Raw genomic sequence first — 115,343 nt, forward strand, 5'->3', positions numbered from 1 at the left:
GCGCGCGTCGAGTCGCACGTCGGCGCGGGCACCGGCAACCCGCTGACCGCGCAGACCCGGCCCGAGCAGATCCCGCTGTCCTACGCGCAGCAGCGGATGTGGTTCCTCAACCGGTTCGATCCGGGCAGCGGCGCCAACAACATCCCGCTGCCGGTGCGGTTGTCCGGCGAGCTGGATGTGGCGGCCATGCGCGCCGCCGTCGCCGACCTGGTCGGCAGGCACGAAGTACTGCGCACGATCTACCCGGAGGTCGACGGTGACGCCGTGCAGCTGGTGCTGCCGGTGGGCGATCCCCGCGCGGTCCCGCAGGTCGAGCTGGTCGACGCGACCCCCGAGCAGCTGCCCGGTCTGATCGCCGAGCAGGCGGTGGCCGGTTTCGATGTCGCGGTCGCGCCGCCGGTGCGGGTGCGGCTGTTCCGCCTCGGCGCCGACGAGCACGTGCTGCTGTGCGTGGTGCACCACATCGCCGCCGACGGTTTCTCGATGGCGCCGCTGACCCGCGACCTGATCGCCGCCTACTCCGATCGGTTGCGCGGCAGCGCGCCGGCCTGGCATCAGCTGCCGGTGCAGTACGCCGACTTCACGCTGTGGCAGCGGGCGACGCTGGGCGCCGAGTCCGATCCGGATTCGCTGCTGGCTCAGCAGATCTCGTTCTGGCGGGACGAATTGGCCGGACTGCCGGAGCAATTGGACCTGCCCGCCGATCGCCCGCGCCCCGCGGCGATGACCAACCGGGGCGCGAGCTACGACTTCCGGATCGACGCCGACACCCACGCCGCGCTGGATCGGCTGTCCCGCGAACACAATTCGACGCTGTTCATGGTCGTGCACGCCGCGCTGGCCGTGCTGCTGGCGCGCCTGTCGGGCACCACCGACATCGCCGTCGGCACCCCGGTGGCCGGTCGCGGCGAAGCGGTGCTCGACGACGTGATCGGCATGTTCGTCAACACCCTGGTGCTGCGCACCGAGGTGGACCCGGCCCGCAGCTTCGACGAATTGCTCGGCAGCGTCCGCGGCACCGACGTGGCCGCCTTCGGGCACGCCGACGTGCCGTTCGAGCGGCTCGTCGAGCTGCTGGATCCGGCCAGGTCGATGGCCAGGCACCCGCTGTTCCAGGTGATGCTCACCTTCCAGAACCTCGCGGGCACCGAGCTGACGCTGCCCGGCCTCACGGTCGCCGGCGTCGATCTGGCCGTACCGTTCGCGAAGTTCGACCTCGAACTCACCCTCGTCCCGCTGGAGACCGCCGGTGTCGCGAACGGGGTGTCGGCGGCGTTCACCTACGCCACCGACCTGTTCGACGAGGCCACCGTCGCCGGGTTCGCCGACCGGCTGGTGCGCCTGCTCACCGAGGTCGTCGCCGATCCGGCCCGTCCGGTGGGCGCGATCGAGCTGCTCGAATCGGACGAGCGCGAGCGAATCCTGCGGCGGTGGAACGACACCGGGCACGAGCTGGCGCCCGCGCTGCTGCTCGACGGTTACCGTGGTGCGGTCGCGGCGCATCCCGATGCGGTGGCGCTGTCCTATGAGGGCACCGAGCTGACCTATCGCGAGTTCGACGAGCGGGTGAACCGGCTGGCCCGGCTGCTGGTGCAGCGCGGGGTCGGCGCGGAATCGCTGGTCGGGCTGGCCGTGCGCCGGTCGCTGGATCTGGTCGTCGGCATGTACGCGATCGTCACCGCGGGCGGCGCGTACGTGCCGCTGGACCCGGATCACCCGGCCGAGCGGATCGCGCACATCCTCGACACCGCGCAGCCGGTGTGCGTGCTGACCACCACCGCCGACGCCGTCGAGGTGCCTGCGGCGACCCCGGTGATCACCATGGACACCGTTGCGCTGGACGGCTTCTCGGGCGAGCCGTTGAGCCCGGCCGAGCTGGTCCGGCCGGTACTGCCGCAGCACCCGGCCTACGTCATCTTCACCTCGGGTTCCACCGGCCGTCCGAAGGGCGTGGCGGTCTCGCACCAGGCGATCGACAACCAGATCGCGTGGATGCTCGCGGAGTACCCGCTGGCTCCGGGCGATGTCTACCTGCAGAAGACCGCGACCACCTTCGACGTGTCGCTGTGGGGCTACTTCATGCCGCTGCGCACCGGCGCGAAGCTGGTCGTCGCGACCCACGACGGCCACCGCGATCCCGCCTACATCGCCGAAACCATTGCCGCGCAGGGCGTCACGATGACCGACTTCGTGCCGTCGATGCTCACCGTCTTCGCCGCGCATACCGCGCCCGGCGCCATCCCCACGCTGCGCGACGTGTTCGCCATCGGTGAGGCGCTGCCGCCGGAGACCGTCGAGGCGCTGCGCGCGGTCTCGACCGCGCAGGTGCACAACCTCTACGGCCCGACCGAGGCCGCGGTGTCGGTGACCTACTGGCCCGCGGGCGAAACCGATCGCGGGTCGGTGCCGATCGGCGTGCCGCAGTGGAACACCCAGGTCTACGTGCTGGATTCGCGGCTGCGGCCGGTGCCGGCGGGTGTCGTCGGCGAGCTGTACCTGGCTGGCGATCAGCTCGCCCGCGGGTACGTCGCCCGGCCCGACCTGACCTCGGATCGCTTCGTGGCCAACCCGTTCACGCCCGGCGCGCGGATGTACCGCACCGGTGACCTGGTGGTGTGGCGCACGCCCACCGCCGACACCCCGGTCCTGGAATACCTGGGCCGCACCGACTTCCAGGTGAAGTTCCGGGGCCAGCGGATCGAGCTCGGCGAGATCGAGACCGCGCTGCTGGCGCAGCCGTCGGTCAGCCAGACCGTCGCCGTGGTGGCCGATTCGCCCGCCGGCGAGCAGCTGGTCGCCTACGTGGTGCCCAAGCCGGGGGAGCGGATCGAGCAGGCGGCGCTGCTCGCCGCGATCGGTGAATCGTTGCCCGCGTACATGATTCCGGCCGCCCTGGTCGCCCTGGACGCGTTCCCGCTGAACCCGAGCGGCAAGCTCGACCGCAAAGCGCTGCCCGCGCCCACCTTCACGGCGGGCGAGTTCCGCGCACCCGCGACGCCCACCGAGGAGATCGTGGCGGGCGTCTACGCCGAGCTGCTCGGCATGGCGCGGGTCGGCGCCGACGACGACTACTTCGCGCTCGGCGGCAACTCGCTGCTGGCTACCCGCGCGATCGCCCGGATCAACGAGGCCCTCGACGCCGAGGTCACCATTCGCGACCTGTTCGAGGCGCCGACCGTCGCCGCGCTGGCCGCGCGCGTCGGCGCGGTCGGCGGGGCCGCGGCCCGGCCCGCGCTGGTGGCCGCCGCACGGCCGGAACGCATTCCGCTGTCGCTGGCTCAGCAGCGCATGTGGGTGCTCAACCAGCTCGACCCGGCGTCGGGCTCGTACAACATCCCGTTCGCCATCCGGCTGACCGGCGCGCTCGACGTGGCCGCGCTCGACGCCGCGGTGACCGACGTGCTCACCCGGCACGAGTCGCTGCGCACCCGGTTCCCGGTGTGCAACGGCGCCGCGTCCGAGGGCCCTGCGTGGTCACCGTCGGCTACCTCCTCCGGGCCCGTCGATCGCGGCGCGCCGGTGGACGGCAGCCCGGTCCAGGAGATCCTGCCCGTCGCCGAGGTGCTGCCCGCCGGGCTCGAGGTGGAGACCACGACCGAGGTCCTGGCCCGCGCCGCCGCGCTGGCCGAGGCCGGGTTCGACGTCACCAGGGAAGTGCCCGTGCGGGCGCGACTGCTCACCGACGGATCGTCGGCCGACTGGCTGCTGGTGTTCGTGGTGCACCACATCTCCGCCGACGGCGCGTCGCTGGCCCCGCTGGCCCGCGACCTGATGACCGCCTATGTCGCGCGCGCCGCGCAGCAGGCTCCGGCCTGGACGCCGCTGCCGGTGCAGTACGCGGACTTCGCGCTCTGGCAGCGCGCGGTCGTGGGCGCCGACGACGACCCGGACTCGGTCGCCGCCGCCCAGCTCGACTACTGGCGGACCCAGCTCGCCGGGGTGCCGCCGCTGCTGGAGCTGCCGCAGGACCGTCCGCGTCCCGCGACGCCGACGCTGCGGGGCGCCACCACCGAGCTGCGGTTGCCCGCCGAGGTGCACGCGCGGCTGAACCACCTCGCGCGCGAACACAAGTCGTCGCTGTTCATGGTCGTGCACGCGGCCCTGGCGGTACTGTTGGCGCGGCTGTCGGGCACCACCGACATCGCCATCGGCACCGCCGTCGCCGGACGTGGTGAGCGCGCGCTCGACGAGCTGGTCGGCATGTTCGTCAACACGCTGACCCTGCGCACCGCGCTGGACCCGGCCGGGTCCTTCGACGAGGCGGTGGATCTGGCCCGCGAGACCGACCTGGGTGCCTTCGCCCACGCCGACCTGCCGTTCGAGCGGGTCGTCGAGGTGGTCGCGCCGGGCAAGGGCAGCGCGCACAATCCGCTGTTCCAGGTGGCGCTGACCTTCAGCAACAACGAAGCGGCCGCGCTCGAGCTGCCCGGCCTCAGCGTGACCGCGCTGGAGACCGCGGTGGCGGCCAAGTTCGACCTGCAGGTCGACGTCGAGCCCCGGTTCACCGCCGAAGGCGCGCCGGACGAGCTGGTCACCCTGTTCAACTACGCCACCGACCTGTTCGACGAGGCCACGGTGCGCACCATCGGCGAGCGCTTCGCCCGCATCCTGACCGCGGTGGCCGCCGACCCGCAGATCCGCGTCGGCGATATCGACATCCTCGACGAGCAGGAGCGGGCCCGGCTGCTCGCCGGAGCCGCGCAGGCGCCCGCGCCTGCCGCGCCGTCGGGCGGTACCACGCTGGCGCAGGCGTTCACCGCCGCGGCCGAGGACGACCCAGACGGTCCCGCGCTGGTCTGGGGTGACGATTCGCTGACCTACGAGCAGCTCGACACCCGGTCCTCGCGGTTGGCGCGGTTGCTGATCGGCCGTGGTTTCGGTCCGGGTGCCGGTGTGGCCGTTGATCTTCCGCGCGGCGTCGACTGGGCGGTCGCGGTGTGGGCCGTGCTCAAGGCCGGTGCGGCCGTGCTGCCCGCGCCGGGAGCCGGCGCGCTGCCCGCCGAACCGGCGGCCAAGATCGGCATCACCGCGGGCGTGACGCCGGACGGTGATTTCGAGTGGGTGGTCCTCGACGATCCGTCGATCCGTACCGAGCTGTCGACCCAGTCGGCCCGCCCGGTGACCTACGCCGACCGCACCAGGGCACTGCGCGGCGGTGACCCGGCCTTCGTCGGCGTCGACGGGGTCCGCAGCTACGACGAACTGGCCACGGCGGGTGCGCGGGTGCGCACCGACGCGGCGCTGACCTTCGAGTCGCGCACCTTCGGCACCGCCGCGGCCGACAGCTTCGCCGTCCTCGTCGAGCCGGTCGCCGCGGGTGTCGCCGGCGCGTCGATGGTGCTGGCGCAGACTGCCGGCGACGACTTGTCGGCCGCGCTGGCCGAGGAGTGGGTGAGCCATCTGTTCGGCGACCGGGCCGGTCTCGAGGCACTCGACACCGCCGGGCTCGACGACTTGCAGGCAGTGATCGCCGACGACGCCGCGCCGGGCAACCCCGGTCCGGCCGAGGTCGTGCTGGTGCTCGGGGACCCGCGTCCGTCGGTGGCCTGAGCCGTGACCGTGGTGACGGGGCGACGAGTTCCGGTGATGGGTGAGGTGGAATCGCGATGACACGACCGGTACGGACGCGCCCGGTGCGCACTCGCCGCGCCAGGGTGACCGCGCTGCCGCAGCTGCTGGCCACCGCCGTGGAGACCAATCCCGACGGTGTCGCGGTGGTGCTCGCCGACGCCACGCGCACGCTGGGCAGCCTGAGCTACGCCGAGATCGACGAGCGCTCGAGCCGGATCGCGCGGCTGCTGATCGAGCGCGGGATCGGCGCCGGTGATCTGGTGGCCATCGGCATCCCGCGCTCGATCGAGTCGGTGCTGGCGGTGTGGGCGGTCGCCAAGACCGGCGCCGGTTTCGTGCCGGTGGACCCGAACTATCCGCCGGATCGCGTGGCGCACATGGTGTCCGACTCCGGCGCGGTCTTCGGGCTGACCGTCGCGGCGGTCGCCGACCGGCTGCCGACCCGGGTGGACTGGCTCGTCATCGACGACGCGGGCATCGCCCCGCTGCTCGACGAGGTCGCCGGTGACCCGGTCACCAATGCCGACCGGCTGCGCCAGATCCGCGCCGAGGACCTGGCGTACATCATCTACACCTCCGGCTCCACCGGCCTGCCCAAGGGTGTCGCGGTGAGCCAGGCCGGGCTGGCCGGGTTCTGCGCGGAACAGCGCCTGCACTACGGCATCGACATCGATTCGCGCACCTTGCATTTCGCCTCGCCCTCGTTCGACGCCTCGCTGCTGGAGCTGCTGCTCGCGGTCGGCGCCGGCGCGACGATGGTGATCGTCGACCCGAGTGTCTACGGTGGCGACGACCTGGCCGCGCTGCTGCGCCGGGAACGGGTGAGCCACGCGTTCATCACCCCCGCCGCGCTGGCCTCGATCGATCCCGATGGCCTCGACGATTTCCGGGTGGTGGCGGTCGGCGGCGAGGCGGTCCCGCCGGATCTGCTGCGGCGCTGGGCGATTCCGCTCGCCGACGGCACCCTGCGACAGTTCCATAATGTGTACGGGCCCACCGAGACCACGATCGTCGTCAACATCAGTGTGCCGCTGAAGCCGGGTGATCCGCTGACCATCGGTGGCCCGCTGCGCGGAGTCGCCGAATACGTGCTCGACGACCGGCTCGGCCCCGTCCCGCCCGGCGTCACCGGCGAGCTCTACATCACCGGTGCCCAGCTGACCCGCGGCTACCACGCGCGCCCCGGTCTCACCGCCTCGCGCTTCGTCTCCAATCCCTTCGACCCGGCCGGTTCCCGGCTCTACCGCACCGGTGACCTGGTCCGCTGGACCGCCGAGGGCGCCCTGGAATACGTGGGCCGCAACGACTTCCAAGTCAAGATCCGCGGCTTTCGGATCGAGCTCGGGGAGATCGACGCGGTGCTCTCCGCGCACGAGAGCATCGACTTCGCCGCCACCGTCGGGCACGAACTCGACAGTGGCGCCACGATCCTGGTGTCCTATGTGCACGCGGCGCCGGGCGCGACCGTCGACACCGCCGCGCTCACGGCCTTCGCCGAACGCAGCCTGCCCGCGCACATGGTGCCGACCGTGCTGATAGAACTCGACACCATCCCGCTGACCCCGGTCGGCAAGCTGGACCGGCGGGCCCTGCCCGCCCCGGTGCTCGAGCACGCCGCGTTCCGAGCCCCGACCACGCCGGTGGAACAGATCGTCGCCGGGACCTTCGCCCAGGTGCTCGATCTCGGCGAGGACACCCAGCTCGGCCTCGACGACGACTTCTTCGCCCTCGGCGGCAACTCGCTGCTGGCCACCCAGGTCGCCGCCCGGCTCGGCGCCGCGCTCGACACCGACTTCCCGGTCCGGCTGCTGTTCGAGGCGCCGACGGTGGAGGCGCTGGCCCAGCGGCTGGCCGAATCCGCGGGCGCAGGAGCGCGTCCCGCGCTGGTGGCCGCCGAACGGCCGGAACGGATTCCACTGTCGCTGGCCCAGCAGCGGATGTGGTTCCTCAACCAGTTCGACCCGGAGTCGGTCGCCTACAACATCCCGATGGCGGTGCGGCTCGGCGGCGCGATCGATGTGGACGCGCTGCGGGCGGCTGTCGGCGATCTGGTCGCCCGGCACGAGACCCTGCGCACCGTCTACCCCGAGACCGACGACGGCCCGATCCAGCGGGTGCTGCCCGAGTCGGCGGCCACCCCACAGCTGGAGGTACACCGGATCCAACCCGCCGAGCTGGGCGCGGCGATGCACGCGCTCGGCTCATCCGGCTTCGATGTGCGCAGCCAGGTGCCGCTGCGGGTCGCGCTGTTCGAGCTCGGCCCCGACGAGTCGGTGCTCGCCGTGGTGGTGCACCACATCGCCGGGGACGGTTCCTCGCTGACCCCGCTGACCCGGGATCTGATGCTCGCCTACGCCGCGCGCTCGGCGGGCGCGGCACCGGACTGGGCCCCGCTGGCCGTGCAGTACGCGGACTACGCGCTCTGGCAGCGCGCCCTGCTCGGCAGCGAGGACGACCCGCGGTCGCTGGCCTCGGCCCAGCTGGCCTACTGGCGCGACGCGCTGGCCGGCCTGCCCGATCAGCTCGACCTGCCCGCCGACCGGCCGCGTCCGGCCGTACAGTCCTTCGCCGGTGGCCGGGTGCCGATCGAGGTCGACGCCGCGACCCACCGCGCGCTGCTGGCGCTGGCGCACGAGCAGGGCGCGACCCTGTTCATGGTGGTGCACACCGCGCTCGCGGTGACGCTGGCCCGGTTGGCGGGCACCGACGACCTCGCGATCGGCACACCCATCGCGGGCCGAGGCGAGGCTGCCCTCGACGACCTGATCGGCATGTTCGTCAACACCCTGGTCTTCCGCACCACGCTGCGGCCGGGGGAGCCGTTCACCGCGCTGCTCGCCCGCCAGCGCGACACCGACCTGCAGGTCTTCGCCAATGCCGACCTGCCGTTCGAGCGACTGGTCGAGGCGATCAACCCGGCCCGCTCGACCGCGCGGCACCCGCTCTTCCAGGTGGGCCTGTCCTTCCAGAACCTGACCAGGACCGGCCTCGAGCTCGGGGAGCTGGCGGTCGAGGGCGTCGACGTGGACCTGGCGGTATCGCAGTTCGACCTGCACGCGGTCGTCGCGGACACCTACGACGCCGACGGCGTCGCCCAGGGCATCAGCGGGGTGTTCACCTACGCCACCGACCTGTTCGACGAGGCGACCGCGCGCGGCTACGCCGATCGCTTCGCCCGGGTGCTCGCGGCGGTGGCGGCCGCGCCGCAGCGGCCCGCCGACGAGCTGGACCTGCTCTCCGACGCCGAGCGCGAGCGAATCCTGCACGGCTGGAACGCGACCGGACATCCCTGTCCGCCCGCCACCTTGGCCTCGCTGTTCGCCGAGACCGTCGCCGGAAACCCCGACGGCGTCGCGCTGATCGATCCCGACGGCGCGCCGCTGACCTACCGTGATTTCGCCGCGCGTGTCCATCGGCTGGCGCGACATCTGATCGCGCAGGGTGTCGGCGTGGAAGACCGTGTCGCGCTGGCGATCCCGCGGTCCGTGGATCTCGTCGTCGCCATGTACGCGGTGACGGCCACCGGTGCCGCCTACGTGCCGGTCGACCCGTCGCAGCCGGCGGACCGGATCGGTCACGTGCTCGACACCGCCGCTCCCGTCTGCGTATTGACCACGGCGGAAACCGGATTCACCGCCATCGCCGACAAAGCGCGGGGTGCCGAATCGTCCGGCGCGACGAGCGCATTGGGCGGCGGATCGGCTGCTGCCGGCGACACGCTGCGTGGCGAATCGGCTGCTGCTGGGGGCGCGTTGGGCGGATCGGCTGCCACCGGTGGCACGCCGCGTGGCGAACATTCCGCCGCTGGTGCCGGACTCGGCGCGGCCCCGGTGATCGTCGTCGACACGCTGGACCTGTCCGCTCTCTCGGATCAGCCGATCGCGGCGAACGAGCGGCGCGGAGTGCTGCGTCCGGCGAACACGGCGTATGTGATCTTCACGTCCGGTTCGACGGGCAAGCCGAAGGGCGTCGCCGTCTCGCACGGCGCGATCGTGAACCAGCTGCGGTGGAAGACCGCCGCGTTCGGACTCGGCCGCGACGATTCGGTCCTGCTGAAGACGGCCGCGACCTTCGATCTGTCGGTGTGGGAGTTCTGGTCGGCGGCGGTGTGCGGCGGCACGCTGGTGATCGCCGCGCCCGACGGGCACCGCGACCCCGCCTACCTGCTGGGCCTGCTCGTCGGTCGATCGGTGACGACGCTGCATGTCGTCCCGTCCATGCTCGACGCCCTGCTCACCGAAGCCGGGGGCGCGCTCCCGTCCGCGCTGCGCCGGGTACTCGCCATCGGCGAGGCCCTGCCCGCCGCGATCGCGCAACGCTTCGTGGCTACGAATTCGGCCGCGTTGCACAACCTGTACGGCCCGACCGAGGCCGCCGTCTCGATCACCGATCATCGCGTGACCACAGCCGATCGGACGACGGTGCCGATCGGCGCGCCCGCATGGAACAGCCGGGTCTACGTCCTGGACGCGCGGCTTCGCCCGGTGCCGGTGGGTGTCTCGGGTGAGCTGTACCTGGCGGGCGAGCAGCTGGCCCGCGGCTACTTCGGCCGCCCCGACCTGACCGCCGACCGATTCGTCGCCGACCCGTTCGCCGTTTCCGGTCGGGTCGGCGAGCACCTCGGTGCGGTCGACAGCCAGGTCCGGTCCCGCTCCGCGCACGGCGCCAGGATGTACCGCACCGGTGACCTGGTGGCCTGGACCGCCGAGGGTGAACTCGAGTACCGGGGTCGCACCGACTTCCAGGTCAAGATCCGTGGCTTCCGCATCGAGCTGGGCGAGATCGAGGCGGCGCTGCTGGCCACACCGCAGGTGGCCCAGGCCGCCGTGCTCGCGCAGTCCGACGCGCAGCTCGGTGACCGGCTCGTCGCCTACGTGGTCCCCGCCCCGGACGCCGAGCTCACCGCGGCGGTAGCCAAAGCGGCGGTGGCCCAGGTGCTTCCGTCGTACATGGTGCCCGCCGCCTTCGTCGTCCTGGATCGGCTGCCGCTGAACGCGAACGGCAAGCTCGACCGCGCCGCGCTCCCCGCGCCGGTGCTCGAACCGCGTCGTTACCGGGAACCGGTGGGGGACAACGCGATCGCCGTGGCGGAGGTGTTCACCGAGGTGCTCGGTGTCGCCCGGCCCGGTCTCGACGACGACTTCTTCTCCCTCGGCGGCAACTCGCTGCTGGCCACCCGGGTGGTGCACCGGCTGCGGGAACGCACCGGCACCGAGCTGACCGTGGCCGCGTTCTTCGCCGATCCGACCGTCGCGGGGCTCGCCGACCGGCTCAGCGCGGGTCCGGCCGGTCTCGGCGGTGACCTCGACGCGGCACTGGCGACCACGCTGCCGCTGCGCCGCGGCGGTGACCGGGAACCGCTGTTCTGCCTGCACCCGGTCTCCGGCCTGGCCTGGGCCTACGCGGGCCTTGCCCCGCATCTGCCCGAGGATCGCCCGATCATCGGGCTCCAGTCGCCCGCCCTGAGCGACCCGGACTTCCGGCCCGCCACCGTGGACGCGCTGCTCGACCACTATCTCGCCGAGATCACGGCCGCCCAGCCGCACGGGCCGTACCATCTGCTCGGCTGGTCGCTGGGCGGGGTGCTCGCGCAGGCGGTCGCCACCCGGTTGCAGGCGGCGGGGGAGACGGTCGCCTCGCTGACCCTGCTCGACAGCGTGCCCGGCGCCGATCTGGCCGACTTCGGCGCCGAATTGCGGGAGGCCTTCCGCGAACTCGGCATCCCCGATCAGCAATTGCCCGCCGCCGACCGGATGGCCGGTCTCGGCGCGGACGCCCTCGCCGCGCTACACGGCGCGCTGGCCGGGTCGACACCGATCTCGCTGTCGCGCTTCGTCGGGATGTACCGGGGTGCGCTGCGCACTGTCGAACTGGTTACCCAACTGACGCCGGATCGATTCGTGGGTGATCTCACCTTCTTCACGGCCCTGCGCACGGCCGGAAAAGCGCCGGGTGGCGCCTCGCGCTGGCGCCCCTATTTCAGTGGGGTCATCACCGATCATCCGGTCGACGCCAGTCATCAACAGATGCTCGGCCCGGTGGCCACCACCACAGTCGGCCCGGTAACGGCGCAGGTCATCGCCATTTCCGGGCGGTCCATCGATAGCCCCACGTAACAGGCTCCGCGCAGATTACGATTCTGTTGCAGAGAGTTGGTGTGTCGTGGCGCACACCTCGGCGACGGTCGGCGGCAGCGATATAGGTGTGGCTATGCTGTGTCCGACTCGGCTGCCGGACGCGAGAGGTGTATTGGTCTGTGGAAACCCCCCGCCGCACTGGCCGTGCCGGTCGCCGCCGAACGACCGGCGCACCACTGTTCGGTCAACTGCTTACGGCCGCGGTCGAATCCGCGGCCGGGTCGATAGCTGTCCGCTACAACCCGACCGGAATGCCGGGCGGTGAACGGCAGCTCACCTACTCCGAGCTGGACGCGGAATCCTCGCGACTGGCACGTGAACTCATCGATCGGGGCATCGGCGCGGGTGACGTGGTCGCGATCGCGATCGCGCGCTCCATCGAGTCCGTGCTCGCGGTCTGGGCCATCGCCAAGGCGGGGGCCGCCTACGTGCCGGTCGACCCGGCCTACCCGCGCGACCGGATCGCGCACATCGTCGCCGATTCCGGCGCGACGCTCGGCCTGACCACCGCGACCCATCGGGCCGCGCTCGGCACCGGGCTGTACTGGATCGAGCTCGACGATCCGGTGGTCGCGGAGCGGATCGCCGCGCGTCCAGGACACGCTGTCAGCTACGCCGACCGGGTCCGGCAGATCGACGATCGGCACCCGGCCTATGTCATCTATACCTCCGGCTCCACCGGCAAGCCCAAGGGCGTCGTGGTCACCCACGCCGGTCTCGGCGCGCTGGTCGCCGCCGAGCGCGAACACTTCGGCGTCGAACCGGATTCGCGTGTGCTGCATGTTTGCTCGCCGAACTTCGACGTGTCGGTGCTGGAGCTGTTGCTGACCTTCGCGAGCGGCGCGACCCTGGTGATCTCGCCGCCGCGGATCTTCGGTGGCTTCGAACTGTCGGATCTGCTGCGGCGCGAACGCATCACGCACCTGCTCATCACGCCGGGTGCGCTGGAGTCGGTCGATCCGGCCGGGCTGCCGGACCTGCGCACCGTGGTCGTCGCCGGTGACCGATTCGGTCCGGAACTGGTGGGCCGCTGGGCGACCAACGGCCGCGCCTTCCACAACGGCTACGGCCCGACCGAGGCGACCATCCTCGCCACCAGCACCGCCCCGCTACATCCGCGCGCGCCGATCACGATCGGCACCGCGGTGCCCGGCATGGGCCTCTACGTCCTCGATGCCCGGTTGCGGCCGGTGCCCGCGGGCGTCGTCGGCGAGCTGTATCTGTCCGGTCCCGCGCTGGCCCAGGGGTATCTGGGCAGGCCGGGCCTGACCGCCGAGCGGTTCGTCGCCTCGCCGTTCGGGGCGGGCAGGCTCTACCGCACCGGTGACCTGGTGCGCAGGCTCGAACCCGACGGCACGCTGGAATACCTGGGCCGCACCGACTTCCAGGTCAAAGTGCGCGGCTTCCGGATCGAGCTGGGCGAGATCGACAACGCCCTCACCGCTCACCCCGACCTCGACTACGCGGTCACCCTCGGCAAGACCATGCCCTCGGGCGCGACCGCGCTGGTGTCGTATGTGCTGCCCCGCGTCGGGCGCACGGTCGACACCGGGGCGCTGGCGGAATTCCTGTCCACCTCGCTGCCCGCGTACATGATTCCGGCCGTCATCATGGTGCTCGACGCGCTGCCGCTCACCTTGGTCGGCAAGCTCGACCGGGCCGCGCTGCCGACGCCGGTGTTCACCGCGCGCGGATTCCGCGCCCCGGCCACGCCCGCCGAACAGGTGGTCGCCGATGTGTTCGCCGCGCTGTTGCTGCGCGACGGCTCGGGCCGCGTGGGCGCCGACGACGACTTCTTCGAACTCGGTGGGGACTCGCTGCTCGCCGCGCAGGCCGTCGCCCGGATCGGTGCCGCCCTGGATGTGCGGGTGCCGGTGCAGGCCGTCTTCGAGGCGCCGACCGTCGCCGCGCTGGCGAACAAGGCCGAGCAGCACCGGGTCTCGGCGCACGCGCTGCCGCTGACCCGTCAGCAGCGTCCCGCGCTGATCCCGCTGTCCTACGCCCAGCAGCGGATGTGGTTCCTCAACCGCTTCGATCCGGCCTCGGCCGTCGACAACATCCCGGTCGCGGTGCGGCTGTCCGGCCGCCTGGACCTGCCCGCCCTGCGCGCGGCCGTCGCCGACCTGGTCACCCGGCACGAGGTGCTGCGCACGGTGTACCCGGTGTCGGACGGTTCGGCCGCCGATTCGGTGGTGCTCGACGGTGAGGGCCATCAGGTGGTGCTCGCCCCCGGCGATCCGGCGGCGGCGCCGGAGTTCGAGGTCGTCGAGATCACCGAGGACCAGCTGAGCGACGCCATCGCCGCGGCCGCGCTGACCGGCTTCGACGTCACCGCGGCGCCGCCGGTGCGGGTGCGGGTGCTCGCGCTGACCGAGCCGCGTCCGGCCGGGCCGGAGGCAGCAGCGGAGTACGAGCCGGATGCGGCTCCCGCGAGTTCGGTCAGTGAGCACGTCGTGGTCTGCGTGGTGCACCACATCGCCGCCGACGGGTTCTCCTTCGCGCCGCTGACCAGGGACCTGCTGACCGCCTACGCCGAGCGCCGCGGCGGTGGCGCGCCGCACTGGCCGCCGCTGCCGGTGCAGTACGTCGACTACACGCTGTGGCAGCGCGCGCTGCTCGGCGTCGAGACCGATCCGTCGTCGCTGCTGGCCGCGCAGGTCGCGTTCTGGCGCCGGACCCTGGCCGGCCTGCCCGAACAGCTGGAGCTGCCCACCGACCGGCCGCGTCCCGCCGTCGCTAGCCGGGCGGGCGGCACGCTGAGCGTCCAGGTGCCCGCCTCCGTGCACGCCGGCCTGTCCGCGCTGGCCCGCGACCACAACGCCACGCTGTTCATGGTGGTGCACACCGCGCTGGCGCTGCTGCTGGCCCGGCTCTCCGGCACCCGTGACATCGCCATCGGCACCCCGGTCGCCGGTCGTGGTGAGCAGGCGCTCGACGAGCTGATCGGCATGTTCGTCAACACCCTGGTGCTGCGCACCCAGGTCGATCCGGCGGCCAGTTTCGCCGCGCTGCTCGCCGAGGTCAGGGCCGACGACCTGGCGGCCTTCGGCCACGCCGATGTGCCGTTCGAGCGCCTGGTGGAGCTGCTGGAGCCGGTGCGCTCGACCGCGCGCCACCCGCTGTTCCAGGTGATGCTGACCTTCCAGAATCTGGCTCGCTCCGAGCTGGCGCTGCCCGGCCTGGCCGTCTCGGCCGCCGACTTCACGGTGCCGCTGGCGAAGTTCGATCTCCAGGTGGAACTGGCCGAGCGGATCGGCGCCGACGGCGCGCCGCAGGGCATGACCGCCTCGTTCGTCTACGCCACCGATCTGTTCGACCACGCCACCGTCGCCGATTTCGCCGACCGCTGGTCGCGGGTGCTGGCCGCGGTGGTGGCCGATCCGTCGGTGCCGGTGGGCGACATCGATGTGCTCGCCCCGGGTGAGCGCGAACTCGTGCTGCGCGAAGGGGATTCGCCGGGCATCGCGGTCCCCGAGGTGACCCTGGCCGATCTGATCTGCGTGCAGGCGCAGCAGCAGCCGGACGCGATCGCGGTGCGGGCGGGGGAGTACTCGCTGACCTTCGCCGATCTGCTCGGCCGCGCCTCGGCGCTGGCACGGGCGCTGATCGCCGAGGGCGCGGGCCCGGAAACCCTGGTAGCCGTGGCGGTTCCGCGTACCGAGGAGCTGCCGATCGCGCTGCTCGCGGTGCTGCTGGCCGGTGCGGGCTACCTGCCGATCGATTCCGGGTATCCCGCGCAGCGACTGGAATACGTGCTCGCCGACGCGAAACCCACTGTGCTGCTGACGACATCGGCCGAGCGCGCGCTGGTGCCCGCCGATCTCCCGGTGGTGCTGGTGGACGAACAGCTCGGCTATTCGACCGCGCCGCTGCGCCCGGCCGAGCGACGCGCGCCGCTGCGGCCCGACCACCTCGCCTACGTCATCTACACCTCCGGCTCCACCGGCCTGCCCAAGGGCGTGGGCGTCAGCCATCGCAATGTGCTGGAGCTGTTCGCCAATACCCAGCAGTTGTTCGAGTTCGACGCCGACGACGTGTGGACGGTGTTCCACTCCTTCGCCTTCGACTTCTCGATCTGGGAACTGTGGTGCGCGCTCGCCGGCGGCGCGTCGGTGGTCGTGGTCGATCACTTCACCTCGCGCTCGCCGATCGAGTTCCGCGAGCTGCTGGCCCGCGAGCGGGTGACGGTGCTGAGCCAGACGCCCACCGCGTTCGCCCAGCTCGACGAGGCCGACCGGGCCGCCCAGGCCGCCGGTGCCGCGCCGCTGCCGCTGCGCTACGTCGTCTTCGGCGGCGAGGCGCTCGACCCGCGCAAGCTCAACCGCTGGTACGCCCGCTACGGAACCGGGCCCGGCGCACCGCGATTGGTGAACATGTACGGCATCACCGAGACCACGGTGCATGTCTCGCATCTGACCATGGACACCGGGGCGACGGAGCTGCCGAGCAGCCTGATCGGCCGGGCGCTGCCCGGTCTGTCGGTGGCCGTGCTCGATGATCGGTTGCGTCCGGTGCCGTTCGGCGTCGCCGGTGAGCTCTACATCGCCGGCGGACAGGTCTCGCGCGGTTACCTCGGCAAGCCCGGGCTCACCGCGACCCGGTTCGTCGCCGATCCGTTCGGACCGCCCGGTGCGCGCCGCTACCGCTCCGGCGACCTCGGCCGCTGGATCGGTTTCCGCGGCACGCCCGCACTGGAATACGGCGGTCGTGGCGATCAGCAGGTGCAGCTGCGCGGGTTCCGGATCGAGCCGGGCGAGATCGAGGCCGCGCTGCTCGGGGTGCCCGGCGTCGGCCAGGCCACGGTCGTGGTACGCGTCGACGAACACGCGGGCGATCGGCTGATCGGCTACGTCGTGCCCGCCGACGGCGCCGCCCTCGACCCGGTCGCGGTGCGCGCCGCGGTCGCCGAATTCCTCACCGGCTACATGGTTCCCGACGCGGTCGTGGTGCTGGCCGCGCTACCGCTGACCGCCAACGGCAAGCTCGACCGGGCCGCGCTGCCCGCGCCCGAGTTCACCGCGGCCGCCGCCTTCCGCGCACCGACCACGCCGATCGAACTGAGCGTCGCGGAAGTGTTCGCCACCCTGCTCGGGGTCCCCGAGGTCGGCCTGGACGACGACTTCTTCGATCGCGGCGGCAACTCGCTGCTGGCCACCAGGGCCATCGCCCGCATCGATCAGGCGCTCGGCACCGACCTGGTGGTCCGCGACCTGTTCGAGGCGCCGACGGTGGCCGCGCTGGCCGCCCGGGTGCGTCCCGGCGAGGTGGCCGAGCCGCGTCCGCCGCTGGTCCCGGCGCAGGACCGGGGCGTCATCCCGCTCTCGCCCGCGCAGCAGCGGATGTGGCTGCTCAACCGGATCGACCCGGACTCCCCGGCCTACAACATCCCGCTGGTGTTGCGGCTGCGCGGCGCGCTGGACACCTCGGCGCTGCGCTACGCGGTCGCCGATGTGCTGGAGCGGCACGAGGCGCTGCGCACCCGGTTCCCCGCCGACGCGAACGGCGCGCCCTACCAGGAGATCATGCCGGTCAGCGCGGTGCTGCCGACCGGGTTGCCGATCGAGGAGTGCGCCGACCCGCGCGATCGCGTGATGTGGCTGCTCGCAGGCGGATTCGACGTCGCCGAGCGAGTCCCGTTGCGGGCCGGGCTGTTCACCATCCCGGACACCGATCCGCTGGCCGAGGAAGAGCACGTGCTCGCCGTCGTGGTGCAGCACATCATCGCCGACGGCGCCTCGCTCGCGCCGCTGGCCCGCGATCTGGTGATCGCCTACCGGGCCCGGGTCGAGGGTCGTTCGCCCAGCTGGGCGCCGCTGCCGGTGCAGTACGCCGACTACGCGCTGTGGCAGCGCGCGGTCCTGGGCGAGGAGTCCGACGAGACCTCCACCGCCGCACGCCAACTCGACTTCTGGCGGCGCACGCTGGCAGGCCAGGTCGGCACCGTGGACCTGCCGCACGATCATCCGCGACCGCCGCACGCCTCGCTGCGTGGCGCCGATGTGACCACCAGCCTGCCCGCCGACGTGCACGCGCGGCTGGCCGAGATCGCCCGCGCGCACAACGCGTCGCTGTTCATGGTCGTGCACGCGGCGCTGGCCGTGCTGCTGGCGCGCATCTCCGGCAGCACCGACATCGCGATCGGCACCCCGATCGCGGGGCGCGGTGAGCCGGAGCTCGACGACCTGGTCGGCATGTTCGTCAATACGCTGACCCTGCGCACCGAGGTCTCGCCGCTGCGTGGCTTCGACGAGCTGGTCACCCTGGCCCGCGAGGTCGATCTGGCCGCGTTCGCCCACGCCGACCTGCCGTTCGAGCGGATCGTCGACGAGGTCGCGCCCAGCGGCGCGGTCTCGCACAATCCGCTGTTCCAGGTGGTGCTCTCGTTCCACAACACCGAGACGCCGGTGCTGCGGCTGCCCGGGCTCATCATCGAGGCGATGGACCTGGCGGCCCGCTCGGCCAAGGTCGACCTGCAGGTCAATGTGGAGCCCCGCCACACCGCGACCGGCGACCCGGACGAGCTCGGCGTCGTGTTCACCTACGCCACCGACCTTTTCGACGAGCACACCGTCGCGACCTTCGCGCGCGGGTTCACCGAGATCATCACGGCGGTGGCGGCCGACCCGAAGGTCCGCGTCGGCGACATCGACCTGCGCGACGCCAGAGAGCGCGAACGCGAGCTCACCGCCGCGGACTACGCGCCCGTGCCCTCGGCCAACGGCGCCGCGCTGGCCCAGGAGCTGGCCGCCGCCGTCGAGGAGGATCCGGACGCACCCGCGCTCGACCTGGGCGGCGGCGAGCTGACCTACCACGAGTTCGACGCGCGCTCTTCGCAGTTGGCGCGGTCACTGATCGCGCGCGGCGCCGGTCCGGGCACCGGGGTGGCGCTGCGGCTCGATCGCGGGGTGAACGCGGCGATCGCGACCTGGGCGGTGCTCAAGGCCGGTGCCGCGGTGGTGCCGCTGGCGACCATCGACGGGCTGGTGACCGACCGGCTCGAGGTGAAGCTGGGCCTGACCATCGATATCGTCGACGCCCCCGAGGGCCTGGACTGGTACGACCTGGCCGACCCGGCGCTGATCGCCGAGCTGGCCGCGGAGTCGCCGCGCCCGATCGGCTACGCCCATCGCACCCGCGCCCTGCGCGGTGACGATGTGGCCTTCGTCGGCGGTGGCCGGTCGCTGAGCTACGACGAGCTGGCCGGCGCCGCCGAGCGGGTGGCCCAGCGGACCGGGCTGACCTTCGAGTCGCGCACGCGGGCGGCGGGCCGGCCGGATTCCGTGGCCGGCCTGTTGGAGATCGTCGCGGCCGGGATCGCCGGCGCGACGTTGGTGATGGCGCCCGACGACGGCGCCGACGAGGTGAGTCACGTGTTCACCGAGTCGGCGGTCGCTGTCGCGGCGCCGGGGGATGGCGCCGGCGCGACGATAGTCGCGCTGAGTGAGATGATCGGCAACGCCGGACAGCCGCAGCAGCGACGGGCGGCCGTCGGGATGGATGGGATAGGTGGATAGTGCATGACCGGGCAGCGGCTAGTCGGCTCCGTCGAACGGAGGGGACTGTTGTGACCCGGACGTCTCGGGTGTCCGCCCGTGCCGCGCAGCGCGGGAAGTCGCTGCCGCAACTGGTGTCGGTGGCGGTGGAGTCGAATCCGGGCGGCATCGCGCTGTCCTGGTCCGACGGTGTGTCCGCGCCCGTGCGATTGACCTATGCCGAACTCGACGAGCGCGCCAACCGGCTGGCCCGGTTGCTGATCGCGCGGGGCGTCGGCCCCGAGGACATCGTCGCCATCGGCATCCCGCGTTCGGCCGAGTCGGTGCTCGCGCTGTGGGCGGTCACCAAGACCGGTGCCGCGTTCCTGCCCGTCGACCCGAACTATCCGCCCGCCCGGCTCACCCACATGCTCGGTGACGCGGGCGCGGTCCTCGGTGTCGCGGTCGGCGCGGCGATGGATCGGCTGCCCGACACCATCGAGTGGCTGTGCCTCGACGACGAGGCCGTGCGCCGGGCGACCGAGGAGCAGTCCAGCGACCCGGTGACCCGCGACGACCGGGTCCGCCCGCTGCGCCTGCACCACCCCGCCTACGTCGTCTACACCTCCGGCTCCACGGGTCTGCCCCGTGGCGTGGTGGTGACCCACACCGGCCTGGCCAACGTCCACGAGTACCAGCGCGAGCACTACCGGCTCGGCCCCGATTCGCGGGTGCTGCAGCTCGCGTCGCCGTCCTTCGACGCCTCGGTGTTCGAGGTGCTGATGGCGCTGACCGGTGCTTCGACCCTGGTCGTCGTCCCGCCGACCGTCTACGGCGGCGACGATCTGGCGCAGCTGCTGCGTCGGGAGCGGGTCACCCATGCGTTCATCACCCCCACCGCCCTGGCCTCGGTGGACCCGCAGGGTCTCGACGACTTCCGGGTCATCGTGGCGGGCGGCGAGGCCTGTCCACCGGAACTGGTGCGGCGCTGGGTACTGCCGCTGGCCGGCGGTGGCGAGCGCGAGATGTACAACGGTTACGGCCCGACCGAGGCCACCATGGGCACCAACTTCAGCGCGCCGATGGTGCCGGGGCAGGTCGTCACCATCGGTCCGCCGATCCGCAACGTCACCGAGTACGTGCTCGACGAGCGGCTGGTACGGGTGCCCGACGGCATCATCGGCGAGCTCTACATCGCGGGCAACGCGCTGGCCCGGGCCTACCACCGCCGCCCGGCGCTGACCGCGGCGCGGTTCGTCACCGATCCGTTCGACCCGGCGGGCGGGCGCATGTACCGCACCGGCGATCTCGTGCGCAGGCGCGCCGACGGTTCGGTCGAGTTCGTGGGACGCAACGACTTCCAGGTGAAGGTGCGCGGCTTCCGGATCGAGCTCGGCGAGATCGACGCCGTGCTCACCGAACCCGACAGCGTCGACTTCGCGGTCACCGTCGGCCACGAACTCGACAACGGCACCACCATTCTCGCCGCCTACGTGCACGCCGCGCCGGGCGCGCGGATCGACCTGGACGAGCTGCTCGCGCACGCCAAGGCCGGACTGCCCGCGCACATGGTGCCGACCGCGCTGACCGTGCTCGACACCATCCCGCTGACCCCGGTCGGCAAGCTCGACCGCGCCGCGCTGCCCGCCCCGACGCTGCGCGCGCAGGAGTTCCGCGCGCCCTCGGGCGCGGTGGAGAAGCTGATCGCGCACATCTTCACCGAGCTGCTGCGCCCGGCGAACCCGATCGGCGCCGACGACGACTTCTTCGCCCTCGGCGGCAACTCGCTGCTGGCCACCCAGGCCGCGGCCCGGATCGGCGCCGAACTGTCGGCGCGGGTACCCGCCGGGCACGTCTTCGAGCGGCCCACGGTCGCCGGCCTGGCCGAGCTACTCGAGCCGCTCCAGGGCGGGGGCGGCCCGGTGGCCCCGACGCGCCGGGAGCGGCCGGACCTGATCCCGCTCTCACCCGCGCAGCAGCGGATGTGGTTCCTCAACCAGTTCGACCCGGCCTCCCTCGCCGAGACCATCCCGTTCGCACTGCGGCTGACCGGCCCGTTCGACCCGCGCGCCCTGCACTCCGCGCTGACCGACCTGGTGCAGCGGCACGAATCGCTGCGCACCTACTACCCGGCGGTCGACGGCGTCGGCCACCAGGTGGTGCTGCCGATGGCCGAGGCCGTGCCCGATGTGCTCGTCGACGAGCTCACCGAGGACGAACTGCCGCTGTGGCTGGGCGAATTCGCCACCACCGGCTTCGACGTCGCCCAGGGCGTCCCGCTGCGGGTGGCGCTGGCCGAACTCGGTCCGCGCGAGCATGTGCTCGCGGTGGCGCTGCACCACATCACCGCCGACGGAGCGTCGGTCGCGCCGCTGCTGCGCGATCTGCTCGGGGCCTACCTCGCGCGGCGCAACCGCTCGCGTCCGAGCTGGCAGCCGCTGCCGGTGCAGTACGCCGACTACACCCTGTGGCACCGCGAACTGCTCGGCGCCGAGGACGATCCCGATTCGGTCGCCGCCGCCCAGATCGCCTTCTGGCGCGACACCCTGGCGGGGCTGCCCGACCGGCTCGACCTGCCCACCGATCGTCCGCGCCCGCCGGTGTTCACCGGCCGTGGCGCCGAGTTCGGCTTCCAGATCCCGGCCGAGGTGCACACCGCCGTCGCCGCGCTGGCCCAGCGCAGCGGGGCCTCGGAGTTCATGGTCGTGCACGCCGCCTTCGCGGTGCTGCTGAGCAGGCTCGCGCACACCGACGACATCGCCATCGGCACCCCGGTGGCCGGCCGCGGCGCCCGCGAACTCGACGACCTGATCGGCATGTTCGTCAACACCCTGGTGCTGCGCTCGCGCATCGACGAGCACGCGAGCTTCGCCGATCTGCTGCGCGAGACCAAGCGCGCCGACATCGCCGCCTTCGCCCAGGCCGACCTACCGTTCGAGCGCCTGGTCGAGCTGCTCGACCCGGTCCGCTCGCAGGCCCATCACCCGCTGTTCCAGGTCGCGCTGTTCTTCCAGAACCTGGATCTGCCGAACCTGCGGCTGCCCGGCCTGGATGCGACGCCGGTCGAATTCGGCGGCGCTGTGGCCCGTTTCGACCTCCAGCTGACCATCGTGCCGGGCACCGACCCGGCCGAGCCGATGGCCGCGTCGTTCAACTACGCCACCGATCTGTTCGACGCCGACTCGATCGAGACGATGGCGGCGCGCTTCACCCACCTGCTCGCAGCGGTCGCCGCCGACGCCTCGGTGAGGATCGCCGAGATCGACCTGCTCACCGCCGCCGAGCGCGAACTGACGCTCACCGCGTGGAACGGCACCAGCCATCCGGTGACGCCCGAGCTGATGCTCGACGCGTATCGCCGTGCGGTGCAGGCGCATCCGGACGCCACCGCGCTCGTCTACGAGGGCACCGAGCTGACCTACCGGCAGTTCGACGAGCGGGTCAACGCGCTCGCCCGGCTGCTGATCCAGGCCGGGGTCGGCCCGGAAGGCCTTGTCGGCCTGGCGATCCGGCGTTCCCCCGAACTCGTCGTCGCCATGTACGCGGTGCTCACCGCCGGCGGCGCCTACGTGCCGCTGGACCCGGACCATCCGGCCGAGCGCATCGCCTACATCCTCGACACCGCGCGCCCGGCCGCCGTGCTGAGCGCCGAGGCGATGCCGGTCCCGGAGGGCACCGAACTGCTCCGGCTCGACGAACTCGATACGCGGGGCGTACCGGTCGATCCGGTGCGCCCGGCCGAACTGCGAGCGCCGCTGCGCGCCGACCACCCGGCCTATGTCATCTTCACCTCCGGTTCCACCGGAAAGCCCAAGGGCGTGGCGATCTCGCACGCCGCCATCCACAACCAGCTGGTGTGGATGCTCGCGAAATACCCACTGGCCCTGGGCGATGTCTATCTGCAGAAGACCGCGACCACCTTCGACGTGTCGCTGTGGGGCTACTTCATGCCGCTGCGGGTCGGCGCGACGCTGGTGCTCGCCACCCCGGACGGCCACCGCGATCCGGCCTATCTGATCGACCTGATCGCCCGGCACCACGTCACCGTCACCGACTTCGTCCCGTCGATGCTCACCGTCTTCGCCGCGCAGGCGGCGTCCGACGGCGGGCCCGCCGTCGGCGGCTCGGCACCCGCCGCGCTGGCGTCGCTGCGCGAGGTGTTCGTCATCGGTGAGGCGCTGCCGCCGGAGACCGTCGACGCGATGGCCGAGGTCAGCTCGGCCCGCCTGCACAACCTCTACGGCCCCACCGAGGCCGCGGTCTCGGTGACCTACTGGCCCGCCCGCCCGGGCGAGCGGACGGTGCCGATCGGCCTGCCGCAGTGGAACACCCGTGTCTACGTGCTGGATTCGCGGCTGCGACCGGTGCCACCCGGGATCGCGGGTGAGCTCTATCTGGCGGGCGATCAGCTCGCGCGCGGCTACGTCGCCCGGCCGGGCCTGACCGCCGACCGCTTCGTCGCCGACCCGTTCGACGCGGGCGAGCGCATGTACCGTACCGGCGACCTCGTGGTGTGGCGCCGCCCCACCACGACCGCGCCGCACCGGCTGGATTACCTGGGCCGCATCGACTTCCAGGTGAAGTTCCGTGGTCAGCGCATCGAACTCGGTGAGATCGAGACCGCGCTGCTCGCGCACGAAACCGTCAGCCAGGCGGTGGCGCTGGTCGCGCCCACCGAGCTCGGCGACCAGCTCGTCGCCTATGTCGTGCCCGCGCCCGGCCAGGCGGCCGATCCCGACCGGCTGCGGACCGTCGCGTCGAAGACCCTGCCCGCGTACATGGTTCCCGCGTCGGTCACCGTGCTCGACGCGCTGCCGCTCAATGCCAGCGGCAAACTCGACCGCAAAGCGCTGCCCGCCCCGCACTTCTCGGCCCGCGCCTTCCGGGCGCCGAGCACCGAGCAGGAGAAGCTCGTGGCCGGACTGTTCGGGGAAGTGCTCGGCCGCACCGACATCGGTGCCGACGACGACTTCTTCGCCCTCGGCGGCAATTCGCTCATCGCCACCCGGCTGGTCGCCCGCCTCGGCGCGGCCACCGGCGGCCGGGTCGCCGTGCGCGCGCTGTTCGAGACCCCGACCGTCGCCGGTCTGGCCGCGACACTGGGCACCGACACCGAGACGACCGCGACCAGTGGCCTCGGTACCGTCGCCCGGCCCGACGAGCTACCGCTGTCGCCCGCACAGCGGCGCATGTGGTTCCTCAACCGATTCGACCAGGGGGCGGCCGCCGGTGACGGCGCCGCCGCCTACAACCTGCCCTTCGCACTGCGCCTGACCGGCAGCCTCGACGTGACCGCGCTCGGCGCGGCCCTGCGCGATGTGCTGGCCCGGCACGAAGTGCTGCGCACGATCTACCCCGACACCGGCGACGGCCCGATCCAGCGGGTGCTGCCGGTCGAGCAGGTCGACCTCGATGTCGCCGTGCGTCGCGTCGACCCGGCCGCGCTGATCGACCACGTCGGCGCGCTCGCCGCCACCGCTTTCGACGTGACGGCCGAGGTCCCGCTGCGGGTCCAACTGCTCGACATCACCGGCGACGGCCCCGACGCGCCGACCGAGTACGTGCTCGCCGTCGTCGTGCACCACATCGCCGCCGACGCGTCCTCGATGGCGCCGCTGGTGCGCGATGTGACCACGGCCTACCTGGCCCGTACGGCGGGCCACGCCCCCGGCTGGCCCGCGCTGCCGGTGCAGTACGCCGACTACGCGCTGTGGCAGCTGGATCGCCTCGGTGACGAGAACGACGCGGAATCCGTCGCCGCCGCCCAGCTCTCGTTCTGGCGCGCGGAGCTGTCCGGGCTGCCGGACCTGATCGAACTGCCCGCCGATCGCCCCCGGCCCGCCGTCGCCTCGCTCGCGGGCAGCCGGGTGCCGGTGCGGATCGACGCCGACACCCACGCCGGGCTGGCCCGGATCGCCCAAGACAGCGGCGCCACCGTGTTCATGGTGCTGCACACCGCCTTCGCGGTACTGCTGGCCCGCATGGCGAGCGCCGCCGACGTGGCGGTCGGCACCCCGTTCGCCGGTCGCGGCGAGCGCGAGCTCGACGACCTGATCGGCATGTTCGTCAACACCGTCGTGCTGCGCACGCACTACGACGGCGGCGCGTCGTTCACCGAACTGCTCGCCGCCCAGCGCACCCGCGACCTGGCCGCCTTCGCCGCCGCCGACATCCCGTTCGAGCGGCTCGTCGAGGTGCTCGACCCGCCGCGCTCGACCGCCCGGCATCCGCTGTTCCAGGTGGGTCTGTCGTTCCAGAACGTCGACCGCGCCGCGCTGGAACTGCCCGGTCTGCGGATCGCGCCGGTGTCTGCGGAACTGGCGGTATCCCAGTTCGATCTGCATCTGATCGTCGGTGACGGCTACGCCGCCGACGGCACGCCGACCGGCATCGAGGGGTTCTTCACCTACGCCACCGATCTGTTCGACGCCGAGACGGTGCGGGCCTTCGCCGACCGGCTCGCCCTGCTGCTCGACGCGATCGTGCGGGAGCCGGGCGTGGCCGTCGGCGATGTCGACCTGCGCACCTCCGCCGAGCGCGCGACCGAGATCACCGCGGGCGCCGCGGATCTCGCGATCCCGGGTGGCACGCTGGCCGACCTGCCGTCGCTGGCCCGGCCCGAAACCGTCGCGCTGGTCGCCGATCTGCCCGAGGGCAGACTGGAGCTGACCTACGCCGAGTTCGAGGCCAGAGTCAATCGCCTCGCCCGGCACCTGATCTCGCTGGGCGTCGGACCCGAGTCGCTGGTGGCGCTCGCGCTGCCACGCTCGATCGATCTGGTCGTGGCCATGTTCGCGGTGGCCCGCTCCGGTGGCGCCTATGTGCCGATCGATCCCGACCAGCCCGCCGACCGCACCGATTACATCCTCGGCACCGCGGCGCCGATCTGTGTGCTCAGCAACGGTTTCCGGACCGACGCGGCGCCGGTGGTGCGGGTCGACCATCCGGTGATCGCGTCGGCCGATCCGTCGCCGATCACCGACGCCGACCGGCGCGCGCCGCTGCGCCCGGAGAACACGGCCTACGTCATCTTCACCTCCGGCTCCACCGGGCGGCCCAAGGGCGTCGCGGTGCCGCACGCTGCCGTGGTCAACCAGTTGCAGTGGCTGCGAGGCGAATTCGGCACCGACGCCCACGATGTGTTCCTGCTGAAAACCCCCGCCACCTTCGACCTGTCGGTGTGGGAGTTCTGGTCCGCCGCGGTGTGCGGCGGCAAGCTGGTGATCGCCGCGCCCGACGGGCATCGCGATCCCGCGTATCTGGACGCGCTCATCACCGACGCCGGAGTGACCACGCTGACGGCGGTGCCCTCGCTGCTCGACGCGCTGGCCGGGTACTGGGAGGCGCGGCCGCAGCCGCTCATCCGCATCCTCGCCATCGGCGAGGCGCTGCCCGCCCCGCTGGCCCAGCGCCTGCTGACCGCGCTGCCGGACACCAGGCTCGACAACCTGTACGGCCCCACCGAGGCCGCGGTGTCGATCACCGATCACCGGGTGACCTCGGCCGATGTGGTGAGTGTGCCGATCGGCACCCCCGAGTGGAACTCCCGGGTCTACGTCCTGGACGAGCGCCTGCGCCCCGTCGCGCCGGGCGTCCGGGGTGAGCTCTACCTGGCGGGCGCGCAGCTGGCCCGCGGCTATCTGCGCAAGGCCGCGCTGAGCGCCGAACGTTTCGTCGCCGACCCGTTCGAGGCGGGCGCCCGGATGTACCGCACCGGCGATCTCGTCGCCCGCGACCGCAGCGGTGCGCTGAACTACCTGGGCCGCACGGACTTCCAGGTGAAGATCCGTGGCTTCCGGGTCGAGCCCGGCGAGGTCGAGGCCGTGCTGCTCGGACTGCCGGGGATCAGCCAGGCCGCGGTGCTGGCCCGGACCGATCCGCGCTTCGGTGACCGGTTGGTCGCCTATGTGGTCGGCACGGATATCGAGGCGGCACAGCTGAAGTCGGCCCTGCGTGACAAGCTGCCCGCGTACCTGGTGCCGGAGGCGTTCGTCGTGCTCGACTCGCTGCCGCGCACCGTCAACGGCAAGCTGGATCGGGCCGCGCTGCCCGCGCCGGTGTTCGAGGCCGCCGCCTTCCGCGCGCCCGCGACGCCCACCGAACAGCTGGTCGCCGGCGTCTACGCCGAGATCCTCGGGGTCGACGCGGTCGGCGCCGACGACGACTTCTTCGCCCTCGGCGGCAACTCGCTGCTCGCCACCAGGGCCGCCGCCCGGATCAGCGCCGCGCTGGACCGCGCGGTCGGGGTCCGCCTGCTGTTCGAGGCGCCGGCCGTCACCGACCTCGCGCTGCGGGTACACCGCTCCGACGAGCTCGCGGCGCTGCCGCTGGTGGCCGGACCGCGACCGGACCGGCTACCGCTGTCGCTGGCCCAGCAGCGGATGTGGCTGCTCAACCGGCTCGATCCCGACGCCACCGTCTACAACATCCCCGCCGCCATCCGCCTGACCGGCGCGCTCGACCTCGCGGCGCTGGCCGTGGCCGTGGGCGACCTGTTCGCCCGGCACGAGGTGCTGCGGACCCGCTACCCCGAGCACGGCGACGGCCCGGTCCAGGAAGTCCTCGCGCCCGGCGCGGTGCGGGTCGACCTGACGCCCATGCTGGTCACCGCCGACGACCTCGCCGACGAGGTGCGCCGGACCGTGGCCGAGGGCTTCGACGTCACCGCCGCGCCGCCGGTGCGGCTGCGACTGCTGCGTCTGGGCGCCGATGATCACGTGCTGGTGTTCGTCGCCCACCACATCGCCGCCGACGGCTTCTCCATGGGCCCGCTCACCCGCGATCTCGTGCTGGCCTACACCGCGCGCACCGAGGGCGCCGCGCCCGCCTGGTCGCCGCTGCCGTTGCAGTACGCGGATTACGCGGTGTGGCAACGGGAATCGCTCGGCGACGAAGCCGACCCCGCCTCCACTGCCGCCGCGCAGCTGACCTACTGGACCGATGAACTGGCCGGGCTGCCCGAGGAGATCGCGCTGCCCGCCGACCGGCCGCGGCCGTCGGTGCAGTCCTTCGCCGGTGCCCTGAGCACCGTCGAGATCGACGCGCGGTTGCACGCCGGGTTGGCCGGGCTGGCCCGGGCCGAGGGCGTCACGGTGTTCATGGTGGTGCAGGCCGCTCTCGCGGTGCTGCTGGCCCGCACCAGCGGCACCGACGACGTCGCCATCGGCACCCCGATCGCCGGTCGCGGCGCCCGCGAACTCGACGATCTCGTCGGCATGTTCGTCAACACCCTGGTGCTGCGCAGCCGGGTCACCGAAGCCGAACCGTTCACTGCGCTGCTGCGGCAGACCCGCGACACCGACCTGCGGGCCTTCGCGCACGCCGACATCCCGTTCGAGCGGGTCGTCGAGGCGGTGCAGCCGGTCCGGTCGGCGGGCAGGCATCCGCTGTTCCAGGTGGCGCTGTCGTTCGAGAACCTCGCCCCGGTCGCGTTCGAGCTGCCCGGCATCACGGTCGGCGCGCTCGACGCCCGCACCGCCGAGGCCAAGTTCGACCTGCTGCTCACGCTGCGCGAACTGCCCGACCACGGCGGCATGCACGCCGAATTCACCTACGCCACCGATCTGTTCGACGAGTCGACGATCCAAGCGTTCGGCGCCCGGTTCGCCCGGCTGCTCGCCGAGCTCGTCGCCGATCCCGGGGTGGCGGTCGGTGACGTCGCACTGCTCGACGAGGCCGAGTTCATCGCGCAGACCACCTTCACCGGCCCGCCCGCCGAGCCGGCCCGCACGCTGTCGCAGCTGATGGACGCCGCCGTGCTGGCCAACCCGTCGGGCGTGGCCGTGCGCGGCGACGGTCGCGGCTTCACCTACGCCGACCTCGACGCCGCGGCCAATCAGCTCGCCCGTGGTCTCATCGCCCGGGGGGCCGGGCCGGAAGTCGCTGTGGCCGTGGCGATCCGGCGTTCGGTCGAATCGGTGCTCGCGGTATGGGCGATCGCGCGCACCGGCGCGATGATCGTGCCGATCGACCCCGGCTACCCGGCCGAGCGGATCACCCACATGGCCGCCGATTCCGGCGCGGTCTTCGGTGTCACCATGGCCGCCGAGCTGACCGGGCTGCCCACCCTGCCCGGCGACGCGGGCTGGGTCGCGCTCGACGACCGTGAATTCACCGCCGAGGTCGCCGGATACGCCTCGGTGGCCCTGCGCGAGATCGAGCTGCGGGCTCAGCCCAGCACGGGCAACGGCGCGTACATGATCTACACCTCGGGCTCGACGGGGCTGCCCAAGGGCGTCGTCGTGACCCACGCGGGCCTTGCCAACTTCTGTGCCGAGCAGCAGCAGCGCTACCAGCTCGATTCCGGCTCGCGCGCACTGGCTTTCGCCTCGCCGTCGTTCGACGCCTCGATGCTGGAACTGCTGCTCGCCCTCGGCGGCGCGGGCACGCTGGTGGTGGCGCCCGCCGGATCCGTCGGCGGCACCGAGCTGGCCGAGCTGATCCGCACCGAGGGCGTCACCCACACCTTCCTCACCCCCACGGTCCTGGCGACCCTGGACCCGGCAGGCGTGCCGGGGCTGCGGCACCTGGTCGTCGGCGGCGAGCAGGTGCCCGCCGAGCTGGTCGCGCGCTGGAACACGCTGGCGCAGCGCAAGTTCCACAACGGCTACGGGCCCACCGAGACCACCATCATGGCCGCCATCAGCGATCCGCTGACCCCCGGCGACGACACCCACATGGGCGGTCCGATCCGGGGCACCACCGCGCTGGTCCTCGACGGCAGGCTGCGTCCGGTGCCCGAGGGAGTCACCGGTGAGCTGTACCTGGGCGGCATCCAGCTCGCCCGCGGCTACCACCGGCGCGTCGGTCTGACCGCGGCACGTTTCGTCGCCGATCCGTACGGGGCGCCGGGCACCCGGCTCTACCGCACCGGCGACCTCGTGCGCCGCCGGGGCGACGTGCTGGAGTTCGTTGGCCGCAACGACTTCCAGGTGAAGATCCGCGGCCTGCGGATCGAGCTCGGCGAGATCGACGCGGTGCTGGCCGCCGCGCCCGGCGTCTCCTGGGTGACGACCATGGGCCGCGACAACGGCGCCGGGGCCACCATGCTGGTGTCCTACGTGCTGGCCGAACCGGGGGAGCGGCTCGATCCGGCCGAACTCACCGCGCTGGCAGGCCGGGTACTGCCCGACTACATGGTGCCCGCCGCGATCGTCGTCCTCGACGAGCTGCCGCTCACGCCGGTCGGCAAGCTGGACCGGCGCGCGCTGCCCGATCCGGTCACCGTGCGCCGGGACCACCGGCCGCCGCGCACCGCGGCCGAACGGGCGCTGGCGCGGGTGATCGGCGAGGTCCTCGGACACGACCGGGTCGGCCTCGACGACGACTTCTTCGCCCTCGGCGGCGACAGCATCACCGCCATCCAGGTGGTCTCACGGGCCGCCGCGGCCGGGGTGGTGCTGCGTCCCCGCGACCTGTTCGACGCGCGGACCGTCGGCGCGCTCGCCGGGCGCGCCGAGGTCACCCTCGACGCGGGCTCGCGCCCCGCCGCCCTGCCGCTGACCGCCACCGCGGCCCAGCTGATGGAGGCGGGCGACACCGCGGTCGAACCGCGCGCCGTGCTGCTCGACGTGCCCGTCGACTGCTCCGACGACGCGGTCGCCGAGGTCGTCCACGCCGTGATGAACCAGCATCCGATGCTGTGGGCGGTGCTCGACCGCAGCGGCAGCGAACCGGTGCTGGTGATCCCGTCGCAGGACGAGCGCACCGGCGACGCCTTCCGCAGGCTCGACGCCACCGACGGCGAGTCCTCGCTACCGGTCGACGACATCGTCGCCGCGGCCGCCGCCGCGCTCGACCCGGACGAGGGCCGCAATATCCACTTCGTGCTCACCGGCGACGGCGAACACAACTCCACCCTGGTCGTGGTCGCGAACAGTCTCGTCCTCGACGAGCCGTCCTGGCGCTCGGTCGTCGACCAGCTGACCACGGCGTGGAGCCGCGGCCGCCACGCCGCGCCCGCCGCGCCCGACGCAGGCCTCGGCGACCTGGTGCGCAGGCTCGCCGAATACCCGTCCTCGGCCCGCGCCCGCGCCGAACGCGAGTACTGGCATCGCGCGATCCGGTCCCGGGCAGGCGAAACCGCCGATCTGCGCCAGCGCAACCGGGTCTCGCTGAGCATCACCGGCGAGGGCACCGCCGCCGTCACCACCGTCGCCGACGCCTACCGCGCGACCGTGGACGAGGTGTTGCTCACCGCCGCCGCGCTCGCGCTGCACACCGCCGCCGACACCGCCGTCGCGCGGGTCATCGGCAGCGTGGTCCGCCTGCGCGCCGACCAGCGCGTGCTCGGCAGGCCCGACGCCGAGAGCGTGGTGGGTGGTTTCACCACCGACTACCCGCTGGTGTTGCGCCTGGACGGGGTCGACATCGCCGATGCGCTGGTGGGCGGGCCCGCCGCCGGAGCCGCGCTGGCCCAGATCAAGGAACTGCGCCGCAGCGTGCCCGCGCACGGTGCGGGTTTCGGCCTGCTGCGCTACCTCGACGTCGAGACCGCCGACAGTGTGCGCTCGCTCGACCGCGGCCGGTTCGCGGTGCGCTTCCGGGACCTGCGCCCGGCCCGGGTGCACACCGACCTCGCCGCCGACGATCTGGCGCTGGTGCTCACCGTCGACGCCACCGACGACGGCATGGTCGCTCGCTTCGACTACGCCGGCGCGCTGCTCACCGCCGACGCGGTCAAGACCTTCGCCGAGCACTGGATCCGCGCGCTCGGCGGCCTCGCCGAGCACGGATTACGGCCCGGCGCCGGCGGATTCACGCCGTCGGACTTCCCGCTGGTGCGCCTGGGCCAGACCGAACTCGGCCGGCTGGTGCGGCGCTACCCGCTGCTCAGCGATATCTGGCCGGTGACCCCGCTCCAGTCGGGCATGCTGTTCCACGCGCTGCTCGCGGAGAACTCGGTCGACCCCTACATCACCCAGTTCGTGCTCGACCTGGACCCGGCCGTGGACGACGAGCGGCTGCACCAGGCCGCCCAGACCGTGCTCGACCGCCACGACAACCTGCGCGTCGCCTTCGCCACCGACGCCGCGGGCACCCCGCTGCAGGTGGTGCTCGACGACATCGACGTGCCGTGGCAGGTCATCGACACCGTGCCCCACGGCGTCGACCCCGAGGGCACTGCGTGGTCACGCTCCGCTACCGCCGCCGGGCCCGCCGGTCTCGACGCGGCGGCCGCCGCCTATCAGCGGATCAAGGCCGCCGACCTGAGTGCCCACTTCGACATGGCGGTCGCGCCGCTGCTGCGCTTCACGCTGGTGCGCACCCCCGAGGGCGCGCACCTGCTGGTCACCAGCCACCACATCCTGATCGACGGCTGGTCGACGCCGCTGCTGCTGCAGGAACTGCTCACCGCCTACGCGGTCGGTGGGCGGTCCCGCCGCCTGCCGAAGGTCGCGCCCTATCGCGACTACCTGGCCTGGCTGGCCGAACAGGATCTCGACGCCGCGCGCCAGGCCTGGCGCACCGCGCTGACCGGCCTGGCCGAGCCGACGCCACTGGCGCCGGTCGACCAGGGCCGCGAGATCGCCACCGGGACCGGCGAAACCGGCTTCGAGCTGTCGCCGGCCGACACCGTCGCGCTGAGCACCCTCGCCGCCGGGCTCGGCGTCACGGTGAACACCGTGGTCCAGGCCGCGTGGGGCTTGCTCATTGCGCGCTTGGTCGACCGCGACGACGTGGTGTTCGGCGCCACCGTCTCCGGCAGGCCCGCCACCCTCGACGGCGTGGAACGCATGGTCGGCCTGTTCCTCAACGCCATCCCGGTGCGGGTACGGCTGCGGCCCGGCGACACCGTCGCCGAACTGCTGCGCAGGCTGCAGGACGACCAGGCGGCCCTGCTCGATCACCACTACCTCGGCCTCGGCGAGATCCAGGAGATCGCTGGCATCGACGCGCTGTTCGACACGCTGGTCGTGTTCGAGTCGTTCCCGGTCGACCGGGAGGCCCTGGCGCAGGCCGCGTCCGGCTCCGCCGCGGTCACCGGGATGGACGCCGCCAACGGCACCCACTACCCGCTGACCGTGCAGGTCGTCGCCGACAGTCAGCTCCGGGTGTCGGTCAAGTACCTGCGCGACGTGTTCGGCGAGGCCACCGCGACCGCACTGGCACAACGACTCTCGATGCTGCTGGCCCGGTTCACCGCCGCGCCGGAGAGCCGGATCGCCGAGATCGACGTGCTGCTGGCCGAGGAGCGTGCCGTCCTGTCGGCCGCCAACGCCACCGACGCGCCGGAACTGCTCGACGAGGCGACGCTGCTGTCGCTGTTCGACGCGCAGGTCGCGAAGACGCCGCACGCCGTCGCCTTCGTCGACGGCGAAACCTCGCTCACCTATGCCGAATTCGACGCGAAGGCGCGGGCGCTCGCCGCCGCGCTGGACGCCCAGGGCGCCGGTCCCGACGCGCTGGTCGCCGTCGCCATGCGCCGTGGCATCGACCTGGTGACCGCGATCTACGCGGTACTGCGCACCGGCGCCGCCTACGTGCCGGTCGACCCGGATCACCCGGCCGAGCGCACCGACCGGGTGCTGGCCGCGGCCGCTCCGGTCTGCGTGCTCACCACCACCGAGACCGGATTCGGCACGGCCGCCGAGGTTTCCGTCGTCACCGTCGACACGCTGGCAGCGACGTCGGCGCCGGTGCCGCGCGCCACGGTGCGGCCGGACAATCTGGCCTACGTCATCCACACCTCCGGCTCCACCGGAACGCCCAAGGGTGTCATGCTCACCCACCGGCAGCTGGTCGCCCAGTTCCGCTGGGCGCAGCGCGCCTACCCGCACGGCCCCGGCGACGTGGTCCTGCACAAGACGCCGGTCACCTTCGACATCTCGACCTGGGAACTGTTGTGGCCGTTGCAGACCGGCGCGACCGTGGTGATCGCGGCCCCGGACGGGCACCGCGACCCGGCCTACCTGGCCGGCGTGCTCGCCGAGCATGCCGTCACCACGGTGCATTTCGTGCCGTCGATGCTCGACGCGTTCCTCGCCGACCGCGCCGACGGCGGCTTCCCGGCCCTGCGCCGGGTGTTCGCCGCCGGTGAGGCGCTGTCGGGCGCGACCGCCCGGCGCTTCGCGCAGGCGCTGCCCGGCGTCGACCTGATCAACTGGTACGGCCCGGCCGAGGCGACCGTCGTCACCGCCGCGCGGGCCGATGCCGTTGCCGCCGTGAGCATTCCGATCGGCACGCCGGTGGCCAACACCCGGGTGCACGTGCTGGACCGGCAGCTGCGGCCGGTGCCGCCCGGCACCGCGGGCGAGCTGTACCTGGAGGGGGTGCAGCTGGCGCGCGGCTACCTCGGCGCCGCGGCGCTGACCGCCGAACGGTTCGTCGCCCAGGCGGGCGGCGGCAGGCTCTACCGCACCGGCGACGTGGTCCGCTGGACCGCGGAGCACGAGCTGGAATACCTGGGGCGCAGCGACTTCCAGGTGAAGCTGCGCGGCCAGCGGATCGAGCTCGGTGAGGTCGAGGCCGTGCTGCTGGATCACCCCGAGGTCAGGCACGCCGCCGTCGCGCTGGTGCACGGCCCGACCGGTGATCGGCTGGTCGGTTACGTCGTCCCGGTCGAGACGGCCGAGCAGCCGTCGGCCGCGACAACGCCGCCCGCGGCCGGATACTCCATCGAGAGCGGCGCGGGCACCACCGGACTCGACGAGGCGGCGCTGCTCGCCCACGCCAGAACCGCGCTGCCCTCGTACATGGTCCCCTCGACCCTGGTGACCTTGAAGTCGTTGCCGCTCAACGCCAGCGGCAAGCTCGACCGCAACGCGCTGCCGGTACCGGCCTTCACCACCCGGCCCTACCGGCCGCCGACGACCCCGCTCCAGCGCGCGGTCGCCGAGGTGTACGCGGAGGTGCTCGGCGCGGGCAAGGTCGGCCTCGACGACGACTTCTTCGAACTCGGCGGCAACTCGCTGGTCGCCACCAAGGCGATCAGCAGGCTGCGCACCCGGGTCGGCGCCGAGGTGCGGGTGCAGTGGTTCTTCACCGACGCCACGGTCGCCGCGCTGGCCGCGCGCATCGACGCCACGCAGTCCGACACCGGCGACTACGACGTCGACTCCGACGACGCGCTCGGCGTGCTGCTGCCCATCCGCAACCGGGTGCCGCACGGCACCGAGGCGAGCGGGCCGCTGTTCTGCATCCACCCGATGTACGGCCTGGCCTGGTGCTACGCGGGCCTGACGCAGTACATCCCGGCGCGGCGGCCGATCTTCGGTCTGCAGTCGCCGGCGCTGAGCCAGGCGGGCTACCTGCCCGGCACGCTCACCGAGATGGCCCGCCGCTACGTCGCCGAGATCAAGGCGCAGCAGCCGCACGGTCCGTACCGGCTGATGGGCTGGTCGCTGGGCGGTGTGCTCGCCCACGACGTGGCCACCCAGTTGCAGGCGGCGGGGGAGCAGGTGTCGCTGCTGGTGATGCTCGATTCGCACCCCGATATCGACGTGCCCGATTTCCACACCGCGGTCCGGGACGCGCTCGCCGAGCTCGGCGTCGACCTGAGCGCGGCGCTGCCCGCCTCGGGCGTGCGTGAGCTCAGCGAGGACGGCCTGGCCGCCCTGCACGCGATCGTGCCCGCCAACATGGCCGTGCTGACCCCCGAGCGCTTGCGCCGGATCTACCGCAGCGCGGTGCGCTCGGCCGAGCTGATCGCCGAGCACCAACCCGCGGTCTTCCGGGGCAGGCTGGAGTACTTCAGCGCGCTCGGACACGAGACGGCGTCGCGGAATTGGGCGCCGTATGTCGAGGGCGAGGTCCGCGATCGGCCGGTCGCGGTGGTGCATGATCAGATGACCTCACCGGAGGCGCTCGCCGAAATCGGCCCGCGCCTGGCGGAGTTGCTGGATGTCTGCGACCGGGAGTCCGGGGCACGATGACATCGGTGATGCCGGTGAGGCATGATGTGACCGCGCTGTTGTAACGATTCCTACTGTTGTATCGCCTGGGTAACCCGTAGGGTTCTGGCGTGGTGCAACCCATTCGAAACGAAGCGAAGGTGCGAAATTGATTCGTCGGCACACCCGGCGTCGTGGCTCCCGCGCCGCGGCGATGATCGCGGCGACCGCAGTGGCCGCCGGACTGCTGTCCGGCATCGGCGCGAGCCCGGCCTCGGCTGACCCGATCATCGATTCCAAGAGCCTGCTCGCCAACCCCGTTTCCGAGGACGGCTCCAAGATCGTCAAGGCCGAGGTGAAGGACTCGCGCAGCCTGCGGCTGCACGTGTACTCCGCGGCGATGGACACCAACATCATCGTCGACGTCCAGCGCCCCGCCGACGCCTCCGTGCCGCGTCCCACCCTGTACCTGCTCAACGGTGCCGGTGGCGGCGAGGACTCCGCGTCCTGGGTCGCCAAGACCGACGCGCTGGAGTTCCTCGGCGACAAGAACGTCAACGTGATCCAGCCGATCGGTGGCGCCTGGAGCTACTACACCGACTGGATCGCCGACGACCCGGTGGTCGGCCGCAACAAGTGGAAGACCTTCTTCACCGAGGAGTTGCCCCCGCTGATCGACGGCGCGCTGGGCACCAACGGCGTGAACGCCATCGCGGGTCTGTCCACCTCGGGTACCACCGTGCTCGCGCTGCCGATCGCCAAGCCGGGCCTGTACAAGGCGGCCGCGGCCTACTCCGGGTGCGCGCAGACCTCCGACCCGGTCGGCTCGGAGTTCGTCAAGCTCACGGTCGAGACCTGGGGCGGCGGCGACACCATGAACATGTGGGGCCCGCAGGGCTCGGCGGAGTGGGTCGCCAATGATCCCTACGTGCACGCCGAGGGGCTGCGCGGGCTGGATCTCTACATCTCCACCGGCAACGGCCTGCCCGGCCCGTACGACACCCTCGACGGTCCGTACGCGCTGCCCGGCGCCTACGGTCTGGCCAACCAGATCGTCATCGGCGGCGTCATCGAGGCGGGCACCAACTTCTGCACGCACAACCTGGCCAACCGGCTCAACGAGCTGGGTATCCCGGCGACCTTCAACTTCCGTCCCAACGGCACCCACTCGTGGGGCTACTGGAAGGACGAGCTGAAGCTGTCGTGGCCGGTCCTGGCCCGCGGTCTCGGCCTGTAGGGTCGACACGTTCGACGAAGGCCGCCCCGGTATCGCCGGGGCGGTTTTCGTTTCCCGGACCGGCTCTCGACGTTTGCGAATTGTGGTTAACTTAGGTTGACTGGTCCGGCGTCGCCCGGTGGGCACGCAGCCAGTTGTCAGTACCCGGTTCGCGGAACGGAAAGTGAGTGCATGGTCGCCGATCGCAGTGAGGCCGAACGCGCCTGCGAGCCGACCACCGCACCGGCGCGGGTCGTGCGCCGCAGGCCCAAGGACCGCAAGATCCAGATCATGCGGGCCGCCGCGCGCGCGTTCAGCGCCCGCGGCTACTACCCGGTCGGCGTGGACGAGATCGCCGCCGAGGTCGGCATCTCCGGGCCCGCCCTGTACCGGCACTTCGCCAACAAATACGCCCTGCTGGTCGCCGCCGCGGAGGAGGGCGCCCGGGGACTGCGCGATTGCGCGGCGGCCGCCGACGATCCCGCGTTGCCCCCGCGGGCCCGGCTCGACGCGCTGCTCACCGCCGTCGCCGAGCAGAACATCGACTTCCGGCGCGAGGCCGGTCTCTACCGCTGGGAACGCCGCTACCTCGAGCGCGAGGACCGCGTGCGCATCCGCGCGTTCTATCGCGAACTCGAGGCCATGGTCGCGGCGCCGATCGCCGACCTGCACCCCGGGGAGAGCCCCGACAATGTCACCCTGCGGGCGGTCGGCGCGCTGAGTTCGCTGGCCAGCATCGCCGCGCACCGCACCACGCTCTCGCACTCGCGCATCCTCGCGCTGCAACTCGACATGGCCTGGGCGATCGTGCGGGCCGAGCTGCCGCCGGCGCCCGCCGCCGCCGAGCCGGACAAGCAGAATCGCGGCCTGCCGGTGACGTCGAAACGCGAACAGCTGCTCACCGAGGCGATCAAGATCTTCGGCCGTAACGGCTACCACGAGTCGGGCATCGAGGAGATCGGCGCCGCTGTCGGCATCAACGCCTCCAGCGTCTACCGGCACTTCGACAGCAAGGCCGACCTGCTCGCCGCCGCCTTCCACCGCACCGGCGACCGGCTCGCCGTGGCCATCGGCGAGGCGCTGGCCGAGTCCGAGAGCCGCGCCGACGCCGCACGCCTCATCGCCGACCGCTACGCCCGGCTCACCTTCGCCACGCCGGAGATCATGCCGGTCTACTACGCGGAGTTCAGCAACCTTCCGCAGGCCGAACAGCACCGGCTGCGCGCCATCCAGCGCCAGAACGTCCTGGAATGGGCCAACCTGCTCGACGGCGACCCGATCGAGGCCAGGTTCCGCGTGCACGCCGCGATCGGTCAGATCATCGATGTCGGCCGGCTGTTGCGCTTCGACTCCCGCCCCGAGCAGCTGGCCCGGCTCGGCGCGCTCACCGGCGCGGTCCTGCTCGGTGACAAGGGCGACCGGGACGACGCCGCGACCTAGCCGCGGCCGTGCCGCAGCCGGAACAGGGCGCGCGCCGTATGCAGATGCCCGGGGTGACGATCGAAGGTCGATAGTCGGATCGGGGCCCGGTAGCGCCTGCGTGCGATCGACATCGTGCGGCTGAACTCGCGCAGACCCTGCTGGCCGTGGCTGTGGCCCTGCCCGTACTCGCCGACGCCGCCGAACGGCAGCGCCGGGATGCCGGTGAAGGCGGTCGAGGAATTGACCGTCACCACGCCGACCCTGAGCTGCTCGGCGATGAACTCCGCGCTGGGGATATCGCGGGTGAAGACGGTGACGGCGATGCCGTTGCCCGCCGCGTTCACCCTGGTCACCGCGTCGGCCAGGTCGGCGACGCGGTTCACCACCAGCACCGGGCCGGTGCCCTCGCCGGTGATCGCGATGCTCTCCTCCGGCACCTCGGACAGCACGATCGGTTCCACATAGGGGTCGCGGAAGGAATCGAGTCCGCCCAGGACCGCGTGCCCGCCGCGCGCGATGGCGTCGCGAACCTGCCTGCGCACCACGTCGACCTGGGCGGCGTTGATCATCGGGCCGTAGGCGGCGCGGTTGTCGGCGCCGGGGCGCAGCTTCGCCGCGCGCTCGGCCACCCTGGCCAGGAAGTCGTCGAAGACCGAGTCGGCGACATAACAGCGCTGGATCCCCGACGCGTTCTGCCCGGCGTTGGCCATCGCGCCGAACACCGCGGCCTCGGCCGCCGCGTCGAGCACGGCGTCGACGTGCACGATCATGCTGCCCTTGCCGCTGTGCTCGAGCACGACCGGTGTCAGCGTCTGCGCGCACAGCGCGATCACCTCGCGCCCGGCCGCCTCCGGTCCGGCGTAGGCGATCTTGTCGACGCCGGACTTGCACAGCGCGGTCGCGGTGCGCCCGTCACCGGTGACGGCCTGCAGCACCGGCTGATCGGGCGACACCGCGGCCCAGCTCGCGGCCAGCCAGGTGCCGACGCCGGTGGTCAGCTCGTGCGGGTGGAACACCACCGCGTTGCCCGCGGCCATGGCGTAGGCGATCGACCCCATCGGCGTGAACACCGGGTTGTTCCAGGCGCCGAGCACCCCGACCACCCCGAGGGGCAGATACCCGACCGAGGCGTGCTGATTGCGCGTGAACCAGCCGGTGGCCAGGCGCTTTCGGCCCAGCGTCCGCTCGGCGTTGCGGGCGGCCCAGTCCAGGTTCTCCACCGCGAGCATCACCTCGAGCGCGGCGTCGGCCTCCGGCTTGCCCGTCTCGGCACGCAGGATCTCCACCAATTCGCCGGTGTGCCTGGCGATATGCGCGCGCCAGTCCAGCAGCAGGCGCTTGCGGGCCGCGAATCCCAGTTCGCCCCACCAGTTCTGGGTGGCGCGGGCGGTGCGCACCGCGCGGGTGACCTCGGCCGGGCCGTGCACGGGATACCGCGCGAGCTCTTCGCCGGTGCGCGGGTCGAACGACGTCAGCGCGTCGGATCGGCCCGTCGGCGCGGCGGCGCCTGCCGGTGCTGAGTCGCCCATTGTCACCTCTCACGAGATCGAACACGCCCGCGCGCGGGCCGGTGAGACGAGTGTTTCCCCGCCGCCAGCGTATGGGCGGCCGAGCGTGCCGACAAGGTCAGCGCACTGCCCTTCCACTGCCCTGGTGAGCAAGACCACTCCCGGCGCGCGAAACCGGCCGGGTCCACGCAGTCCCGACCCGGAAAAGCGCCGGACCGGTAACATCGCGCCGAACGGTATGGATCACCTACCGGGAAGCAAATTCCGCGTGCGCTCGTCCGGTCAGGGCGCCGCACCCGGCCGATGGTGGAGAGTTGATGCCGAGTTCGATCTCAGTGGATTCGCCCGCAGGTGGCGTCGCGTCGCGCGGCGGTGAGCCCGCGGTGCTGGTGTCCGATGTGCGCAAGTCCTTCGGCGATGTGCACGCGTTGCAGGGCATCAGTTTCCAGGCCGAGAAGGCCAGCGTCCTGGGCATCCTCGGACCCAACGGCGCGGGGAAGACGACCACGGTCAAGATCCTGTCGACGCTGCTGCGCCCCGACTCCGGCACCGCCGTCGTCGCCGGGCACGACGTGCTCACCGACAGCGCGGGCGTGCGCCGCTCGATCATGATGACCGGCCAGTACGCCGCCCTCGACGAGAACCTCTCCGGCCGGGAGAACCTCGAGCTGTTCGGCAGGCTGATGGGCCTGGCCAAGTCGGCCGCCCGCAAACGCGCGGACACCCTGCTCGAGGAATTCGACCTGGTGAGCGCGGGCAAGCGCGCCGTGCGCAACTACTCCGGCGGTATGCGCCGCCGCGTCGACATCGCCTGCGGGCTGGTCGTGCGGCCCGAGGTGGTGTTCCTCGACGAGCCGACCACCGGCCTGGACCCGCGCAGCAGGCAGGGCGTGTGGGACCTGGTCACCGCGCTCAAGAACCAGGGCATCACGGTCCTGCTGACCACGCAGTACCTCGAAGAGGCCGACGTGCTCAGCGACAACATCATCGTGATCGACAAGGGCACCGTCATCGCCGAGGGCACCGCCGATCAGCTCAAGGCCCGCACCGGCGGCAGCTTCTGCGAGGTCGTCCCGCTCGACGTGAGCCGGATCCCGGCGACCGTGCAGGCCCTCGGTGACCTGGTCCCGGCCGCCGTCGCCGCCGAGATCGACGGCGCCGACAAGCTGTCCATCCCGGCCCCCGAAGGCGCGGCCACCCTCGCCGAGGCGCTGCGCAGGCTCGACAACGCCGGCATCGACCTGGCCGACATCGCGCTGCGCAGGCCCTCGCTCGACGACGTGTTCCTGTCGATCACCGGCCATTCGGGCGGCCACTAGTGAGTGTGTCCGCTCCCGCGGCGAGCACACTGTTCGCCGAGCTACCCGAGGTGCGACCGAGCAGCTTCGCGCAGTGGCGCGCGCTGACCGGGCGCATCGTTCGCACCATGGCCACCAAGGGCGAGCTGGTCGTCGCCGTGCTCACCCCGCTGGTCGTCACCGTCGCCTTCTATCTGCCGCTGCGGTACGTGATGAAGGTGCAGGGCATCGACTACGCGCAGTACGTCATGCCCATCGTGGTGCTGCAGACCATGGCGATGACGATGATGTCGAACGCGCAGCTGGCGGCGTTCGAGGCGCTCACCGGTCTGAGCACACGATTGCAGACCATGCCGATCGGCTCGCTGGTTCCGCTGATGTCGCGGATCTGCGCCGGTCTGGTGCGGTCGGTGGTGTCGCTGATCGCGACCGTCGGCTACGGCTACCTGATCGGCTTCCGGTTCACCGGCGGCTGGCTGCAGGCGCTGGCCTTCTGCGGGTTCGCGCTGGCCGTTGGCATCGTGCTCACGCTCGGCGCCGACGCGCTGGGCAGCCTCACCAAGAACCCCGAGGCGCTCAGCCAGGCGCTCACCCTGCCGATCCTGATCTTCGGCATGATGTCGACCGGGTTCGTGCCCGAGGCCAGCTTCCCGGCCTGGGTGCGGCCGTTCGCGCGCAACCAGCCGATCTCGCAGTTCGCGCACACCCTCAGCGATATGGCCGCCGGTCACTTGAGCTGGGCCGGCACCTGGGTGTCGCTGGTGTGGCTGGGCGGACTGGCGATCCTGTTCCTCCCACTGGCGGTGTGGGCGAGTGTGAGGCGATCATGACAACAATGGATACGACCGAACGGATCCAACCGCCCGAGTCCGTGGCGGCCACCGCCGCCGAGCTGCCCGTGGTGCACGCCAAGCCGGAAGGCTCGGTCTCGGTGTGGTTCACCCACAGCCTGATCCAGTGCAAACGGCTGCTGATGGTGTGGCTGCGCGACCCGTCGACCACCATCCAGACCATCGCCTATCCGGCGGTGACGCTGCTGATGTTCCGCATCGTGCTCGGTGATTCGATCACCGCGGCCACCGGCATCCCGAGCATCTACGGCCAGGCCGCGCTGCTGACCCTGGTCGCGGCCATGACCGGCGCGGTGGTGAGCGCGCTCGGCTTCAAACGCGAGAAGGCGGCGGGTCTGCTCAGCCGCTTCTACACGATGCCGCTGAACAAGGCCTCGCTGCTGACCGGCAGGCTGCTGGCCGAGGCGTTGCGCATCCTGATCACCACGATCATCGTGCTGCTCGTCGCGGTGCCGCTGGGCTTCCTGTTCATGGAGGACCCGCTCACCAATATCGCGCTGATCTTCGTGCCGGTGCTGTTCGGCCTCGGTTTCGCGGTGATGGTGACGGCCCTGGCCACGATCACCGAGGGCGTGATGCTGATCAGCCTGATCGGCATCCTCAACACCCTGCTGATGTTCTTCAACACCGGCTTCGTCCCGGTCTTCGCCTACCCGACCTGGTTGCAGGACGTGGTCGCCAACCAGCCGATGAGCTGCGCGATCGACGCGATGAAGGGGCTGTCCTACGGCGGCCCGGTCGCCGAGCCGCTGCTGAAGACGGTGGCGTGGACCGTGGGCATGATCGCGGTCTTCGCCTACCCGGCGATCGTGGGCTACAAGAAGGCCGCCGAGACCTCGTAGGTCCTTCCGGCAGCGAGCGGCACGTGGGTCAGCCCACGTGCCGTTCTTCGTTCGCGGGGGCGAACGGGTAGTCGAGCCAGCGATCGCGGTTGGTCCAGCCGACCAGGTCGTAGCGCCAGCGGAACGGCCAGGTGTGGGCGACGGTGTTGAACAGCACGGCGCCGAGCGCGGTGTAGTCGGCGTGGGCCGAGAGCAGGGCCCGCTGACCGCGTTCGGATTCGGTGAAGAACGCCTCGAACATGGCGATCGACTGGTCGGTGGTGAGCCGGCCCAGTCCCCACAATCCGCGCATCCGCATCCAGTACACCGCCCGCGCCTGCCACGGCCACAGCGCGGCGATGGGGTCGCGGCCCTGCTGAACGGCATCGATCGCGGTGTCGATGAGGGCGAGCGAGTCGGCCACCGAGTAGCCGGTGCACGGGTGCATCATTCCGCCGCGCGAACCGAACGGCACGGCGACCGCGGTGCCCTTCTTCGGCGGCGCCTGGTCCAGCGGATAGTGCGCGGCCTCGTGCGGCTCGTCGCCGGTGAGCCGGATGCCGTGCGCCGCGAGCCTGCGCAGCGTTCGCTTGCGGAGCTCGTGCTGCGGCATCCCGCCGCGTAAGCCCAGGCTGGTCTCCTCGAAGATCACCGTCCCGTCGCCCAGCGGCACCGCGTAGAGGAACGACGGCGGCTCGTCGGGACCGGCACCGTTCTCGGGCCGCCAGTCCAGCAGCAGCCCCTCGCCGTCGGCCACCATCGGCGCCGCGGTTTCCGCGTCGACGAAGATCCCGTGTGCCGACGCCGCCCGGCGCCGCCCCAGCACGGGCAACCCGCGGGTATCGAACACGACCGCCGCGGAGAGCACCGTCCCGTCCGCGAGTTCGACTTCGTGCTGGTCGACGCGGCGCGCCCGATCCGCGAACACGGTGGCGTCATCGAGGGCCAGGGCCGCGTGCAACCCGGCCTTGGACAGCACACAGTAGGGCCGCTGGATCCGATGCTCGGTCTTGGTCCATACCGTGGGCGCCTCGATCCGCTGCGCGATCACACTCGCGGGCAGCCACGTCGGCAGCTCGTCGATCCAGCACGAGAACGTCGGCGGAAACAACCGCTCCGGCCGGGGATCCACCGCCGCCACCCGCAGCCCCGCCACCGCGGCGCGATGCGCCAACCCCCGCCCGGTCGGACCCAGCCCGACCACGCAGATATCGAATTCCCGCACAACGCTCACGCCCGCATTCAAACCGCACCGGACCGCACGGCGCAAGCACCGCTGCTCGGCTCAGTCCTCCAGGGCCAGGGCCTGGCGGACGGTGAGTCGGCCCTGCGTCTGCATCAGCGAGCGGCGGTAGATGCGTTCGGCCACGACCACGATGCCGTAGGTGGCCACCGCCATCAGGGCCAGCGAGAGGAACGGTTCCCACCAGGCGGCGGTGCCGTCGGCGAGGCGACCCGGCATGGCGACGATGGACATGATCGGGACGTAGGAGGCGATCACCCGGGCCGTGCCGCTGAGGAAGATCCCCGCGAACAGCACGATCATGATCAGCATCGACAGGGGAGTGGCGGTGGACTGGAGGTCCTCGCTGCGGGTCGCCAGCGAGCCCGCCACCGCCCAGAGGCTGGCCAGGGCGAGGAAGCCGACCAGGAAGAAGACGATGAACCACCCTGCCGCACCGGCGATCCGGCCCAGCTGATCGGCCTGCCCGGTGGCGGCCAAGCCGATCAGTCCCGCGCCGACGAACAGGCTGAGCTGCGCGAACGCCAGCACCGCGTTACCCGCCACCTTGCCGATCAGCAATTGCCGCAACGGCATCGCGCTGGCCAGGATCTCGACGATCCGATTCTGCTTCTCCTCCACCACACTCTGCGCGATGGACATGCCGAACAGCACCGACGCCAGATAGAACAGGAACGCGAACACGAACGCCACGATCTTGGCGAGCCCGGGATCGACCCCACCCTGTTCCAGCAGCGCGTAGGTCACCCCGGCACCGCGCGCCAGCTCTTCGAGCGACACTCCGGCGGCCTCGGCATTGCGCTGCAACGCGAGCTGCGCGGCGGCGGCGGTGATGTAGGTGGTGGCGTCGTCGTTCTCGGCGGTCTTACCGATGAGCTGCCAGCCGCCGTCCACCGGCACCAGCCCGACTTCGACGTTCTCGTCGCGCACCTGCTGCTCGACGGCGGCCCGATCCGGGAGCGGATAAGCGGTGAAGGTGATGTCGGTGTCGGCCGCGGCGGCCAGGCCACCGGCCGCCTGGACCACCGCCGCCGTCTCCGGCCCGGTGACGGCGACCTCGATCTTGTCGGGTCTGCTGCTGACGAACCCGCTCACGGCCAGCGACGCCACGATGGCCACGATGGTGATCACCGTCGAGATGACGAAGTTGCGATCACGCAGCTTCACCACGATCTCCCTGGCGGCGACGATCCGCCACACGCCCCGCGACGCGGAGGTACTCACGCCGTCACCTCCCGGTAGATCTCGGCCACCGTCGGCCGCAGTTCGGCGAATTCGCGCACCGACCCCCGCGCCAGCGCCTCGGCGAGCACCGCGTCGGTACTCGCCCCGGCCAGCTCGATGACCGCCGCCGATCCGTTCGTCTCGACCACCCGCACCCCCGCGAACTCCCGCAACCACCCCGGGTCACCATCGGTGACCAGCCGATATCGCGCCGCGCTCGTCGCCCGCAGCGCCGCCACCGTGCCCTGCCCGACGACCCGCCCGGCGGCGAGGATCACCAGCTGATCGCACAACCGCTCGACCAGATCCAGCTGATGCGAGGAGAACAGCACCGGCACCCCCTGCTGGGCGTACTCGCGCAGCAGTTCGGCCATGGAATCGACGGCGACCGGATCGAGCCCGGAGAACGGCTCGTCCAGGATCAGGGCGGTCGGCTGCGCGATCACCGCCGCCGCGATCTGCACCCGCTGCTGGTTGCCCAGCGACAGCGACTCGAGCTTGTCCTTGCTCCTCGCCCCGAGACCGAAGCGTTCCAGCAGTTCGGTGGCCCGCGCCTTCGCCTCGGCCGCGCTCAGTCCGCGCAGCCTGGCCAGGTAGACGAGCTGATCGAACACCGGCTGTTTCGGGTACAGCCCGCGCTCCTCCGGCATGTATCCGAACGAGCGGCGATCGAGCGCGGTCACCGCCCGCCCGTCCCATCTGACCTCGCCGCCGTGCACGGCCAGCACCCCCATGATCATCCGCATGGTGGTGGTCTTGCCCGCCCCGTTCCCCCCGACGAAGCCGGTCAGCGCCCCCGGCGGCACGGCGAAGGACACCTCGTCGACCGCCACGTTGTCGCCGAAGCGCCGGACCAGTCGCGCGACTTCCAACATCGAACTCCCCGTCTGTTGTCGTCTCGCCACAACCGTACCGATCCAACGCTTTTCAGGGCCCGATGTTCAGCTCAGCGCGGCGTGACCCAGGTGGTGATGTCGGCGTGCACGACTTCGATGCCGTCCTTGTCGTAGATCGACACGGGGACGGTGAGTTCGGTGCCCTCGGTGATCGCGTCGAAGTCGGGGATCTCGGTCAGCCGGGCGACCGCGCGCAGTCCGGACTCGGCCTTGGCCAGGTACTGCACGTTCATCGACTTGGGAATCCAGCGATGAGTGGTGGGCACGGTGGCCTCGCTGAGCATGCCCATCGCGACCTCGGCGAGGTTGCAGGCCGCGATCGCGTGGAAGGTGCCCAGGTGGTTGTGGATGCCGAACCATTTGGGCGAGGTCACCTCGCAGACGCCGGGCTCGAGCCGCACGACCTGGGGCAGCACCGTGCCGAAGTAGGGCACCCGAGCGACCATGCCGAGCGAGAACAGCGTGTGCCCGAGTCGGTTGTCGGGCAGTTTCTTCCAGCCGCGGTACGTCGCGGTTTCCTGTGCCATGCCCGTATCTTACTCAAAAGTAAGGTAGCGCGGAACCCTCTGCCGACCAGCGGTAGCGTCGTGCCAGCTACCATGGGTCGGTACAGCTCAGCCGGCGGTGCGGTCCAGGTAGATGGCCCTGTTGGGGCGTGATCGATACCTCAGGACCCCCGATTTGAAGAGCGTCGTCGGCATGGTGCATACTGTTCGGGTTGCCTTGCACAGGATCATGTCTTCTCCACGGAGAAGACGGGTCGAGCGAGGCGAGCAGTAGTTTGTATCTCTCCGGCTAGCCGGTGTGGATACGTCCGGGACCACGTTCCAGGCCAAGGGTGAGCAAGTGACCAGGGCTGAAGAATGAGCGAGAAGGCGACACGCCCGACCGCGTGGGCCGGAGAACCATGACAGATGAACAGCGGCGAGGACTGGGCGGTGCCCGGTTGCGGTCTCCAAACTGAGACGTCTTCGTGTGTTCGGGCTGTGCAAATGAGGGTGGTGCAGGAGCCAGCTCCTGTGACCACGAAGGAAAGCGGAGAAAAGGACACTTAGCGTGGCGGGACAAAAGATCCGCATCAGGCTCAAGGCCTATGACCACGAGGCGATCGACGCGTCTGCGCGCAAGATCGTGGAGACGGTGACCCGCACTGGCGCCCGTGTGGTCGGGCCTGTGCCGTTGCCCACCGAGAAGAACGTGTACTGCGTCATCCGTTCGCCGCACAAGTACAAGGACTCGCGCGAACACTTCGAGATGCGTACGCACAAGCGCCTCATCGACATCCTCGACCCGACGCCGAAGACGGTCGACGCGCTCATGCGCATCGACCTGCCGGCCAGCGTCGACGTCAACATTCAGTGACGGGGACTCGAGATATGACTGACAACAAGAACCGGCCCGCAGCCGGCATCCTGGGCACCAAGCTCGGCATGACCCAGGTCTTCGACGAGAAGAACCGCGTCGTCCCGGTCACCGTCATCAAGGCGGGCCCGAACGTGGTCACCCAGATCCGCACCGTGGAGCGCGACGGCTACTCGGCCGTTCAGATCGCTTTCGGCGCCATCGACCCGCGCAAGGTGAACAAGCCGACTTCCGGCCAGTTCGCCAAGGCCGGTGTCACCCCGCGCCGCCACGTCACCGAGATCCGCGTCGCGGATGCCTCCACCTTCGAGGTCGGCCAGGAGCTCTCCGCCGATGTCTTCGAAGAGGGCACCTACGTCGACGTGACCGGTATCAGCAAGGGCAAGGGCTTCGCCGGCACCATGAAGCGCCACGGCTTCAAGGGCCAGGGCGCCTCGCACGGTGCGCAGGCTGTGCACCGTCGCCCGGGCTCGATCGGTGGCTGCGCCACTCCCGGCCGCGTGTTCAAGGGCATGCGTATGTCGGGCCGTATGGGTAACGACCGCGTCACCACGCAGAACCTCTCGGTTCACAAGGTCGACGCCGAGAACGGCCTGCTCCTGGTCAAGGGTGCCATCCCGGGCCGCAAGGGCAACGTCGTGATCGTCAAGAGCGCCGTGAAGGGTGGTGCGCACGCATGACCAGCCTCGACAAGAAGGCCAACCTGACGCTGACCGTGAAGGCCGCAGGCGGCAAGACCGAAGGCACCGTCGAACTCCCCGCGGAGATCTTCGACGTGACCGCCAACGTCGCGCTGATGCACCAGGTCGTCATCGCGCAGCTGGCCGCCGCTCGCCAGGGCACCCACGCCACGAAGACTCGTGGTCAGGTCTCCGGTGGTGGCAAGAAGCCGTACCGCCAGAAGGGCACCGGCCGCGCCCGCCAGGGTTCGACCCGTGCGCCGCAGTTCGCCGGCGGTGGCACCGTCCACGGCCCGCAGCCGCGTGACTACAGCCAGCGGACCCCCAAGAAGATGAAGGCCGCCGCCCTGCGTGGCGCCCTGTCCGACCGGGCCCGCAACGAGCGCATCCACGTGATCACCGAGCTGGTCGCGGGTCAGACCCCGTCGACCAAGGCCGCCAAGAGCTTCCTGTCCGAGCTGTCGGACCGCAAGAAGTTCCTGGTCGTCGTCGGTCGCGAGGACGTCGCCGCGTGGAAGAGCGTGGCGAACCTGCAGAACGTGCTGCCGATCGCCCCGGATCAGCTCAACACCTACGACGTCCTCAACAGCGACGAACTGGTGTTCAGCGTCGAGGCCCTGAACGCGTTCGTTCACGGTCCCGCCGAGGCGGCCCAGGAGGAGAGCAAGTGAGCACCATCGCCGACCCCCGCGACATCCTGCTCGCACCGGTCATCTCGGAGAAGTCCTACGGACTGATCGAGGAAGGCACCTACACCTTCCTGGTGCACCCGGATTCGAACAAGACGCAGATCAAGATCGCCGTCGAGAAGGTTTTCGGCGTCAAGGTCACCAGCGTCAACACCGCCAACCGTCAGGGCAAGCGCAAGCGGACCCGCTTCGGTTACGGCAAGCGCAAGGACACCAAGCGCGCGCTCGTGACCATCTCGGCCGACAGCAAGCCCATCGAGATCTTCGGAGGCCCGGTCGCGTAAGCGGCTGGTCATCCAGAAAGTAGAGAAGAACTCATGGCAATCCGTAAGTACAAGCCGACAACGCCGGGCCGTCGTGGCTCCAGCGTCTCGGACTTCGCCGAGATCACCCGGTCGACGCCGGAGAAGTCGCTGCTGCGCCCGCTCACCAAGTCCGGTGGTCGTAACGCGCACGGTCGCATCACCACGCGTCACCGCGGTGGCGGTCACAAGCGTGCCTACCGTGTCATCGACTTCCGTCGCCTGGACAAGGACGGCATCCCGGCCAAGGTCGCTCACATCGAGTACGACCCCAACCGCACCGCCAACATCGCACTGCTGCACTTCGCCGACGGCGAGAAGCGCTACATCATCGCGCCGAAGGGCATCCAGCAGGGCAGCCCGATCGAGTCCGGCCCCACGGCCGACATCAAGCCGGGCAACAACCTGCCGCTGCGCAACATCCCGACCGGTACCACGATCCACAACGTGGAGCTGCGTCCGGGCGGCGGCGCCAAGATGGCCCGTGCCGCAGGCATGAGCATTCAGCTGCTGGGCAAGGAGGGGCCGTACGCGACCCTGCGTATGCCCTCCGGTGAAATCCGCCGTGTCGACGTGCGCTGCCGCGCCACCGTCGGCGAGGTCGGCAACGCCGAGCAGTCGAACATCAACTGGGGCAAGGCCGGCCGTATGCGCTGGAAGGGCCGCCGTCCTACCGTCCGTGGTGTCGTCATGAACCCGGTCGACCACCCGCACGGTGGTGGTGAGGGTAAGACCTCCGGTGGTCGCCACCCGGTCTCCCCGTGGGGTCAGCCTGAGGGCCGCACCCGTAAGCCCAACCGTCCGAGCGACAAGCTCATCGTTCGCCGCCGCAAGACCGGCAAGAAGCGCTAAGGAGGAGGTAAGAAATGCCACGCAGCCTCAAGAAGGGCCCGTTCGTCGACGACCACCTCCTCGCGAAGGTGGACGTGCAGAACGAGAAGGGCACGAAGCAGGTCATCAAGACCTGGTCGCGTCGCTCGACCATCATCCCCGATTTCATCGGCCACACTTTCGCCGTCCACGACGGTCGCAAGCATGTCCCGGTGTTCGTGTCGGACAACATGGTCGGCCACAAGCTCGGTGAGTTCGCGCCGACCAGGACGTTCAAGAGCCACGTCAAGGACGACCGGAAGAGCAAGCGGCGATGACTGAAACCAACACCGAAACGGTTCAGAACCCGACTGCCCGCGCTACCGCTAAGCACGTGCGGGTCACCCCGATGAAGGCGCGTCGCGTCGTGGACCTGGTCCGCGGCAAGCGTGTCGAGGATGCCCTGGCGATCCTGAAGTTCGCGCCGCAGGCCGCGAGCGAGCCGGTCGCCAAGGTCGTGGCCAGTGCCGCGGCGAACGCCGAGAACAACCTCGGCCTCAACCCGGCCACCCTGGTCATCTCGACGGCTTTCGTCGACGAGGGTGCCACCATGAAGCGTTTCCAGCCGCGGGCCCAGGGCCGCGCGTTCCGGATTCGCAAGCGCACGAGCCACATCACCATCGAGGTCGAGAGCGTGCCCACCGCCGGCGCCACTCGTAGCCGCCGGAAGGGAGGGGCAAAGTAAATGGGACAGAAAATCAACCCCCATGGCTTCCGCCTCGGTATCACCACCGACTGGAAGTCGCGTTGGTACGCGGACAAGCAGTACGCGGAATACGTGAAGGAAGACGTTCAGATCCGCAAGCTCCTCGCCACCGGCATGGAGCGGGCAGGCATCTCGAAGGTCGAGATCGAGCGCACCCGTGATCGCGTCCGTGTGGATATCCACACCGCGCGTCCCGGCATCGTGATCGGTCGTCGTGGCGCGGAGGCCGACCGCATCCGCGCCGAGCTGGAGAAGCTCACCAAGAAGCAGGTTCAGCTGAACATCCTCGAGGTCAAGAACCCCGAGTCGGATGCGCAGCTGGTTGCTCAGGGTGTGGCCGAGCAGCTGTCCAACCGTGTGGCGTTCCGTCGCGCGATGCGTAAGGCCATCCAGTCGGCCATGCGTTCGCCGAACGTCAAGGGCATCCGCGTGCAGTGCTCGGGCCGCCTCGGTGGCGCCGAAATGTCGCGCTCGGAGTTCTACCGTGAGGGTCGCGTCCCGCTGCACACGCTGCGCGCGGACATCGACTACGGCCTCTACGAGGCCAAGACCACCTTCGGTCGCATCGGCGTGAAGGTCTGGATCTACAAGGGTGACATCGTCGGTGGTCGTCGTGAGCTGACCGCTGCCGCTGCTGCTCCGGAGCGCCCGCGTCGCGAGCGTCCGAGCCGCCCCCGTCGGTCCGGCGCCACCGGCACCACCGCGACCAGCACCGAGGTCGGGCGTGCCGCCACTGCAGTGGCGGAGGCTCCGGCAGAGAGTCAGGAGGGCTGACGCATGCTGATGCCCCGTAGGGTCAAGCACCGCAAGCAGCACCACCCGAGTCGCTCCGGCATGTCCAAGGGCGGCACCGCGGTGGCGTTCGGTGAGTACGGCATCCAGGCTCTCGAGCCCGCCTACGTCACCAACCGTCAGATCGAGTCGGCGCGTATCGCGATGACCCGCCACATCAAGCGTGGCGGCAAGATCTGGATCAACATCTACCCCGACCGCCCGCTCACCAAGAAGCCTGCCGAGACCCGCATGGGTTCCGGTAAGGGTTCGCCGGAGTGGTGGGTCGCGAACGTGAAGCCCGGTCGGGTCATGTTCGAGATGTCTTACCCGAACGAGGAGATCGCTCGTGAGGCCCTGCGCCGCGCGATGCACAAGCTCCCGATGAAGTGCAGGATCGTGACCAGGGAGGAGCAGTTCTGATGGCTACCGGAACACCGGCCGCAGAGCTCCGCGAGCTCAACGAAGAAGAGCTCGTGGCCAAACTGCGCGAGAGCAAGGAAGAGCTCTTCAACCTGCGCTTCCAGATGGCGACGGGTCAGCTCGACAACAACCGACGTCTGCGCGTCGTCCGTCATGAGATCGCGCGGATCTACACGGTCATGCGTGAGCGCGAGCTCGGCCTGGCCACGGCACCCGCTGGCAAGGGAGATGCGGCATGAGCGAGAACAAGGAAGAGCGCAACAGCCGCAAGGTACGCAGCGGCTACGTCGTCTCGGACAAGATGAACAAGACGATCGTCGTCGAGCTGGAAGACCGTCACCGGCACAAGCTCTACGGCAAGATCATTCGCACCACCTCCAAGGTGAAGGCGCATGACGAGAACGAGATCGCCGGCGTCGGCGACCGCGTTCAGCTGATGGAGACCCGCCCGCTGTCGGCCACCAAGCGCTGGCGTCTGGTCGAGGTCCTGGAGAAGGCCAAGTAAGGTCCCTCCTCGATCCATCGAGATCGTTGCAGCGAAGGCCCGTTTCCCCCTGGGAAGCGGGCCTTCGCCGTTCCTCGGGTCATACCGCTGTGGTTTCATCGTTGATACCATGGGTTTCATGGCGTGGACAATGCGGCTCACCGCTGACGAAGAGGCGGCGCTCGCTGCTCAAGCAGACGGCGAGGGTCGGTCCAAGAACGAGATCATGCGCGATGCGCTGCGTGCCTACCTTTTGCGCAATCGACAGTGGGAGACGCCGTTACTCGCAGACGATGAAACCTTCGACCTCGGTGGCCCGATCGGCAAGGACGATATTCGTGACGCGATGAATCGGTCCGCATGATCGTTGTCGCTGACACTTCTGGACTGCTCGCGATGTTCAATCGCTCGGACCCGGAGCACTTCGCGGTTCGGCGCGCGGCGGATTCGGCTAGTGCGCTCGTGGTCAGCCCGTTGGCGTTGACCGAGGTTCATCATGTGGCGAGTGTCCGGGCCGGGCGAAAGGTGGCCGACCGGATTCTCGGCTTGTTGGCAGAGCGCATCGCGTCCACTCGTGTCGTCCTCGCTCAGGTCGATGCCACTCAGCTGGCCACCGCGATCTCGGTGCGTGGGACCTACGACGGTCTGGATCTGCATCTGGTCGATGCGGTCTGTGTGGCGTTGGCGGCGGAATACGACACCGACGCTATTCTCACGCTTGATCGCCGCGACTTCCGCGTCCTTCGGCCACTGAACGGTTACCCCGCATTCCGGCTGTTTCCCGACGACTGTGAATGACTGGTGCCGCTGACGAACCCCCGGCGTACCTGACCGCTGCCGGGCGTCTGGCGACGACCTCGACATGCTGGCTAGATCCCCCGGGAAATCGGTGGCGGGGTGGGTGCTGTCACGCATCTGTCGATGCGGGCCTATCGGGACGTGCTGTCGATCGGGGCGGTGCGCAATACCGTGTTGCTCGGGGCGTTGGTGCGGGTGCCGCACGTCGCCGCTCGGTCCTGCTGGTCGGCCTGCGGACCACGACGAAGGCGGTCACCGGTCCGTCGCGGGTGAAGCGTCCCCGGCCCCGTAGGAGCCGGGGCCGGGGCGCGGTCGGTGGTCAGCCGGTGAAGGCGTACGGCTGACGGATCTTGCGGGCGAACTCGACGATATTGGTGACCGTGCTGCCGGAGACGCCGACTTCGGCCCCGATGCTGCGCGCGGACCACGACTGATCGGTGAGCTCGAGGATCTCTTCGATCTGATCGAGCGTCAGGCGCAGCGGGCTGCGGTGCGCGATCTGGCGGGCCAGGGCGCGGACCTCGGTGTCGTCGTCGAAGTCGTACTCGTCGATGAGGTCGTCCTCGTCGTGGAGATCGGGCTCGACCGGTTCGGAAAACTGCTCGCTCGCGGGAGCCGCAACCACCGCCGCGACCTTTGTCGGTCGCCTCGTCGAGAGGGCATTCGTCTCGCCCCGCGAAGGTGACTCCGCTTCGGGAGTCACGGCTTCCGGCTCAGCGAGTTGCTCCGCATTGTGCGCCGCGGACTCCGTAGCCTGCTGCTGCGTATCGCGCGCCGCGGACTCCGTGTCGTGCTGCTGTGCGACGCGTGTCGTGGACTCCGTGGCCTGCGGCTGTTCAATGCTCGCCGCTGTCGACTTCGTCACCGGCGCGGTCGTGGACGATCGCTGATCGGCAGAAGGCTGCTCGGCGACGGACGCCGAGTCGAGCTGTGGCGAGACGGTGGTGGCCGCTGTCAGCTGCGGCTCGGGCCTAGAAGCCGCCGCAGGCTTGGTGGACTGCTGTTTCGGTGCGGGCTCGCGCACCGTGCGCCGCTGCGCCGGGCCGGTGTTCGGCAGTTGCTCGGACGTGGGCGAGAGGTCCGGCGTCAGGGTGAGCTGTTCCGGCACATCGACCGGTGCCTGTGGATCGTTGTGCACCACTACCGATTCGGTGGGTGCCGCGGTGTCGCCGTTGCGGTCACGGGCGACGGAGCCGGCGTGCGCCGTCGCCTCGGGAACCGGGTCGGTACCGGTGGCCTCGCCCGCAGTGGCCTGCGCGGCGGCGGTGACCGGTATTCGCCGCAGCGTGGGCACCGCACCGTTGACGCGGGCGTGGTCGCCGTTGCGCCGGTACTCGGCGGCAGCCTTGTGGATCAGCTCGAGGGTGCCGGGCGCGGTCACCTTGTCGGCCGACGTCCGCCGGAGGCCATGAGTGAGCTGACCGCGACCAGCAAGGGTCTCGACGGAACCCGAGTCGACCTGCGCGGCGGCAAGTTCCGGTGCGGCATCCCGCCACGTCGAAGCTTCGGAGTCGGCGTAGTCCATCGCAGTCGTCACCGGTGCGACTACCTGCGCTACGGAAGTCTCCTGCGGTTCGAGCGCACTCGTCTGCGCGGCACCCGCGAGCATCGCGGCCCGCTCCTTGTCGGCGGCAACCCCCGACTGCCCCGTCGCCGACGTCCCCGCGACATCGTTTGCGACCGAGACGGTTCCGTGCCCGACCGCGCCACTGTGTGCGACCGTCACGGTCTCGCGCTCGACCGCGCCATTATGTGCGGCCGCGCCGGTTCCGTGGGCAGCCGCGAGGGCCTCGGCCTCGACTGCAATATCGTGTGCGACCGCAACGGATTCGTTTGTGGCCGCGACGGTGTCGTGCCCGACCGCGCGAGGCATCGAACCATCCTGCACCGCAATACGTTCCGGCCCGCTCGCCGCACCCGAGCTGACTCCCGCCATCGACATCACTCGCTCGGCAGCGGAGTACCCGGCCTCCCCGGGCAATTCGACCGAAGCCCCTTCGATCAGCAACGCGTATCGCGCTGACACCCACGCGTGCAACCAGATCACCACACCCACCATCACCGGCGCGATGGCGTATTCGGCGGCGCGGCCGAAGGATCCGGAGGCCAGGTGGGGTCCGGCGTTGAGGGCGACGGTGGTGCCGAGCAGGGCCAGTTCGAACACCAGGACCTTGCCGCGTTCGAGCTCGCGGCCCCAGCGGGCGGCGGTGGTGGCGGCGACCATGATGGTGATGATCGGGATCGAGATCATCGCCTCGATACCGAAGCTGAGCCAGTACAGCGGGTCGCTCATGTCCCCGCTGGGCACGAGATTGTGCTGGACGTTCACGCCCGCCCAGACCATGCCGAGGATGACGACCCCGATCAGTGCGCGCGAGGACCACTCCGCCCGCCGGTACAGCTGGGCCAGGCGCGCGTCGGCGCTGGAGACCCGGCGCCGGGCGGCCAGGGCCTTGCGGTGCCAGCGGGCGTCGGCCTCGTCGGCGCGGCGGATGAGTGCCCCGGTGCGCCGGTCGCGCTGTTCGGCGGCCAGTTCGTCGGCGACGGCGCGGCGGCGCTGTTTGCGGCGCTGGGCGCGGATCCATTCGGCCAGTTCGCGTTCGGCCCGGATCTCGGCGTCGGAGAGTGCGTCGTAGAGCGCCGTGTCGTGTTGCAGCGGGAGCTTGCCGCGCGCGGTCGCGACCTGCTGTGCGAGTGCCGTGATCTCGGTGTTCGGCGAGCTGACGGCATCCTCCATCGACCGATCGTCGGACATCTGGCGCCTTCCGGTCACTCGAACATATGGACTATCGAACATATGTGTGATTGCCAGAGAGCGTAAACGCCGTCCGCGTCGTGGTCAACGACAACCGGGCGATCGGGGTGGATCTAGGAGAGGGTGCGCTTCTCGTATTTCCCGCGTGCGGACGACCCGGCGACCGCCGCCACCTGGTCGGGTACCGCGCGGCGCAGCACGATATCGCGAAGCCGCTGCGGCAGCAGTCCGGCGAGATGGGTCAGGGGGCCGATATAGCCGGGCAGGGAGACTTCGAAGCGCGGTCGCTCGACCACGGCGAGCACCGCCCGCGCGACATCGGCGGGTTGCAGGAGTTCGGCTGCGCCCGTGGCCGTTCCGACCGCCAATTCGGTGTCGACGACACCCGGCATGATCACCGAGATGTGCACACCCGAGCCCCGGAGTTCTTCCCGCACACCGGTCAGATAGCCGAGCACCCCGTGTTTGGTCGCGGCATAGGTGGATTCGCCAGGAGGGGATAGTCGGGACGCGGCGGAGGCGATGGTGACGATGTGTCCGCGGCGGCGCGTGCGCATCGCGGGCGCGACCAGGCGCACGCCGCGGATGACGCCGTGCAGATTCACCGCGATCATCCGGGTGGTGGCGGTGTCGGGTTCGGTGTCGAACGCGCCGACCCACATCACGCCCGCGTTGTTGACGAGCACGTCGACCGGTCCGAGCAGGGCCTCGGTGGTGGCGAGGAAATCGTGGAACGAGCGCTCGTCGGTGACGTCGAGTTCGCACCCGTGCACCGTTCCCGGCAACTCGCGCGCCGTGGTGCGGGCGGCCGTGCCGGAGAGATCGCCGATGCAGACGCGCGCGCCCGCGACAGCGAACTGTCGCGCGATCTCGCGGCCGATGCCCGCGGCGCCGCCGGTCACCGCGACGACCGAGCCGGCGTGGGTGCGTTTCATCGGCGAAGCCTTTCGATCCAGCGGAAACAGTCTTCTGACATGTCGTCTTGTCAGAAATTGTGGCCTAGTATTCCACGCAGTCGCACAGAAGGACAGACTTCGATGACAGACCAGTCCGCCGATCGCCCCGCGGGTCGGCGGTACTCGGGACGGACCTCTGCGGAGCGAGTCCAGCAGCGCCGAACCGCACTGCTGGATGCCGCGCTCGAACTCTTCGGCACCCAGGGCTACGCGGTGGGCACGGTCAAGCAGCTGTGCGGAATCGCCGGTCTCACCGAGCGCTACTTCTACGAGTCGTTCCGCGACCGCGAGTCCTGCCTGGCCACGCTCTACGACGAGACGACCGCCCAGCTCCGCGAGCGCACGGTGGCGGCACTGTCGAGTGCCGGGCCCCGCCTCGACGATGTGATCACGGCGGGGTTGGCCGCCTTCATCGGGTATCTCACCGAGGACCCGCGCCGCGCCAGAGTGGTGCTGATCGAGGTCGTCGGCGTCTCCGCGCGGATGGAGGAACGCAGGCACGGCGTGCTGCGCGACTACGCCGAACTGGTCGCCGGGCTGTGGGCGTCGGCACGGGCCCAGCCGCTCCCCGAACGCAGCAGACTGACCTGTGTCACCGTGGTCGGCGGCGTGAACCACCTGCTGGTCGACTGGCTGATGGACGGCCGCACCACCCACCCCGACGACCTCGTGACGGTCTGCGCGAATGTCTTCGCCGCCGTTCGCACCACCGACCCGGCCCTGGCCGACGAGCGCTGACTCAGCGCAGCGCGGTGTGCCAGACGACGGCGGCGGCGAGCGCGCCCGCGCCGTTGAGCGACCAGTGCAGGGCGATCGGGGCGAGCAGGCTGCCGCTGCGCCTGCGCAGCCAGGTGAACACCACACCCGCGGCCGCGGTGGCCGCGACGGCGAGGGCGATGCCGATGATCTGGCCGACGAGTCCGCCGCCGACGATCCCGGACAGGCCCTTGTTGCCGCTGGTCAGGCCCAGCGAGGAGGCGATGTGCCAGAAGCCGAACAGCAGCGAGCCCGCCGCGAACAGTCCGCGGACGCCGAGCACCCGGTCGAGGGTGCCGTGCAGGACACCGCGGAAGGCAAGTTCCTCCGGGATCACCGTCTGCAACGGGATGACGATCATCGAGGCGATGAGCGCGCCGGAAATGGTGGCGTACCGGTCGGCGAGGAAGAACGGCCGGGTGATCGGCAGGATCGCGCCGATCGCGACGGCGGTGAGCACGATCCCGACCGCGCCGAGCGCGTAGATCGTGCCGCGACGCCAGTGCCTGGGGGACAGGCCGAGTTCGGCCCAGCCGAGCCCGCGCTTGCGCATCAGCGCCAGCAGCGCGAAGGCCGCGACCGGCACGGTGACGATATTGGCCCACGCGGTGGTGAAATGCGCGATCAGATTGGTGCAGGCCAGCACGACGACGACCACGCCGATATCGAGATAGGCGTGCAGCTTCGGCCGGGGATCGGCGACGGTGGCGGGTACGGGCACCCGACCGAGTGTACGGAAATATCACGGAATGGAAACGGTGCGATGACCGCAGGTCAGCGCGCGATTCCTGGGCGAAACCGGGACCGACCGGCGCTGCGTGTGGTCATCAAGATCGACAACCGGCCCCGGCCTGTGAGCTACTCGACAGCGGTCGCGGACCATCCGGGCAGGTCGGACCAGGCCTGGAGGGTGCGCCTGGTCTCGAACCGCCGTGGCTGTCCGCTGATCGGATCGGTGAATTCGAGCGAGGCGGCCAGCAATTGCAGCGGCCGGGTGTAGTCGTCGACGGATTTGTCGGTGACCACCGGATAGAAGTCGTCACCGAGAATCGGCACGCCGAGGCTGTTCATATGCAACCGCAGCTGATGAGTCCGCCCGGTGTGTGGCCGCAGCCGGTAGCGGCCGAGCCCGTCGCGGTGCTCGACCAGTTCCACCTCGGTCTCGGCATTGGGCTCGCCGGGCACCTCCTGCGCGGCGAGCACCTGCTTCTCCTTGATGATCCGGCTGCGCACGGTCCTGGGCAGTTCCAGTGCCGGATCGTAGGGCGCGATGGCCTCGTATTCCTTGCGCACGGTGCGGCGGTGGAACATCGTCTGATAGGCGCCGCGCGCCGCCGGGTTCACCACGAACAGGATCAGACCCGCGGTGACCCGGTCGAGCCGGTGCGCCGGAATCAGATCGGGCAGGTCCAGGTCGCGGCGCAGGCGGACCAGGGCGGTCTGGAGGATGTGCTGGCCACGCGGGATGGTCGCCAGGAAGTGCGGTTTGTCGACGACCAGGATGTCGTCGTCGCGGTGGACGATCCCGATCTCGAACGGCACCTCGGTCTCGACCGGCAGATCGCGGTGGAACCACACCGCCCCGCCCGGCACGAACGGCGCGTCCGGCGGCAGCGGCCCCGTCAGGTCGACGATCTCGCCGGCCCGCAGCATCTCGTCGATTCGCGCCGGATCGACGCGCGGCAGCCGCTCGACCAGGTGGTCTCGCACGGTCGCCCACTGCCCGTCCTCCGGGAGCCGGAGCCGGGCGGGATCGAGGCCGTGCCGCTTGGGCAGCGGCGGCTGCTGCCTGCGTCGCATACCGCCAGTCTCGTCGGCCCTCAGGCGTGGCGGCGCGCCAGCCCCGGATAGTCGACGATCAGACCGGCCTCGTCGTAGTCCAGCGTCGCCCGGTAGTCGACGCTCGGCGCCTGGTAGTCGTAGCGCTGACCTGCGCCGTCGGTGATCCGCCGATAGTGCTGGGGGAGCCGGCCGACCGCGAGGTCGGCGGCGCGCACGTACACCGCGGGCGCGTCGGCCGCGTCCCCGACCGCGAGCCCGAGCCGGTGCACCGGCAGCGCGTTCGTGCACGCCGACGCCTCGAGGTCGACGTCGAGACAGCCGTCGAGTTCGGGCGCGGGCGCTCCGTCGACCTGCCAGCGCCCGAGCCCGTCGGAACGGAGCGTGAGCGAGCGCCGGGTGTCGGGGTAGCGGCCGGTGATCTGCGCCGACCGGGTGTGCCAGCTGCCGTCGACCCGCAGGCGATAGTCGATCGCCCAGGCGAGACCGTCCTCGACCGCGGTCGCGCATCCTTCGATGAGAACGCCGCGTTCGCCGTCGCGGAAATAGGTCACTTCGAACCCGGTGCGCGCCTGGTGATGCGCCCAGGCGGCCACGGATGGCAGAGGAGTGAACACCAGAAATGATTTCCCGGAATTCTGTCGGCCAATCGTCAACCGGCGCGCTGGTCGAGGACCATCAATTTCGCTTCGACGAGGGTGTGCCGGGCGCGCCTGCGCACCCGGCACAGATCGACGCTGCATTCGAGATGAATCTGCATGGCCCGATGCGCTTGGTCGGGCGTCAGAAGACCGGGATCGATATGGCAGTCCGCAATCGCCGAAATTATTGACGTGACAAACATTTTCGCTCTCCCGCCGTGCGAAAGGATTCGGAGGTAGAGAGGAAATTACGCCCGGAATGTCGAATTGCCGAGGGGGTTGACCGCCAGTTCACACAACCTTCCCCGGTCGGCCACAACCACTCAACTTAGGCTAACCTACCCTTGGCACACTGCTGTGGACAGGTCGAGAGGGCGAGAAGTTATGACGGTGCAGGTAGCGCCGCCGCCGGGGGTGGAGTCGGGGAACCGGCTGCCCAAGGCGGCCGCGAAAGCGCAGAAGCAACAGCAAGCGCGGGCGCGCAAGGAGATCCTGGCGCCGGTGTCGGGAATGCTGACGTCGGCGAGCCTGCTCGTCGCGGTCGCCTCGGTCTGCACCGTCGTGCCGTTCCTGCTGATCGTGCAGGCCTGCCGGGAACTGCTCGAGAGCCCGGTCGACACCGATCGGGTGTGGTGGCTGTTCGGCGCGGCCGTGGTCGTCCTGATCGTGCGCGCGCTGCTGCAAGCCGTCGCGCTGACCTGGTCGCACGCGGTCGACGCCGGGTACCAGCTCACCCTGCGCCGGGCCCTGGCCGACAAGCTCACCCGGGTGCCGCTCGGTTGGTTCGGCGAACGCAGCTCCGGCGAGGTCAAGACCTATCTGCGCGACGACGTGGAGGCGCTGCACTACCTCGTGGCGCACGCCCGGCTGGAGTTCGTCGGCGCGCTGGTGGTTCCGCTGGTCACCCTCGGCTACCTGTTCACCGTCGACTGGCGGCTCACTCTGGTCCTGCTGATTCCGCTGATCGCCTACTTCTTCCTGTTCGGCAAGATCATGGACCGCGACGGCCGCGACCGTCTCGCGGTCTACACCCGCTGGGAGCGCCGCACCGCCGAGGCCACGATCGAATTCGTCGACGGCATCCAGGTGGTGCGGGCGTTCGGCCAGGCGGGCAAGGCGCACACCGAGTTCCAGCACGCGGTCGACGGTCAGGTGCAGGCGGCGCACCGGATGAAGATGCCGATCCTGCGCGTGCAGTCGGCCTCCGACATCGTGGTCATGCCGGTCTTCGTCATGCTGATCGTGGTCGTCGGCGGGCTGGCCTTCGTCGGCCTCGACTGGGTGAATCCGCTCGACCTGCTGCCGTTCCTGCTGGTCGGCTTGGGTATCGGCAGTTCGCTGCTCGGTCTCGGCTACGGCTCGCAGGCGCTGCGGGCCGGTGGCGCCGCGGCGCTGCGCCTGCACGAACTGCAGCAGACTCCCGAGCTCGACATCGTCGCGGCGACCACCGCGCCCGGCACGGGCCAGGACGGCGTCGTCCGCTTCGAAGGGGTCGAATTCGCCTACCGCACCGGCCATGACGTGCTGCGCGGCCTCGATCTCGAACTGACCCCGGGCACCATCACCGCGCTGGTCGGCCCGAGCGGCTCCGGCAAATCGACGCTGGCCAAACTCCTGCCCCGCTTCTACGACGTCGGCGCGGGCCGGATCACCATCGACGGCCGTGATATTCGCGAGTTCACCAGCGAAGAGCTGTACCGCACCGTCGGATTCGTGTTCCAGGACGTGCGCCTGATCCGCGGCTCGATCCGCGAGAACCTGCTGATCGCGCGTCCCGACGCCGACGACGCGGCGATCGAGCGGGCGAGCCGGGCCGCGCAGATCCACGACCGGATCACGGCGCTGCCGCGCGGCTACGACTCCGAGATCGGCGTCGACGCGACCCTGTCCGGCGGTGAGGCCCAGCGCCTCTCGATCGCCCGCGCGCTGCTGGCCGACACCCCGGTACTGGTCCTCGACGAGGCCACCGCCTTCGCCGATCCCGAATCCGAGGCCGCGGTGCAGGACGCGCTGGCCGCGCTCGTGGCCGGCCGCACTGTGCTGGTGATCGCGCACCGCCTGCACACCATCACCGGCGTCGACCGAATCCTGGTGCTGGAGAACGGAACCCTCGTCGAGCAGGGCACCCATGCCGAGCTGCGCGCCGCGGGCGGGCTGTATCAGCGGCTGTGGGAGATCAACGAGGCCGCGCTCGGCACGCTCGCCCTGGTGGAGGAAACACGATGATTCGCAAGGTTTTCCGCCTCGTCCCCGACGAGTTCGCCCCGCTGATCCCGCGCCTGCTCGCCGCCATCGTGCTCCAGGCGCTGTGCCAGGCCATCGCGTATCTGCTGCTGGTCCCGGTGCTGGAAACGCTCTTCGGTGACGATCTGGGCGGCGCCTGGCTGTGGGCGCTCGGCATGGCCGTGGCCGTGGCCGGTGTGGTCGTCTTCGGTTACCTACAGGCTGTACTCGGCCTGCGGATCGGCCTCGGCATGCAGCGTGGCCTGCAGACCCGGCTCGGCGATCAGCTCAACGCGCTGCCGCTGGGCTGGTTCGCCGACCGCGACTCCGGCCCGCTGTCGCGGGTGATGGTCGAGCAGGTCCGCGAGATGCAGGGCCTGATCGCCTACCTGCTCGCCAAGGTGCTCACCGGCATCATCGTGCCGCTGGTGGTCGCGCTCGGCATGCTGTTCATCGATTGGCGGATCGGGCTGGCCATGCTGCTCGCCGCGCCCGTGCTGTACCTGGTCAACAACCTGGCCAACCGCGCCTACACCGGCGCCGATGCCCGCCTGCACACCGCCGCGGCCGAAGCCGATTCCCGGGTGGTGGAATTCGCCCAGGCCCAGCCGGTGCTGCGCGCGTTCGGCGCGGTCGGCGCGGGCAACAAGGCGCTCGACGCCGCGCTGGTCGGTCAGCGCTCGGCGGTGCGCAAGATGATGGTCGCGACCGTGCCCGGGCTGATCGTCTTCGCGCTGTTCGTGCAGGCGGTGTTCCTGGTGCTGGCCTACCTCGCGGTGGTGCGGGTGACCGACGGCGCGATCTCGGCGGCCGCGGCGATCGCGCTGATCGCGGTGAGCTCGCGCTTCATCGAGCCGGTGAACCAGGCCGCCCAGCTGGGCGCGGCCCTGCGGTCGGCCGCCGCGGCCGCCGACCGGATCACCGAGCTGCTGGCCGAGCCGACGTTGCCCGCGCCCAGCGAGCCGGTGACGCCGGGTGCGCCCGCCGTGGTGTTCGACGAGGTGAGCTTCGGCTACCGGCCCGGTGAGCCCGTCCTGGCGGAGCTGAGCTTCACCGTGCCCGCCGGGACCACCACGGCGATCGTCGGCCCCAGCGGCGCGGGCAAGACCACGCTGCTGCGGCTGGCCGCCCGCTTCTACGACGTGAGCTCCGGCGCGGTCTCGGTCGGCGAACACGATGTGCGCGAACAGCCGTCGGAGACGCTGCTCGATCAGCTGTCGCTGGTCTTCCAGAACGTCTACCTGTTCAACCGCTCGGTGGCCGACAACATCCGCATCGGCAAGCCTGCGGCCACCGACGCCGAACTCGAGCGCGCCGCCGTCGCGGCCAGGGTCGACGAGATCGTCGAGCGGCTGCCCGACGGTTTCGACACCCTGGTCGGCGAGGGCGGCGCGTCGCTGTCCGGTGGTGAACGCCAGCGCGTGTCGATCGCCAGGGCCCTGCTCAAGGACGCGCCGATCGTCCTGCTCGACGAGGCGACCAGTGCGCTCGACCCGCACAGCGAGGCCGTGGTGGTCCGTGGCATCCACGAACTGACCAGGGACAAGACCGTTCTCGTCGTGGCCCACCGGCTCTCGACGATCGCGCACGCCGACCAGATCCTGTTCCTCGACGGCGGCCGCATCGCCGAACGCGGCACCCACCAGGAACTGCTCGCGCTCGACGGCCGCTACGCCGCGTTCTGGAACGAGCGGGAACGCGCCACCGGCTGGCGGCTCGAGCCAGTCTCGGTCTGACCCGCCACGACGAGGGCCGTCTCGCTCGACGAGACGGCCCTCGTGTGTGTCAGAAGCCTCGCAGATGGTCCGGGGTGATGTGGATCGGGACCGAGTAGGTGTCGAAGAACTCGGCTTCGGTCATCTTGATGTCGACGAAGCCCTGGGTGTACTTGCGGCTGTAGTCGGCGATCGTGGCGTCCGACACCGCCTCGCCGGCGCGTGCCGTCCCGGTGAACACGACCACCTCGCCGCCGGAGGCGGAGCTGTTGAAATTCAGCGCGACCCGCGGATTGCGGGCGAGATGATGCAGCCGCTTGGCCTCGGGCATGGTGTAGATCAGGAACGTCTCGTCCTGCCACAGGAACCACACCGGGTTCGGCTGCGGGGTGCCGTCGGCGCCGATGGTGGTCAGCCAGAGAACGTGCTCGTCGGCCAGGCGCTGGACGACCGTGGCGCCGAAGGGTGTGCTGTCGTCGAGAACGGACACGGCGTACTCCTCGCGGGTGTGGGTTCCGTACTGCGTTCCGCTGTCCACCTTCGCCGAAATCGCCCGCCCCCGCCACCACGTCTGGTCAGCGCGGCACCGGACCGCCCGTGACCCCGGCATGACCGGCGGCGGCGCCGACCTCGGCGTGTCGGCCCAGCAGGAACGGGGTGAGGATGTCGTTGGCGGTGCGCTGGGTGTCGGCCGGGGTACGTGATCCGCCGACGATCCTGGTCGCCACGAAACGCACCGGGGCGGCCAGGAATTGGGGCACGTCGGTGAAGCTGTAGTGGTCGGCGTCGCCGAATTCGTAGCGGAAGCCGGGGGCGCGAAGCCGTTCCAGCACCGCGCGATTGCCGTCGAGATAGCGCTGGGAATGCCCGGTCACGGCGTGGTCGCTCTCCAGCAGCAGCACCGGGCGATCGAGGGCGCGCTCGGGCAGATCGCCGTAGAGGGTGCCGTCGAGATTGGCTGCGGCGGTGAGCCGTGAGTCGGCGGCCACGGCCGACAGCGCGGCGGCACCGCCGAGGGAATGTCCGATGGCGGTGAGGTTTCCGAGGTCGACATGGCCTTCCAGCGGGCCGAGGACCTCGGGCCGGGCGAGCTGGTCGAGCACGAATCGCAGGTCGGCCGTGCGGGTTTCGAGACGCTCGGTCATGTAGCGGAGGGCATCGGGGTCGTCGGCGGCGATGTTCTCGACCGTGGTGGCCACCGTGCCGTCGGCGAGTTCGGTCACCGCCGACTCGTAGGGATGATCGATCGCCAGCACTAGGAAGCCGCGACTGGCCAGGTCGGCGACCAGTCCGGAGTAGAAGGCGCGCGGCGCGCCGTAGCCGGGGGAGAACAGCACCACCGGCCAGCGGTCCCGGTCCGGCGACACGGCGACGTCGGCGGTCGCGTGGGTGTCGATCCGGGTGTCCGCCAGCAGGAATCCCGGAATACCCGACACCTTCGACGGCAACCGGTCCTGCCCGTCGAGATACACCCACTGGCGACCGGACGAGACCTCGGTCGGATACCACGCCTGGACGACCACATTGCGCCGGTCTTCCTCGGCGGCGGTCGCCGGCTCGGGCCGCCGCTCGTCGACCCAGCGGAAGATCTCCGACCCGACGGCGTACGGTCCGGTGGGTTCGGGCAGTTCCGGCGCGGGCGGCACCGCCCACGGCAGGATCGCGAGCACGGCCAGCGCGCCGATTCCCGCGCGGAACCACGCCCGCCGCCGCGCTCCGGCGACATCGGTCAGCACGAACGCGAGCATCAGCGCGATCAGCAGGTAGAGCGGCCACCAGTGCCAGGAGCCCGCGAGCACCCACAGCAGCAGCGCGCCCAGGATCAGCACCGGCAGCGCGAACGGCGCCACGCGCCTGCCGAGCCGTGGCGACGCGACCAGCGTGATCGCGAGTGCCACGGTGGCGACCAGCAAGACAGCATCGATGACGGACACGGCGCTCGTTTCGATCCGGACGGCTCGGGCGTTCCCGACTTGTCCGATCAGCTTGCCGCAGCGCCTACTCCGGCCGCATCAGCACCGAGACCGACCGCTGGTCGTCCTCGGGGGCTACTTCCAGTACGCCTGCGACTTGATCGCGGTCTTGGGCAGCGCGTGCTGACCCTTGAGGGTCTTCACGATCGAGCGGGTGGTCTGTCCACAGCAGGCCACCCACGCGAACGCGTCCGCGGCGCAGCTGATCTCCAGCGCGGCTTCGCGCATGAGTCGGCCGTCGTCGACCCGCTGCAGCCAGGTGAGCTGGTGGTGCGGCTTGTTGCGCACCGGGATGGTCTGGTCGGACTCGTACTGCCACTCCAGCCAGACCCGCGCCGGGGTGTCGCCGATCGCGTCGAGCAGTGAGTTGATGGCGGGCAGCGAGGCGGTGTCGCCGAAGATGACGTACTCGCTCGGGGTCTGCTCCGGCAGCTGGAAGTCCGAGCCGAGGACGGTCGCGTCGAGCGGGTCGCCCGGCTCGGCGCGCCGGGCCCAGTCGGCGGCGGGGCCGTTGTGCAGCGCGAAGTCGATATAGGCGGTGTCGGTTTCCGGGTTCGGGTCGACGAGGGTGTAGCCGCGGTGATGCAGCTTGTCGCTCTCGGCATCCGGAATCCACAGGCGGATCCACTGGGTCGGGTGTACCGGGTGGTCGGCGAGCAACCCGCCGAGGTCGACGCCGATCCGCACGAACTTGTCGGTGATCTGCTCGGTGGATGTCACCGTCAGCTTGTAGTCGGCGCCGCCCCAGGCCTTGGTGATCAGGCCGTTCAATCCCTTACCCATGCCGTTAGGTTAGCCTAAGGTCACTAATTTGTCTGCACGGGTAGGGCTGTACTAGCCAGATAAGGTAAGCCTATGCAAATATGGGGACCGTGTCCGGGCGATCGCCTGTGGACGATCCCGGCGCGGATATGCGTGAGAGAGTGGAGAACGAACCGGTGGAGACCCTCCTGGTAGTCGGCGCGGGGCCGAAAGCCCTTGCGGTGGCGGCGAAATCGCACGTCCTGCGCACCCTCGGCCTGCCCGCCCCGCGCGTGGTCGTCGTCGAATCGCACGCGGTCGGCGGCAACTGGCTGCCCAGCGGCGGCTGGACCGACGGTCAGCACCGGCTCGGCACCAGCCCCGAGAAGGACATCGGTTTCCCGTACCACTCCACCTGGGCGCGCGGCCGCAATCGCGACATCGACCAGGCGATGGCCGCGTTCAGCTGGACCTCGTTCCTGATCGAGCACGGCACCTACGCCGAATGGATCGACCGCGGCAGGCCGAGCCCGCAGCACCACGTCTGGGCCAAGTACCTGCAGTGGGTCGCCAAGTCCATCGACCTCGAGCTCGTGCTCGGCCGGGTCGAGCAGATCCGCCACGGCGGCAACGGCATCGGCGACCAGTGGCAGGTCGGCGTCGTCGACGCCGACGGCCATCGCACCGAACTCGCCGCCGACGGCCTGATGATCACCGGCCCCGGCCGCAGCAGTCGCGCGCTGGCCGACCACCCGCGCGTGCTCAGCATCGCCGAGTTCTGGGACCTCGCGGGTAAGCGCGGCCTGCCCGCCGCCTCCCGCGCCGCGGTGATCGGCGGTGGCGAGACCGCGGGCTCGGCCCTGGACGAGCTGGTCCGGCACGAGATGCTCACCATCTCGGTGATCTCGCCGATGGCCACCCTCTACACCCGTGGCGAGAGCTTCTTCGAGAACTCGCTGTTCAGCGATCCGGTGAAGTGGAACGCGCTGAGCATCCAGGAACGCCGCGACGTCATCCGGCGCACCGACCGCGGCGTGTTCTCGGTGCGGGTGCAGGAGAGCCTGCTCGGCGACAGCCGCGTGCACCACCTGCAGGGCCGGGTCACCAAGATCGTGCCGCAGGGCGAGGTGCTGGCCCTCACCCTCACCAACGAGCTGCGGGCCGATCAGGTGCACAACTTCGACCTGGTCGTCGACGCCACCGGCGGTCAGCCGCTGTGGTTCCTGGACATGTTCGACCAGCAGACCGCCGACCTGCTCGAGCTCGCCGTCGGCGGCCCGCTGACCCAGCAGCGGATCGAGTCCTCGATCGGCTACGACCTGGCCGTCACCGGCCTGGCGGGCAAGCTGTACCTGCCGAACATGGCCGCCATGGCACAGGGCCCCGGCTTCCCCAATCTCAGCTGCCTGGGCGAACTCTCGGACCGCGTGCTGCGCACCGAACCCGCCCGGGCCCGTGCCGGCGCGGTCCACCTCGCGGCGTGCTGAGTTGTTGGAGCGCTGGCGCGCTCGAGTCGGCGGCCCCTTGGGTCCCGCCGGTCAGGCACCGTGGCTTGCTCCTTCGTCGCGTACGCCACGGCGCCTGACCGGCGGGACGGCCGCCGACGGCCGACTGTGTCGGCCTGCCCTCCCTAGGGGTCGGGCGTGGTGGTTGGGTTTGTTGGAGCGCTGGTGTGCCGCTTTTCTCGGCCTGTCCCTGTCCCTCTCCCTGTCGAGGGCGGGCGTGGGGGGCCGGTCAGGAGGCGGGGACCGGGAGGTCGGTCGGGGTGCGCGGGGTCGCGTAGAGCGCGATGCGGCGGGTGGGGCGGACGTCGAATTCGCCGACGCGGTGCCAGCCGATCTTGTCGAAGCTGCGGCAGATGGCTTGGTTGCGGTGATCCGGGTCGCCGAGCATGCGTCGGCAGTCGGGGTTGGCGGCGAAGACGGCGGCGGCCATGGTCGAGATCCAGGCGGACATGATGCCTTTGCCGATCACGCGGGTGTCGGCGGTGGCGATATGGAAGCCGATGTCGCCGGGCTGCGCGTCGTAGAGCCGGCCGATCTCGTCCTTGGCCGCGCGGTAGAACTCGAGGTAGGCGATGTCGCGCACACCGAGCTCCGGCTCGCCGAGCACGGCGAAGTCGAGGCTGAGAACGCAGGGGCGCGAGTAGGTTCCGGCCAGCTGGGCCCGGAAATCCTCGCGGCGGCGGTCGGCGTCCCAGTCCTGCTCCCACGATTCGAGCAGGTGCGGTCGGGCCATCCACTCGGCCAGCAGCTCGGGATCGGTGCCGTCCGGGTCGGCTACGCGCAGGGCGAAGGGCGCGGCGAAGACCGGCAGTGTCGGCGCCGGTGCGGCGGCCACCTCGGCGGGCAGGTCGGTCTGCTCGCGGGGCAGCACGTAGGGGGTCCCGGCGGGGTTCATCTGCTGGGTGCTCCGTTCGATCGTTACCTTGGTCACCTCGGTTGGTAAGGCTAGCCTATACTAATGCCCGGGTGTTACTGTTGCCCGACCGATCGCCCGGTGGTTGCCGGGCACGACCGAACCGGGTCGGCTTCGGGCGCAACAGGATTCGCCCCGGTCCCGGACGACTGCGCCGGGCGGGCCCGTGCGTCGGCACGGCGTTGGACAGTGCGAAACGGCCGCGCAGCGTGTGCGCGACCGGTGAGGGAGAACGACATGGCAAGAGAACTCGGCTGGATCCGGCAATTCCAGGCCCCCCGGACCGACTCCCTGCCGCCGCTGATCGTCTTCCCGCACGCGGGCGCCGGCGCCTCGGCCTACCGGGTGTTCGCCAAGCGTACGGCCCATGACTTCGACACCGTGGTGATGCAGTACCCCGGTCGGCAGGACCGCGTGCGCGAAGCCGCCGCCGAGACCCTGCCCGAACTCGCCGCAGGCGCCTTCGAGGCCTTCCGTGGCTCCGCCCACAACACCGGCGCCCCGCTGACCGTCTTCGGTCACAGCATGGGTTCCATCGTCGCGTTCGAGTTCGTCCGGCTGGCCGAAGCCGCCGGGTTGCCCGTGCGTTTGCTGGTGACCTCCGCGGCGGCCGCACCCCACCGGATCGCCGAGCTTCCCGGACATCCCACCGAGGACGAGGAATTGCTCGACCACATGGCCGCGCTCAACGGCACCGGCGCCGACGTGATGGCCAGCCGTGAGGTCATGCGGATGGCGCTGCCGGTGCTCAAGGCCGACTACCGCGCCTTCGACGCCTACTCCTGCGGCCCGGACGTCCAGGTCGCCGCGCCCCTGCTGGTGCTCGGCGGCGACGACGATCCGTTCGTCGGCCCCCGCGATCTCTACGCCTGGGAGACCAGCACCAGCGCCGAGGCCGAGGTGAATCTGTTCGCCGGTGGCCACTTCTACATCGACGAGAACATCGACGGCATCGCCGAGGTACTGGCCGGTCAGGCGCTCGCCCGATGAGCGAGTCCACCCCCGACCCCATCGTCATCGTCGGCATGGGCGTCGAAGCGCCCGGCGGCGTCGACACCCTGCCTGCGTTCTGGTCGGCGCTGGCCGAGGGCCGCGAACTGATCGGCCCGTTCCCGCGCGACCGCGAGTGGCCGCTCGACGAGCTGTTCGCCCTCGGCAGGCTCGACGGCTGGGCTCCCGTGCGCGACGCGGGCGGCTTCCTCGACGGCGCCACCGAGTTCGACGCCCAGTACTTCGGCATCACCCCGCGCGAGGCCGTCGCCATGGACCCGCAGCAGCGGGTGGCCATGCGAGTGGCCTGGCGCGCGCTCGAGCACGCCGGCATCAATCCCGGTGCGCTCGACGGTGATCCGGCCGGTGTCTGGATGGGCGTCTCGACGGTCGAGTACGGGCCGCGGGTGGCCGGTGTCAACGAGTACAGCGGCTACCGGGCCACCGGCACCGCCCTCGGCGCGGTCGCCGGACGTATCTCGCACGGGCTCGGCCTGGTCGGCCCGTCCATCAGCGTGGACACCGCCTGCGCCTCGTCGCTGACCGCGGTGCATCAGGCCGCCTCGGCCATTCGCGCGGGCGAATGCGACTGGGCGCTGGCCGGTGGCGTCTGCGTGATGGGCTCGCCCGGCGCGTTCTACGAGTTCTCCAAGAACAATGCGCTGGCCACCGACGGCCACTGCCGTTCCTACGCCGCCGACCCGACCGGGACGCTGTGGGGCGAGGGCGCGGGCGTGGTCGTGCTGGAACGGCAGTCGCGGGCCGAGGCGCTCGGACACCGGGTCTACGGGCAGCTGCTCGGCTCGCGGGTCAACCACAACGGCGCGGGCGCGCCGATCGCGGTGCCCAGCGCGCAGGCGCAACAGCGGCTCATCGAGGCCACCGTCGCCGCCGCCGGGATCAGCACGCACGACATCGGGCTGATCGAGGGCCACGGCACCGGCACCGCCGTCGGCGATCCGCTCGAATTGACCGCACTGGCCGCTACCTACGGCGATCCGGAGCGCGGCACGGACGGACCGCTGCTCGGCTCGGTGAAGTCCAACGCGGGCCACGCCCAGGCCGCCTCGGGGATGCTCGGCCTGATCAAGGTGCTGCTGTGCGGCGCGCACGGCGCGATCGCGCCGAGCCTGTGGGCCGACGCCCCGACCACCGACCTCGACTGGGACGCGACGAGTCTGCGGCTCGCCGCCGAACTCACCGACTGGGCGCCGCGCGCGGACGGCATGCGCTACGGCGCGGTGTCCTCGTTCGGTGTCGCGGGAACCAACGCGCACGCCATCGTCGGCCTGCCGGTGCTGGAGGAGACCAACCATGGCTGAGTACCGTCTGCCCGACGGCACCGTTCCCGTCCTGCTGTCCTCCGACAGCGTCGACGGACTGCGCGCCGAGGCCGCCGCCCTGCGCGACTACGTCCAGACCCATGCCGAGGCGACACCGGAACGCCTGGCGGACATGCTGTTCCGCACCCGCGTCGCCCGTCGTCGCCGGGCGCTGGTGCTGGCTCCGCCGTCGACGACCGACGCCGCCCGGACCGACCTGACGGCCGCGCTCGACGCGATCGCCACCGACACCGACCACCCGGCGGTGGTCCGGGCCGACACCGCCGCCGGCGCGCGCCGGGTCGGCTTCGTCTTCCCCGGCCAGGGCAGTCAGCGCCCCGGCATGGGCGCGGTGTTCTACGCGCTGTCCGACGCCTACCGCGCCGTTGTCGACGAGTGCGCCGCCATCCACGCCGAACGCTTCGGGCACTCCAAGCCGCTGCACTATCTGCTGGGCCACGAGGGTCGCTACGACGACACGGTGTGGGAAGTCCAGCCCGCGTTGATGTTCCACATGACCGGCCTGGCCGCGGCGTGGCAGGCGGCGGGCGTGCGACCGCACGCGACCATCGGCCACAGCCAGGGCGAGCTCGCCGCTGGCGCGGTCTCCGGCGTGATGACGCTGCGTGATTCGGTGCTCGCGGTGACCCATCGGGCCCTGCTCGCGGACCGGCTGTCCCCGCGCGGCTATTCGATGGCGGTCTTCGGGATGGACCGCGAGAGCGTGGAAGCGCTGATGGCGCGCAACTCGGGCTGGGCCGAGCTGGCGGTGGTCAACTCGCCGCACATCATCGCCATCTCCGGCGAACGCGGCGCCGTCGTCGAGCTGGTAGCCGCGGCCACCGAGCGCGGCCAGTTCGCCAGGGAGATCCGGGTCGCCTTCCCCGCGCACACCTCCATCGTCGCCGAGGTGCGGGCCGATTTCGAAGGCTTCCTCGGCGACGAGATGAGTGCCCCGAACTTCGCCGCCTCCGAGATCCCCTGCTACGGAGCGACGCTGGGTGAGGTGATCACGCCCGACCTCAAGCAGGAGGAGTACTGGTACTGGAACCTGCGCAACCGAGTCCGGTTCGACCGCGCCGTGATCAGCGCGGGCAGTGACGGCGTCGACCTGATGATCGAGGTCGCCGAGCATCCGGTGCTGCAACTGGCGCTCCAGGAGAACTTGAGTCTGGTCCCGAACCGTCCCGGCTTGCCCCCGCGCGACTTCCGCGTGCTCGGCACCTCGCTGCGCACCGCGGACGGCCTGTCGGAGTTCGCCCGGAATGTGGCCCAGGTCGCCGTCCTCGATGCCGACTATCGGTGGGACGCACTGCGGGTCGACGACACCGTCACCCTGCCGCTGCGCGATTTCCCGCACACCGTCACCGCGCCCAAGCGGCTGTGGGCACCGCTGGGGGCACACGAGACCCCGGCCGAGCTGGTCGTCACCACGCCGAAACCGCAACGGCTGGTGGAACAGTGGAGCCCGCTGCAGCGCCGCTCGCTCACCGCGCCACGCACCCTGCTGCTCGTCGACCACACCGGCGAGTGCGCCGACCTTGCCACCGCGCTGCTCGCGGCGGCCGACCGCCACGGTGCCGGCGCGCGCGTGCTCGGCCCGGCCGACCTCGCCTCCGGCGCCGCCTTCACCCTGAGTGACGGTGCGGCCGCCGACACCGTGGTCGTGTTGCTCCCCGAGACCACGGACGACGACACCGCCGCCGCCGTCGACGCGCTGACCGGCTTCTACGCCGACCGCGCCTGGGCGGGCGCGCTGTCCGCGCTGCGCCCCGGCGGCGAGTGCTGGCTGCTGACCGTCGGCGGTGAGACCGTCCTCGGCGGCGATCCGATCCCCGCGCTGTTCCAGTCGGGCGTCACCGCCGGATTCCGCAGTGTCGGCATCGAACACCCCGGCATCCTGTTCCGCCATCTCGATCTCGCCCCGTCCGAACCCGCGGCCGCGCAAGCCGCCAAGATCGTCGCCGCCGTGCACTCCACGGGGGAGGCCGAGCTGGCGTTGCGCGCGGGCAAGATGTTCGTGAAGCGGCTGGTGCTCGACACCGCCACCGAGACCGGTGCGCTCGGCACCGATCTCGATCACGTGGTGATCGTCGGCGGCACCGGTCAGCTCGGGCTGCGGTTCACCGACCATCTGGCGCGCACCGGCGCCGGTCGCGTCACGCTGCTCAGCCGCAGCGGCGAAACCGAGACGCTGGCAGGCGAACTGGCACGGCTGCGCGCGCTGGGCAGTACGGAGATCGTGGTGCGCGCCTGCGATGTCGGCGATGTCGCGGCGGTGGCCGCCTTCGGCGCCGAGATCGCCGATCGGCCGGTCGATCTGGTGATCCACGCCGCGGTGAACTATGTCGACGCCGAACTCGGCGAGATCACCGCCGAGGACGTGCGCACCGCCGCGGGCGCCAAGCTGCGTGGCCTGGACAACCTGATCGAGGCCGCCCCGCTGGCGGCCGACGCGCGGGTGCTGCTGTGCTCGTCCATGGCGGCGACCCTGGGCGGACGTGGACAGATCCTCTACGCGGTGACCAACCGGATGCTCGATGTGGCCGCTCGCCGGCTGCGGGCCCGCGGCATCGACGCGGCCAGCCTGCAGTGGGGTCTGTGGAGCGTCGCCGGTCCGCTCGACGACGCCGGTTTCGCCCGCGTCGAAGAGGCGGGGGTGTTCCCGATGGCGCCCGCCGACGCGATCGAGGCCGGGCTCGCACTGCCCGCCCGCGACGGCATGATCATCGCCGCCGACTGGGACTTCCTGCGGGAGGTGCTCGGCGCGTTCGGGCAGGCCAGTGTGCTCACCGGGCTCGAGTCCAGTGCGCCGGTGGCGCGGGCGGAGTCGTCGGCGACCGGGTCCGCCGACCCGGCCCAGGCGCCCGCACCCGCCGTGAACGATGCGCCCGCGGCCGACAGCACCCCGCTGGATCTGCGCATGCGCACCGAACTGCTCAAGGTCATCGGCGGCGACAGCGCCGACTCGATCGACGCCACCATGCCGCTGGTCGCGCTCGGCCTCGACTCGTTGCAGGCCTTGGACTTCCGCAAGCGGGTCAAGGCGGAGCTGGATCGCGATCTGCCGGTCGCGGCGATTCTCGGCGGCGCGTCGCTCGACGACGTCGTGCTGCTGATGGCACAGAACACCAACCAGGGCTGAGGGGCCGAACGAACATGTCTGACACCGAAGCCACCCTGTCCGTCGCCGAGCGCCGCAAGCTACTGCTCCAGCAGAAGCTGCGCGCGAGCGGCATGGCCGCCGCCACTCCCGAACCCGTGACCGTGCCGCGCATCGCGGCGGGGGAGCGCCGTCCGCTCACTCCCGGCCAGCGCCGCATGTGGTTCCTGCAGACCCGCGACGCCGACGACACCGCCCTGTCCATCTGCGTCGCCTACCGGCTCACCGGCCCGCTCGACGGCGAGCGCCTGCACGCCGCGTTCGACACCGTGGTGGCCCGCCACGACATCCTGCGCACCACCTACGGCGCGGACGCCGAGGGCGAGCCGTACCAGGTGTTCACCGACGACGCCCGCGCGCAGTGGCAGACCCACGACCTGACCGACCTCGCCGAATCCGGGCGTGACCTGCGGGTGGAGGTGCTGGCCCGGCGCGAGTTCGGCCGTCCCTTCGCCCTGGGCACCGAACTGCCGGTGCGCGCCACCCTGATCCGCACCGGCGCCGACGAGCACGTCGTGCTGTTCGCCATCCACCACATCTGCTGGGACGACGACTCCTGGTCGGTGTTCTTCGCCGAGCTCAACGCCGCCTACCGCGCCGGGTCCGGCGCGGGGGCCACCGTCCAGTTCGCCGCGATCGCGTCCACCGACGAGCCCGCCGACGCCGACATCGACTACTGGCGCCAGGCCCTGCGTCCGCTGCCCGAGCCGCTGGAACTGCCCGGTTCGCCTGCCGCGACGCCCGGCAGGCAGGCCCAGCGCCGCACCCACCGCCTCCCGGCCGACCTCGTCACCCGCACCGAGCAGTTCGCGCGCGAGCACGCCGCGACCCCGTTCATGGTGCTGCTGGCCGGTTTCGACGCGCTCGTGCACCGCTACACCGCCGCCGACGACTTCCTCGTCTCCATCCCGGTGACCGATCGCCCGGCAGGAACCGAACAGCTCATCGGCTACTTCGGCAACACCCTGCTGCTGCGCGCCACCTTCGGCGCCGACGACGACTTCGCCCAGCTCGTCGCCGCCGTGCGCGACACCTGCGCCGGCGCGTTCGCCCGGCGCGGCGTCGGCATCGATCGGGTGGTCCGCGAAGCGAACCCGGATCGCGTCGCCGGCCGCGACGGCATGGACCAGCTGGTCCGCCTCGGCTTCAGCGTGCGCAAGAGCGCCGACGGCTTCGCCATCGACGGCGTGCGCTCCACCCAGCTGGAACTGGGCGCGGTGAGCGCGCAGGTTCCGCTGGCCCTGGCGATCGTGCTCGAGGACGACGGCACCGCCGTGGTCGAGGCCGAGTACCAGACCGACGTGCTCGCCGAATCGCTCGTCGACCAGCTGCTCGCGCACTTCGGCCGACTGCTCGACGCCGCGCTGCGCGACCCGCGCCGCAGGCTCGCCGATCTCGACATGCTCGGCGCCGACGACCGCGCCGCGCTGCTGGAGCGCTCGCACGGCGTGCTCGTCGACCAGCCCGCGACCACCCTCGTCGCGCTGTTCGAGGCCGCCGCTGCCGCCACCCCCGACGCCCCCGCGCTCGCCTCCGACGACCTCGAGCTCAGCTACGGCGCGCTGCACGCGCGCGCGAACCGCCTGGCGCACTGGCTGATCGGGCAGGGCATCGGCACCGAGGACATCGTCGGCCTGCGCCTGGGCACCTCGGTGGAATTCATCGTCGCCGTGCTGGCCGTGCTGAAGGCCGGTGGCGCGTACCTGCCGATCGACCCGGCCTACCCGCAGGACCGGATCGAGTATCTGGTCGAGGATGCCCGCCCCCGGCTGCTGCTCGGTGCGGTGGAATTGGCGGCCGCGGAGGCCGTGGCGGCCGAGCTGCCCGCGACCGCGCCGACCGACGCGGACCGGCTGCGCCCGCTGCTGCCCGCCAACCTCGCCTACGTCATCTACACCTCCGGCTCGACCGGCAAGCCCAAGGGCGTTCCGGTGCCGCACGCCGCGATCGCCGAGCACATCGTGTGTTTCACCGCCGACTGGAGCATGACCGCGCGGGACCGGCTGATGCAGTCGTCGTCGGTGAGCTTCGACGCCTCGCTGGTCGATATCGCCATCACGCTCACGGTCGGCGCGCAGCTGATCGTGCCCAAGCCCAACGCCTTCCGCGACATCCGCTACGTCGCCGATCTGATCACCCGCCGCCAGGTCACCGTGCTGCACATGGTGCCCTCGATGCTGAGCACCTTCCTGCTGCTGCCGGAGGTGAGCGAATGGCAGTCGCTGCGTCAGGTCCCGGTCGGCGGTGAGGCGCTGCCCGGTGAGGTCGCCGACCGCTTCGCCAACACCCTCGACGCCGAACTGCGCAATCACTACGGCCCGACCGAGGCCGTGGTCTGCTCGACCCACATGCCGGTCGCGGGCCCGCAGGGCACCGGCGTCGTGCCGATCGGCATCCCCAACCGCAACGTCTACACCTACGTCCTCGACGAGGCGCTGCACCTGGTGCCCGACGGCGTCGTCGGCGAGCTCTACCTCGGCGGCGACCAGCTGGCCCGCGGCTACCTGGACCGTCCCGCGCTGAGCGCGCAGCGCTTCGTCGCCGACCCGTTCACCTCCGGCGCACGGCTCTACCGCTCCGGTGACTTGGTGCGCCGCAACAGCTTCGGTGAGCTCGAGTTCGTCGGCCGCGCCGACGAGCAGGTGAAGGTGCGTGGTTTCCGCATCGAACTCGGCGAGGTCGAGGCCGCGATCGCCGCGCATCCCGCCGTCGCGCACTGCGTCGTCATCGTCACCGAAGACCCCGCCGTCGGCGCCATGCTGGCCGCCTACGTGGTGCCCGCCGAGGAGTCGATCGACCTCGAACAGGTGCACGCCTTCGCCTCGACGGGGCTGCCGGAGTACATGGTGCCCAGCGCCTTCGCGGTGATCCCGGAAATCCCGCTGACCGTCAACGGCAAGCTCGACAAGCGCGCGCTGCCCGCCGCGACCCCCGCCGTGGCGCGCATCCATCGCGCGCCCGCCACCGCCACCGAGCGCAAGATGTGTGCCCTGTTCGGCACGCTGTTCGGGCTCGACCAGGTCGGCGCGGAGGATTCGTTCTTCGAGCTGGGCGGGCATTCGCTGCTCGCCGCCCGGCTCGTCGCCCAGGTGCGTGCGGAGTTCGGCGTCGAGCTCGATGTCCGCGTCGTCTTCGACAGCCCGACCCCGGCCGCGCTGGCCGCGAATCTGGTGGCCCGCTTCCTGGCCGAGTTCGACATCGACCTCGACGCCGTCGACTCCGACGAGGAGACCGTCGAGGAGCCGGTCGAAAGCGCTGCACCGCAGGCGAATCCGGGCCGTCCGGCGATCGGTGGCCGGCCGCGCGGCGAGCGCGTCCCGCTGTCGTACTCGCAGCTGGCCATGTGGTTCCAGTACCGCATGGAGGGCGCGGGCTCGGTCGGCAACCTGCCGCTGGCCCTGCGCTTCGACGGCGCGCTCGACATCGCGGCGCTGCGTTCGGCGCTCGACGATGTCGTCGCCCGGCACGAGTCGCTGCGCACCACCTTCCCCGAACACGACGGCGTCCCCTACCAGGTGGTGCATCCCGCCACCGCCGTGCCGCTGCCGATCCGCGAGATCGCGCCCGCCGACCTCACCGCGGAACTCGCGGCCATCGCCGGCTACGCGTTCACCCTCGACGGTGAACCGCTGCTCCGCGCCGAACTGCTGGTGCTCGACGCGAACACCCATGTGCTCTCGCTGCTGGTGCACCACATCGTCGCCGACCACGCCTCCTTCGGCGTGCTGCTCGACGACCTGACCACCGCCTACCGGGCCCGCGGCGAGCAGGGCGGCGCCCCCGGCTGGGCGCCGCTGCCGATCCAGTTCGCCGACTACGCCCTGTGGCAGCGCGAGCTGTTCGACCAGGCCGCGCCCAGCGAGTTCGCGATGGCCCAGATCGACTACTGGAAGACCGCGCTGGCCGACGTGCCCGAGGAGATCTCGGTCGCCCACGACCGGCAGCGTCCGCCGGTACTCGGCAAGCGCGGCGAGGTGGTCACCTTCGCGCTGCCCGCGAGCGTGCGCTCCGGGCTCGAGGCGCTGGCGATGCGCAGCGGCGCCACCGAGTTCATGGTGTGTCAGGCCGCGGTCGCCACGCTGCTGCACACCCTCGGCGGCGGCACCGACATCACCCTCGGCACCCCGGTCGCCGCGCGCACCGATCCGGCGACGACCGGCCTGATCGGCCTGTTCGCCAACATGGTGGTGCTGCGCAACGACCTCTCGGGCGCGCCCACCCTGCGCGACACCGTGAGCGCGGCCCGCGATGTCGTCCTCGACGCCAACGCGCATCAGGAGCTGCCGATCGAGCGGCTCGTGGAGGCGCTCAACCCGCGCCGCTCGCGCTCGCGGAACCCGTTGTTCCAGAGCATGATCCACTTCCGGGGTGCGGACTGGGCGCCGACCACGCTGCCGTTCGCGTCCTCGGGCGCCTCGACGGTCACCGTGCTGCCCGCCGACTTCGACGTCTCGTTCCTGGATCTGAACCTGAGCCTGAACGTGACCGCCGACGGCGGCATGGACGTGCGCGTCGTCGTCAACGCCGACCTCTACGACCCCGCCACAGCCGCGCTGATCGCCGACGCGCTGGCCGCCACCCTGCGCGCCTTCGCCGAGACGCCGGACCTGCCGGTCGCCGAGCTGCGGGTGCTGCCGCAGGCCGACCTGGACCGGCTGCTCGCCGCACCGGCGCCGATCGCCGCCGCCACCACCGCGGGTGCGGGCGCGGCGGACTCCGACACCGAGCGTCAGCTCATCGCGCTGATCGAGGAACTGCTCGAGATCGACGACGTCACCGGCGAGGACGGCTTCTTCGCCCTGGGCGGCGACAGCGTCATCTCGATCCAGTGGTCGGCTCGTGCCGCGGCGCTGGGCCTGCCGCTGACTCCGCAGATGGTGTTCGAGTACTTCACGATCACCGAACTGGCCGCCGCCGTCGACGCGGCCGCCGCCGCGGAGCAGCCGAACGCCGAGGAGCCCGAACAGGTCTCGCACGCCCCGATGAGCGCCTCCGGCCTGGAGGCCGACGCGCTGTCGGCGCTGACGGCGGCCTGGCAGGCGCAGGGCTAGTGAACACGCAGGGACGGAAGGACATCGCATGAGTGCCCCGCAGATCGAGGACGTGCTGGCGCTGAGCCCGCTGCAGGAGGGGCTCTTCTCGCTGTCGCGGTTGGCGGGCACCGAGATCGACCTGTACACGATGCAATTCGTGGTCGACATCGATGGCCCGCTCGACGCCGAGCTGCTGCGCCGCAGCGCGCAGGCCATGCTCGACCGGCATCCGAACCTGCGTGCCGCGTTCTGGGACACCGATGTGCCCAAGCCGGTGCAGATCATCCCGTCCCGCGCCGAGCTGCCCTGGACCGAGCGCGACGCGCGCACCACGGAGTTCGACGCGATCGCCGAATCCGAGCGGCGCGTGCCGTTCGCGCTCAACCGGGGCCCGGCGCTGCGGGTGCTGCTGCTCGACGTCACCGACGCGCCCGAGCCGCGCAAGCGGATGATCCTCACCGCGCACCACATTCTGATGGACGGCTGGGCGGTCGCGGTGTTCTTCACCGAACTGCTCGCCGTCTACCAGGCAGGCGGCAGCCTCGACGGGCTGCCCGCCCCGCGTCCCTACCGCGACTACATCGGCTGGCTCGGCGCCCAGGATCACGACGCCGCCGCCCGCCGGTGGGCCGAGTACTTGTCGCGGGTCAGCGCACCGCTGGTGCTCGCCGACGGCACCGGCGAGCGCGGTTCCGCCGTGCCGCAGACCACGCGACTCCGCTTGTCCGCCACCGAGACCGAGCGGTTGCAGCGCTGGGCCCGCGCCAACGGCATGACGCTCAATACCGCCGTCCAGTTCGCCTGGACGCTGCTGCTCGGCCGGATCACCGATCGTCGCGATGTCGTCTACGGCACCACCATCTCCGGCCGCCCCGAGAAGCTCGCGGGTGTGGAGGGCATGGTCGGGCTGTTCATCAACACCGTCCCGGTCGTGCACCGCCTCGAGCCCGCCGAGCCGGTTGTCGCGCAATGCGCTCGCCTGCAACGGGAGTCGGCCGCCATGCGCGACATCGGCTACCTGAGCCTGTCGACGTTGCAGCGCGCGGCCGGGCACGGATCGCTGTTCGACACCCTGTTCGTCTTCGAGAACGCCCCGATCGACGACGCCATCCAGACCGTCACCGCGCCGGACGGCGCGCGGTTCCGGCCGATCGAGATGGAGAGCCTGGCCCATTACCCGCTCACCGTCGTCTCGCACCTGAGCGAGGGCGATCTGCTGGTCCTCGTCGAGGCGATCCCGGCCCTGCTCGGCCACCTCGACCCCGCCGATCTCGGTGCTCGCCTGGTCGCGGTGCTGCGCGCGCTGCCCGGGCTCGACGCCGAGGCCACGCTCGACGCGATCGACCTGCTCACCGTCGAGGAGCACGCCGAACTACGCTCGGCGGCAACCGATATCGCGCCCGCGCCGACCGCCACGCCGTGGGAACTGTTCGCGCGCCAGGCCGCAGCGACACCTGACGCGACCGCGCTCACCACCACCTCGGGTGAGGTCTTCACCTATCGCGAGCTGCACGATCAGGCCTGCCGGCTGGCGGGGGAGTTCGCCGCTCACGGAGTGGGACCGGAAACCGTTGTCGCCCTGATGCTCCCGCGCGGCACCGCGTCGATCGTCGCCATCCTTGCGACCTTCGCCGCCGGGGCCGCCTATGTGCCGGTCGATATCTCGCTGCCGGTCGGCCGCATCGAATCCATTCTGCGTCAGTCGAACCCGGTGCTCGCCATCGCCTTCGGCAAGGATCGTGCGCTGCTCGACGGTATCGCCCTCGGTTCGGCGGGAGACCGTCACCGACTCGGCGGATCGGAAGCGATCGATGCCGGGTCGCCCCGCGCCGGGAACGATTCGGCGCGGGTCGATCAGCGATCGATGGAAATCTTGCTGCTCGACGACCCCGCCGTCGTCGACCGCGTCGCCGCCCGCCCCGCGCAGGCCCCCGCGGTGCGCCGCGAGCTCGAGCACAGCGCCTACATCATCTTCACCTCCGGCTCGACCGGCGAGCCCAAGGGCGTCGTCGGCACCAATGCCGCCCTGGCCGGGTACTTCGCCGATCACCTGGAGCGCTTCTACCGCCCCGCGATGGCGAAGCTCGGCCGCCCGCTGCGGATCGCGCACGCCTGGTCGCTCGGGTTCGACGCGTCCTGGCAGCCGATGGTCGGTTTCTTCGCCGGTCAGGCGCTGCACCTGTTCGACGCCGAGGAAATGCGCGACGCGCACCGGATCGTCTCCGCCATGGCCGAATTCGGCATCGACATGATCGACACCACCCCGTCCATGCTGGCGCAGCTGGCGGCGGCGGGCCTGCTCGACCGGGAGCTGCCGGTGCTCGCACTCGGCGGCGAGGCGATCGACACCGCCCTGTGGGCTCGCCTGCGCGCGCTGCCCGGCACGGCCGTCTACAACTGCTACGGCCCCACCGAGACCACCGTCGAAGCGGTCGTCGCCCCGGTCGCCACTTCGGAGATCCCGACCATCGGCACCGCCAACGGCGGCATGGCCGGATACGTCCTGGACTCGCGGCTGCGCCCGGTGCCGCCCGGCATCGTCGGCGAGCTCTACCTCTCGGGCGTGCAGCTGGCCCGCGGCTACCTCGGCAAGCCCGCCATCACCGCCGACCGCTTCTGCGCCGACCCACACCGGCCGGGTCAGCGCATGTACCGCACCGGCGACCTCGTGCGCAGGCTGCCGGGCGGCCGCTTCGGCTACCTGGGCCGCGCCGACGCGCAGGTCAAGGTGCGCGGCTACCGCATCGAGGTCGGCGAGATCGAGACCGCCCTGCGCCGCTCCGCCGACATCGACACCGCCGCGGTGACCGTGGTGCGGCGCGCCGGTGGCGCCTCGCTGGTCGGCTTCGTCGTCGGCAAGGCGGGACGCGCGGTGGTCGTCAGCCGGGTGCGCGCCGACCTGGCCCAGCGCCTGCCCGCGTACATGATTCCCGCGCGGATCGTCGTCCTCGAGCAGCTGCCGGTGAACGTCAACGGCAAGCTCGACGGGCACGCCCTGCACGAACTCGCCGAGCGGACCCTCTCGGCCGCCGACGGCAACGCCGCCGCCGAGACCCCCACCGAGATCGCGCTCAGCGAGGTCTTCGCCGAACTGTTCGACGGCCGCGCCCCCGGCGTCGACGCCGACTTCTACGAGCTCGGCGTCGACAGCATCGTCGCGATCTCCCTGGTCAACAAGGCCCGGCGCCGCGGCATCGCGCTCAATCCCCGAATGGTGCTGGCCTGCCCCACCATTCGCGAACTCGCCGCCGCGGCCGACGACGGCCCGGCCGTGGCCGCCCAGTCCGGCGCCGACGCCTACGGGGTGGTTCCGCCGCTGCCGGTGGTGTCGTGGATGTACGAGTACGGCAACTACCGCCGCTTCACCCAGAGCGCCTTGCTGCGCCTGCCCGCCGAAATCGACCGCGCCGGACTGGAAGCCACGCTGCAAGCCCTGCTCGACGCGCACGACACCCTGCGCGCCGTGCTCACCGACACTCCCGACGGACCACGCATGGTCACCAGGGCGCCCGGTGCGGTGCGGGCCGCCGATGTCGTCATCGAGGCGCCGCGCGGCCTCACCGGTGCCGAACTCGACTCGGCCATCACCGAATTCGCGCGCACCGCCAACGACGCCATCGACCCGCGCGCGGGCGACATGGTCCGGGCGGTGTGGTTCGCCGGGACCGGGAGTGGCGCGGATGCCGCCGGTGCGGATGCCGCGGCGGCGGTCGGCGGCACTACCTCGGGTGTGGCCGGGAACGACGGTGACGTCCTGTTACTGGCGATCCATCACCTCGCCGTGGACGTCGTCTCCTGGCACATCATGATCGACGGCCTGGCCGCCGCGTGGCAGCAGGTCCAGTCCGGGGTGACGCCGAAGATGCTGCCCGAGTTCACCTCCTACCGGCAGTGGTCCGAAGCCCTGTGGCAGCGCGCCGCCGAACCGGAAGTGCTGGTCCAGCGCGACTATTGGGCCGCCCAGGTCGCCGCGCCCGACGCCGCGCTGGGCGCGCGAGTGCCCGCCCCGGCCACCGACACCTGGTCCACTCTGCGCGTCAGCACGGTCGCGACCCCGGTCGCCCTGACCGAACGTCTGCTGGCCCGCGCGGGCAAGGACGAGGGTGTCCGTGAGCTGCTGCTCACCGCCCTCACCATGACCATGGCATCGGTGCATGCCGACAACGGAAACGACCCCGCCGCAGGCGCTTTGATCGCGCTGGAGGGTCACGGTCGCGCCGACGCCGAACTCGGCACCGACACCGCCAACACCCTCGGCTGGTTCACCAGCGTGTTCCCCGTGCGCCTCGGTGTCGGCGAGCACGCGGTGGATGTCGCCCGCGCGCAAGCGGATCAGGCCGCCACCCGCGCTCTGCTGGACAGCGTCGCGACACATCTGCGCGAGATCCCCCACCAGGGCCTCGATTACGGCCTGCTCCGCTATGTCGACCGCGTTCCCGACCTCCGCGGCGCGGCCGAGCCCCAGGTCGAGTTCAACTACCTGGGCCGCATCGACCTGTCCGGCACCGAGGGCAATCCCTGGTCCCTGCTGGTCGGCGCCCACGACGCGGCCCTGCCGCTCGACCCCGAACCCGACCTGCCGCTGCGGTACGCGGTCGACGTCATCGCCGGCATCGGCACCACCCCTGACGGCCCCGCCCTGACCACCAACTTCCGCTGGAGCACGGCCCTGTTCACCGAAGCCCAGGCGGCACGCTTCGCCGACCTCTGGACCGAGGCGATCGCCGCTCTGGCCGACGCCATCTGACGCGAGACACCGGCGAAAGCGGGCAGCCCCGGCTGCCCGCTTTCGCCGTTTCCGGTGGTTAGGCTGGCGGACGGAGCATCACGTTCTTCACCGACACCCTTCGGAAGGAAGCCAAGATGAGCCCCACCATCGGCGCCGTAGTCATCCCCGTCACCGACCTGGAATCGGCCAAGAAGGTCTACACCGCCCTCTACGGCACTCCCCACACCGACGAGCCCTACTACGTGGGCTACAACGTCGACGGCTTCGAAATCAGCCTCAACCCCCAGGGCGACGCAGGCGCGGGCCCCATCGCCTTCACCGACGTCGAGAACGTCGACGCCACCCGCACCGCCCTGCTCGCCACGGGCGCCACCGAACACTCCGCGCCCCGGGAAGTAGCCCCCGGCCTGCGCGTCTGCGTGCTAACCGATCCCGACGGCAACCCCTTCGGCCTGCGCGGGAAGTAGACATCCCGGCCGGGCGTCCCCCTCCGGGGCCGGGCCGCGATGGCGTCGATCAGGTCGGAGGTATCAGCGATGACAATGCAGTGGCGCTTGTCTCGAACTACGACTGCTGCGAGCCGACCTTCAGCCATGTTCCGGAGGTCCGGTGCCCGTGGATCGCCTTTCCGGCGACGCGCGCGGCCGGCCCGCCCCTCTCGCCGTCCGGCGTGCTGACGGCGTAGTCGGCGGTTCTGATCACGACCGTCCGGTCGAACACGTGGTCCACCCCGGCGTATTCGTAGACCACGTGGTCGTCCGCCTCCGAACGCAGCCGGAAGACCAGGTAGATCGCCATCGTCAGCGCCGACCGGACCGTCGGTCGGCGCAGATCGCGATCTGCCGGGCGAGCCGGTGGGTCAGTTCGGCGGGTGGGCCGGGGATGACGGTGAACTCGTCGGGGCCCTGGTGCTGCAGCAGGTATCGGCCGTCGTCGGGGTAGTCCAGCCAGAGGAAAGCCTTGCCGTCGCCGGTGGGTCGAGCGTCGACCTGGTAGCCCGGGTAGACGGTGATCTCGCCGGTCCCGATCCGGGCCCGGCGGAAGAAGCGCTGCGTCTGCTCGACGGTGGACAGGCGGGTCGGATGCCTGGCGTAGGTGGCCGCGTCGAGATCGCTGCGGCGCCCCTCGAAGCGGGGCGTGGTCCCGCCCGGCACGCGCGGCAGCGCCGCGACGATCTCGGCGGCCAGTTCGGCCAGCGGCACGATGCTCAGCGTGAGATCGCCACCTTCGTCCCGGGTCGGCCCGTGCGCCTGCACCGCCAAGGCCGCGTGATCCTCGATGATCCCCGCGTAGACCCGCACGACCTCGGTCTGACCGGGCCCGCACAGGCCCTCGATCTCGACCCGCACCTCCGGCTCGAGCAGCGCGCCGAACACCTTGTGCAGCCGCTGGTCGTAGACCTGCTGCAGCCGCAGCCCGGCCGCCCGACGCCGCTCGGCATGGATCTCGATCGTCTCCGCGAACTCGGGGCGAAAGGTCAGCGGATACGGCAGCCGGTCCCGCCCATGGCCCTCGACGCCGATGGCGAACGCGTGCGCGTCGAGCCGCCAGCGGCCCAGCGGCACCTGCTCGCCTCGCGTCGGTTCCCTGTCCTCCAAGGCTTGCTCCCAGCTCACGCGCCGATCACTCCACCCGGCGGCAGGGTCGGCGGCAACTGGCCGATGAGCTCGCTCTCCCGATCCTGAATGAGGTAATCGGGGCTGGTGTGCTCGTTCTCGTCGTCCTTGCCGTTGCCACCACGCCCGCCGCCCATCATGCCGGGCATGCCGCTCATACCCCGCGCACCGGCGGTACCCGCCGTCGCCGCCCGAGCGCCGGAGGCCGCGCCACCTGGCGTGCCCGACACACTGCGCCCCGCACCGGGCACGCCCGCGCCGGTGGACACACCGGACCCGGGCGATCCTCCGCCGGGCGAGCCGCCGGTCTTGGTGTCACCCGGGGTCGTCGGCTGCCCGGTTCCCGGCGTCGTCGTGGCGGGCGTGGTCGCCGACGGATCGGTGCTGCTGGGCGAGGTCGAGTCGTCGTCACTGCTGTCGTCGGTGCCGTCGTCGTTCTGATCGTCACCGGTATCGGTCGTCTGCGGCGAGGTCGTCCCGGGATTCTCCTGCGTCCCAGCGGGATCGGTTCCCGGCGTAGTGCCGTTGTTGTTGGTGGTCCCGTTGGTGGTCCCGTCGTTGCCGTTGCGGGTCTTGGGATCGCCGTCGCCGGGATTCTCGGTGTTGTTGACTGGCAGCGGCAGGACCGGAGTCTGCTTGTCGACAACGATCGAACCCGGCTGGTAGGTACCAATCATGAAGAGCCGGGCGTCTTCCTCTGCTTCGGTGGCCCGGTGCTTCGCGGCCTTGACCACACCGTTGCCGGGGATGTGGCTGATGAACTCGTCGAAGCTGGATACGTTCTCCGGCTTAGGAATCGCGATTTTCGCCTGCCCGAGGAGACCTTCCATGTGGTCGATGCCGTTGGCGACCATCTGAAACGCCGTATGCAGCTTCGCTGCGTCAGTGGTGTAGCTCTTGACCGCGTCGATTGCCGCGTTTCCCGATTGCCCCGACCACTTTTCGGACAGCACTCGCTCGAAGTTGGTCCGATACGTGTTGACCGCGGTCTCGGTCCCTGTCGTGAGCCGCCGCCAGCCATCCGCACCGGCGTTGACCTCCGTCGCATCAACACCGGCCGCGCCGTCCTTGCCGTTGAGCGCTTCCCATATCTTCAGGTGCGACCAGGTACTGAACTGCTCCGGGTCGGTCACCGATGCCTTGTCCATTGTCAGTCCGGAATCGGCGCTCAGCCGCGCCCACTCGCTGCTGATGATGGTCCGATCGCCCTCCCATTTTTCCCGGCCATCCTGATCGAGCCTGCTGAACTCGTCTGCCCGGTCATAGTTGTCTGCGACTTTGAAAATGCCGAATGTGCCGGCGTGGAAGAAGAACTCACCGATGGTGCCGTCGGTCCAGAACGACATCAGATGCCAGCTCCCGTCGCTCCGAGTTCGCCTGCGGTCTGCTGGTCGACGGCTTGTAGTTTGCCGATGGCTGCGAGAAAGGTATCGCGTTGATCGCGGGCGATGGCGATGTGCTGTTCCAAGCGCTGTACCGCGGATTCGTCGGCGGTGGCTTTGGCCTCGAGCTTCTTCTGGATCGCCATTGCAGAGGGAAGACCGCCCCATCCCGTCATGCGGTCGAGCTTGCTCGCGACGAGCTTCTGCGCTTCGAGGTCGATCACATACTGGTTTGCGACGTCGGCGATCGCCTGGCCGAGGCCTTCGTCGATCTCGAGCTCGCCGTCGACGGCCTGTTGCTTCATGTTCCGCCAGTATGCGGCGTGATCCTGAGTCATTTCCATACCCTCCCCGTATCTACTTCGGCAGGTGTGGCTCTAGCGCTGCCGCATACTTCCCCGCCATGTCACAGAGATCGCCGACTCGAGGCCCCTCAGTACTCAGCCAGGCTGCCGTCACTTCGAACATGCCTTGTTCAGCCTCGAATGACACGTAGCAGATGTCGGGAGTGCTGTTCTCCTTCGAGACCAGTCCGGGGCGGGAGTTGACCGTGGTCTCCCGGATGACGGTGACGCCGTCCTTCTCCCTGGCTTGGTCGAGCGTGTGGCTGGTCGAGCCGACACCGACCATACGGCGGCCCGAACCGTATCGATCATCGGTCGGTGCCCAGTCGCAGATTCGCCATGCGGACACTCCACTCGGTGGATCAGTCGTGACCAGCTTCGTCGTCGGGTCCAATCCAACGCTCCGCAGCACCTCATCCGACAGCGCCCCCCGACACGGGTTGAACACCTCGGTCGCCCCCGCCTTCGTAGGCGCGCCGGCCCCCTGCTCGGTATCCCCACACCCAGCAAGCACCGCCACACCGGCCAGCCCACAGACCATGGCCCGTATCACCACAACGCCTCGCACAGCTCTCCTACCTGGTCAGATGCGACAGTTCCCCGCCACTACATCCTTAGACGCACCCAACCCCCGACCGGTTCCATCCCCGCCTGCGGCCGTCCGCCATCGCTGACGACCTTACGGATACCCACCCGACCCGAACACAACCTCCTCGCAGTGAACGCCAGCCAGGTCCTGATGACTACCGGCGGCGGTCCTTCGCACGGAGCCGATAGCTCAAGACTGTCTACTGACGAATCGCGCCTACACCCCTTCAGCACGGTGGCGACTGATCACCAGCCCGGCGGCCAGCACCCCGAGGTGATCTTCCTTCTCGTCAGCGAACACCACCGAGTAGTCCGATGCTCCACCCCGCCGAACCGATACGTCACCGCCTCTTCGGTCTTCGAAGCCCGCCGAACAACCAGGTAGATCGCCACCACCGCCCCTATCCCGAGATTCGCATCGGTCGGGAGCCGATGATCGTCGTGGTCCGCACGGCTCAGAGGTCGAATGTCGCGGTGGTCAACCAGGGTTCGCGACGGTATTGCGAATCGGTGATGGGCCGCACCGCATCGACGAGAAACCGCGATAACCGATCGACGCGATAGTCGACCTTCCTGCTTATGCTGTCGACGGTGACGTAATGATCGATCGGCTCCCGCGGCGGATCTGCTCGGGAGACGGTTTGGATCCGATACGTCAGCACTCGCCCGTCATTTCCGACCAGGTCGATCCGCACCTGCCACGGCTTCGGATGAATCTGCCCTGTCCCGAAGTACGTATCGTCCCAGGACGACCGATCGAGCAACCGCGCCGGATGATCCGGCGGATTCTGGCCGAGATGAAAGACATGCGAGTTCTTCTTCACGATCCCATACACCGCGTACCCACCACCGGGTTCGGGAGTAATCCCTCGCGACGCACGCTCGGCCATCTCCGCATCCCTCCGCAAGTCCTCGGCATGCGGCCGCTGCTGACACACCCACACCGTCGGCGTCTCCCGAACGTCGAACTCGATCCGTGTGTTCAGCACTCGCCGGAGGTACTCCGCTACCTGCTCCGCAGTATCGAGCGGCTGATCAAAGGACACTGGCGTTTCTCCTCGAAATCAACGGTAGACGACGGCATCTCAAGACTCGGAGTGATACTCGACTCTGCAGTTCGAGACATCCAGCCCCTGTCGTCGCAGGCTGTCGATGACCTGCATCGTGTAGTGCCGGGCCGGCCGGTAGTGGTTCCCCCTGTCGCTGATCAACAGCACCTGCCCCGCCACGGCCTGAATTTCCCCGGCTCCAGCGACCGGGGCGCCTGCCAGCAAACTCGAAGGATGAAACTTTCCGACGATGTGAAAGGGTGCAGAGTACAAGTAGCCGTCATGATCCATGACGAATATCGCTCGACCGCCGTGCGGCGTCCAGAGCGTCACCGCTGCGGTCGTGTCGAACAGTGTGCCCTTGGAGTCCTGCAGCGCGCCACCGTAGCCGTGCAGCCGGAAGTGTTGTCGCGCTGTGTAGTCCAAGTAGTCGACTCGCGCTCCGCGCCACACCGTGTTTCCCGGGAGGTTCTCACCGCGGAATTCGGGATGCATCGGCGTCGTGTCGTACCTGGTCGCAGTCGGCAAGGTACCGGCTTCCTCCAGTTCGAAGATCGCTCCTGGCGCCAGTCGGCCGGTGTCCATGAGTTCACGAAGAGCGTTGTCCCCGTTGCGATCCGGGTCGATGCAAAAGACAGCGACGTCGGCGCTTCCGTTCCAGTACGGTGACACGAATCCGACCACGATGCCGGATCTCAAACGTAGTAGCAAGTACTGCAGACCTTGGCCGTCGAACGAGAACCCCCGCGAGAGTCGCGCTGCTGTCTCGTCAGGGCTATGAGATATCCGAGCGATAGGCAGGCTTCCGTGGAGCTCCGTAAAGTATTCGTCGGGTAGCTGGACGTAGGGAGGTACCGGCCATGGCCGCATCGAATCCATGCGGTCGACGACCAGGGCCAGGAACTCGCGCAGCTCGTCCGCCGGGTGTCGCATTTGGACCAGGGTCGGCAGCGGCGCACCGGAGCGCAGTCCGGCGGCGAGTGAGGTGTGTTCGTCGTCAGCCGATAAGAGCCCTACTGGCCGCTCCAGTAGTCCCTCGGCGATCCGATTTGCCACGCTCACATCCAGCTCTGCCTCGAACTGAACAGAATAAAGAATCGTATTGACTATGCCGCGCCAGTAGTCCAAGGGTTGTTCTTCCTCCCGTTTCTCTTCGGATGCTCGGCAGGTTCGGCCAGCGGAGAGCATTCAGTCGCCCCACGTGGTCCAGGCTGATAGCGGGAGTCCGTTCGAACGGGGTTGGATCTGCCGCACCTCGATGGTCATGGCGGTGATGGCCTCGGTGATCGAGCGGCCCAGCGAATCCGGTGTCGAGCGCTTGAAGGCGTCGGGCTCGATGTGCACTTCGCTGACACCGGCGATGGTGCCGGTGACCCGGACCAGGTTATCGGCCGACCACGCGCTGACCGCTTCGGTCGCCCGCGCCTGGGCGTCGAGCAGCGCGGACTTGTCGGCCGTGAACGAGTCGAGCATCGCGTCGATCTGCGCGCGCAACGCGTCGTTCGCCGCACGGGCCGGCGCCGACCAGTCCTCGTTCATGAACCCCTCGATCCGATAGGAAGCACGTCGAAAGGTTGGACGCGCCGGACCCGCCGACGGTTCCCCGGAGGTGAGATGGATCTCGTGGGAGTTTCAGGCGGTGCGCGAGCCCACGATGATGCTGCCGACGTTGCATTCCTCGAGTTCGTCGAGGCCGGTGGCGGTGGCGAAGGCGGCGGTGTCGCTGAAGCCCTGGGCGACGACGCCGAGGTTCATGGCGGTGGCGGCCAGGTAGACGGTCTGCATGAGGACGCCGACGTGCTTGAGGATATTGGCGTAGGCGACCTGCTCGTAGCTCCACATGACGCGGCCCGCGCGGGCCGAGACCAGCAGCAGGACCTGGGGTTCGGCGCCGCCGGCGAGGGTGGCCGAGGTGGACTTCAGCAGCTTCTGGACGGCGGGGGAGTCGGCGGGGGCGACCGGGCGCAGGACGTGGTCGGCCGAGTCGTAGTGGTACATCCCGTTGTCCAGGCCTGCGACATTGCGGATCACCGGGTAGATCTCGAGCTCGTAGGCGCCGCCGCCGGAGGGGTAGGGGCGGGAGCCGTCGGCGCGGGTGCGGGCGCTGCGGAACAGCAGCTCGCCCAGCTGGTCGGCGGTGATGGGGGCCGCGTCGTCGAAGGCGCGGGTCGACACGCGATCCTCGAGGGCGGCGGTCAGGCTGGGGTCGGCGGCGCGCAGGCCGTCCAGGTCCGGGCGGGCCAGGGCGATCGGCTCGCCGGCGAACGGCGCACGGCGGGCGGGCAATTCGGGGAAGCGGCCGTCGGCCCAGCGGGTCGGGCCGAAGTCGTCCCAGGTCACCGTGCGGGCGCCGAGGGTGCTGCGGCGGTGGAACCACAGGTCGGGGGCGCTCCAGGAGCGGGTGCGGAACTCGTGCTCCTCCTCGTCGCCGTCGACGAGGAAACCGCACCACTGCAGATCCGCCATGAACTGCGACTTCACCGCGGCCGGCACCGGCGAATCGGCGGCCATCGGACCGTCGAGCAGCGCCAGCAGCCGCGGGTCGTGCACGCGCAGATCGCACCACGCGCGCGGGTGCTCGAGCACGAAGCCCTGGGCGTCGCGGTGCAGGACGGCGAACTTCGACAGCGTCGCCGACCAGGTCGGCAGGGGCACCTCGGGACGCGGCGCCGGCTCGGCGAACGGGCGGATGCTGTAGAGGTCGCGGCCGCCGTCGCGCACCGTGACGGCCAGCCAGCCGCCGTCGGTGAGTTTGCGCATCAGCCCGGTGATGTCGTCACCGGCGGCGGCGGTCGACATCTCGGCCGCCGTGGCCGGGCCCTGGTTCAGCGTCTTCAACGCCTGCAGCGCGCCCGCGCCCAGCCCGGTCAGCTTCACGTTGCGCGGCGGATTCAGCAGCACCGCCCCGGCCGGGGTGGTGAGGCAGGTGACTCCGGCGCGCAGCGAGAATCGGGTCTGGGCGGGGTACGTGGAGGCGAGCACAGCGCAGTCCTTGCTGGGGTCGAACGTGGTGGGAGAGGTGCTACTTCGCCGCGGCGGCGAAGGCGGGGCCCAGCTTGTCGAGGATGTAGGGCACCGACAGCGCCGAGGGCTGGTTGATGGCGCTGATCTCCTGCGTGGTCAAGAAGACGACCGAGCCCTTCCGCACCGACGGCAGCTCGCCGTAACCGGGCAGCTGGCGGTACTTCTCGTCCAGGCCGGGGGAGTAGCCGGCCAGCAGCAGGTCGGCCGACAGCTCGTCGACGCGCTCCGGCGAGAGCGCCAGGCGGCCCTGGTTGGACGGCTGCGCGGTGAGGTCGGCCGGGATGCCCATGCCCAGCTGGGTGAACACCTTGGCCGAGCCGTCGTTCGGGTCGGTCAGCACCATCAGCTGCGCGGGGCTCGCCAGCCAGGTGCTGGCGAAGGTCTTGCCCTTCAGACCCGGGTTGGCGGCGCTGATCGCGGCGATCTTGTCGTCGACCTTCTTGATCACCGCGGTCGCGTCGGATTCCTTGTGCAGCACCTTGCCCAGCGCGGTGACCTGTTCCTGCCACGGGGTGACGGCGTCCTTGGTCAGCGCGGGCAGCGTCGGCGCGATCTTGGACAGCTCGTCGTAGGTCTTCTGATCGGCGATGAACGGATCGGCCAGGATCAGGTCCGGCTCCAGCGCGGCGACCTGCTCGGCGATGCTGCCGGTGGTGTTGAGGGCCTTGGCCGACTTCAGGCTCTCCGGCTCCCACGGCGGGGTGCTCTTGGAGACCGCGGAGACGTTGTCGATGTAGCCGACGGGGACGACGCCGAGCGCCAGCGAGGTGTCGAGCCACTGGTTGCCCAGGGCGACGATCTTCGTCGGCGTCCCGGTGACGGTGGTCTCGCCCTTGGCGTGGGTGATGGAGACCGGCTCACCCGAGCCCGCGGCATCGTCGCTGGAACCGCAGGCGGCGACGCCGAAGGCGAGCGCACCGGCGAGTGCGGCCACGGCCACGCGCCGCCAGCCGCGCGAAGTCCGAACAGACGTCATCGTTGCATCCTCCTTCATCGAGGAAGGTTCCTCGATCGGCTCGTCGAGCCGGTTCCAGCGTAGGTCAGCCTAGGCTAACCTACGTCGGTTTCGGAGGGGGAATCGTCCCTACAGTGTCACCCGCTGGTCCTGCGGCATGAACAGCTTGTCGCCGTCCTTCACCTCGAACGTGGTGTAGAACTCGCCGATATTGCGGACGACCTGGTTGCAGCGGAACTCGTTGGGCGAGTGGGTGTCCTGCAGGGACTGCAGGGTCGCCTCCTCGGTCTGCTTGTCGCGCCACTGCCGAGCCCAGGAGAAGAACATGGTGCGGAAGTCGGGCTGCTCGCCGGTGCGCTGGGCGAGCTTCTGATACGCCGCCAGCGCGATCTGCAGGCCGCGCAGGTCGGCCAGGTTCTCGCCGACGGTCAGCGCGCCGTTGACGTGCTGTCCCTCGGGCGCGCCCTCGGGGACCAGCACGTCGTACTGCTCGATGAGCTGCTGGGTCTTGGCGTCGAAGGCGGCGCGATCCTCCGGCGTCCACCAGTCGCGGCGGTTGCCGTCACCGTCGTACTTGGAGCCCTGGTCATCGAAGCCGTGTCCGATCTCGTGCCCGATCGTCGAGCCGACGGCGCCGTAGTTGACCGCGTCCTGGGCGTCCTTGTCGAAGAACGGCGGCTGCAGGTAGGCCGCGGGGAAGACGATCTGGTTGGTGGTCGGGCTGTAGTAGGCGTTCACCGTCTGCGGCGACATGCTCCACTCCGACTTGTCCACCTCGGTGCCGAGCCGGGCGAACGCGCGCTTGGACTCGAAAGCGTTGATGGCGATGAGAGATTCGATCAGCTTGCCGCGGGTCACCTGCACCGAGGAGTAGTCGACCCACTTGTCGGGGTAGCCGATCTGGGCGACGATCTTGTCCAGCTTGGCGATCGAGGCCTCGCGGGTGGGCTGCGACATCCACGTCGAGTTGGTGAAGTTGTCGCGGTAGGCGGCGCGCAGGTCGTCGACCATCTCCATGGCGCGTTCCTTGGCCGCGGGCGGGAAGTGCTTGTCCACGTACAGCTTTCCCAGCGGTTCGCCGAGATTGTCGTCGACGACGCCCACCGCGGAGCGCCACATCTCCGGCTTCTCCTCCAGGCCGCTGAGCACCCGGCCGACGAAGTCGAAGCGCGCGTCGGCGATCGCCTTGGGCAGAAAGCGCGCGTAGGTGTTGGCGATGTGCAGCTTGAGGTAGTCGCGCCACTGGGCGAGGTCGACCTCGCTCCACAGCTGCGCCGCCGCGGTGATGAACGACGGCTGGCCGACGACCATCTTGTCGAACAGCGACTTGGGCCGGTCGGTCATGCCCGCCAGCCACGGATCCCAGTCGAACTGCGGGCCGAGCGCGGTCAGCTCCTGCCAGCTCATCAGGTTGTAGGTGGCGTCGGTGTTGCGCAGGCGCACGCTGTCCCAGTGGTTCGCGGCGATCCGCTTCTCCAGGTCGACGGTTCGCTGCGCCACCCCGGCCGGGTCGGCCATGCCGAGGCCCTTGGCCAGCTGCTCGAGGTAGGTCTGATAGCCGGCCAGCTGCGTCGCGAACTCGGGCTTGCGGTAGTACTGCTCGCCCAGGGTGAGCCCGGCCTGGCTGACGCTGGGAATGTAGGCCCTGGAGTTCTTGCGGTCGATGCCGATGCCCATCCCGATCAGCCCGGAGATCGGCGCCTCGGCCATAACCTTGGCCAGCTCGGGCTTGCCCGCGGCCTTGTCGAGCGCGCCGAACAAGCCGTTGAGCGGCGTGATACCGAGGCGCTCGATCTCGTCGAGGTCGAGGCGGGCGTCGTAGAGGTCCTTGATCTGCTGGGCCTCCGACCCCGGCTTCGGGTCCTTGATGCCCTCGATGATCGCGCGCAGCTGCTCGAGCGTGCGGTCGTTGGCGTCGGTGATGGCGCCGACCGAGGACTTGTCCGGCGGCAGCTGGTAGTCGCGCAGCCAGGCGCCGTTGACGTGGCGGTACAGGTCGTCCTGCGGGCGGATCGCCGGATCGCCGCCGCCCATGTCCACGCCGGTGAGCTTCACTTCGGGGGAATCGGACGTGCAGGAGGCCAGCGCGGCCGCGACGGGCACCAGGCCCATGGCGATCAGGAATGCGCGCCGATCCACGACCGACGGACGACCGGACGATGTCACTAGGTTCCTTCCCCGATGCGGCAGCCGCACCCCTGCTCGTTGCGATCCAGCCCGCCCAGGCTACCGGCGGGCGGGCCGATCGGTGGAGGTAGCGGTGAGCCCGGCCCGTTCTGCGGGCCGGATCGGGGACGGCTAGTCCGAGGAGATGCCCGCGCTGCCGGTCGCCATGTCGCAGGCCAGTCCGCTGCCCGCGTTCAGGATCTTCGCGACGGTGGGCACGCGCTTGGTGACCAGTGGTGCTCCGGTGGCGTGCAGCAGCAGCGACAGCTGCACCTCGACCTCGGTCTCGACGTGGTAGTAGGCGGTAGCCTTGGCCACGGTGACGCCGCCGACGTTCACCTCCAGGTCGACGGTGTCGCTGGCGAAGAACTTGCCGTTGGCGACGAAGTCGACCTGCGCGCCGACGTAGTCGTCGAGGCCGACGACATCGATCTTGGAGGTGCAGCCGACGGTGAGGGTGTCGGTGAGCATGTCGATGATCGGCCCCGCGGTGGCGTGCGGGGCGGCCAGGGCGAGCACGGCGGCGAAGGCGCTCGCGGTGGTCGCGATCCGGCGGGTGGTCGGCAGGGTGATGTGCATGTGCGACTCCTCATCAGCTCGTACCTCGACGAGCAGGGCGACCGTAGCAACGGCGTGACCGCGCCCACAGAGATTTGAAACATATCTGCTTCAGATTTGTGGGAACGACCCCCGATTTGGGTCGACCTGGGGATTCACCTACACTAGACCGGTTGCCTGCGGGAGCTCTGCGCCCGCAATCCGGCAGTGAACCCCCAGTGGTAGGTATTTCCGCTGGCAGGCGCGCGTCCGGAGGGTGACTGACCATGTGCGTCGGGTCGGCAATCCGGCGTACGTATACATCCAGGTCCAGGAGGTGCTGAAGTGATTCAGCAGGAGTCGCGACTGCGCGTCGCCGACAACACCGGGGCGAAGGAAATCCTTTGCATCCGCGTGCTCGGTGGCTCGTCGCGTCGCTATGCCGGTATCGGTGACATCATCGTCGCCACCGTGAAGGACGCCATCCCCGGCGCGAACGTCAAGAAGGGCGACGTCGTCAAGGCTGTCGTCGTGCGCACCGTCAAGGAGCGCCGCCGTCCGGACGGTTCCTACATCAAGTTCGACGAGAACGCGGCCGTGCTGATCAAGCCGGACAACGATCCTCGCGGCACCCGCATCTTCGGCCCGGTCGGCCGTGAGCTGCGTGACAAGCGCTTCATGAAGATCGTTTCGCTGGCCCCGGAGGTGCTCTGACCATGAAGGTGCACAAGGGTGACACCGTCCTCGTCATCTCGGGCAAGGACAAGGGCGCCAAGGGCAAGGTCATCCAGGCCTACCCGGCGACCGGCAAGGTTCTCGTCGAAGGCGTGAACCGGATCAAGAAGCACGTCGCGGATTCCGCGAACCAGCGTGGCGCCTCCTCGGGTGGCATCGTGACCCAGGAAGCCCCCATCCAGGTTTCCAACGTGATGGTCGTCGACTCCGACGGTAACCCGACTCGCGTCGGCTACCGCACCGACGAAGAGACCGGCAAGCGGGTTCGGATCTCCCGTAAGAACGGGAAGGACATCTGACATGACCACCTCTGAGCAGACTCAGCCCCGGCTGAAGGCGCGCTACCGCGCCGAGATCAAGGACGCGCTGAACAGCGAGTTCGAGTACGCCAACGTGATGCAGATCCCGGGCGTCGTCAAGGTCGTCGTGAACATGGGTGTCGGCGACGCCGCCCGTGACGCGAAGCTGATCAACGGTGCCATCAAGGACCTCGAGCTGATCACCGGTCAGAAGCCGGAGGTCCGCAAGGCCACCAAGTCGATCGCGCAGTTCAAGCTCCGTGAGGGCATGCCGATCGGTGCCAAGGTCACCCTCCGTGGCGACCGCATGTGGGAGTTCCTGGATCGTCTGGTCTCCATCGCGCTGCCGCGTATCCGCGACTTCCGCGGTCTGTCGCCGAAGCAGTTCGACGGCAACGGCAACTACACGTTCGGCCTCAGCGAGCAGTCGATGTTCCACGAGATCGACGTGGATTCCATCGACCGCCCGCGCGGTATGGACATCACCGTGGTGACCACTGCGACCAACAACGAAGAAGGCCGTGCGCTGCTCAAGCACCTCGGCTTCCCGTTCAAGGAGAACTGAGCACATGGCCAAGAAAGCACTGGTCAACAAGGCCAACGCCAAGCCGAAGTTCGCGGTCCGCGCCTACACCCGCTGCCAGCGTTGCGGCCGCCCCCACGCGGTGTACCGCAAGTTCGGCCTGTGCCGCGTGTGCCTGCGCGAGATGGCCCACCGTGGCGAGCTCCCGGGCGTGCACAAGAGCTCCTGGTGACCCCGCGCTCCTCGTGAGCGCAGCCACCTAGGCGAATAACGAACGAAGGCACGGACTTCCGAGTGGAGTCCGTGCCTTCGTGTGTTCGCGGCACGGGTCAGCCGAGGTGCTGCCATTCCGCCCACGCCTCGTCGAGCAGTGGCGTGACGGCGTCGTAGATCTCCCACGTGTCCGGGACGTGATAGGTGGTCTCGTAGCGCGCGACCTCGGGGACGCGGTCGTAGGCGCGCAGGTATTGCCGGTAGACGGCCGCCGCGAAGGCCTGGCCGCGGGCGTTGAGGTGGCCCTCGTTCAGCTCACCGCAGCAGTGGTCGAGCAGGTAGCGGCCGGGGGTTTTCGCGCGCTCGCGCAGGGCCGCCAGCTCCGGCCGTGGCCGGGGCTCCGGTTCGCCCCAGACGAGCGCGGTCGGCGAATGCAGGTCGTGCGCGACGGCCCAGGCGTAGAACATGCCGATGTGGGTCGCTCCCGCCTCGCTGTCCAGGCCCAGCTCGGAGGTCGTGTCCGAGTGCCAGCCGCAGTCGTCGTAGGTCATGGTTTCCCCCTGTGGTCGATGGAGCCTCAGGATCGCAGTACGCACCGACAATTCGGCCGGTCGCCGCCCGCGCTTCCGGAAGATGGGTGAAATATTCGGATTTCACTCTTGTGGAATGCTCGCGTCGTGTTCCCTTGGCGCATGAAGAAGTTCGTCACTGTCGCCGCTCTGTCCTGTGCCCTGCTGTCGGCCCCCGCCGTCGCCACCGCCGCCCCCGTCACGCCCGCGCCGGTCGCCGACTCCGGTTCGGCGCAGGGCGGCACCGGTTCCTCGCAGGGTGGCTCGGGGTCCTCGGAGACCGCGCTGATCTGCTCGCCGATCGCGCAGGTGCTGTTTGCCACGGGCAGCGTAGAGAAGCCGCCGCTGTACGACCTGATGTGCATGATCGTCGGATAGCCCTCGAAGCTGTTGCCCCGGCAACTCGGGGCGTGCGCACAGCGGGGGCGGACGGCACGGTAGGCGCATGAAGAAGTTTGCCGTGTCCTCCGCTCTTGCCCTGTTCCTCCTCGCCCCGGTCGTCACCGCGACCGCCGCCCAGGCCGAGGCGCCGGTCGCGGACAGTGGGTCGTCGAGTCTGGATGTGCTCTGCAGTCCGGTCGGTGGGCTGCTCGTTCTCGCGGGGAGTGCGGAGAATCCGTACGGCCCGCTGCTCAGCATGGTGTGTGTGACCCGCTGACGGGCATGTCCCGGTAGGTCAGCGGAAGGGGGACCGGTCGATGCCGCAGCGGAGGTCGGCCGGGGGGAGTTGGCCGGTGAACAGGTAGTCGCGCTTGACGTGTTCGGCGCAGGTGCTGGGCACGTACATGCTGCTGTGGCCCGCGCCTTCGATCACGACCACGCGGGCGTGGGCCAGCTGCGCGGCGCCGGCGACGGCGCCGCGCAGGGGCGTCGCCGGGTCGTACCGGCTGTTGAGGACCAGGATCGGGGCGGCGGTGTCGCGATTCCAGGGACCGGTGTAGCGGTCGACGTCGCGAGCAGGCCAGAAGGCGCAGGGCAGGGCGTTGAAGACGGCGGTGCGGCCGAAATACGGGACGCGCAGGTCTTCGAGGGCGCCGGCCCGGCGGTAGACGGCGGGGTCGGTCGGGACGGCGCTGTCGGCGCACTGGATCGAATAGAACGCCTCGACGCGATTGCCCGGCTGCTCTTTCGCGAAGACCGCGTCGTGCGTCACGGCCGGAACCAGCGCGGTGCCCGCGTCGAAGAGTTGCTGCAACAGCAGCGCCAGGTCGGGATAGGTTTCCGGGCGCGCGAGGCTGCCCGCGGCCGCGACGAGCTGCCCGTACGTCCACGGGGTGCCGTCGACGACGATGGGCGCCAGGCGCGCGCGTTCGGCGAGCGCGATCCATTTGAGTTTCGGCTCGCCCGCCGAGAACGCGCAGTCCGGGCCCGCGGCCGAGCAGGCGCGCAGGAACGCATCGAAGGTCTCGGCGACGGCGTCGGCCACGCCCTGCCTGGTGTCCAGCGGCAGGGTCGCGCCGTCGGTGCCGTGTCCGTTCGCATTGCCCTCGAAGTCCAGCGACCCGTCCAGTGCCATCGCCCGCACCCGGCCCGGGAACATGTTGGCGTAGACCGCGCCGACCTGGGTGCCGTAGGAGATGCCGTGATAGCTCAGCGCGGCATCGCCGACCGCGCGGCGCAGCAACTCCAGGTCGCGGGCGGTGTTCGCGGTCGAGGCGTGCGCCAGGATCGCGCCCGCGGACTCCGCGCAGCGGCCCGCGATATCGGCGGAGCGGTCGAAGAACTCCGGCTCCTCGGCGGGATTCGACGGTGTGCCAGGGAAGGTCGCGAAGTAGGCCTGCTGCTCGTCGTATGAGGGAAAACAGCTGGTCGGGGCGCTGCGTGCGACCGAGCGCGGGTCCCACGACACCAGATCGAACCGGGCCCGCAGCTCCTCGGAGAACAACCACGGCCACCGCGCCCGCTCCCGCAGCCGATCGACACCGGACGGTCCGGGCCCGCCGAAGTTCACGAACAGGGTGCCGATGCGCCGGTCGGGATCGGTCGCGGGCAGCTTGATCACCGCCAGGTCGATCTGCTCGCCCTGCGGACTGCGGTAGTCCAGCGGCACCTGCGCCCAGGCGCAGGAGAAGCCGTCCTCGCAATCCGACCACCGCAGGTCGGGAGTGCCGGCGGCCTCGGCGAGCGGGTCGACGTACGGATCGGCGGCGCGGGCGGGCGCGGGGATGGTGAGGGCGCCGAGACCGAGCAGAACAGCGAGAACGCGAGTCCAGCTACGGCGAGTTCCACGGCGCCCAGAGCGCGAATACAACTGCCGAGCCTCCTGCACAGATCGGGCGAACCTCGCGAAGCTATCACATGCTTTCCTCAGGAAACTAGTTGGCGGCGAACGGAATTCGCCGAGCGCACCCCCGTCCGGCCTGGTCCGGACCGCCCGCGCGGGAATTTGTTTCGAATTGTTCGGTGAACGTGAGGTTAAATATCTCGAGGTCAATTCTGTGTTTTTCCCGATAATCGTGAAATCGCGGTGGCCGACACTCTGATCCATCGCTAGGGTCGGGATGGTCGCGCGGAAATGTGGCGCGACCGGGTGTCAAAGACGATCCCTAATTCCAGGACAACCGGAGGAGTGGGATGGTGACGACAACCACAGAAAAAACCGGGCGTGACCTGGCCCACCGGGCGCCGCTACGCGGGATTCCCGCGGGCGCGATGCCGATGGTCGCCTTTCTTTCGATATTGGCCGGATTCATCGGCGCGGCCGCCTATACGCATTCCGCCGGATATTTCGTGACATTCATGACCGGAAATACCGAGCGGGCCGTTCTCGGCTGGTTCGACAATGATCAGCTGCTGGCCGTCGGTGCCATCACGCTGCTCTTCTCGTTCGGGCTCGGCGTGTTCGTCGCCTCGCTGCTGCGCAGGCGGTGGTGGCGCGACAGCCGCCACGGCGCCGCGGTGGTGACCACCGCGGCGCTGGTGGTGGCCGCGGTCGTCGACTTCGCCCTCGACCGCACCGGCGGTCAGGAGGTGGGGTTCATCCCCATCGCGTTCGTCGCCTTCGCGGTCGGCGCGCTCAACACCGCGTTCGTGAAGAACGGCGAGACCAGCGTCCCGCTGAGCTATGCCACCGGGACCGTCGTGAAGCTGAGCCAGGGGATCGAAAGCCATGTCAGCGGCGGTAGCGCTCGCGACTGGCTCGGCTACGGCGGGCAGTATGCGGCCTTCGCGGTCGGCGCCTTCCTCGGCGGAGTGATGAGCCTGGTCGTCGGTGGCGAGCTGATGCTCATCGTGGCCGCCGCCGTCTCGGCCGCCGCGGCGATGCTCACCGCCAAGGCGGCGCGCGCGGTCGCGGCCTGACGCATCCGGCCGCGCGAACCGACCCCGATTTGGTCCTGACCACGGCGTTGCCTACACTAGAGCGGTTGCCTGGGCACCTCTGTGTCCGCTGGCGCCTCGCTGATGTGTGTAAGCGGGCGGACGGTCCAGGCGCCGAGAGCTCGTTAAGAGAACTCATCCGGTCGGTAAGTGCCGTCCGGACCAGCCGAATTGTTGTAGGCCCACGGTCGGCGTGTGTGAGCGCGCCGATGCTGCATGGGAACCGCAGCGAGAAAGGTGTCGAGGTCTAACCATGACCATGACTGATCCGATCGCAGACTTCTTGACGCGTCTGCGCAACGCCAACTCGGCGTACCACGATCAGGTGAAGGCGCCCCACTCCAAGCTCAAGGCGAACATCGCCGAGATCTTGAAGCGTGAGGGCTACATCGCCGATTACCGCACCGAAGACGCGCCGGTGGGCAAGGCCCTCGTCGTCGATCTGAAGTACGGCCCCAGCCGTGAGCGCAGCCTGCAGGGCCTGCGTCGCGTCTCGAAGCCGGGTCTGCGTGTGTACGCGAAGTCCACCAACCTGCCCAAGGTCCTCGGCGGCCTCGGCGTGGCGATCATTTCCACGTCGACCGGTCTGCTCACCGACCGTCAGGCGGCCAAGCAGGGCGTGGGCGGCGAAGTCCTCGCCTACGTCTGGTAAGGGAGGTCAGGACTAATGTCGCGTATTGGTAAGAAGCCCATCGAGATTCCGGCCGGCGTCGACGTCACCATCGACGGCCAGGTCGTCACGGTGAAGGGGCCCAAGGGCACCCTGTCGCACACCGTGGCCGAGCCGATCACCGTCACCAAGGGTGAAGGTAACGAGCTGGAGGTGGCCCGTCCCAACGACGAGCGCGCCAACCGTTCGCTGCACGGCCTGTCCCGCACCCTGATCGCCAACATGATCGAGGGTGTCACCAAGGGCTACGAGAAGAAGATGGAAATCTTCGGTGTCGGTTACCGTGTGGCCGCCAAGGGCTCGAACCTCGAGTTCGCCCTGGGCTACAGCCACCCGGTGCCGATCGAGGCCCCGGAGGGCATCACCTTCGCGGTGGAATCGCCCACCAAGTTCTCTGTGTCCGGCATCGACAAGCAGAAGGTCGGCCAGATCTCCGCTGTCATCCACGGACTGCGTAAGCCCGACCCGTACAAGGGCAAGGGCATCCGCTACGCCGGCGAGGTCGTTCGCCGCAAGGTCGGAAAGACGGGTAAGTGATCATGGCGCAAACTGCTAACCAGAAGGCCAAGCGGATTCCGCTGGGCAAGGACAACTCGACCAAGCGTCGGCTGTCCAAGACCCGCCGTCACTTCCGTCTGCGCAAGAAGGTCGTCGGCACCACCGAGCGTCCGCGCCTGGTGGTCAACCGCTCCTCGCGGCACCTGCACGCTCAGCTCGTCGACGACTCGGTGGGCAAGACCATTGCCGCCGCGTCCTCGATCGAGGCCGATGTGCGCGCGCTGGAGGGCGACAAGTCCGCCAAGGGCGCCAAGGTCGGTCAGCTGATCGCCGAGCGCGCCAAGGCTGCCGGTATCGAGTCGGTCGTGTTCGACCGTGGTGGTCACGACTACCACGGCCGCATCGCGGCGCTGGCCGATGCCGCTCGTGAAGGCGGGTTGAAGTTCTGATGACTGTTATTTCGAACGGAAGGAACGTCTGATGCCGGGACGTCAGCGGCGTGACGGCGGCAACGGACCCGCCGGACAGAACAGCAATGCCCCCGAGGGCAACCGTGGCGACCGCCGCGGTGGTGGCGATCGTCGCGGTGGCGGCGACCGCCGCGACAACGCTGCCGAGAAGAACCAGCTCGAGCGCGTAGTCGCGATCAACCGTGTCTCCAAGGTCGTGAAGGGTGGTCGTCGCTTCAGCTTCACCGCCCTCGTGATCGTCGGTGACGGCAACGGTCTGGTCGGCGTCGGCTACGGCAAGGCCAAGGAAGTTCCCGCGGCCATCCAGAAGGGTGTCGAGGAGGCTCGTAAGGGCTTCTTCCGCGTCCCGATGATCGGCTCGACCATCACCCACCCGGTTCAGGGTGAGGCGGCGGCCGGCGTCGTCATGCTGCGTCCGGCTTCGCCCGGTACCGGTGTGATCGCCGGTGGCGCGGCGCGTGCCGTGCTCGAATGCGCCGGCATTCACGACATTCTGGCCAAGTCGCTCGGTAGCGACAATGCGATCAACGTCGTTCACGCGACGGTTGCCGCGCTCAAGATGCTCCAGCGTCCCGAAGAGGTTGCCGCGCGTCGCGGTCTGCCGATCGAGGATGTCGCTCCGGCGGGCATGCTGCGTGCGCGTGCGGGACAGGGAGCCTGACCATGGCTGATCTCAAGGTGACCCAGATCAAGAGCACCATCGGCGCCAAGGCGAATCAGAAGGACTCCCTGCGTACGCTGGGCCTTCGCAAGATCCGTCAGAGTGTTGTCCGCGAGGACAACGCTCAGAACCGCGGTCTGATCAACGTCGTGCGCCACCTCGTAACTGTTGAGGAGGTCTGACATGACCATCAAATTGCACCACCTGCGTCCTGCGCCGGGTTCCAAGACCGAGAAGACCCGTGTGGGTCGCGGTGAGGGTTCCAAGGGCAAGACCGCCGGTCGCGGTACCAAGGGCACCAAGGCCCGCAAGAACGTCTCCCCGGCGTTCGAGGGTGGCCAGATGCCGCTGCACATGCGCCTGCCGAAGCTGAAGGGCTTCACCAACCGCTTCCGCGTGGAGTACCAGGTTGTGAACGTGGGCCGCATCGCGGAGCTGTTCCCCGAGGGCGGCACGGTCGGTAAGGCCGAGCTCGTCGCGGCCGGCGCCGTTCGCAAGAACGAGCTGGTCAAGGTTCTCGGCGACGGTGAGATCGGCGTGGCGGTCCAGGTGACCGCCGACAAGGTGACCGGCTCCGCCAAGGAGAAGATCGCCGCAGCCGGTGGCACTGTCACCGAACTGGCCTGACGGTACTGTTAGTCAGCAGTGGACACCGGACGAGTCGCGAGCTCGTCCGGTGTCACTGTTAGAGTTCAAGTGTTGTCTGCCAAGCTCGTCATCGGCTGACGTTTCCGTAGAACCGAAGTCGCATGGCATGACCATGTCGTTCGCCAGGAGGATCTGTGCTTTCCGCCTTCGTATCGGCCTTCCGGACTCCGGACTTACGGCGGAAGATTCTCTTCACGCTGGGGTTGATCGCGCTGTACCGGTTGGGTGCCGCGCTGCCGTCCCCCGGCGTCGACTACCGCGCGGTCCAGGACTGCGTGAAGCTGGTCTCCGGCGGTGATTCCGCCGGTATCTACCAGCTCATCAATCTCTTCTCCGGTGGTGCGCTACTGCAGCTGTCGGTGTTCGCGATCGGCATCATGCCGTACATCACCGCGAGCATCATCATCCAGCTGCTGACCGTCGTCATCCCGCGGTTCGAGGAACTGCGCAAGGAAGGCCAAGCAGGCCAGACCAAGATGACGCAGTACACCCGGTACCTGTCGATCGCGCTGGCGATCCTGCAGGCCACGGGTCTCGTCGCGCTCGCCGCGCGCGGTCAGCTGCTGCAGGGCTGCACCGAGCCCATCCTCGCCGACACCAGCATCTTCGGCATGATCATCATCGTCCTGGTGATGACCGCCGGTGCCGCGCTGGTCATGTGGTTCGGTGAGCAGATCACCGAGCGCGGTGTCGGTAACGGCATGTCGCTGCTCATCTTCGCCGGTATCGCCGCCCGCCTGCCGATCGACGGCAAGCGGATCCTCGACTCCGACGGTGGCCTGATCTTCGGCCTCGTGTGTGCCGCCGTCCTGGTGATCCTGGTGGCCGTGATCTTCGTCGAGCAGGGCCAGCGCCGGATTCCGGTGCAGTACGCCAAGCGCGTCGTCGGTCGCAAGATGTACGGCGGTTCCTCGACCTACCTGCCCTTGAAGGTCAACCAGGCCGGCGTCATCCCGGTGATCTTCGCGTCCTCGCTGCTTTACCTGCCGAACCTGATCGCGCAGCTGACCGGGTCCAGCACGGCGACGGAGCCGAGCTGGTGGCAGGAGATCATCCAGAAGTACCTGGTGAACCCGGGCAACCCGGTCTACATCGCGATCTACTTCGGTCTGATCGTGTTCTTCACCTACTTCTACGTCGCGATCACCTTCAACCCGGAGGAGCGCGCGGATGAGATGAAGAAGTTCGGCGGCTTCATTCCCGGTTACCGTCCGGGCAAGCCGACCGCCGACTATCTCAACTACGTTCTGAGCCGCATCACCCTGCCTGGCTCGATCTATCTCGGTCTGGTCGCCGTCCTCCCGAACCTGTTCCTGGACATGGGCTCGACCGGTGGAGCGGCGAACCTGCCGTTCGGCGGTACTGCGGTCCTCATCATGGTCAGCGTGGGTCTCGACACGGTCAAACAGATCGAGAGCCAGCTGATGAATCGAAATTACGAAGGGTTCCTCAAGTGAGAGTTGTTCTGCTCGGTCCGCCGGGTGCCGGCAAGGGTACTCAGGCCGTCCTGCTGTCGGAAAAGCTGGGCGTTCCGCACATCTCCACCGGAGACCTCTTCCGCGCGAACATCAGCCAGCAGACCGCCCTCGGTCGCGAAGCGCAGAAGTACATGGACGCGGGTGACCTCGTCCCGAGCGACGTCACCAACCGCATGGTCGAGGCCCGCGTCGGTGAGCCGGACGCGGCGAACGGCTTCGTCCTCGACGGGTACCCGCGCACGACCGACCAGGCCGATGCGCTGAAGAAGATCCTCGAGCACAACGGCACCGCGCTCGACGCCGTGCTGTGCTTCGTGGTCGCCGAGGACACCGTGGTCGAGCGCATGCTCGCCCGTGGGCGCGCCGACGACACCGAGGACGTCATCCGCAACCGGCTGCGGGTCTACCGTGAGGAGACCGAGCCGCTGCTCGAGTACTACGACGGTCTGGTCGTGACCGTCGACGGTATCGGCGAGGTCGACGAAGTCAACGCACGGGCGCTGAAGGCGCTCGGTCAGTAACCACCGATCGGAGTACTGAGGCCGGATGGTCTTCAACCGTAAGAAGAAGGTCGTGCCGTTCCGTTCGGCGGGCGAGCTGGATGCCATGGCGGCAGCCGGCGCGATCGTCGGGCGGGCGCTCGTCGCCGTCCGCGCCGCGGCCAAGCCCGGCGTCTCGACGCTGGAGCTGGACGAGGTCGCCGAGCAGGTGATCCGTGACGCGGGCGCCGTGCCGTCGTTCAAGGGCTACCACGGCTTCCCCGGCTCGATCTGTTCTTCGGTCAATGACCGTGTGGTCCATGGGATCCCCTCGGCGAAGGAAATCCTCACCGAGGGCGATCTCGTCTCCATCGACTGCGGTGCCATCCTCGACGGCTGGCACGGTGACTCGGCGTGGACGTTCGGCGTCGGCACCATCATCGAGGCCGACGCGCTGCTGAGCGAGGCGACCAAGTTGTCGATGGAAGCGGGCATCGCCGCGATGCTGCCGGACAATCGCCTCACCGACGTCTCGCATGCCATCGAGCTCGGCACCCGCGCCGCCGAGCGCGAGCACGGCCGGGCCTACGGCATCGTCGACGGCTACGGCGGTCACGCCATCGGCCGCGAGATGCACATGGACCCGTTCCTGCCGAACGAGGGCGCCCCCGGCAAGGGCCCGCGCCTGGTCGTCGGTTCGGTCCTGGCGATCGAGCCGATGCTCACCCTGGGCACCACCGAGACCAAGACCCTCGACGACGAGTGGACCGTGGTCACCACCGACGGCACCCGTGCCGCGCACTGGGAGCACAGCGTCGCCGTCACCGAGGACGGTCCGCGCATTCTCACCCTGCGCCCGGAGTAGTCGGCGCGCAGCAGGTTTCGAACGACGGCCCGGTCAGCCTTCCAGCAGGATGGTGACCGGGCCGTCGTTCGTCAGCTCGATGCGCATGTGCGCGCCGAAGTGCCCGGTGGCCACGGTCGCGCCGAGTTCGCGCAGGGTATCGGCGAAGGTGTCGACGAGAGGTTCGGCATGTTCCCCCGGGGCGGCCGCGTTCCAGGACGGTCGCCTGCCCTTGGCAGTATTGGCGTAGAGGGTGAACTGGCTGACCACCAGGATGGGCGCGTTCAGGTCCGCGGCGGAGCGGTCACCGTCGAGAATCCGCAGCCGCCACGCCTTGTCCGCCAGGGCTTTCGCGGTCGCCTCGGTATCGGTATGGGTGGCCCCGACCAGGGCGAGCAGCCCGTGCGGCACCCCCGCGCCGGCCGGGTCGATCCGGCCGACCACCTCGTCGTCGACGCTCACCTGGGCACTGGTCACCCGCTGCAGCAGTACTCGCACAAGCACCGATCATGCCAGGCGCCGACGACGGGTCAGGGCTTGCCGAAGAACAGGATGTCGGTGCCGTACTCGGTGAGCGGGCGACTCTCCGCGGCCTGCCGGATGCCGCTGCCGGGCAGCTCGGTGACCTTGGCGAACATCGGCGCGTTGCCGAAGGCCGCGCGGACCTGCGTTTCGGAGGCGTAGTCGGCGCCGTAGTCGGCCAGGGTCGCGAAGTCCAGGGGCGCCAGTGGCGCGTCGAGGGGGGCCTGTCCGGCGGGCCTGCCGAGCGCGGCGTACTGGGTGGCGACGCCGTTGTCGTAGAGGCACAGCTCGTAGGAGATGTTCTCGATGGTGGCGACGGTCAGGACCGGCCACTTCTCCGAGAGCCGCACGGCGAGCGGATGCTTGCCGAGCGCGCCGATCTCCCAGTTCAGGCTCTTCACCGAAATCCAGCTGCCGGAGGACTTCTCGACCAGCACCACATCGGCGGACAGCTCTACGGCCGGGTTGGTGACGGGTTCCTTGACCCCCCAGTGCTTTTCGTGCACCCCGGCGAATCGTCCCGCGTCCACCGGCTCGACACCGTCGCGCGCGAAGGCCGCCACGATCGCCGCCCGCACCTGCTCGAGCGCGTCCGGCGCCGAGCAGCGCACCGCGAGCGCGCCGTAGGTCGCCGAGATCTCCACCGGCCGCGACGGCGGTTCCGGCATCGCGCCCGCCGCGAGCGGCTTGAGCCCGACCAGCGCCAGCCGCCAGTTGATCTCGTCGATGGTGGCCAGGTCGCCACCCGACTGGTAGAGGATCTGCTGCTGGGTGAGCCGCCCGGCCCGCTCCAGCGTCGGCGCGCCCAGCTTGATCAGCGCCTGGGTGGTCTTGACGGTGAGATCGAGTTCTTCGACCCGGGTCTCGCGCAATCGCGCGGTGCTCGCCGCGGAGGTGACCTCGGAGTACAGCGTGCGATAGCTCGCGATGGCCTGCTTGCGTGAGCGGCCGACCATCATCGTGCGCAGCAGTGTGCTCAGGCTGGCCAGATACTTGCCGGGCTGTTCGCAGGTGCGCGCGTACATCGCGGCGCGGATCCGCACCGCGTCCTCGGTGGCCGCCACCGCGGCGTCGTGATCGAGCCGCATCAACCACACGCCGCACTTGGACAGCCCGTCGGCGCACATCGGCTGCACATCCGGATAGTCCTGCGCGACCTGGCGATACGCCTGGCACGCGCTGCGAATGGTGTTGGTGGCCAGCTGTCGATGTCCGACCAGCCGCGTCGCCTGCTCGAACAGCCGCAGCGAATCCTGCAGCGCACCGGCGTATTCGTAGCTGACGTAGCCGCCGACCAGCCAGTGCAGCCGGATGGCGACCGCCTCCTGGGCCGGTTCCAGCGCCTCGGCGGTGCGATCGCGACCCGACGGATCATCCCGGGTGGCGAGTAGGCCCTGGGCCAGCTCGGCGAGGGAGCCGGCCAGCCGCAGGTAGTCGGCGGGGGCCTGGCTCCTGGTCGCGGTACGGTCGGCCGCTACGCGCCGTTCGAGGCCGCTCACATCGGTCATGAGCAATTCCATCGCGACGTCAATCCTGGCCTCATCCATCGTTCGAGCACGGCCACTGGGCGGCCGTTCAGTGTGTCGTCCGAGTTTGGCACAGATCGGCGGTGGCTGCCGGACCGTCCGGCGAACCCGGATGTTCATCCACGAGGGAGTCCGGTGTTTCCCTGTGGCTGTGCATATTTCGCATTGCTTACTAGAATGCATGCGATCGAGCCGACTGCGCGAGGGTCGTCGGTGGGGCGCTGCGAGGAGCGGTTGGCGTGGGAGATTCTCCCTACGAGGGGTTGGCGGGCAAGGCCAAGATCAAGGTGGAGACGGGCGCCGCGCTCGAAGCCGCCAAGGCGTGTAGCTCGGCGATCGAGATATTCAAGGGCTGTCAGAACCTGATTCGCGACCACGATCTCAACAACTACGACGAGTCGAAGCTCGGCGGCAGCCAGGTCGACGCGGGTCCACCACTGCGGACCAAGTTCATCACCGAGGCCACCCAGGCCAAGGACCTCATCGGGCGCTACATCGATTCGCTCGAGGACCTGGTGACCATGTTCAAGGCCGCGGGCGAGTCCTACACCGAGACCGACAAGGGCTCGGGCGACAATATCGCCGCGCTCAAGGGGCAGCTGAAGGATGTGAATTCCGCGCCCGGAGCCAAGGACCTGAAGGGCGAGGTCACCGAGGCCGGTGGCTACAAGCCGGCGCACTGGGAAGTCGATGTCAAGGTGCGACAGGGCACCGGCATGGAAATCAAGATGGAGAAGCACAACTACGACATCGAGACCGCCAACGTGCCCAAGCACGCGGGTACCGCGACCGCGGAGTCGGTGGGGGTGCGGATTCCGGTGCGGGCGGCGGACAACATGTCCTGGCGCGACATGTACGACCTCGGTCAGCGCATCTCTTGGCAGGAAGTGGCCAACGACGCCCCGATCTGGGAGGCGATGGCCAACGCGGTGCACGGCGCCGCCTACGACCTCGACCAGAAGCTCGCCTCGATCACCGCCGATCGGTGGCAGAGCCAGGGCGGCGACACCGCGCGGGCGGCGATCGCCACTTTCGGCCAATCCGCGATGGTGGCCAGCGATTCCTTCAGGATGATGCAGTCGAACCTCGAGTACACCGCGAACTGGCTGTACGCGACCAAGGTCTGCATGCCGATCGAGACCGAGGACAAGTGCGACGACGATCTGCAGGAGAACCGCGATCGGTACGAGCGTCACTACGTCAACGGGGTGATGAACACCGAGAAGTTGTTCCCGGCGGCGGCCGAACCCGCGGCGCCCAAGGGCCCGGTGACGACGCCGAACAACAACAACAATAACAACAACAACAACAACAACAATAACAACAACAACGGCAACAACAACAACGGCGGAAACAACAACGCCGGAAACAACAACGGCGGCGGCAACAACTCCGGTGGCGGAAGCAACAACTCCGGTGGCGGTTCCCAACAGACGGCTGCCAGCCAGGCCGCCCAGCAGGCGGCGTTGCAGGCCGCCCAGCAGGCGCAGTCCGCGTTGCAGCAGAACGGGACCAAGGGCACCCAGAGTGGCACCGGGCAGACCGGGTCGACCGGTCAGACCGGCTCGACCGGCTCGGTCGCGGGGTCGGGCGGGTCGACCGGCTCGAGCAGTGGTTCGGGCTCGGGCGATATGTCGAGCATCCTGTCCTCGGTGATGTCGGCGGTCACCTCCGCCGTCAGTTCCCTGACGCAGGCGCTGCCCTCGCTGGCCACTGCGCTGCAACAGATCTCGGCCGACACGACCGGCTCGACCACCGCGTCGGGCCTACCCGACTTCAGCCAGCTCGGCAACCTCCTCGGTCAGTTCCCCGACCTGAAGGAGATCCTCGCGCAGTCGCCCGAGCTCACCGGGCTGATCGCGGGCAACCCCGCGCTGTCGCCGCTGGCCGAACTGCTCGGCGTCGAAACCGCGACCTCCGATCCCGACGGCGCCGGCGTGCCCGGGGAGACGACGGAAACCGCCACGGCTTCGCGGGCGTCGCTGCCCGACTTCTCCAACCTGCTGTCCGGCCTGGACGAGATCGTCGCCCCCATCACCGGCCTGGTCGCGGAGTCGCTGTCGACCGAGGCGCCCGCCCAGGTGGTCGAGGGCGCCGAAGCGTCGGTCCCGGTGCTCGAGCTGCCCGACCAGGCGTTCTCGATGCCCGACCAGGAGTTCCACGCGCCGATTGCACCACTCGACGACACTGATCCCGGAACGATCACGCGTGCGCGTCCGGAGGTCGGCGCGTGAGCCAGCGCTGGGAACTCACCGACATCGAATTCCGGGTGCTGTGGCAGCGCTTCGTCGGCACCGATCTGCCACGCCCACTGACCTTCCAGTCCACGACGCGTCTGCACGAGGACTACGAGGCCGAGAAGTACCAGGTCTGGCAGCGGCTACAGCACACCGCCGATCCGGCGCTGCGCACGGTCTTCGACGTGCTCGAACGGCCGGAAGCGTATGTGCGCCTGCGCGGTTGGAAGGACGACGCGCGCAGCAACGCCGAGTACTGGCTCAAGGCGCGCGCCGCCCGGGCCGGTGCCAGCGGGTATCTGATCTACCAGCTTCCGGGTGAAACCCCCACCCACAGTGGCGGTTACGTCGTCGTCGACATCGGGCCGTACGGGCTCGCCGACGCGATCGTCGACCTCATGCCCGCCACCGGCGCGGGGCGCGGGGGCATCATCCCGCTGGTCACCGGCACCGGCCGCGACGACGACCAGCAGCGACAGACCTCGATGTTCTTCGAGGAAGCCGACACCTCGATCGTCGATCGCAGTGCCGAATTCCTGAATCGGCCCGCCGAGCGCACCGGCACGATCAACATCCTGCAGAACCAGTCGATGTTCGGCTCCCGTGGCATGCACCGCGACATCCTGGTCTGGCGCGACCTGCCCGACGACGGCCGCTACGTCATCGGCCTGCCGAACGAGAACCCGCTCGCCACACCGATGTCCAGATCCGATCTGGTCGACGCGGTCAACAGCTCGATCGAGCGAATGATGTCGCGGGTGGAGTCCCATTGGGAGGCGAACGCCTAGGTACCGGACGTTCACGGCGGCGTCACGCGAGGTTCGCTCCGCCGTGTGAGACTGTTGCGCAGGCGAAGGACTTGTGGTGTGCTCGGTGCTACCACTCGTGGAGGGATGAGGGCGATGACGTTCGAATACGACGCCGACAACTTCCGGACCGCGGCGGGCAAGTCGCGCAATGTCGGAACCCAGCTCACCAACATCATCAACACCCTGAACAGCTCGCTGAACGGGCGCGGAAACGTCTGGGGCAACGACAAACTCGGCCAGAGCTTCAACGACGGCCCCGGCGGCAACGACGGCTACGACTCCTCCTGGACCAACACCAGCGACAACGTCAAGACCATGGCGAAGTCCATGGGCGACTTCGCGGACGGCCAGACCGAGAGCGCCGACTACATCGACAAGATGGAACAGGGCAACCGCAACGGGTTGACGTAGGAGGCGGACTCGACGCGCACGGTCCGGCCGCTACTGCATCGACTGACGGCTCAGGCCCAGCGTGGGCAGGTCGAGATCGGGGTGGCCGGCGCGGTCCGTCCAGGCGTCGTAGACGAGCCCGGCGGGGCTGGTGATGCCGTACCCGTCGCGGAGTCCGGCGACGGCGAGCTCGGCGGCGCGGCGACGGTCTACGCCCGTGATCGGCGCGTCGAAGTCGACCCACCACAGATGGGCGTTGTCCACGTCGGGCTGGTTCCAGCCGGCGTCGGTGATCGCCCGGTACCCGGCAGGGTCGGGCCGCCTGCTCTCGTCGAGAAACCGGTCACCGATCAGCTGAGCCGACAGCACGTCTTCGTCGCGAGCGAACTGGACGAAGCGGCGGATGCGGGCCGGTTCGGGTTCGAAGACGATCACCCGTGCGCCGAGCGGAAGGGCTTCGAGCTCGGCGGCCAGATGTTCGGCGAACGCGGTCCAATCGGTCACAGCTGCCCCTGTCGGGAGAGCTCGACGCCTTCGTCGAAGAGTTCCAGCCATTCGTTGGACGCCAGGGTGAGGGTGATCGAGCGGGGGAGCGCCGCGAGGATCAGTGTCGAGGCGGAGCCGGTCCAGCGCAGCTGGGGACTACCGTCGGTGATCCGGGCGCTCGGCGCGCCCAGCGTCGCCTCGAGTCGCGCGGCCATCGCGGTGTAGGCCTGCTGGACGAGGGTGTGGGTCTGGTCGGTGTCGGGGCCGATGGTGCTGGCGCTGACCTGGATCTGTTCGACGTCGCCGTCGTCGGCGAAGACCTTTCCGCTGGCCGAGCCGAGGCCGGTATCGAGCATGGCCCAGTCGTCGTCTTCCGAAGTGGCGACGACGCGCCAGCCGAATCGTTCGGCGATCTGGGGTATTTCGGCGAGCTGCCAGGACCAGTCGAGTGCGCGCAGTCGACCGCCCAGCTCGGCGACCTCGTCGGGGGTCCGGGTTCGGAAGTCGGTCAACGGTTTCTCCTCTTGGCTCGCGACAGGCAAGGACGGCACGGTCAGAAGTACGACAGGAACGCCGCGTCGAAATCGGGGTCGCGGGTGTCGAAGTTCTGCGGGGTGTAGTCGAGGGCGCGGACATGGTCGACGAACTCGGCCGGGAGGACGAGGGGCTGGTCGGCGAGGTACTTCAGGGAGTCCTCGCGCCAGATCCAGACGCCGTCGGAGTAGAGGGAGGGGCCGCCCTCGATGTCGGTGCCGGGGGTGAACAGGTCGGGTGCTTCGCCCATGACATCGAAGATCGCGCGGACCTTGCGCATGTAGTTCAGGATTCGCTCGCGGTCGGCTTCGACGGCGCCGGTGGGCGCGTCGTGTACCGAGGGCAGCTCGTCGTGCGCGCCCTCATACATCTCGCGGTACATGGCCACGGGCTTCAATTCCATTGCGTGCGTCCTGCTCTCGGTGTTCTGGAGTTCGTGCCCGGCTCTCGTGCTCGTCGGTCCGTGCTGGTCGGTCGAGCCCGCGCTTCGGCGAGCCGCCGACCTCGATCCTTCGCGTGCGCAACCGGGTCGTCAAGTTCATCCGTACCGACCGGTGGATGGCGGCGCCGGGGGCACGTTCCGGCCGCCTCTCGTTCATTCTGTCGTCACCGGTGATTCGCCGGTGCCTGCGACTCTGTTGCGCAGGCGAACGACTTGTGGTGTGCTCGACTCGGCACCACTGCGGAGGGATGAGGGGCGATGGCGACGTTCACGGACTCGAGCTGGTGACGTAGCCCTCCATGATCGATCTGCCGTCCGGGCTGCACTGGCTCTCGATCCTCGCTGGCATGGAATGGCCAGAAGGCAACGAAGACGAGATGTGGGCCATGGCCGAGGACTGGCGCACGGCCGCCGACAGTCTTCGTGGTCTCGTCGACGACATCGATGCCGCCAAAGACGCTGCGTTCAAGGCGTATCCGCAGGGTGAGGGCGTCGATGAGATGCTCAAGGCCTTCGAGGGAATGGCCCGCGGCGACCAATCGGTGACCAAGCTCGCCGAAT

At 70.0% G+C, this 115,343-nt stretch carries 86 protein-coding genes (2 of these 86 running past the window's edge); 53 read left to right on the forward strand and 33 right to left on the reverse strand.

The annotated features are described in order from the left end of the window. The 6 genes from Q7X29_RS06240 to Q7X29_RS06265 form a co-directional block, all read left to right on the forward strand. On the forward strand, window positions 1–5,550 hold the 3' portion of the coding sequence (locus Q7X29_RS06240) for a non-ribosomal peptide synthetase (protein ID WP_316573502.1). It extends 1,803 nt beyond the left edge of the window; 5,550 of the gene's 7,353 nt are visible here — the last part of the coding sequence; its start codon lies beyond the left edge, outside the window; it ends in the stop codon at window positions 5,548–5,550. An 83-nt stretch (window positions 5,551–5,633) separates the two neighbouring features. Beyond that, entirely contained in the window at window positions 5,634–11,687 is a 6,054-nt protein-coding gene (locus Q7X29_RS06245; protein ID WP_394358668.1) for an amino acid adenylation domain-containing protein, read from the forward strand. Between the two features lie 197 nt (window positions 11,688–11,884). Further along, the gene (locus Q7X29_RS06250) at window positions 11,885–19,222 is read left to right on the forward strand and encodes an amino acid adenylation domain-containing protein (protein WP_449411937.1); all 7,338 of its coding nucleotides are present in this window, start codon (window positions 11,885–11,887) and stop codon (window positions 19,220–19,222) included. Window positions 19,223–19,272: 50 nt separating this feature from the next. After that, the gene (locus Q7X29_RS06255) at window positions 19,273–36,054 is read left to right on the forward strand and encodes a non-ribosomal peptide synthetase (protein ID WP_316573505.1); all 16,782 of its coding nucleotides are present in this window, start codon (window positions 19,273–19,275) and stop codon (window positions 36,052–36,054) included. A gap of 172 nt (window positions 36,055–36,226) precedes the next feature. Then, window positions 36,227–37,249 carry an alpha/beta hydrolase gene (locus Q7X29_RS06260; protein WP_218719445.1) on the forward strand — a complete coding sequence of 341 codons (1,023 nt, stop codon included), beginning with the start codon at window positions 36,227–36,229 and terminating at the stop codon, window positions 37,247–37,249. Window positions 37,250–37,420: 171 nt separating this feature from the next. After that, the gene (locus tag Q7X29_RS06265) at window positions 37,421–38,668 is read left to right on the forward strand and encodes a TetR/AcrR family transcriptional regulator (protein ID WP_218719388.1); all 1,248 of its coding nucleotides are present in this window, start codon (window positions 37,421–37,423) and stop codon (window positions 38,666–38,668) included. Here the strand turns inward: Q7X29_RS06265 and Q7X29_RS06270 are convergent. After that, window positions 38,665–40,179: an aldehyde dehydrogenase family protein gene (locus tag Q7X29_RS06270; RefSeq protein ID WP_316573506.1), complete on the reverse strand. Its 1,515-nt coding sequence runs from the start codon at window positions 40,177–40,179 to the stop codon at window positions 38,665–38,667. The genes Q7X29_RS06265 and Q7X29_RS06270 overlap by 4 nt on opposite strands. A gap of 296 nt (window positions 40,180–40,475) precedes the next feature. Between Q7X29_RS06270 and Q7X29_RS06275 the strand changes: the two genes are divergently transcribed. From Q7X29_RS06275 to Q7X29_RS06285, 3 genes are read left to right on the forward strand one after another with little or no spacing between them, the layout of a single operon-like run. Beyond that, window positions 40,476–41,477: an ATP-binding cassette domain-containing protein gene (locus Q7X29_RS06275; protein WP_316573507.1), complete on the forward strand. Its 1,002-nt coding sequence runs from the start codon at window positions 40,476–40,478 to the stop codon at window positions 41,475–41,477. Window positions 41,478–41,482: 5 nt separating this feature from the next. After that, window positions 41,483–42,286 carry an ABC transporter permease gene (locus tag Q7X29_RS06280; RefSeq protein WP_218719391.1) on the forward strand — a complete coding sequence of 268 codons (804 nt, stop codon included), beginning with the start codon at window positions 41,483–41,485 and terminating at the stop codon, window positions 42,284–42,286. 5 nt (window positions 42,287–42,291) lie between these two features. After that, the gene (locus Q7X29_RS06285; RefSeq protein WP_316573508.1) at window positions 42,292–43,149 is read left to right on the forward strand and encodes an ABC transporter permease; all 858 of its coding nucleotides are present in this window, start codon (window positions 42,292–42,294) and stop codon (window positions 43,147–43,149) included. 28 nt (window positions 43,150–43,177) lie between these two features. On the opposite strand, the gene Q7X29_RS06290 is transcribed toward Q7X29_RS06285, so the two are convergent. The 4 genes from Q7X29_RS06290 to Q7X29_RS06305 form a co-directional block, all read right to left on the reverse strand. Then, window positions 43,178–44,362 carry a lycopene cyclase family protein gene (locus Q7X29_RS06290; protein ID WP_308248547.1) on the reverse strand — a complete coding sequence of 395 codons (1,185 nt, stop codon included), beginning with the start codon at window positions 44,360–44,362 and terminating at the stop codon, window positions 43,178–43,180. A gap of 51 nt (window positions 44,363–44,413) precedes the next feature. Beyond that, window positions 44,414–45,595, reverse strand: coding sequence for an ABC transporter permease (locus Q7X29_RS06295; RefSeq protein ID WP_308248548.1), 1,182 nt, complete (start codon window positions 45,593–45,595; stop codon window positions 44,414–44,416). Continuing rightward, a complete protein-coding gene (locus Q7X29_RS06300) occupies window positions 45,592–46,470 on the reverse strand; it encodes an ABC transporter ATP-binding protein (RefSeq protein ID WP_218719394.1) in 879 nt (292 codons plus the stop codon). Before Q7X29_RS06300 ends, Q7X29_RS06295 begins: the two co-directional genes overlap by 4 nt. Window positions 46,471–46,541: 71 nt before the next feature. Further along, the gene (locus tag Q7X29_RS06305) at window positions 46,542–47,018 is read right to left on the reverse strand and encodes a hotdog fold domain-containing protein (protein ID WP_218719395.1); all 477 of its coding nucleotides are present in this window, start codon (window positions 47,016–47,018) and stop codon (window positions 46,542–46,544) included. Between the two features lie 529 nt (window positions 47,019–47,547). Between Q7X29_RS06305 and rpsJ the strand changes: the two genes are divergently transcribed. The 13 genes from rpsJ (at window position 47,548) to Q7X29_RS06370 (ending at window position 53,576) form a co-directional block, all read left to right on the forward strand. Further along, window positions 47,548–47,853 carry a 30S ribosomal protein S10 gene (gene rpsJ, locus Q7X29_RS06310; protein WP_003938093.1) on the forward strand — a complete coding sequence of 102 codons (306 nt, stop codon included), beginning with the start codon at window positions 47,548–47,550 and terminating at the stop codon, window positions 47,851–47,853. A gap of 14 nt (window positions 47,854–47,867) precedes the next feature. Further along, window positions 47,868–48,533, forward strand: coding sequence for a 50S ribosomal protein L3 (gene rplC / locus Q7X29_RS06315; protein ID WP_019045016.1), 666 nt, complete (start codon window positions 47,868–47,870; stop codon window positions 48,531–48,533). After that, on the forward strand, window positions 48,530–49,204 hold the full coding sequence (gene rplD, locus Q7X29_RS06320; RefSeq protein WP_019045017.1) for a 50S ribosomal protein L4: 675 nt from the start codon (window positions 48,530–48,532) through the stop codon (window positions 49,202–49,204). Before rplC ends, rplD begins: the two co-directional genes overlap by 4 nt. After that, window positions 49,201–49,506, forward strand: a complete 306-nt coding sequence (gene rplW / locus Q7X29_RS06325) for a 50S ribosomal protein L23 (RefSeq protein ID WP_019045018.1) — start codon at window positions 49,201–49,203, stop codon at window positions 49,504–49,506. The genes rplD and rplW overlap by 4 nt, the downstream gene beginning before the upstream one ends. 33 nt (window positions 49,507–49,539) lie before the next feature. Continuing rightward, window positions 49,540–50,376 (forward strand): 50S ribosomal protein L2, encoded by an 837-nt coding sequence (gene rplB, locus Q7X29_RS06330; RefSeq protein ID WP_019045019.1) that lies wholly within the window; start codon window positions 49,540–49,542, stop codon window positions 50,374–50,376. Window positions 50,377–50,390: 14 nt separating this feature from the next. Further along, window positions 50,391–50,672, forward strand: a complete 282-nt coding sequence (rpsS, locus tag Q7X29_RS06335) for a 30S ribosomal protein S19 (protein WP_019045020.1) — start codon at window positions 50,391–50,393, stop codon at window positions 50,670–50,672. Next, on the forward strand, window positions 50,669–51,079 hold the full coding sequence (gene rplV / locus Q7X29_RS06340; protein ID WP_189030373.1) for a 50S ribosomal protein L22: 411 nt from the start codon (window positions 50,669–50,671) through the stop codon (window positions 51,077–51,079). Before rpsS ends, rplV begins: the two co-directional genes overlap by 4 nt. Further along, window positions 51,080–51,874 (forward strand): 30S ribosomal protein S3, encoded by a 795-nt coding sequence (rpsC, locus tag Q7X29_RS06345; protein ID WP_067982377.1) that lies wholly within the window; start codon window positions 51,080–51,082, stop codon window positions 51,872–51,874. A gap of 3 nt (window positions 51,875–51,877) precedes the next feature. Next, window positions 51,878–52,294, forward strand: coding sequence for a 50S ribosomal protein L16 (gene rplP, locus Q7X29_RS06350; protein WP_019045023.1), 417 nt, complete (start codon window positions 51,878–51,880; stop codon window positions 52,292–52,294). Next, window positions 52,294–52,533 (forward strand): 50S ribosomal protein L29, encoded by a 240-nt coding sequence (gene rpmC, locus Q7X29_RS06355; RefSeq protein WP_019045024.1) that lies wholly within the window; start codon window positions 52,294–52,296, stop codon window positions 52,531–52,533. Before rplP ends, rpmC begins: the two co-directional genes overlap by 1 nt. Continuing rightward, the gene (gene rpsQ / locus Q7X29_RS06360; protein ID WP_110037226.1) at window positions 52,530–52,799 is read left to right on the forward strand and encodes a 30S ribosomal protein S17; all 270 of its coding nucleotides are present in this window, start codon (window positions 52,530–52,532) and stop codon (window positions 52,797–52,799) included. The genes rpmC and rpsQ overlap by 4 nt, the downstream gene beginning before the upstream one ends. A gap of 118 nt (window positions 52,800–52,917) precedes the next feature. Continuing rightward, entirely contained in the window at window positions 52,918–53,142 is a 225-nt protein-coding gene (locus Q7X29_RS06365) for a ribbon-helix-helix protein, CopG family (RefSeq protein ID WP_316573509.1), read from the forward strand. Further along, window positions 53,139–53,576, forward strand: a complete 438-nt coding sequence (locus tag Q7X29_RS06370) for a type II toxin-antitoxin system VapC family toxin (protein WP_316573510.1) — start codon at window positions 53,139–53,141, stop codon at window positions 53,574–53,576. Before Q7X29_RS06365 ends, Q7X29_RS06370 begins: the two co-directional genes overlap by 4 nt. Window positions 53,577–53,895: 319 nt before the next feature. Here Q7X29_RS06370 and Q7X29_RS06375 read toward each other — a convergent pair whose 3' ends face one another. Beyond that, entirely contained in the window at window positions 53,896–56,331 is a 2,436-nt protein-coding gene (locus Q7X29_RS06375) for a hypothetical protein (protein WP_316573511.1), read from the reverse strand. A gap of 113 nt (window positions 56,332–56,444) precedes the next feature. Next, window positions 56,445–57,266 carry an SDR family oxidoreductase gene (locus Q7X29_RS06380; RefSeq protein WP_316573512.1) on the reverse strand — a complete coding sequence of 274 codons (822 nt, stop codon included), beginning with the start codon at window positions 57,264–57,266 and terminating at the stop codon, window positions 56,445–56,447. 102 nt (window positions 57,267–57,368) lie between these two features. On the opposite strand from Q7X29_RS06380, the gene Q7X29_RS06385 reads away from it, so the two are divergent. Continuing rightward, the gene (locus Q7X29_RS06385) at window positions 57,369–58,025 is read left to right on the forward strand and encodes a TetR/AcrR family transcriptional regulator (RefSeq protein ID WP_218719400.1); all 657 of its coding nucleotides are present in this window, start codon (window positions 57,369–57,371) and stop codon (window positions 58,023–58,025) included. Between the two features lies 1 nt (window position 58,026). Here the strand turns inward: Q7X29_RS06385 and Q7X29_RS06390 are convergent, their stop codons facing one another. From Q7X29_RS06390 to Q7X29_RS06400, 3 genes are all read right to left on the reverse strand, one after another. Further along, window positions 58,027–58,764, reverse strand: coding sequence for a CPBP family intramembrane glutamic endopeptidase (locus Q7X29_RS06390; protein WP_316573513.1), 738 nt, complete (start codon window positions 58,762–58,764; stop codon window positions 58,027–58,029). Between the two features lie 137 nt (window positions 58,765–58,901). Further along, window positions 58,902–59,843 (reverse strand): RluA family pseudouridine synthase, encoded by a 942-nt coding sequence (locus Q7X29_RS06395; RefSeq protein WP_218719402.1) that lies wholly within the window; start codon window positions 59,841–59,843, stop codon window positions 58,902–58,904. Window positions 59,844–59,863: 20 nt separating this feature from the next. After that, on the reverse strand, window positions 59,864–60,418 hold the full coding sequence (locus Q7X29_RS06400; RefSeq protein WP_316573514.1) for a putative glycolipid-binding domain-containing protein: 555 nt from the start codon (window positions 60,416–60,418) through the stop codon (window positions 59,864–59,866). A 26-nt stretch (window positions 60,419–60,444) separates the two neighbouring features. On the opposite strand from Q7X29_RS06400, the gene Q7X29_RS06405 reads away from it, so the two are divergent. From Q7X29_RS06405 to Q7X29_RS06415, 3 genes are all read left to right on the forward strand, one after another. Further along, a complete protein-coding gene (locus Q7X29_RS06405; protein WP_316573515.1) occupies window positions 60,445–60,654 on the forward strand; it encodes a hypothetical protein in 210 nt (69 codons plus the stop codon). Between the two features lie 193 nt (window positions 60,655–60,847). Further along, the gene (locus Q7X29_RS06410) at window positions 60,848–62,689 is read left to right on the forward strand and encodes an ABC transporter ATP-binding protein (protein WP_316573516.1); all 1,842 of its coding nucleotides are present in this window, start codon (window positions 60,848–60,850) and stop codon (window positions 62,687–62,689) included. Then, window positions 62,686–64,422: an ABC transporter ATP-binding protein gene (locus Q7X29_RS06415; RefSeq protein ID WP_316573517.1), complete on the forward strand. Its 1,737-nt coding sequence runs from the start codon at window positions 62,686–62,688 to the stop codon at window positions 64,420–64,422. The genes Q7X29_RS06410 and Q7X29_RS06415 overlap by 4 nt, the downstream gene beginning before the upstream one ends. A 49-nt stretch (window positions 64,423–64,471) precedes the next feature. Here Q7X29_RS06415 and Q7X29_RS06420 read toward each other — a convergent pair whose 3' ends face one another. The 3 genes from Q7X29_RS06420 to Q7X29_RS06430 all read right to left on the reverse strand — a co-directional run bounded on the left by Q7X29_RS06420 (window position 64,472) and on the right by Q7X29_RS06430 (window position 67,157). Beyond that, window positions 64,472–64,891, reverse strand: a complete 420-nt coding sequence (locus Q7X29_RS06420; RefSeq protein ID WP_316573518.1) for a TIGR03667 family PPOX class F420-dependent oxidoreductase — start codon at window positions 64,889–64,891, stop codon at window positions 64,472–64,474. An 85-nt stretch (window positions 64,892–64,976) separates the two neighbouring features. Further along, a complete protein-coding gene (locus tag Q7X29_RS06425; protein ID WP_316573519.1) occupies window positions 64,977–66,335 on the reverse strand; it encodes an alpha/beta hydrolase family protein in 1,359 nt (452 codons plus the stop codon). Window positions 66,336–66,449: 114 nt separating this feature from the next. Next, window positions 66,450–67,157, reverse strand: a complete 708-nt coding sequence (locus Q7X29_RS06430) for a siderophore-interacting protein (RefSeq protein ID WP_218719407.1) — start codon at window positions 67,155–67,157, stop codon at window positions 66,450–66,452. A gap of 155 nt (window positions 67,158–67,312) precedes the next feature. Between Q7X29_RS06430 and Q7X29_RS06435 the strand changes: the two genes are divergently transcribed. Next, window positions 67,313–68,602, forward strand: coding sequence for a SidA/IucD/PvdA family monooxygenase (locus tag Q7X29_RS06435; RefSeq protein ID WP_308248552.1), 1,290 nt, complete (start codon window positions 67,313–67,315; stop codon window positions 68,600–68,602). 247 nt (window positions 68,603–68,849) lie between these two features. Here Q7X29_RS06435 and Q7X29_RS06440 read toward each other — a convergent pair whose 3' ends face one another. Continuing rightward, window positions 68,850–69,515, reverse strand: a complete 666-nt coding sequence (locus Q7X29_RS06440; protein ID WP_316573708.1) for a GNAT family N-acetyltransferase — start codon at window positions 69,513–69,515, stop codon at window positions 68,850–68,852. 255 nt (window positions 69,516–69,770) lie between these two features. On the opposite strand from Q7X29_RS06440, the gene Q7X29_RS06445 reads away from it, so the two are divergent. From Q7X29_RS06445 to Q7X29_RS06470, 6 genes are all read left to right on the forward strand, one after another. Next, a complete protein-coding gene (locus tag Q7X29_RS06445) occupies window positions 69,771–70,523 on the forward strand; it encodes a thioesterase II family protein (protein ID WP_316573520.1) in 753 nt (250 codons plus the stop codon). Continuing rightward, window positions 70,520–71,845 carry a beta-ketoacyl [acyl carrier protein] synthase domain-containing protein gene (locus Q7X29_RS06450; RefSeq protein WP_316573521.1) on the forward strand — a complete coding sequence of 442 codons (1,326 nt, stop codon included), beginning with the start codon at window positions 70,520–70,522 and terminating at the stop codon, window positions 71,843–71,845. Before Q7X29_RS06445 ends, Q7X29_RS06450 begins: the two co-directional genes overlap by 4 nt. Further along, a complete protein-coding gene (nbtC, locus tag Q7X29_RS06455) occupies window positions 71,838–74,990 on the forward strand; it encodes a nocobactin polyketide synthase NbtC (RefSeq protein WP_316573522.1) in 3,153 nt (1,050 codons plus the stop codon). Before Q7X29_RS06450 ends, nbtC begins: the two co-directional genes overlap by 8 nt. Before the next feature lie 14 nt (window positions 74,991–75,004). Beyond that, the gene (locus Q7X29_RS06460) at window positions 75,005–80,059 is read left to right on the forward strand and encodes a non-ribosomal peptide synthetase (protein WP_316573523.1); all 5,055 of its coding nucleotides are present in this window, start codon (window positions 75,005–75,007) and stop codon (window positions 80,057–80,059) included. A 28-nt stretch (window positions 80,060–80,087) separates the two neighbouring features. Then, on the forward strand, window positions 80,088–84,788 hold the full coding sequence (locus tag Q7X29_RS06465) for a non-ribosomal peptide synthetase (RefSeq protein ID WP_316573524.1): 4,701 nt from the start codon (window positions 80,088–80,090) through the stop codon (window positions 84,786–84,788). Between the two features lie 116 nt (window positions 84,789–84,904). Next, entirely contained in the window at window positions 84,905–85,237 is a 333-nt protein-coding gene (locus Q7X29_RS06470) for a VOC family protein (protein ID WP_218719414.1), read from the forward strand. A 97-nt stretch (window positions 85,238–85,334) separates the two neighbouring features. Here Q7X29_RS06470 and Q7X29_RS06475 read toward each other — a convergent pair whose 3' ends face one another. From Q7X29_RS06475 to Q7X29_RS06530, 12 genes are all read right to left on the reverse strand, one after another. Beyond that, window positions 85,335–85,568 carry a hypothetical protein gene (locus Q7X29_RS06475; RefSeq protein WP_316573525.1) on the reverse strand — a complete coding sequence of 78 codons (234 nt, stop codon included), beginning with the start codon at window positions 85,566–85,568 and terminating at the stop codon, window positions 85,335–85,337. 2 nt (window positions 85,569–85,570) lie between these two features. Then, complete coding sequence (locus Q7X29_RS06480) at window positions 85,571–86,386, reverse strand: ESX secretion-associated protein EspG (RefSeq protein WP_316573526.1); 816 nt, start codon at window positions 86,384–86,386, stop codon at window positions 85,571–85,573. After that, window positions 86,383–87,732, reverse strand: coding sequence for a hypothetical protein (locus tag Q7X29_RS06485; protein ID WP_316573527.1), 1,350 nt, complete (start codon window positions 87,730–87,732; stop codon window positions 86,383–86,385). The genes Q7X29_RS06480 and Q7X29_RS06485 overlap by 4 nt, the downstream gene beginning before the upstream one ends. Then, window positions 87,732–88,073, reverse strand: coding sequence for a hypothetical protein (locus Q7X29_RS06490; protein WP_316573528.1), 342 nt, complete (start codon window positions 88,071–88,073; stop codon window positions 87,732–87,734). Before Q7X29_RS06490 ends, Q7X29_RS06485 begins: the two co-directional genes overlap by 1 nt. 52 nt (window positions 88,074–88,125) lie before the next feature. Next, on the reverse strand, window positions 88,126–88,653 hold the full coding sequence (locus Q7X29_RS06495) for a DUF3558 domain-containing protein (protein ID WP_316573709.1): 528 nt from the start codon (window positions 88,651–88,653) through the stop codon (window positions 88,126–88,128). Window positions 88,654–89,155: 502 nt separating this feature from the next. Next, window positions 89,156–89,746, reverse strand: a complete 591-nt coding sequence (locus Q7X29_RS06500; protein WP_316573529.1) for a hypothetical protein — start codon at window positions 89,744–89,746, stop codon at window positions 89,156–89,158. Between the two features lie 39 nt (window positions 89,747–89,785). Then, window positions 89,786–90,877, reverse strand: a complete 1,092-nt coding sequence (locus Q7X29_RS06505) for a hypothetical protein (protein ID WP_316573530.1) — start codon at window positions 90,875–90,877, stop codon at window positions 89,786–89,788. Between the two features lie 60 nt (window positions 90,878–90,937). After that, the gene (locus Q7X29_RS06510; RefSeq protein ID WP_316573531.1) at window positions 90,938–91,288 is read right to left on the reverse strand and encodes a hypothetical protein; all 351 of its coding nucleotides are present in this window, start codon (window positions 91,286–91,288) and stop codon (window positions 90,938–90,940) included. 93 nt (window positions 91,289–91,381) lie between these two features. Next, window positions 91,382–92,731 carry a SagB family peptide dehydrogenase gene (locus tag Q7X29_RS06515; RefSeq protein ID WP_316573532.1) on the reverse strand — a complete coding sequence of 450 codons (1,350 nt, stop codon included), beginning with the start codon at window positions 92,729–92,731 and terminating at the stop codon, window positions 91,382–91,384. A gap of 40 nt (window positions 92,732–92,771) precedes the next feature. Continuing rightward, window positions 92,772–93,749 carry an ABC transporter substrate-binding protein gene (locus Q7X29_RS06520; RefSeq protein WP_316573533.1) on the reverse strand — a complete coding sequence of 326 codons (978 nt, stop codon included), beginning with the start codon at window positions 93,747–93,749 and terminating at the stop codon, window positions 92,772–92,774. 108 nt (window positions 93,750–93,857) lie between these two features. Then, a complete protein-coding gene (locus Q7X29_RS06525; RefSeq protein ID WP_449411935.1) occupies window positions 93,858–95,894 on the reverse strand; it encodes a M13 family metallopeptidase in 2,037 nt (678 codons plus the stop codon). A 132-nt stretch (window positions 95,895–96,026) separates the two neighbouring features. Next, on the reverse strand, window positions 96,027–96,473 hold the full coding sequence (locus Q7X29_RS06530) for a hypothetical protein (RefSeq protein WP_316573534.1): 447 nt from the start codon (window positions 96,471–96,473) through the stop codon (window positions 96,027–96,029). Between the two features lie 303 nt (window positions 96,474–96,776). Between Q7X29_RS06530 and rplN the strand changes: the two genes are divergently transcribed. The 4 genes from rplN to Q7X29_RS06550 are packed head-to-tail and all read left to right on the forward strand — an operon-like array spanning window position 96,777 to window position 98,220. Continuing rightward, window positions 96,777–97,145: a 50S ribosomal protein L14 gene (gene rplN, locus Q7X29_RS06535; protein ID WP_043647623.1), complete on the forward strand. Its 369-nt coding sequence runs from the start codon at window positions 96,777–96,779 to the stop codon at window positions 97,143–97,145. 2 nt (window positions 97,146–97,147) lie between these two features. Beyond that, window positions 97,148–97,465 carry a 50S ribosomal protein L24 gene (gene rplX / locus Q7X29_RS06540; RefSeq protein WP_019045061.1) on the forward strand — a complete coding sequence of 106 codons (318 nt, stop codon included), beginning with the start codon at window positions 97,148–97,150 and terminating at the stop codon, window positions 97,463–97,465. A 1-nt stretch (window position 97,466) separates the two neighbouring features. Then, entirely contained in the window at window positions 97,467–98,030 is a 564-nt protein-coding gene (gene rplE / locus Q7X29_RS06545; RefSeq protein ID WP_019045062.1) for a 50S ribosomal protein L5, read from the forward strand. Window positions 98,031–98,034: 4 nt separating this feature from the next. Further along, window positions 98,035–98,220, forward strand: coding sequence for a type Z 30S ribosomal protein S14 (locus Q7X29_RS06550; RefSeq protein WP_014981705.1), 186 nt, complete (start codon window positions 98,035–98,037; stop codon window positions 98,218–98,220). Window positions 98,221–98,317: 97 nt separating this feature from the next. On the opposite strand, the gene Q7X29_RS06555 is transcribed toward Q7X29_RS06550, so the two are convergent. Further along, window positions 98,318–98,752: a DUF7832 domain-containing protein gene (locus tag Q7X29_RS06555; RefSeq protein ID WP_218719427.1), complete on the reverse strand. Its 435-nt coding sequence runs from the start codon at window positions 98,750–98,752 to the stop codon at window positions 98,318–98,320. A 141-nt stretch (window positions 98,753–98,893) separates the two neighbouring features. On the opposite strand from Q7X29_RS06555, the gene Q7X29_RS06560 reads away from it, so the two are divergent. After that, on the forward strand, window positions 98,894–99,148 hold the full coding sequence (locus tag Q7X29_RS06560; protein ID WP_316573535.1) for a hypothetical protein: 255 nt from the start codon (window positions 98,894–98,896) through the stop codon (window positions 99,146–99,148). A gap of 67 nt (window positions 99,149–99,215) precedes the next feature. After that, window positions 99,216–99,428 carry a hypothetical protein gene (locus Q7X29_RS06565; RefSeq protein WP_218719429.1) on the forward strand — a complete coding sequence of 71 codons (213 nt, stop codon included), beginning with the start codon at window positions 99,216–99,218 and terminating at the stop codon, window positions 99,426–99,428. Between the two features lie 18 nt (window positions 99,429–99,446). On the opposite strand, the gene Q7X29_RS06570 is transcribed toward Q7X29_RS06565, so the two are convergent. Further along, the gene (locus Q7X29_RS06570; protein ID WP_316573536.1) at window positions 99,447–101,021 is read right to left on the reverse strand and encodes an alpha/beta hydrolase; all 1,575 of its coding nucleotides are present in this window, start codon (window positions 101,019–101,021) and stop codon (window positions 99,447–99,449) included. Window positions 101,022–101,422: 401 nt separating this feature from the next. Between Q7X29_RS06570 and Q7X29_RS06575 the strand changes: the two genes are divergently transcribed. The 10 genes from Q7X29_RS06575 (at window position 101,423) to map (ending at window position 107,857) form a co-directional block, all read left to right on the forward strand. Then, a complete protein-coding gene (locus tag Q7X29_RS06575) occupies window positions 101,423–102,070 on the forward strand; it encodes a YoaK family protein (protein WP_374104883.1) in 648 nt (215 codons plus the stop codon). 271 nt (window positions 102,071–102,341) lie between these two features. After that, the gene (gene rpsH, locus Q7X29_RS06580) at window positions 102,342–102,740 is read left to right on the forward strand and encodes a 30S ribosomal protein S8 (protein WP_067491077.1); all 399 of its coding nucleotides are present in this window, start codon (window positions 102,342–102,344) and stop codon (window positions 102,738–102,740) included. Window positions 102,741–102,755: 15 nt separating this feature from the next. Continuing rightward, a complete protein-coding gene (gene rplF, locus Q7X29_RS06585) occupies window positions 102,756–103,295 on the forward strand; it encodes a 50S ribosomal protein L6 (RefSeq protein ID WP_019045067.1) in 540 nt (179 codons plus the stop codon). Between the two features lie 2 nt (window positions 103,296–103,297). After that, window positions 103,298–103,705 carry a 50S ribosomal protein L18 gene (gene rplR, locus Q7X29_RS06590; RefSeq protein ID WP_218719431.1) on the forward strand — a complete coding sequence of 136 codons (408 nt, stop codon included), beginning with the start codon at window positions 103,298–103,300 and terminating at the stop codon, window positions 103,703–103,705. A gap of 31 nt (window positions 103,706–103,736) precedes the next feature. Continuing rightward, window positions 103,737–104,387 (forward strand): 30S ribosomal protein S5, encoded by a 651-nt coding sequence (rpsE, locus tag Q7X29_RS06595; RefSeq protein ID WP_218719432.1) that lies wholly within the window; start codon window positions 103,737–103,739, stop codon window positions 104,385–104,387. Between the two features lie 2 nt (window positions 104,388–104,389). Further along, window positions 104,390–104,569 (forward strand): 50S ribosomal protein L30, encoded by a 180-nt coding sequence (gene rpmD, locus Q7X29_RS06600; protein WP_019045070.1) that lies wholly within the window; start codon window positions 104,390–104,392, stop codon window positions 104,567–104,569. Between the two features lies 1 nt (window position 104,570). Beyond that, window positions 104,571–105,014 (forward strand): 50S ribosomal protein L15, encoded by a 444-nt coding sequence (gene rplO, locus Q7X29_RS06605; protein WP_019045071.1) that lies wholly within the window; start codon window positions 104,571–104,573, stop codon window positions 105,012–105,014. Window positions 105,015–105,169: 155 nt separating this feature from the next. Further along, window positions 105,170–106,492: a preprotein translocase subunit SecY gene (secY, locus tag Q7X29_RS06610; protein ID WP_218719433.1), complete on the forward strand. Its 1,323-nt coding sequence runs from the start codon at window positions 105,170–105,172 to the stop codon at window positions 106,490–106,492. Then, window positions 106,489–107,034 (forward strand): adenylate kinase, encoded by a 546-nt coding sequence (locus tag Q7X29_RS06615; protein ID WP_218719434.1) that lies wholly within the window; start codon window positions 106,489–106,491, stop codon window positions 107,032–107,034. The genes secY and Q7X29_RS06615 overlap by 4 nt, the downstream gene beginning before the upstream one ends. 25 nt (window positions 107,035–107,059) lie before the next feature. Next, window positions 107,060–107,857, forward strand: a complete 798-nt coding sequence (map, locus tag Q7X29_RS06620; RefSeq protein WP_316573537.1) for a type I methionyl aminopeptidase — start codon at window positions 107,060–107,062, stop codon at window positions 107,855–107,857. A gap of 33 nt (window positions 107,858–107,890) precedes the next feature. On the opposite strand, the gene dtd is transcribed toward map, so the two are convergent. Together dtd and Q7X29_RS06630 are read right to left on the reverse strand one after the other, a co-directional pair. Continuing rightward, window positions 107,891–108,334 (reverse strand): D-aminoacyl-tRNA deacylase, encoded by a 444-nt coding sequence (gene dtd / locus Q7X29_RS06625; protein WP_316573538.1) that lies wholly within the window; start codon window positions 108,332–108,334, stop codon window positions 107,891–107,893. 32 nt (window positions 108,335–108,366) lie between these two features. Then, complete coding sequence (locus Q7X29_RS06630) at window positions 108,367–109,866, reverse strand: hypothetical protein (RefSeq protein ID WP_255588051.1); 1,500 nt, start codon at window positions 109,864–109,866, stop codon at window positions 108,367–108,369. A gap of 257 nt (window positions 109,867–110,123) precedes the next feature. Here Q7X29_RS06630 and Q7X29_RS06635 point away from each other — a divergent pair, with 257 nt between their 5' ends. From Q7X29_RS06635 to Q7X29_RS06645, 3 genes are all read left to right on the forward strand, one after another. Beyond that, entirely contained in the window at window positions 110,124–112,118 is a 1,995-nt protein-coding gene (locus Q7X29_RS06635; RefSeq protein ID WP_316573539.1) for a hypothetical protein, read from the forward strand. Then, on the forward strand, window positions 112,115–112,909 hold the full coding sequence (locus Q7X29_RS06640; RefSeq protein ID WP_218719438.1) for an ESX secretion-associated protein EspG: 795 nt from the start codon (window positions 112,115–112,117) through the stop codon (window positions 112,907–112,909). The genes Q7X29_RS06635 and Q7X29_RS06640 overlap by 4 nt, the downstream gene beginning before the upstream one ends. A gap of 114 nt (window positions 112,910–113,023) precedes the next feature. Next, entirely contained in the window at window positions 113,024–113,341 is a 318-nt protein-coding gene (locus Q7X29_RS06645; protein WP_218719439.1) for a hypothetical protein, read from the forward strand. Window positions 113,342–113,371: 30 nt separating this feature from the next. On the opposite strand, the gene Q7X29_RS06650 is transcribed toward Q7X29_RS06645, so the two are convergent. From Q7X29_RS06650 to Q7X29_RS06660, 3 genes are read right to left on the reverse strand one after another with little or no spacing between them, the layout of a single operon-like run. Next, window positions 113,372–113,824, reverse strand: a complete 453-nt coding sequence (locus Q7X29_RS06650) for a TY-Chap domain-containing protein (protein WP_316573540.1) — start codon at window positions 113,822–113,824, stop codon at window positions 113,372–113,374. Further along, the gene (locus Q7X29_RS06655) at window positions 113,821–114,318 is read right to left on the reverse strand and encodes a DUF6301 family protein (RefSeq protein ID WP_316573541.1); all 498 of its coding nucleotides are present in this window, start codon (window positions 114,316–114,318) and stop codon (window positions 113,821–113,823) included. The genes Q7X29_RS06650 and Q7X29_RS06655 overlap by 4 nt, the downstream gene beginning before the upstream one ends. A gap of 41 nt (window positions 114,319–114,359) precedes the next feature. Next, window positions 114,360–114,743, reverse strand: a complete 384-nt coding sequence (locus tag Q7X29_RS06660) for a hypothetical protein (protein ID WP_316573542.1) — start codon at window positions 114,741–114,743, stop codon at window positions 114,360–114,362. Between the two features lie 338 nt (window positions 114,744–115,081). Here Q7X29_RS06660 and Q7X29_RS06665 point away from each other — a divergent pair, with 338 nt between their 5' ends. After that, window positions 115,082–115,343, forward strand: the 5' portion of a protein-coding gene (locus tag Q7X29_RS06665; RefSeq protein ID WP_449411936.1) for a WXG100-like domain-containing protein. It continues 18,689 nt past the right edge of the window; 262 of the gene's 18,951 nt are visible here — the first part of the coding sequence; it begins with the start codon at window positions 115,082–115,084; the stop codon falls past the right edge of the window.

Origin of the sequence: Nocardia canadensis (assembly GCF_032656385.1) — a bacterium.
Classification (GTDB): Bacteria; Actinomycetota; Actinomycetes; order Mycobacteriales; family Mycobacteriaceae; genus Nocardia; species Nocardia canadensis.

Bases quoted from the DNA above. Each gene is read 5' to 3' on its own strand.
- Q7X29_RS06490 (WP_316573528.1), bottom strand. From the start codon at position 88,073: ATGAAGCAACAGGCCGTCGACGGCGAGCTCGAGATCGACGAAGGCCTC.
- Q7X29_RS06365 (WP_316573509.1), top strand. From the start codon at position 52,918: ATGGCGTGGACAATGCGGCTCACCGCTGACGAAGAGGCGGCGCTCGCT.
- rplC (WP_019045016.1), top strand. From the start codon at position 47,868: ATGACTGACAACAAGAACCGGCCCGCAGCCGGCATCCTGGGCACCAAG.
- Q7X29_RS06410 (WP_316573516.1), top strand. From the start codon at position 60,848: ATGACGGTGCAGGTAGCGCCGCCGCCGGGGGTGGAGTCGGGGAACCGG.
- Q7X29_RS06530 (WP_316573534.1), bottom strand. From the start codon at position 96,473: ATGCACATCACCCTGCCGACCACCCGCCGGATCGCGACCACCGCGAGC.
- Q7X29_RS06550 (WP_014981705.1), top strand. From the start codon at position 98,035: ATGGCCAAGAAAGCACTGGTCAACAAGGCCAACGCCAAGCCGAAGTTC.
- rplX (WP_019045061.1), top strand. From the start codon at position 97,148: ATGAAGGTGCACAAGGGTGACACCGTCCTCGTCATCTCGGGCAAGGAC.
- Q7X29_RS06370 (WP_316573510.1), top strand. From the start codon at position 53,139: ATGATCGTTGTCGCTGACACTTCTGGACTGCTCGCGATGTTCAATCGC.
- rplB (WP_019045019.1), top strand. From the start codon at position 49,540: ATGGCAATCCGTAAGTACAAGCCGACAACGCCGGGCCGTCGTGGCTCC.
- Q7X29_RS06300 (WP_218719394.1), bottom strand. From the start codon at position 46,470: ATGTTGGAAGTCGCGCGACTGGTCCGGCGCTTCGGCGACAACGTGGCG.
- Q7X29_RS06430 (WP_218719407.1), bottom strand. From the start codon at position 67,157: ATGGGTAAGGGATTGAACGGCCTGATCACCAAGGCCTGGGGCGGCGCC.
- Q7X29_RS06465 (WP_316573524.1), top strand. From the start codon at position 80,088: ATGAGTGCCCCGCAGATCGAGGACGTGCTGGCGCTGAGCCCGCTGCAG.
- Q7X29_RS06565 (WP_218719429.1), top strand. From the start codon at position 99,216: ATGAAGAAGTTTGCCGTGTCCTCCGCTCTTGCCCTGTTCCTCCTCGCC.
- Q7X29_RS06460 (WP_316573523.1), top strand. From the start codon at position 75,005: ATGTCTGACACCGAAGCCACCCTGTCCGTCGCCGAGCGCCGCAAGCTA.
- Q7X29_RS06440 (WP_316573708.1), bottom strand. From the start codon at position 69,515: ATGAACCCCGCCGGGACCCCCTACGTGCTGCCCCGCGAGCAGACCGAC.
- Q7X29_RS06560 (WP_316573535.1), top strand. From the start codon at position 98,894: ATGAAGAAGTTCGTCACTGTCGCCGCTCTGTCCTGTGCCCTGCTGTCG.
- nbtC (WP_316573522.1), top strand. From the start codon at position 71,838: ATGGCTGAGTACCGTCTGCCCGACGGCACCGTTCCCGTCCTGCTGTCC.
- Q7X29_RS06630 (WP_255588051.1), bottom strand. From the start codon at position 109,866: ATGACCGATGTGAGCGGCCTCGAACGGCGCGTAGCGGCCGACCGTACC.
- rpmD (WP_019045070.1), top strand. From the start codon at position 104,390: ATGGCTGATCTCAAGGTGACCCAGATCAAGAGCACCATCGGCGCCAAG.
- Q7X29_RS06660 (WP_316573542.1), bottom strand. From the start codon at position 114,743: ATGGAATTGAAGCCCGTGGCCATGTACCGCGAGATGTATGAGGGCGCG.
- Q7X29_RS06470 (WP_218719414.1), top strand. From the start codon at position 84,905: ATGAGCCCCACCATCGGCGCCGTAGTCATCCCCGTCACCGACCTGGAA.
- rpmC (WP_019045024.1), top strand. From the start codon at position 52,294: ATGGCTACCGGAACACCGGCCGCAGAGCTCCGCGAGCTCAACGAAGAA.
- Q7X29_RS06395 (WP_218719402.1), bottom strand. From the start codon at position 59,843: ATGCGACGCAGGCAGCAGCCGCCGCTGCCCAAGCGGCACGGCCTCGAT.
- Q7X29_RS06385 (WP_218719400.1), top strand. From the start codon at position 57,369: ATGACAGACCAGTCCGCCGATCGCCCCGCGGGTCGGCGGTACTCGGGA.
- Q7X29_RS06270 (WP_316573506.1), bottom strand. From the start codon at position 40,179: ATGGGCGACTCAGCACCGGCAGGCGCCGCCGCGCCGACGGGCCGATCC.
- rplD (WP_019045017.1), top strand. From the start codon at position 48,530: ATGACCAGCCTCGACAAGAAGGCCAACCTGACGCTGACCGTGAAGGCC.
- rpsE (WP_218719432.1), top strand. From the start codon at position 103,737: ATGCCGGGACGTCAGCGGCGTGACGGCGGCAACGGACCCGCCGGACAG.
- Q7X29_RS06475 (WP_316573525.1), bottom strand. From the start codon at position 85,568: ATGGCGATCTACCTGGTCTTCCGGCTGCGTTCGGAGGCGGACGACCAC.
- Q7X29_RS06450 (WP_316573521.1), top strand. From the start codon at position 70,520: ATGAGCGAGTCCACCCCCGACCCCATCGTCATCGTCGGCATGGGCGTC.
- Q7X29_RS06575 (WP_374104883.1), top strand. From the start codon at position 101,423: ATGCCGATGGTCGCCTTTCTTTCGATATTGGCCGGATTCATCGGCGCG.
- rpsH (WP_067491077.1), top strand. From the start codon at position 102,342: ATGACCATGACTGATCCGATCGCAGACTTCTTGACGCGTCTGCGCAAC.
- Q7X29_RS06265 (WP_218719388.1), top strand. From the start codon at position 37,421: ATGGTCGCCGATCGCAGTGAGGCCGAACGCGCCTGCGAGCCGACCACC.
- Q7X29_RS06495 (WP_316573709.1), bottom strand. From the start codon at position 88,653: ATGGTCTGTGGGCTGGCCGGTGTGGCGGTGCTTGCTGGGTGTGGGGAT.
- Q7X29_RS06485 (WP_316573527.1), bottom strand. From the start codon at position 87,732: ATGTCGTTCTGGACCGACGGCACCATCGGTGAGTTCTTCTTCCACGCC.
- rplE (WP_019045062.1), top strand. From the start codon at position 97,467: ATGACCACCTCTGAGCAGACTCAGCCCCGGCTGAAGGCGCGCTACCGC.
- rplV (WP_189030373.1), top strand. From the start codon at position 50,669: ATGACTGAAACCAACACCGAAACGGTTCAGAACCCGACTGCCCGCGCT.
- Q7X29_RS06375 (WP_316573511.1), bottom strand. From the start codon at position 56,331: ATGTCCGACGATCGGTCGATGGAGGATGCCGTCAGCTCGCCGAACACC.
- Q7X29_RS06275 (WP_316573507.1), top strand. From the start codon at position 40,476: ATGCCGAGTTCGATCTCAGTGGATTCGCCCGCAGGTGGCGTCGCGTCG.
- rplO (WP_019045071.1), top strand. From the start codon at position 104,571: ATGACCATCAAATTGCACCACCTGCGTCCTGCGCCGGGTTCCAAGACC.
- Q7X29_RS06510 (WP_316573531.1), bottom strand. From the start codon at position 91,288: ATGAACGAGGACTGGTCGGCGCCGGCCCGTGCGGCGAACGACGCGTTG.
- map (WP_316573537.1), top strand. From the start codon at position 107,060: ATGGTCTTCAACCGTAAGAAGAAGGTCGTGCCGTTCCGTTCGGCGGGC.
- Q7X29_RS06645 (WP_218719439.1), top strand. From the start codon at position 113,024: ATGACGTTCGAATACGACGCCGACAACTTCCGGACCGCGGCGGGCAAG.
- rpsC (WP_067982377.1), top strand. From the start codon at position 51,080: ATGGGACAGAAAATCAACCCCCATGGCTTCCGCCTCGGTATCACCACC.
- rplR (WP_218719431.1), top strand. From the start codon at position 103,298: ATGGCGCAAACTGCTAACCAGAAGGCCAAGCGGATTCCGCTGGGCAAG.
- Q7X29_RS06380 (WP_316573512.1), bottom strand. From the start codon at position 57,266: ATGAAACGCACCCACGCCGGCTCGGTCGTCGCGGTGACCGGCGGCGCC.
- Q7X29_RS06285 (WP_316573508.1), top strand. From the start codon at position 42,292: ATGGATACGACCGAACGGATCCAACCGCCCGAGTCCGTGGCGGCCACC.
- rpsS (WP_019045020.1), top strand. From the start codon at position 50,391: ATGCCACGCAGCCTCAAGAAGGGCCCGTTCGTCGACGACCACCTCCTC.
- rpsQ (WP_110037226.1), top strand. From the start codon at position 52,530: ATGAGCGAGAACAAGGAAGAGCGCAACAGCCGCAAGGTACGCAGCGGC.
- Q7X29_RS06260 (WP_218719445.1), top strand. From the start codon at position 36,227: ATGATCGCGGCGACCGCAGTGGCCGCCGGACTGCTGTCCGGCATCGGC.
- Q7X29_RS06305 (WP_218719395.1), bottom strand. From the start codon at position 47,018: ATGGCACAGGAAACCGCGACGTACCGCGGCTGGAAGAAACTGCCCGAC.
- Q7X29_RS06555 (WP_218719427.1), bottom strand. From the start codon at position 98,752: ATGACCTACGACGACTGCGGCTGGCACTCGGACACGACCTCCGAGCTG.
- Q7X29_RS06520 (WP_316573533.1), bottom strand. From the start codon at position 93,749: ATGACGTCTGTTCGGACTTCGCGCGGCTGGCGGCGCGTGGCCGTGGCC.
- rplF (WP_019045067.1), top strand. From the start codon at position 102,756: ATGTCGCGTATTGGTAAGAAGCCCATCGAGATTCCGGCCGGCGTCGAC.
- Q7X29_RS06405 (WP_316573515.1), top strand. From the start codon at position 60,445: ATGATTTCCCGGAATTCTGTCGGCCAATCGTCAACCGGCGCGCTGGTC.
- rplP (WP_019045023.1), top strand. From the start codon at position 51,878: ATGCTGATGCCCCGTAGGGTCAAGCACCGCAAGCAGCACCACCCGAGT.
- Q7X29_RS06445 (WP_316573520.1), top strand. From the start codon at position 69,771: ATGGCAAGAGAACTCGGCTGGATCCGGCAATTCCAGGCCCCCCGGACC.
- Q7X29_RS06415 (WP_316573517.1), top strand. From the start codon at position 62,686: ATGATTCGCAAGGTTTTCCGCCTCGTCCCCGACGAGTTCGCCCCGCTG.